Origin of the sequence: Nocardioides sp. QY071, assembly GCF_029961765.1 — a bacterium.
GTDB lineage: Bacteria > Actinomycetota > Actinomycetes > Propionibacteriales > Nocardioidaceae > Nocardioides.
Window position 1 is genome coordinate 5,275,499 of record NZ_CP124681.1, and the last position, 113,047, is coordinate 5,388,545.

Consider the following 113,047-nt stretch of genomic DNA (forward strand, 5'->3'; position numbering starts at 1 on the left):
CTTCGGCACCGCCTGCATGACCGCGATCACCGCGGTGCTGGCCGTCACCCTGTTCGTCAAGGGGCACCGGCGCGCCGGGATCCTGGTCGCGGCGGTGATGGCGGCGACCGCGCTGGCGACGTACGGCACCAAGGTGCTCGTCGGCCGCGGCCGGCCCGTCTGGCAGGACCCCGAGTACTTCCTGCACTCCAACGCCTTCCCGTCGGGCCACACCTCCTCGGCCGCCACCTTCGCCGGCCTGGTCGTGCTGCTCGCCGTGATGCTCGTCCGACGACCCGGCATCCGCCGCCTGCTCTCGATCCTCGCGGTCCTGGTGTGGGCGCTGGTCGCCGCGGACCGGATCCTGCTCGGGCGGCACTACCCGAGCGACGTGGTCGGCGGCACGCTGCTCGGGATCGGGGTGCTGCTCCTCGGGGTGGCGCTCTACAACCCGCTCCCCCGCAGCCACGCGCTCAAGGCCGAGCCGCTGCCCCAGCCGTTCCCGTCGGCGCGCAAGCTGGCCGTCGTCCTCAACCCGATCAAGGTCGAGTCGGTCGAGCAGTTCCAGACCCTGGTGACCCAGATGGCGTTGGAGTCCGGCTGGAACGAGCCGCGCTGGTACCTCACCACCGTCGAGGACTCCGGCACCGGACAGGCCGAGCAGGCCGCCGTCGAGGGCGCCGACCTGGTCATCGTCTGCGGTGGCGACGGCACGGTGCGTGAGGTGTGCGCCGAGCTCGCCGGCACCGGCGTCCCGGTGGGCGTGGTCCCGGCCGGCACCGGCAACCTGCTGGCCCGCAACCTGGAGATCCCGCTCTTCATCCGCGCCGCCATCGACATCGCGCTCACCGGCCAGGACCGGGCCATCGACATGGTCGAGGTCGACGGCGACGGCCTCGAGCCCACCCATTTCATGGTGATGGCCGGCATGGGCTTCGACGCCGCGATCATGGAGGGCGTCAACGAGGACCTCAAGAAGAAGGTCGGCTGGCTCGCCTACGTCCTCTCCGCGCTCAAGGGCCTGATGTTCCCGGCGATGAGGCTGGAGATCTCGGTCGACGACATGCCGTTCACCAAGCACCGCGCCCGCACCTGCGTGATCGGCAACGTCGGCAGCCTGCAGGGCGGGATGAACCTGATCCCCGACGCCGCCATCGACGACGGCCAGCTCGACGTGGTGCTGCTCTACCCGCGCCGCTTCCTGAGCTGGATCCCCCTGGTGCTGCGCGTCGTGACCCGGCGCGAGCACAACGCCGGAGAGTCGGTCGCGCGGATGACCGGACGCAAGGTCGTCGTACGAGCGTCGGGAGAGGTGCCGCGCCAGCTCGACGGCGACACCATCGGCCTGGGCTCTGAGCTGCGGATGGAGTGCATCCACGGCCGGGTGCTGGTGCGGGTGCCGCGGACCGTGTGAACCGCGCCCCCTACGAATTGGTCCGAGATCGCGCCGATCTGCGACCAATTCGTAGGGGGCGCGGTCAACTCCGGGCCAGCCGCGCGTGGGCGACGGCCTCGGCCTCCTCGGGCGACAGCTCCTGGTCGCTGCTCCAGCCGGCGACCGACTTGGCGTAGGTGCGGGCCTCGTTGCGGCCCCGGATCGAGGTGAGCACGACCCCGTCGCCGGCGTCGTCGAGCAGCGCGAGCGACCACGACAGCCGCCCGCCCATCTCGTCGAAGGCGTCGTAGCGGACGACGGCCAGGTGGCGCAGTGCGCCGACCGCCTCGGCCCGCAGCGCGGCGACCTCGCGGCGCAGCCCGGCGGCATCGGCGGGGAGGTCGTCGGCGTCCGTCGTACGACGATCGCGACCGTTGCGGAGCGCCACGCCGAGGGCGGCGGCGGCCACGAGAAGGGCGAGGAGCGCGAGGACGACGGCCATGAGGGCGACCGTAGTCGGCGAGACGGGGCAGGGAGCGGCCACGCGCCGCCACTACCCTTGCCGCATGGCCCGTATCGCGTACCAGGGGGAACCCGGCGCCAACTCGCACATCGTGTGCAAGCAGCACTACCCGGACGCCGAAGCGGTCGCCTGCGCTTCCTTCGAGGACGTCTTCGCGGCCGTGGCCAGCGGTGACTGCGACCTCGCGCTGATCCCGATCGACAACTCGATCGCGGGCCGGGTCGCCGACATCCACCACTTCCTGCCCGACTCGGGGCTGCACATCATCGCCGAGCACTTCCTGCGCATCCAGTTCCACCTGATGGTGGTGCCGGGCGCGTCCACCGACACGCTGCGGACCGTGCACAGCCACGTCCACGCGCTGGGCCAGTGCCGCAAGGTGATCCGCGAGCTCGGGCTGACCCCGATCATCTCCGGCGACACCGCCGGCGCCGCCCGCGAGATCGCCGAGGCCGGCGACCCGACCCAGGCCGCGATCGCGCCGCCGCTCGCCGCGGAGATCTACGGCCTGGAGATCCTGCGCAAGGACGTCGAGGACGAGGACCACAACACGACCCGCTTCGTGCTGCTCTCCCCCGAGTACGTCATGGCGCCGCAGGGGAACGGCCCGGTCGTCACCAGCTTCGTCTTCAACGTCCGCAACCTGCCCTCGGCGCTCTACAAGGCGCTCGGCGGGTTCGCGACCAACGGCATCAACATGACCAAGCTGGAGAGCTATATGGTCGGCGGCCACTTCGCCGCCACGCAGTTCCTCGCCGAGGTCGACGGGCACCCCGACGACCCGGGCCTCAAGCGGGCGCTGGAGGAGCTGACCTTCTTCACCACCGACATCAAGGTGCTCGGGGTCTACCCGGCCGACCCGTTCCGCAGCTGAGCCGACCAGGCCCCGCGCGCGGTCGGATGTCCGGGATAACGCGAGTGTCCCGGACACGTTGTGACAGGTGTCTCCCGCACCGGCGTCGGGCGCACTAGGGTCGGCGGTGACAGTCGGGGAGAGAGAAGGTGAGCCCGGCGCGCTGCGTCGGGCACAGCGAAAGGGTCAGCATGGCAACGTTCTTCGAGCACTTCTCGCCTCAGGAGATCGCGCGGATCAGCGCGACCGGACGGCGGGTGAAGCTCCCTGAGGGCTGGTCGCCGATCTGGGAGGACACCCCGGCCGACAAGGCCTACGTCATCCTCGACGGCACCGTCTCGGTCCGCCGCGACGGCGCCGAGATCGCCCAGCTCGGCGCCGGCGACATCGTCGGCGAGGCCGCGATCGTCGGCCACAAGCTGCGCAACGCCACCATCGTGGCGCTCACGCCGCTCGACACCATCCACCTCACCGACGACACCCTGCGCGAGCTCGACGCCGAGTGGCCCGCGTTCCACCAGGCGCTCGTCGAGGTCGCCCAGTCGCGTCTCGGCGACGCCTGACCGAGCGCCGATGAGCACGGCCGAGGGCCCCGCCGGCACTGACGGCGGGGTCGTCGGCGCGCTCGAGGAGCACCTCCTCGGCGAGGCGCCCTGGCTCACCCAGGAGCAGGTGGCCGAGCGGGCCGGCGTACCGCTGGAGACGGCCAACGAGCTGTGGCACCTGCTGGGCTTCGCCCACGTGCCCGACGACGAGGCGGCGTTCACGTCCGCCGACGTCCGGGCGCTGCAGCTGACCCACGACCTGATCCGGCTCGGGATCCTCAGCCAGGAGCGGCAGGACGGCCTGGTCCGCACCTGGGGCCGCAGCTTCGCCCGGCTCGCCGACTGGCAGGTCGCACTGCTGGCCTCGGTCGCGGCCGACACCGGCGCCGACCCGACCGCCGGGCTGCTCGCCGTCTCCGACGAGGTGATGCCGCGGGTGGAGGAGCTGCAGAGCTACGTGTGGCGCCGCCACCTGCTCAGCGCGAGCGCCCGCCTGCTGGCCGAGCAGACCTCCGGCCCCACCGCGATGCTCGCCGTGTGCTTCGTCGACATCGTCGGCTACACCTCCCGCTCCCGCACGCTCAGCGACCGCGAGCTGGTGACCTGGCTGGAGTCCTTCGAGTCCACCGTGCTCGGGCTGACCGTCGACCGCGGCGGCCGGATCATCAAGAACATCGGCGACGAGCTGCTCATCGTCGCCGACTCGCCCGAGGCGATGGCCGACATCGCGCTCGAGCTCACCCGCCGTGGCGCCGACCCGGAAGACCCGTTCCCCGCTGTCCGCGCGGGCATCGCGTACGGCGAGGTGGTCACCCGACTCGGCGACGTCTTCGGTCCCGTCGTCAACATCGCCGCCCGGCTCACCTCGGTGGCCCGGCCCAGCTCGGTGCTGGTCGACCTCGGCGCCTACGAGGCGCTCACCGGGCGTGAGGACGACGAGTCCGACGAGCACACCGGCACCTACCGCTTCCGGCGGCTGCGGCGGGTCTCGGTGAAGGGCTACTCGCGACTCAAGGTCTGGGCGCTGCAGGCCCGCTAGCGGATCGTCACCTGGCGGTTGGCGAGGCCGTTGCGGGCCGATCGCTGCTCGGTGGTGAGGTCGCTGGTGTCGGCGAGGGCCGCGTCGAGCTTGACCTTGAACGCCGTGGCGGCCTCCTCGAGCGGCTCCGGGCCGGTGCCGACGGGCAGGTCCCAGACCGGGGCGAGCAGGCCGTGCGCGCGGAACATGCCGACGAAGCGGGCGTCCGGGACGATCACGTCGTCGCCGGACACGTGCAGCCGGGCGAGGGCGTCGAGGAGGGCGTCCTCGGGCTCGGGCATCACCCAGCGCAGGTGCTCCTTGGCGCCCATCCGGGTCCAGTACGCCGCGCTCACGCCGGTCAGCCGCGCGGTCGGGGCCGCCGCACCCTGGGCCTGCTCCAGCGCCTGGGCCAGCTCGGAGCTGGCGTCCATGTCGGAGACCCAGTAGTCGAAGCCCTCGTGCACCTCGACGGCGAGGTCGTCGCCGGTGACGAGGTCCTGCAGCCGCGGGCCGGGTCCCGGAGGCGCGGTCAGGCCGACCATGCCGGCGCCGGGCTCGGCGGCCAGGGCCTCGATGAGAACGGCGCCGAGGTCGCGGGCCGGGTCGCCGAAGTTGTGCTGGACCTGCAGGCCGAGCCACACCTCGCCGCTGTCGCGGACCAGCGCGGGCGCCGCCATCGGCAGCAGCGTGCAGAGCTTGACCACGCGGTCCGCGTACTCGCCCTGCAGGCTCAGCGGCACGGTCGCGGCGGGCACCAGCTCACGCAGCGCGACGATGTCGCACTCCGACGGCAGACCCTCGAACGGGCGCTTGACGAAGACCTGGCCACCGCCGGGCGCGCCGTGGCACGCCTTGTAGCGCTTGCCGGAGCCGCAGGGGCAGGGCTGCCGGGGGCCGACCTCGCCCGCAGGGGTCTCGGCAGCGGTCTTGGTGCGGTTCTTCTTCGCCATGCGCGGAAACCTACTCGGCAGGGCCGAACCGCTGCTCCAGCAGGTCGAGCATCAGCCGCGGCCGGTCGCTGATCACGGCCTTCACGCCGAGGCCGAGGCAGCGGTCGAGGTCCTTCTCCTTGTTGACCGTCCACACGTGGATGTCGCGTCCCGACCGGGCGATCGACTCGCCGACCCGGGGGTGGTCGCGCAGCATCTTGATGCCGGGGCCGACGATCCAGTCGCGGCCGATCACCCGGCGCAGCATCGGCCAGTAGTTCGGCTTGTCGAGCAGCTGGACCAGCTGGATCTCCGGCGCCAGCCGCTCGACGCGCTGCAGCGCGGTGAACGAGAAGCTCATCACCCGGACCGGAGCACCGGCCTGGTCCCAGCCGAAGTCGCGCAGCATGTCGACCAGGCGCTTCTCGACCAGGCCGCCGTACCTCGTCGGGTGCTTGGTCTCGATCGCCACCTCGACCCGGCGGTCGTAGTCGGCGACGGTCTCGAGCAGCTTGCGCAGGGTGAGCACGCCGCGCAGGTCCTGGTCCTCGTCGGGCGCCTCGTCGTCGAGATCGGCCCACGGGTTCTTCCAGGCCGCGAAGTCGAGCTCGGAGAGGTCCGCGAGGTCCATCGTCGACACGATGCCCTTGGTGGCGGCGGTACGACGCAGGTCGCGGTCGTGCACGCAGACGAGGTGCCCGTCCGCGGTGAGCCGGACATCGCACTCGAGTCCGCCGGCGCCGGTGTCGAGGGCCTCGAGGTAGGCGCCCAGGGTGTGCTCGGCGAGCTCGTGACTGGCGCCGCGGTGGGCGACCACCTGGGGTCGTACGGTGGGCACGGGTCGATTGTGGCAGGTCCGCCGACCCAGGGGTCTCAGGGTCGGATCCGGGTCGGACCGGGGTCGTTCCCCGATGTGTCGCGGCGGGCGACGAGGCACCGTTGAGGCATGAGCAACTACGACACCTACTCCAGCCCCCAGAACCCCGTCACGCCCCGGCGGCTGACCCGCCGCGAGCACGACAAGATGATCGCGGGCGTCTGCTCCGGGCTCGCCGCGCACCTCAACGTCGACGTGACCGTCGTCCGGCTGCTGATGGTCGCCGTGACCGTCTTCACCGGCGGCGCCGCGCTCCTCGTGTACCTCGCCGGCTGGTGGCTGATGCCGCGCGGCTGACACCCTGTGCGGGTGACCGACCTCGTCTCCCGGCTCCGTGCGGCGGGCTGCGTGTTCGCCGAGGAGGAGGCCGAGGTGCTGACCTCGTCGGCGACCTCGCCGGCGCACCTCAAGGAGATGCTCGCCCGCCGCGTCGCCGGCGACCCCCTCGAGCACGTCGTCGGCTGGGTCGGCTTCGACGGTGGCCGGGTGGCGGTGGAGCCGGGCGTGTTCGTCCCGCGCCAGCGCACGGCGTACCTCGTCGAGCTGGCGGCGCCGCTGCTGAGACCCGGCGACACCGTGCTCGACCTGTGCTGCGGAAGCGGAGCCCTCGGGCTCGCGCTGGCGCGCCGGGTCCCCGGCATCAGCGTGCGCGCGTCCGACATCGACCCCGTGGCAGTCGCATGCGCGGCCCGCAACCTGGCGCCGGTCGGCGGGTCCGCCGTCGCCGGCGACCTGACGGCCGCGCTGCCGCCGTCCCTGGAACGGAGTGCGGCGGTGATCGTCGCGAACGTCCCCTACGTGCCGAGCGCCGCCGTGGCCCTGATGCCGCCCGAGTCCCGCGACCACGAGCCGCGAGGCACCGTCGACGGCGGCGCCGACGGCCTCGACCTGCTCCGCCGGGTCGCCGCCCTCGCGCCCACCTGGCTACGACCGGGCGGGGTGCTGTTCTGCGAGGTCTCTCAGGACCAGGCCGCCGCCGCGACCGTCGCGTTCACCGCCGCGAGCCTGGTCGCCGAGGTCCACCACGACGACGACCGCGAGACGACCGCCGTCAGCGGGCGGTGGCCCGGCGCTGCAGGATCGCGTCGAGGCTGAACCGGCCCGCACCGGTCGCCGCGATCGCCAGCACCACAGCCCCGATCACCATCACCAGCTCCCCGCCGCCCTCGGCCACGAAGATGCCGGTCCCGCGGTGGCCGTAGTACCAGGCGCCGGCCATGTTGAGGGCGACCAGCAGCGCGGCCACCGGGGTGAGGAGGCCGATGATGAGCAGTGCGCCGCCGCCGAGCTCGGCGAACGCGGCGAACGTCGCCGCCGCCCGCGCGCCCGGCACTCCCATCACCTCGAAGCTCGCGGCGGTGCCGTCGAGCGTGTACTCGTCGAGCTTCTGCCAGCCGTGGGCGACCAGGACGACGCCCACGAGGACGCGCGCCACGAGGAGCGCCAGGTGCTGGCCGGTCGCAGGGAGGGGACGGAGGAGACGGTTCATGACACACCTTTCCGAGCACACGGCCCGGTCCGAGAACGGTTGCTGTGTCAACCTCATCAACCGAACCTGGACGCTCTCCCCCGCCCAGCCCCAGAGAACCCTGAGAATCCGCGTCAGTGGAGCACGACCGGGTCCCGCGGACCCTCCTCGTCGTCGAGGAGATGGGACTCCTCGCGCCTGCGCGGCAGGAACGCGACCGGGACCAGGGTGAGGATCAGGGCGACCGTCGCGACGAGGTACGGCGCCCGGAACGCCTCGGACGGGTCCACGCCGCTCTTCTGCTGGTTGGTCAGCACCACCGACATCACCGCGACGCCGACCGAGGCGGCGACCTGCTGCAGCACGTTGATCAGCGTCGAGCCGCGGGCGACCTGGTGGTCGCGCAGCGTCTTCAGCGCCGAGGTGAAGACCGGCATCATCGTGCCGCCCATGCCGAGGCCCATCACGAACAGGAACGCGATGATCTGCGCGTAGGACGTGCTCGGGTCGGTGCTGAACGCGAGCCCGCCGACGCCGATGATGATCCCCGCGAACCCGAACGGCACGATCCGCCCGACCGGGATCTTGTCGGCCAGCGCACCGGCGATCGGCATGGTCAGCATCGCGCCGAGGCCCTGCGGCGCGACGAGCAGGCCGGCCTTGAGCACGCTCTCGCCGCGGATCTCCTGGAAGTACGTCGGCACGAGCAGCAGCGCACCGAAGAACGAGCCCGCGAACAGGAACATCACGATCGTCGCGACGGTCAGGTTGCGGTCCTTGAACAGGCGCAGGTCGAGCAGCGGGTGCTCGGGGCGGAACGCCCAGGCGACGAACCCGACCATCAGCGCCAGGCCCGCGAGACCGGGGACCAGCACCTTGGTGGCGGCGACGGTGCCCTCGCCGGGGATCGACGAGACGCCGTAGAGGAACAGCGCGAGGCCCGGGGACATCAGGGCCATGCCGACGACGTCGAAGGTCTCGCTGGGCTCCGGGTTGTCGGCGGGCAGGGCGAGGACGCCGTAGATCAGCGCGGCGATGCCGAGCGGCAGGTTGATCAGGAAGATCCAGTGCCACGAGGCGGAGTCGATCAACCAGCCGCCGATGATCGGGCCGAGGATCGGGCCGAGGAGCATCGGGATGCCGAGGATCGCCATCAACCGGCCGATCCGGTGCGGCCCGGCGGCCTTGGTCATGATCGTCATACCCAGCGGCATCAGCATGCCGCCGCCGAGGCCCTGCAGAACCCGGAACAGGATCAGTGTCTCGATGCTCCACGCGGTCGCGCACAGCACCGACCCGAGCGTGAAGAGCGCCAGCGCGGTGAGGTAGAGCCGCTTCGTGCCGAACCGGTCGGCGGCCCAGCCGGTCGCGGGGATGACGGCGGCCAGCGCGAGCGTGTAGCCGGTGATGGTCCACGCGACCGTGGAGTAGGTGTTGACCCGGAACTCGGCCATGAACGTCGGCAGTGCGACGTTGACCACCGTGGTGTCGAGGATCGCCATGATCGAGCCGAGCACGACGACACCGGCGACCTTGAGGATGTCACCGGTGATCTTGTCGTCGTCGTCGATGGGCGTGGGGGCGCTGGTCATCGGGTTCCTTCCGAGCTGTCGACGGGTCGGGTGGTGGTCTCTCGTCGAAGGTACGCCTCTCCGCCGACGGCGGGGAGGCATACCTCCTCGCCCTCCCACCGCCGCCGCAGCCAACGGTCGTGCGAGGCGACGACCACCGCGCCGGGACTGGCGCCGATCGCCTCCTCGAGCTCGGTGACGAGGGCGAGCGAGAGATGGTTGGTGGGCTCGTCGAGCAGCAGCAGGTCCGGCTCGGTGGCGACCGCGATCGCCAGCGAGAGCCGGCGGCGCTGGCCGACGGACAGCAGCACGACGGGCTTGGTGTGCTCGCGCGGGTGCAGCAGGCCGAGGCTGCGCAGCGGCCGGCGTACGGCGAGGTCGGGCCCGACCGCGGCGTCGTACGTCGCCTGCGCGGTGGCCGTGAGGTCGGCGAAGAGCGGGTCCTGGGTGAGCTCGGCGACCCGCTGCGCACCGACCTGGACCGCCCCGCTCGTCGGCACGATCCGGCCGGACAGGACGCCGAGCAGGGTCGACTTGCCGGTGCCGTTGGCGCCGGTCACCAACAGGTGCGCGCCGCTGTCGAGGTCGAGGACGGGCAGCCGCAGCCGCCCCTCGACGGTGAGGTCGCGGACGGTGACCGCCCTTCCTCCGCTCGGTGCGGAGCCCGTCAGGCCGGTCGCGAGCCGCAGCGGAGCGGGCGGCTTGCGCACCTGGGAGCGCTCCGCCTCCTCCAGCCGTCGCTCCGCGTCACGCTTGCGCCGGGCGAGCGCGCGGTCGACGTTCGCGCCCTTGAACGCGTGGATGAACTTGTCGTTGTCGCGCGGCCCGCGGCCCGGTGCGACAGCGGACTTGTCGATCCGCGCCGCCTCGCGCAGCCGCTCGAGCTCCTCCTGCTGGGCGGCGAAGGTCTCCTCCCATCGGCGCCGGGCGGCGGCCCGAGCCTCGGCGTACGCCGTCCACCCGCCGCCGTACCGCCTCCCGCCGCGACCGTCGGTCCCCATCCCCACCGGGTCGAGGTCGACCAGGTCGGTGCAGACCTCGTCGAGCAGCACCCGGTCGTGGCTGGTGAGCACGACGACGCCCGGAAGGTCGCGCAGGAACGCGACGAGCAGCGCGACAGCCTCGTCGTCGAGGTGGTTGGTCGGCTCGTCGAGCAGCAGGCACTGTGGGCGCCGGGTCATCAGCGTCGCCAGCGCCAGCCGGGTGCGCTGGCCGCCGGACAGGCTGCCGACCCGCCGGTCCTGCGCGAGGTGGTCGAGCCCGAGCTGCTCGGCGGCCAGCAGTGCCCGCCGGTCGGCGTCCCAGGCGTCGTGGGCCAGGGCGAGGTCGAGCGCGGCGGCGTACTCCTCGGCGACCGCCGGGTCGTCGAGCAGGTCGGCCAGTCCCTCCACCGCTGCGACCGCGTCGCGCAGCGGCCGCAGCGCTGTCGCCAGCACGTCGGCGACCGAGTCGTCGTCGCGGAACGGCGGTTCCTGCGTGAGGAACGCCAGGTCGGCGGGCCGCTCGATGGTGCCGCTCACCTGCGCGCTGTCCGGCAGGCCGCCGGTGACCGCGCGCAGCAGCGTCGACTTCCCCGCGCCGTTCTCGCCGATCAGGCCGACCCGGCGGCCCGGCTGGGCGACCAGGTCGATCCCGTCGAGGACGGTACGACGACCGAAGGCGACCGTGAGGTCGCGGACGACGAGCGGGCCGAGGGAGGCGGTGGTGGGTGCTGACATGGCTGATCCGATCGGTGACGGGGTCGGACTCGCCGGGCACTGGTCAGGCACTGGTCGGTGGACGCAGGGACGGCCGCGGGCGCGAGTCGGGTCAGGCGAGGATCAGCATGATGGCTCGAGCCTACGGGACGGGTGGGCGCGGGCGCGACCGCTTATCGCGGCCGGCCCGCATCTCGCCCAGGACCGCCATTGCGCCGGACCCCACGCCTACGGTGCCCGGATGAACGACTCGTGGAGTCACCTGACACCCGCGCTGCCGGTCGTCGTTCCGCTCGTCGCGGGACTCGCCGGCCTCATCGGCCGGGTCAGGATGTGGCTTGCCGACGACAGGGTGGAGAAGGCGCTCGACAGGATGGACGACCGGCTTCTCGTCGCCGCGCGGCTCGAGCGGGTCGGCGAGGCGGCATGGGCGGAGGAGACCAGGAGAGAGGCGTGGCTGTGCGTCCTTCGGCCGCTCGTGCGATTCGAGTGGAATCGCCAACATCCGGTGAGGGCGATGTTGAGCTTCATCGTCGCCCTCGCCTACCTCGGCTTCGTCGGACTCGTGGCGCTGACCAGGTCGCAGCCCGCTCTGCAAGACGTGACGGCCGTCGCCCTTCTGCTGCTGACGGGCCTGGTGCTGGGTTTCGCCTGGTCGGGCGTGAGAGCCGCCCGCGACGTGCAGCGGGCGGCCGCGGCCAGGTTCGAGACCCACCGCAGGAACGGACACGTCGTGCCCGGGCCAGGCATGGCGCCGGGACTCGCCGCCGCGTCGGCGCCCTCGCCGCCGGGCCGGAGCCTCGCCGCTGCCCGGGCTCAGATCCCGCCGAGGATCCGGGCCCGGGTGGCGTCGTACTCCTCCCGGCTGACGAGGTCCCGCTTCAGCAGGTCGTCGAGCTCGGCCAGCCGCTCCGCCGGCGTCTTCTGGTCCGGCGGCCGGACGGCGACGCTCGGGCGGAGGGGCGCGACCGGCTCGGCGGCGTCCCAGTCGATCTCCCACTCGCGCGACTCGGGGTCGACGAGGACGGGGAGCTCGCCGGTGTAGAGCAGCGGCATCCGGAGGTCGGGTACGACGGTGCGGCTCTCCACCTCGAAGGGGGCGACGTCGTCGCCGTGGATGCGCAGGCGCAGCTTGAGCAGCGGCTGGTCGTTGATCCGGACGTTGGTGGAGTCGAAGGACAGCACCTGGCCGCGGGCGGGGCGGCCGTTGGTGCGCAGCCGGTGGAGCTTCTTCGCGGAGCGGTAGCGTCCGCGGCCGATCAGGACGCCGATGACCAGGTCGAGCACCGTGATGCTGACACCGATGGGCAGCAGCCAACCCGCGTCGGGCTGGTCGCCCATGGCGATGCCCATGACCAGGAAGATCGGGCCCACGACCCCGCAGACCAGCAGGAACAGCACGGGCGGCAGGTAGCTGCCGAGCAGGGAGGGCGGCCGCGGCACGTCCCGTGGGGCGACGGTCATGGGCGACAGCGTAAGAGGTTTCGCCATTAGGTGGCGTCGTCGCGAGCGGCGCGAGACGCGTGCGATGACAAGGCGGTGGAGCGAAGTCGTGCTCGTCCGCCCATCGAGCGACGCCGACGCAGTCAGCGTGCGCGTGTCGCGGCGCGCAGCAGGCGGCACCTATTGGCGGAACCCCTAGGTCCGCACCGCCGGCGGACGCGCGCTACTGGGGACCCTCGCCGGCCGCGACGTGCTGGGCGAGGTACTGCTGGACACCGATCCGGGCGATCGCGTCGAGCTGGCTCTCGAACCAGTCGGCGTGCTTCTCCTCGTCGCGGACCATGTCCTCGAAGACGGCGGCGGTACCGTGGTCACCGAGCTCGTGGCATTCCCTGGCGCCGGCGTTGAACTGCTCGACCGCGGCCCGCTCGCTCGCCAGTGCGAGATCGAGCATCTCCTCCGCGGTCTCGCCGACCTGGATCGGGTTGAGCCGCTGCACGTTGGGGTGCCCGTCGAACATGAGGATCCGGTTGATCAGGTCGTCGGCGTCCCGCATCTCGTCGATGGAGAGGTCGTAGAACACCTTCCCGAGCTTCGGAAGGCCCCAGTTGTCGAGCATCCGGGCATGCAGGAAGTAGGTGTTGGTGACGGTGAGCTCGAACGTGAGCGCTTCATTGAGGAGCTCGACGACTCGGGGATCGACTGGCTGCACGGCGTACCTCCGGCGGTGGGGACCCTTGCCGCCGATGCTGGCACACCACCCCCGGGTGAGGCCAGGCTCACCGAGCGCTCAGCTCGCGGCCCCGTCGGCGCGCAGGTGGGCGCACTCCTGCTCGTGGTGCTGCTGCACGAGCGCCTTGATCGAGAAGATGCAGGACCCGCAGTCCTGGGCTGCGCCGGTCGAGCGGCACACCGCGCCCACGGTCCGTGCCCCCTCGGCCAGGGCAGCGTCGACGTCACGGTCCGTGACGACGCGGCACTGGCAGACGATCATGATGCAAAGGTTAGCCGTACCTAAGTCAGATCGGGGAGCCGGCGTCTCACCCGGCGGGACCGGCGACCGCCTCAGGCCTGCGTGCGCAGGTAGCGCCCGAAGTGCGGCACCGTGAACGCGATCCGCCCCCGCTCGCCGGAGTAGATCAGTCCCTTCTTGAGCAGCGAGTCCCGCGCCGGCGAGAGCGACTGCGGCTTCTTGCCGAGCACCGTGGCGACGTCGGCGGTAGCGACCGATCCGACCGGGTCCTCGACGCCGTCGGCGGCGTCGGCGACCGCGGCGTCGGCCATTGCCCGCAGGTAGTCGCGCTCGGCCGGGGTGGCCCGCTCGTAGCGGGACCCGAAGAAGCCGACGGCCAGCTCCGTCTCGGCCTCGGGGCCCGCGACGGCGACGTCCTCGGCGGTGATCGGGGTGCGCGGGGCGAGGTCCCACACGGAGCGGCCGTAGGCCTGGATGAAATAGGGGTAGCCGCGGGTGGCGTCGTACATCGCGGCGAGCGCCTCGGGCGTGAACTCGGCCTCCTCCTCGGCGGCGGGCGCGACGAGGGCGCGGTCGGCGGCGTCGCGGGAGAGCCGGTCGATGCGCTGGTAGGAGAAGAGCCGCTCGGAGTAGGACTTGCTGGCCGAGAGCACGGCGGGCAGGTGGGGCAGCCCGGCGCCGACGACGATCACGGGCAGGCCGTTCTGGCTGAGCTCGTGGCAGGCGGCGCAGAGGGCGGACACGTCGTCGGCGCCGAGGTCCTGCATCTCGTCGATGAACACGGCCACGCCCTTGCCGACGTCGGCCGCCAGCCCGCCCACGTCGGTGAGGAGCTCGACCAGGTCGATCTCCACGTCGCCCGAGTCGGCCCGGCCGCGGACCACCGGGGCGTCGATGCCGGGCGACCACTTGTCGCGCAGCTTGGCGTCGGGGCCGGCGTCGCGCTGGGCGAAGGACCTGATCACGCCGAGGACGTGGTCGGCCTCCGCCGGCTCCGGGTGCCCGAGCTCGCGGACGGCCTGGTGCAGCGCCGAGGACAGCGGCCGGCGCAGCGACTGGTCGGGCCGCGCCTCGAGCTTGCCGGTCCCCCAGCCCTTGCGGACCGCCGCCGAGCGCAGCGCGTTGAGCAGCACCGTCTTGCCGACGCCGCGCAGGCCGGTCAGCACCAGGGAGCGCTCCGGGCGCCCGCGCGCGACCCGCTCGAGGACGACGTCGAAGGCCGTCAGCTGCTCGTTGCGACCGGCGAGCTCGGGTGGGCGCTGCCCGGCGCCGGGGGCGTACGGGTTGCGGATCGGGTCCATGATCCGACGCTATCGGGGTGTCTAGCGATCGCCTTAGACATCGCTAGCGTGTCGGATCGTCGGTGTGCGGCAGGTCGTCGAGGGCACCGTGCGGGCATGGACGCGGTGCACTTCGCGTGGTCGGTGGCGCTGATCGTCACGGTCGGCACGCTGCCCCCGGGCCTGGTCCGCGCGCTGGCCTACCGGTCCGGCTCGGTCGACCACACGCCGGGGATGCGGCTGGTCGCGACGGTCGTCCTCGGCATCGGGCTGGTCGGCCTGGTCTGCTTGCTCGCCCTCAGCGTGCTGCTGGCCGGGTGAGCGCTAGGTCAGGCGCCGGTCGAGGGCAGCGCGCCGGACGGAGCGCTCGCCGTGGCGGGCGCGACCGCGCCGTCGGGTACGACGACCGTCTCGATCACCGGCTGCACCTCGGTCTCGGCGAGCACACCCGCCGGCTGCGCAGGCTGCGCCGGTACGAGGAGCGCGGGGTCGACACCCTCCTCGATCGGCAGCACGCAGGCCGGCGTGGCGGGCTGGGCCGGGACCGCGATGAAGTCCTCCACCCAGGCGGGCCGGTCGACGACGTCGTGCGCCGCCATGACGACGACGTCGACGTCGGACCCAGGCAGCTCGGTCCAGCCGGCACCGGCCGGCGGCAGCACGGTGGCGGTGGGCGTGGTCTCCACGACCGGCGTACCGGGCCGGGTGGCGCCGGTGGCGGTGAAGCCGGGGTCGGGTGCGGTGCCGTCGGCCAACCAGACCCGCTCCTCCTCGGCGGCCGAGATCTCGGAGGTGGCGCCCTCGACCCAGCCGGCGCCGGCGGGCCGCTCGCCGACGGGCAGGTCCTGCTCCTCGGTGCTCGACGAGGCGACCCGGGTGCGGCCGGTGGAGGTCGAGCCGGCGGGCGGCGCCGTACCGTCTCCGACCCAGGCGGTCTCGACGTGGGACTGCTCGGGCTCGGCGGGTACGGCGGCGCGGTCGACGACCCAGACGTCCTCGGTGACGGCGGGGGTCACCTCGACGTCGCGGGTGCGGCCGGTCGGCGTCCACCCCTTGCCGTTGTCACCGGCGTTCCAGCCCTCGGGCTCCCAGCGGGTGGTGCCGTTCTGCTGCTGGACGTACTCCCACTCCGTCCGGGTCACCGCGGGCCTCACCACCCGGGTCTCGGTGTGCCCCTCCTCCGGAGTCCCCGGCTGGGCGGCCCGGTCCACCACCGTCCACGAGTACTCGCGCTCGACGACGTCGGTGGTGCGGGTCCAGTGCACGAGCACCACGGCGGCGACGGTCTCCCGGGTGAACTCCCGCTCGGTCGTCGCCGTCGTGCGCTGCCAGCGCCAGGCGGTGGCGGTGACCGCGGGGACGGTGTGCACGACCGCCGGGTGCTCGACGGAGCCCCACTGGGCCGGGATCTCCGGCTGGCCGCAGCCGCGCTGGTCGGCGGGGGTCATCGGGGAGCCGGGGGTCGCGGCGGCGGCCGGGAGCAGCCCCGATCCGGCGCCGATGACCGCCACGAGGGCAAGCGTGCCAAGGGTGAGGTGCCTGCTGTGCATGGGAGGGCCCTTCTGGAATGGGGGTGTGGGGGCTCCCGAGCGGCGCCGATGACCGACCAACGCGAGGCTCAGGAGCGAGTCATGGGAGGACACCGGAAACAGGACGAAGTCCCGGGTCCCCTGGTCAGGTCGGAGGAAGGTCCTAGATGAGTAACTCCAAGGGATCGTGCAAGCGAGCGGCGCTCAACGCGTGCGCTGGCAAGGCGCAGCCGCGAAGGCATGCTGGGCGCACGTCGAGCGTCTGCAACGCCGCCAGCGCGCGTGGTGAGCGTCGCGGAGCGTGCGAGCCCTTGGAGTTACTCATCTAGGCTGGGCGCGTGCCCGAGCTGCCCGAGGTGGAAGCCCTGGCCCTCGACCTGCGGGGCCGGCTGGACGGGCGCGCCATCACCCGCGTCCACATCGCCGCGTTCAGCGCGCTGAAGACCTACGACCCGCCGTTGTCGGCGATCGAGGGCACCCTGGTCGACGACGTACGACGCCACGGGAAGTTCCTCGACATCGAGGCCAGCGGCCTGCACCTCGTGCTCCACCTGGCCCGGGCCGGCTGGGTACGTTGGAAGGACGAGGTCCCGGCGCTGCCGCCGCGCCCGAGCACCAAGTCCACGCTGGCGGCGCGGATCGTGCTCGACGAGCGCGACGGCCTCACGCCCGGCCTCGACATCACCGAGGCCGGCACCAAGAAGTCACTGGCGCTCTACCTCGTGCGCGACCCGCTCGACGTCCCCGGCATCGCCAGCCTCGGCCCCGACCCGCTGACCGACGACTTCACCTCCGAGCGCCTCGCCGCGATCCTCGCCGACGCCGGGCGCAAGCAGCTCAAGGGCGTGCTGCGCCACCAGGGCACCATCGCCGGCATCGGCAACGCCTACTCCGACGAGATCCTGCACGCCGCGCGGATGTCGCCGTTCAAGCCGGCCGACAGCCTGTCGGAGGACGAGCTCGCCACGTTGTACGCCGCCGTCCGCGACACCCTCGGCGACGCGGTCGAACGCTCCCGTGGGCTCGCGGCCAGCGAGCTCAAGGCAGAGAAGAAGTCCAACCTCGCGGTGCACGGGCAGACCGGCAAGCCGTGCCCGGTGTGCGGGGACATCGTGCGGGAGGTGTCCTTCGCCGACTCGAGCCTGCAGTACTGCCCGACCTGCCAGACCGGCGGCAAGCCGCTGGCCGACCGTCGGATGAGCAAGCTGCTCAAGTAGCTCCCACGACGGCCGATCGGGGACCCATGGGCCTCAGGCCGCCTTCGCCGACTCCTGCCCGCGCTGCACGCCGCGCGGTGCTGACCGGCGCCGCCGCCGGCCTGGGCGCGGTGCTGGCCCGGCCCGGCGTCGCCCTGGCCGCGCCGGACGTGCGCGGCTACCCGGCCACCGCGGTCCCCGACGCACCCACCTGGCACGGCATCCGCCGGTTCACGGCCGGCTACACGCCCGCGCTCCGGGCCCAGGTCGAGGCGGCGGGCGGCTTCGACGCCTGGTTCGCGCGCCAGCTCGACGGCTCGTACGACGACGCGTGGTACGACGCGACCTCGCACTGGTGGCTCTCGATCAACGCCGACGACGCGACCGTGTGGCAGCGCGACCGCAGCGACGTCGAGTCGCTGTGGTGGGCCGACGCCAACTACCAGAGCTGGGCGATGGTCCGGCGCCTCGGCTCGCAACGCCAGGTGCTGGAGACGATGGCCGAGCTGTGGGAGCACCACCTCCACGTCCCGGCGCAGGGCGCGGTCGGGCCGTTCCGCACGGCGTACGGCAAGGAGGTCCGCAGGCACGCGCTCGGCAGGTTCTCCGACCTGCTCGAGGCGGCCATCACCCACCCGGCGATGAGCGTCTACCTGGGCAACGCGAACTCGACCAGGTCCGCCCCCAACGAGAACCTCGGGCGAGAGCTGCTCGAGCTGCACACCGTCGGCGTCGGGCAGTACACCGAGACCGACGTCAAGAACTCCGCACGGCTGCTGACCGGGTTCAAGGTGGGCATCTGGACGACCTGGGCCACGTCCTACGACCCGACCGCCCACTGGACCGGCCCGGTGCAGGTGCTGGGTTTCAGCCACCCCAACAGCAACCCGGACGGACGCGCGGCCGTGTCGGCGTACCTGCGCTATCTCGCCCGGCACCCCGCGACCGCCCGCCGGATCGCCCGCAAGCTCGCCGTCCGGTTCGTCTCCGACGCGCCCTCCGCCGCGCTCGTCGACGAGCTGGCCGCGGTCTACCTCGACCACGACACCGACATCACGGCCGTGCTGCTGGCCCTGGTCGCCTCCGCGGAGTTCCGCACGGCCGCCGACACCAAGGTCCGCACCCCGCCCGAGGACGTGGTCGCGACCTATCGCGCGCTCGGCGTCGAGCTCACCGGTCCACCGAGCGGTCTCGCCGACGAGTCGGCGGCCAACACGCTGATCTGGCAGGCCCAGCGGATCGGCGCCAAGCCGTTCAACTGGCCGCGGCCCGACGGGCGGCCCGACACGGCCCAGGCCTGGTCCTCGACGTCGCGCTTCCTGGCCTCGCTCGACATCCACTACACGATGAGCGGCGGCTGGTGGCCCGTGGACGGCGCCCGCTATCGCGCGCCGATCGACTGGCTGCCCGCCGCTCCCGCCGCTGCCGCCGGCGCCCCGGCGGCGCCCGCCGCCGACGAGGACCCGCTCGTCGTCGGCCGCCCGAAGAAGGACAAGAAGAAGAAGAAGAAGAAAAAGAAGAAGCGGAAGCCCCCGGCCCCGCCGCCGGTCAGCCCGCCTCCGCCGGACCCCGTCGTGCCCGATCCGCCCGACCAGCCGCAGCCGCCGACCACCCCGGTCGCGAGCATCCGCTTCGACGAGCTGGTCGACCACCTGTGCCGCACCATGCTCGGCCAGCCGGTCGCACCGACCATGCTGCAGGCGGCGTGCGAGGCGGCCGGCTGCGCGCCGGCCGACGTGATCACGCCGCAGCACCGGATCGTGGCGTGGGAGATGCCGCGCCTGATCACCGTCCTGCTCGACTCGCCCCTGCACATGACCCGGTGAGGTGCCGATGACTTCCTCGTGCTGCGACGAGTTCGCCGCCATGAACGGCGGATTGAGCGGTGGGTTGACCAGGCGTGGCCTGTTCCGCGGCCTGGCCGGTACGACCGCGGCGGTGACGACCACGGCCACGATCGGCGGAGCATTCATGTCGACGTCGTACGCCGCGGCGCCGAGCGCTCCCGCCGTGCTGGTCGTGCTCTCGATGCGGGGCGCGGTCGACGGGATGAGCCTGGTGGTCCCGCACGGGGACCCGGTCTACTACGCGGCGCGGCCGCGGATCGCCGTACCGTCCAGCAAGCTGCTCGCCAAGGACGCGTTCTTCGGCCTGCACCCCGGCCTCGCGCCGCTGCTGCCGTGGTGGAACGCCGGCTCCATGGCCGCCGTGCACGCGACCGGGCTCCCGGCGCCGAACCGCTCGCACTTCGCGGCCATCGAGGCCGTCGAGGACGCCGACCCGGGCTCGTCGGAGCGAGTCGGCTGGCTGAACCGGCTGATCGGCCGGGACACCGAGGACAGCCCGCTGCAGGCCGTGCAGTTCGGCGACTCCGTGGTGCCCGCGTCACTGCTGGGGCCCGAGCCCGCGGTGGCCGTCGACCGGGTCGAGTCGATGGTGCTGGCCGGCGCGGACCGCTGGGACACCCACGGCCGGCGCCCGCAGTCGATGAGCACCATGTGGGCCGACGCGGACGGGCCGCTCGGCGTCGGGGCCCGGTCGGCCATGAAGGCGATCGCCGACTTCGCGCCGGTCCGCACGTCCTCGGCGGCGCCGGCCAACGGCGCGGTCTACCCCGACGGCGACCTCGGCGAGAGCCTGGCGTCGGCGGCCCGCACCATCCGGGGCGACGTCGGGGCCGAGGTGATCACCATCGACACCGGGAGCTGGGACCACCACGTCGACCTGGGCACCTTGGACTGGGGCCAGATGCAGCGGATGACCAAGGAGCTGGCGGCCGCGCTCGCGGCGTTCCTCACCGACCTCGGGCCGCTGGCGTCGAAGGTGACCGTCGTGACGCTCTCGGAGTTCGGGCGTCGTACCAAGGAGAACGCGAACTACGGCCTCGACCACGGCTACGGGAACGTGATGCTCCTGCTCGGCGCCGGGGTCGCCGGCGGCTACCACGGCCAGTGGCCGGGCCTGGTCAACGACGTCGACGGCGACCTGCTGGTCACCACCGACTACCGCAGCGTGCTTTCCGAGGTGGTCGTCGGCCGGCTGGGCGCCTCGTCGGCGCAGGTCTTCCCCGGCTTCCAGCCGGAGAGCCTCGGCGTCATGCGGGCACCCTGATCCGCGCGCCGCGCGGTCTCTAAGGTGGAGGCATGATCCCCCAGATCGAGATCGACGCCGTCCCGGACCCGCTGCCCGAGGGCCTGGTGGTGCTCGACGTCCGCGAGGACGACGAGTGGGCCGCCGGCCACATCGACGGCGCGGTGCACATCCCGCTCATGGAGCTGCCCGCCCGGCTCGGCGAGTTCGTCGAGCTCGAGGCACCGCAGACGCTCGTGGTCTGCAAGGGCGGCGGCCGCTCGGCCCGCGCCGTGGCCTACCTCGCGCAGCAGGGGTACGACGTGGTCAACCTCGTCGACGGCATGCTCGGCTGGGAGCGGGCCGGGCGGGCGATGGCAGCAGACGGCGACGAGCCGCCGCACGTCGTCTGACGCCGCCGGGAGCCGTGGTCACGTGATCGATCGCTGGCAGCAGGCCGCCGGGCACGCCGACTGGATCATCGGCCACCGCCGCCGACTCCACGAGGAGCCCGAGGTCGGCCTCGCCCTCCCCGACACCCACGCGTACGTCGCCGCGGCCCTGGCCGAGCTGGGGCTGAGCCCGGAGGTGCACGAGGCGGCCGGGGTCACCGCCGTGGTGCGCGGCCGCGAGGGCGGCCGGACGGTGGTCCTGCGGGCCGACATGGACGCGCTGCCGGTCCACGAGGAGACGGGCCTGCCCTTCGCGTCCCGCCGTGACGGCGCGATGCACGCGTGCGGGCACGACCTGCACATGGCGATGCTGCTCGGCGCCGCCCGCTGCCTGGTCGAGGAGGCGCCCCGGCGCGACACCGTGCTCGTCTTCCAGCCGGGCGAGGAGAGCGACCGCGGCGCGGTGCCCACCCTCGCGCGGCACGCCCACCTCCGCCTCGACGACGCCGAGACCTTCGCGATCCACGTGCACGCGACCTGGCCTGCCGGCACGGTCTTCCACCGCCCCGGCGTGTTCATGGCTGCCGGCGACTGGTTCCGCATCACGTTCACGGGGCCGGGCGCGCATGCGAGCCAGCCCCACCTCGCCGGCAACCCGATCGTCGCCGGGGCCGACGTCGTCCACGGCCTGCGCCGCGCCGTCGCGGAGCTCGCGACGGACGAGCACCTCGTCGCCACGGTCACCGAGAGCCTGATGGGCAACACCGTCAACGTCATCCCCGCCGAGGGAAGCCTGCGCGGGACGCTGCGCACGCTGAGCAGGGAACGGCGCGCGGCCCTGGTCTCGGTGCTCCGCGACCTCGCCGAGCGGGCGGCCGAGGACGCCGGCCTCGCCGTGTCCGTCGAGATCGTCGAGGGCTACCCACCGGTGGTCAACGACGCGACATACGACGACCGGCTGGTCGCCGCGCTCCAGCACGCGCCGGTCGAGGCGCGGCCGATGGCCGCCCCCTCGATGGTGATCGAGGACTACGCCTACTTCCTCGAGCGGTGGCCGGGCTCGATGGTCTACCTCGGCGCGCAGGTCCCGGGCCACGACGCGTTCAACCACGCGGCCGACGCGATGTTCGACGAGGGCGTGCTGGCGCTCGGCGCCGGCCTCCACCTGCTGGCGGCCGACGGCTTGTAACTAAGTGTTACAGCACGAAAAGCGGTGCAACAACACCCGGGTAGTGGACATAACACGTAGTTACAAGGGCGCGCGAGCTCAGCCGGCGAAGTCGACCGGCACTCGCGCGCCGGCGAGCTCGGTGCTGCGTCCCGCGGCCCGGTTGGCCTCGGCGACGGCCTCGACGAGGTCGGCGCCGCCCGCGAGGGCGACGGCGAGGCAGCCGGTGAAGACGTCGCCGGCGCCACTCGTGTCGACCGCGTCGACCGGCTGCGCGGCGACGTGGCGCGCGGCCGCGTCGCGGGGTGCGACGTAGGCGCCGTGGGCTCCCATCGTCACCACGACGTCGCCCGCGAAGGCCAGGGTGGCCACACACGAGGCCACCTCCTCCGGCGTGCGCGGGGTGGGGCGACCGGCCAGCCGGCCGAGCTCGGCCTGGTTGGGCACGAGGACGTCGACGCGGTCGAGGAGCACACGTACGGCGACCGGGTCGGCAGGCATCGGGGCGGGGTTGAGGATCACCCGCGCCTCGGGGACCGCGCGGGCGGCCGCCTCGATGCAGGCCGTGGCGACCTCGAGCTGGGCGAGCACCACGGCGGGCCGCAGGTCGCCGACGGCCTTCTCGACCTCCTCGGCGGCGAGGGCGCCGTTGGCGCCCGGGTCGACGACGATGTGGTTCTCTCCGGCGTCGTCGACCACGACCACGGCCGTGCCCGTGGCGACGGTGCCGAGCCGTCGTACGCTCGCGACGTCGACACCGCAGGCAGCCAGCGCGGCGACCGAGCGCTCGCCGGCGTCGTCGCCGCCGACCGCGCCGACCATCGCGACCGACGTCCCTCGGCTGCGGCCGAGCACCGCGGCCGCCGCGGCCTGGTTCGCGCCCTTGCCGCCGGGAGCACGGAACGATCCGGTGGCGAGCACCGTCTCTCCGGGCCGGGGCAGGCTCGGCACGCGCAGGGTCGTGTCCTCGTTGAGCGAGCCGACCACGCAGACGAGCGGGCCGCCGCTCATGGCGCGTCCCCGAGCCGGTGCAGCGCGTCGATCACCAGGTCCCAGTAGCGGTCGGCGTCGAGCCGGACCGCCACCTGGGCGTTGACGGGCTGGTCGGGGTAGCGGCGGTGCAGGTCGACGACCGTCGTGCCCCTCGTCCAGGTGCCGTCCAGCTCGACCGCGACGAAGGCCTCCCGCCACTCGATCACCTCGGGATCGACGAGGGCGGCGATGGTGCAGGGGTCGTGGACCGGCGGGGAGTCGAACTCCCACAGCCGGTGGTAGGAGTCGCCGAAGAAGCCCATCCAGGCCGCGCAGGTGCGGCCGATCCCGGTCGGGATCGCGCGCATCCGCTCCACCACCTCCGGGGTGGCGAGCGCCTGGTGGGTGAGGTTGAGCCCGACCATCCGCACGGGCACGCCCGAGCGCAGCACGACGTCGAGTGCCTCCGGGTCGGCGTAGGTGTTGAACTCCGCGGTCGGCGTGTGGTTGCCGCGCTCGGTGCTGCCGCCCATGAAGACCACCTCGGCGATCCGGTCGGCCACCTCGGGGTGATCGCGCAGCAGCCGGCCCGCGTTGGTCATCGGCCCGGTCACCACGAGGGTCACCGGCTCCGCGGCCTCAAGCAGCCGGTGGCGCAGGAAGGCCACGGCGTCCTCGGCGACCGGGTCCGCGGCGGGCTCCGGCAGCGGCGGGCCGTCGAGGCCGCTCACGCCGTGGACGTAGTTCCCGAGGGCGACGTCGCCGACCAGCGGGCCGGCCGCCCCGACGGCCACGGGTACGTCGGCCCGACCGGCGAGAGCGAGGACCCGTTGCGCGTTGCGGGTGGCGTCCTCCACGGCACAGTTGCCGAAGCAGGTCGAGATGCCGAGCAGGCGCACCTGGGGCGAGCCGAGCGCCAGCAGGATCGCGACGGCGTCGTCGTGGCCGGGGTCGCAGTCGAGCAGGATCGACACCGGGCGGGGCTGGTCCGGGGCCATGCTCAGGCGCCGCCCGCCAGCCAGGTGATCATGCCGCCGACCACGGCGGGGAAGCCGTCCCAGGCCAGGAACTCCTCGGGGCACCAGTGCGGGCCGATGTCGGAGGTCCAGACCAGCGAGCGGCCCTCGCCCACGCTCGCCGTCGCGACCAGGACGTCGCCACCGACGGTCGCGACGACCTCGGCGTCCTCCTTGGCGAGGACGTGGTTGTAGCCCAACAGCTCGGGAGCGCCCGGCGCCCAGGACGCGGCGAGCGGGTGGCCGGTCGCGACCAGCTCGACGGCGGCCCCCTCCGGCGCCTCGACCCGGTCGTCGGACTCCCGCATGGTCACCGGCAGGACGTCGGCCAGCGGGCTGCGCGCGAAGTTCGCCCGTGCCTGGAAGCCCTGGAAGCTGAGGTAGCCGCCGGCCATCATCAGCCCGCCCCCCTGGCGGGTCCACTCGACCAGCGCGTGCAGCGGGTTGCCGCTGCGCTTGCCCTCCAGCCAGGTCTCGGGCGGGAGCACGAAGGAGTTGTAGCCGATGTCGGAGAGGATGACGACGTCGTACGCCGAGAGCCCGGCGACGTCGCGCGGGAACCGGTTCGGCACGTCGTGGGCGTACATCTGCTCGATCGTGATGCCCTGCTGGGCGGCCGCCTCGATGAACGCGTCCGCCCCGGTGTGGAAGGTCGTGCTGGTGAACTCGTCGAAGCCCTTCACGTGAGTGGCGGTCGAGATCCAGCTCTCGCCTGCGAGCAGTACACGGGTCATGGTGGGTGTCCTCCCTATCGGGTGAGGAGGCGCCGCGGGTTGTCGACCAGCAGCGTCTCGATGTCGGTTTCGGTCAGGCCGTGCCGGCGTAGGCGGGGCACGAAGAACTGGGGGATGTGGGCGTAGCCGGGGCCGCCGTGGCACCGCAGGAGCGACTTGAGGAAGACGTCCTGGCTGAGGAGCAGCCGCTCGCCGTGGCCGAGGTCGACCAGCCGCGCGATCCAGGCGGCGTTCTGCTCGTCGGACGGGCACTGCACGCCCTGGTCGGCGTAGAACACCTCCATGCCGACCATGTCGTACTGCACCCACGCGCCCCGCCGGAGCAGCTCGACCTGGTAGTCGAGGTCGTCACCGGAGGGGCCCATGTGGCACAGCACCACGCGGGCAGGATCGACCTGGAGCTCGTCGGCGAGGTCGAGCACGTCGCGACCGCGCCGGAACCAGCCGGGCAGGTGCACCTGGACCGGCAGGCCCGAGGCCCGCTGCGCCAGGAACGCGCCCCGCAGACTGGCCTGCTCGGCCGGCGTGAAGTCGGCCCCGACGCCGATCTCCCCGATGAAGCCGGGACGGATGCCGTCCTCGCCCTCCTCGAGGTCGGCCAGGATCCGCTCGGCGATGGCTTCCGGCGCGAGGCCGTGCACGTCCGCCGGTTGGGCGGCGTCGAGGTAGTAGCCGGTGCCGGCGACCACGTGCACGCCGGTGCGCTCGCTCACCTCCCGCAGTCGCGCGAGGTCACGGCCGAGACCGAGGCCCGTGGCGTCGAGGATCGTCCCGCCCCCGAGGGCGGCGAATCGCGCCACCTCCGCGACGCAGACCTCCACGTCGTCGAGCCGGCAGTTGTCGCGGTTGCCGAACGGGTCCTGCCGCAGCTCCCAGCCGAGGTCCTCGGTGACGGGCGCGTCGGCGTACGCGTCGGGGTCGATGCCCGGGAGCGTCGAGCGCTGCCACCACGAGGACACGTCGTTGAGCAGGTGCTCGTGGGTGAGCACGACCCCCAGCTCCGTGACCGGCACCGGGCCACGGACGGTCATCACCTCGCTCATCCGCGAGTCCCGACGATCCTGCCGAAGAGCTTGCTGTTGAGGAAGATCGCGACGATCAGGATCAGTCCCTGGGTGATCGGCACCCAGTAGACGTCGACCTTGGACAGCACCAGGCCGTTGTTGATGATGCCCAGGGTCAGGGCGCCGACGGCCGAGCCGATGATCGAGCCGCGCCCACCCATCAGGCTGGTGCCACCGAGCACGACCGCCGTGATCACCTCGAGCTCGAAGGCGGTGCCGGAGTTCGACGACCCACTGCCCAGCCGCGCCGCGGTGATCACGCCGGCCAGGCCGGCGAGGACGCCGGTGAGTCCGAGCACCGTGACCTGGATCCGCCGGATGTCGACGCCCGCCCGGCGCAGCGACTCGTCGTTGGAGCCGACCGCCGTGACGTAGCGCCCGAAGCGGGTGTGGTTGAAGACGTACCACCCCGCGATGACCGCGATCACCGCGATCCAGGTCGGCGTGTAGATGCCGGCCAGCGAGCCCTGGCCCAGCGGGAGCAGGAAGTCGGAGGTGATCGGGGTGCTGTAGCCGTCGGTGATCAGCAGCGCGACCCCGCGGACCGCCGTCAACGCGGCGAGCGTCACGATGAACGACTGCACCTTGCCGAACGCCGTGATCATCCCGCTGGCCAACCCGATCGCCAACGCGATCGCGAGCGTGCCGACCAGCGCGACGACGGGGTTGCCGCTCTCGGCGAACAGGCCGAGGGCGGCCGCCGAGAGACCGACGATCGAGCCCACCGACAGGTCGATCTGGCCGGTGGTGATGACGAAGGTCATGCCCACCGCGACGATCACGGTCGGCGCGACCTGGCGCAGCACGTTGACCAGGTTCGTGGTGGTGAGGAAGGCGTCGGAGGCCAGGCTGAAGTAGGCGAACAGCACGACGAAGACGACGCTGATCGAGATGACGCCGAAGTTCTTGGCGACGAAGTCGCGGCGGCTGTCGCGCCGGGCGTCGCGGTCCGGGACGGACGTGGTGGTGGCACTCATCGCTCTACTTCCCCATCATCGCGGTGACCAGTCCGGTCAGGTCGGTCTCGGCCGGGTCGAGCTCCCGGTGGTTGACGCCCTCGTGCAGGACGACGAACCGGTCGGCGACCTCGAAGAGGTCCTGCAGCCGGTGGGTGATCAGGATGACGCTGACCCCACGCTCCGAGACGTCGCGGATCAGCTGCAGGGTCATCTCCACCTCGCGGGCGGCGAGCGCCGCGGTCGGCTCGTCGAGGACGAGCACCCGGGGCTCGAACGCGACGGCACGGGCGATCGCGATCGCCTGCCGCTGACCGCCGGACATGTTGGCGACCAGCTGACGGGTGTCGGAGATCCGGATGTGCAGCTTGGCCAGGTCCTCGGCCGCCTCGCGGTGCATCCGCTCGTGGTCGAGCCTGCGGGTGAGCCGATGGTAGGGCTCGCGGCCGAGGAACAGGTTGCCGGCGACGTCGACGTCGTTGCACAGGGCGAGGTCCTGGTAGACCATCTCGATGCCGTGCGCCCGCGCCGCCCGGGGTCCGGTGCCGGTCAGCTCCTCGCCGTCGACGAGGATCCTGCCCTTGTCGGGCACGACGGCGCCGGCCAGCATCTTCATCAGGGTCGACTTGCCCGCGCCGTTGTCGCCGACGAGGCCCACGACCTCGCCACGCCCGACCCTCAGGTCGACCCCGCGCAGCACCTTGAGCGCTCCGTAGCTCTTGGTGATGCCCTGCATCTCCACGCGGGGCACGGCACCCGCCGTGCCCCCGTCCAGCTCCGCGGTCATTCGAAGATGGACCGGAAGTCGTCGACGTTGTCCTTGGTCACGATGGTGATCGGGACGTCGATGAAGCCCTTCGGCTCCGCACCTCCGATGACGGCCTTCAGCTCATCGACGGCCTCGACGCCCTCCTGGCGCGGGTCCTGCTGGACCACGGCGGTGACCAGGCCGGAGTCGATGCCGGCGATCACCTCGGCCGTGAGGTCCCAGCCGATGATCTTCGTCGTGCCGGCCGGGTCGAGGGCGGCGACGGCGCCCACCGTCGCCGGCTCACCGGTGGTGTAGACGAAGTCCAGGTCGGGCTCCGCGGTCACCAGGTTCTGCGCCGCCGTGGCGGCCTTCTCCTGGACGTTGTCGCCGTTGACGCTCTGCGCGTGCGTGGCGCCGGCGGCGTCGATGACCTTGCGGAAGCTGTCCTCCCGCTGGTTCTGGATGAAGGAGTTGCGAGCGTCGACGACGCCGTACTTGCCCTTGGCCAGGCCGTTGTCGACGACCCAGGTGCCGGCCTCGGCGCCGGCCGCGTCGTTGTCGACGCCCACGAAGGTGTCCGCGGCGCCCTTCTCGAGCTCGGCGTCGATGGCGACCACCCGGACACCCGCCTGCTTCGCGGCCTTCACGGCCGGCAGCACGCCGTTGACGTCGATGGCGACGACGATCAGGCCGGTCACCTGCTGGGTCACGAAGTTCTCGATGTCGGAGTTCTGCTTGGCCGGGTCGTTGTTGGCGTTGGCGATGGTGAGCTCGCAGCCGGCCTTCTTCGCCGCCTCCTCGGCGCCCTCGTTCATCTGGGTGAAGAAGGCGGCGGTCTGGTTGATCTGGGTCATGCCGATGACGCACTCGCCGCTGCCCGACCCGCCGGACCCGGCCTTGTCGTCACCGTCGTTGCCGGTGCTGCATCCGGCGAGCACCAGGGCCGCGGCGCCGGTCGCCGCGACGATGGTCCGATTCATCCTGGCCATGCGCGCACACTCCTTGGGTAATCGATTTCCGAGACCGTTTCCGTCGAGCGTAGGAAGTGACCCGAACCACGTCCAGAGGTCGGTAATCGATTTCCACGGATTGAGACGATCGTTTCGCACGAGCAGCCGCGCGACGGCAGGATCAGAGGGTGCGTCCCCGACCTCGACCCCGCTCACCGCGCATGGCGGACGTCGCCCGCGAGGCCGGCGTCTCCGTCGCCACGGTCTCCCGCGCGCTCAGCGGCACCCGCGCGGTCGACCCCGCCCTGGCCGAGCGGGTCCTCGCCGCCGCCGAGCGGCTCGGCTACCAGGTGAACCTGGTCGGCCGGGCCCTGCGCCAGACGCGCACGGCCACCGTGGGACTGGTCGTACCCGACCTCGACAACCCGTTCTTCTCCGCGCTCGCCCAGCACCTGGCACGGGTGTTCACCGAGACCGACGTCGACCTCTTCGTGTTCGCCGCCGACGGCTCCCTGGCGACCGAGCTGCGCGGCGTGCGCTCGTTCCTCGGCCGGCAGGTCGACGCCCTCGTGATGATCCCGGTCCACGAGGTCGACAGCGCCGACGCCGTCGAGCTGGCGGCCCGGGCGGTGCCCACCGTCCAGCTGGACCGGTGCGTGCCCTCCACCGCGGCCCACTTCGTGGCCGTCAACAACCTGCGTGGCATGGAGCTCGTCGGCGAGCACGCCGCGGCCCGCATCGACCTGGCCCGGCAGCCGGTCGTGTACGTCGGCGCCGAGCCCGACTCCTCCTCCGCCCACGAGCGGCTCGACGGCTTCCGCCAGGCGTTCGGCCCGGACGCCCCCGTGCTGCTGGGCTCCTTCTCCAGCGCGTGGGGCAACGAGGCCGCGCGGCGGCTGCTGGCCGACGGGTGGGAGCGGGCGACCGTGGTGACCGCGGCCGACGTGATCGCCCTCGGCGTGCTGTCCCAGCTGCTGCACGCGGGTCGCGCCGTACCGGACGACTTCCGGGTGATCGGCTTCGACGGGATCGGCGCCGGGACGCTGGCCCACCCGCCGCTGACGACCGTGCGCCAGCCGGTCGAGGAGATGACCCTGGCGATCCGCGACCTGATCGACGGTGGCGAGGGGCCCGAGCGCGACGCGCCCACCCACGGCCACCGGTTCGCCCCGGTCTTCATCGAGGGCGAGACGAGCCCGTGACGACGACGGCCCCGCCGACCGAGGTCGGCGGGGCCGTCGTACGGCACTCAGCGGGTCACTGCGACGGCAGGTCCGAGAGCAGGCTCTCGAGGTCCGTCGGCAGGTCCGACGGGAGGTCGGAGAGCAGGCTCTCCAGGTCCTCCGGCGAGGTCGGCAGGTCCGTCGGGACCTCGGTCGGCAGGTCCGTCGGGACCTCGGTCGGCAGGTCGGACGAGTCGCCCGAGTCGCCCGAGTCGTCCGAGCCGGTCGAGCCCGAGCACGTCTTGGCCTGGTACTCCGAGAAGGCCTCGACCTTCTTCTTCTCGTCCTTGCTGAGGTCGGCCTCGAACGGGTTCTCGTCGCCGCCCTTGGTGAGGGCCTCCTTGATGTCGTCCGCGTCGATGTCCTTCGCGGCGTCGAGCTGGATCTCGAAGCCCTCGCGAGCGTCGTCGGAGATGTCCTTCGGCGTACCGACCTTCTCGAGGTCGTCGGCCTGCTCCTTGACGAGGTCGGCGAGCTTGTCCCAGTCCTCGTCGGTGAAGGCCTTGGTGAAGGCGGCGTCGCTGCTCGAGCCGGACACGGCGTCGCAGAAGTCCTTGACCGAGGCGTCAGTCGGCGCGCCGCCACCGCACGCGGTGAGCGAGAGGGCGAGCAGGACGGCAGCACCGGCGGAGGCCAGCGGGCGCTTGATCGGGGTCATGTCAGTTCCTTTCCTGAGGGGGTGGAGCACGTCGGCACGCCCCTCGAGCAGGGGCGCGGCCGCACGGGCGACCACGCGGTCACCCTGCCCCCACCGGTCTCAGACTATTCACAGGGAGGACGAACAGCAGGTTGCGGTCCCGTGACCGGCGTGGTGCGACTGCGGAGTCAGCCGCCCCAGAGCGGGGCGGGCGGAACCTCCAGCAGGCCCTCGAGAGCCGCGAGGTACGACGCCCGCGGGATCTCGCGCACACCCAGCCCCATCAGGTGCCGGGTGGCCCACTGCACGTCGACCAGCCGGTTGCCGGCCGCGCCGTCGGCGTCCGCCGCGAGCCCGTCGACCAACCCGATCAGCGCGACCTTCGACGCGTCGGTGACGTGGTGGAACATCGACTCCCCGGCGAACAGCCCGCCGATCGCGACGCCGTACAGCCCGCCGACGAGGCGGCCGTCTCGCCAGGTCTCGACCGAGTGCGCCCAGCCGAGGCGGTGCAGGTCGCCGTACGCACGGGCGATCCGGGCGTCGATCCACCCGTGCGGTCGCCGCGGGTCGGCGCACGCGGCGACCACCTCGTCGAAGGCGGTGTCGACGCGCACCTCGAAGTCGCGCGCCGAGCGGCGCAGCGAACGGGAGACCCGCAGCTCGTCGAGGCGCAGCACCCCGCGGTACGCCGGGCTCCACCACCCGATCGCCCGCCCCTCGGGCATCGGGAACAGGCCGCTGCGGTACGCCGCCAGCAGGGTCCCGGGCGCGAGGTCGGCACCCACCGCCACCAGGTCGCTGCCGTCGTGGGTGCCGTCGCCCTCGTCGCCGTCGTCGTACTCCTCCGGGTCGTCGAGGACCGGCAGCGCCGCCAGCTCCGTGCGACTCGGGAAGACCCAGGGGCTGGGCTCGGGCTCGACGGGCACGAGCCGAGCGTATGCGGTCGAATGTGCACCGCGCCCCATGCGGATTGGCCGTGTTGTGACGCGAATCGCGACCAATCCGCATGGGGTGCGGCGCTCGCTAGGCTCGGGGACATGGCTTCGCTGAAGAAGGGACTGGCCCTGCGGACCGCGCAGCAGCTCGCGCCCAAGGTCACCCGGCTCGCGCCGGGGCTGACGCAGTCGTTCGTGCGCGAGGCGCTCCACCGCGCGTTGGTGGGGGTCGGACCGCTGCCGCCGGCGGCGGAGGCGGCGCGGGTGCAGCTCCACGAGCAGCGCGGCGACGTCGACAAGGCCGTGCGGGAGCTGGTCGAGAACCACGTGGCCTACGCCAGTGTGGAGGGGCTCGCGACCAACCTGGGCGGGCTGATCACCGCGACGATCGTGGCGCCGGCGAGCATCACCGGGCTGGCGCTCATCCAGTGCCGGATGGTGGCCGGCATCGCGCACCTGCGCGGCTACGACCTCGACGACCCGCGGGTGCGCAACGCGATCCTGGTCTGCATCCTCGGCGAGGACACGGTCAAGACGATGGTCAAGCGGCACCAGCTGCCCGCGCCGCCGATGGCGATCGCGACCGCGCCGCAGCACGACCCGAACCTCGACCGGACCGTGTCGACGGTGCTGGCCGGCGAGCTGATCGGCCGGGTGATCGGCAAGCGGATGGTGACGACCGTCGGCAAGAAGGTGCCGCTGGTCGGTGGCGCGGTCGGCGCGGTGGCCGACGGCTGGAGCACCTACCGGGTGGGGCGCTACGCCGGCCGGGAGTTCCGGCCGCTGCGGCGCCCCTGAAGCCCTACTGCTCCTGCGGCGTCCGGTTGCGGGCCTTGCGGTAGACCCCGAGCGCCTGGCGGCCCTTGCCGCTGCGCTCCAGCCTCTGCACGGTCCACTCCATCGAGCGCATCAGCCGCGGCGTGCGGGCCCGGACCAGCTCGCGACGGGCGGCCTCGAGCTTGCGGCGCAGCCGCTCGTTCTCGGCGTGCGCCTCGGCGTTGTCGAGCAGCAGCGCCTTGATCGCGTCGACCGCCGCAGAGGCGACCTGGCGCTCCGGCGGGTGGTCGGGGTCGACCCACTTGCCGGCCGGGGCGGGAGCGCCGCGCAGGTCCTCGAGGTCGCCGGTGACGTCGTACCCACGGCGGGAGAGCTCCGCGATCCAGCTCTCGGTGAGCTCGTGCACCCAGGGGTACTGGTCCGGCGGCAGGCCGAGGCGGGCGGACTTGGTGCGCTTGGAGAGGGTGCGGTGGGCGAGCAGCTCACGGACGAGCGGGCGGTAGTGCTGCGGCGGCAGGTCGCGGGCGGCGGTGCGGTTGATCCGGCGGATCAGCGCCGACTCGGGTACGCCGAGGCTCGGGTTCGCGCGCCGGGTGGTGAGCTTGAGGTCGAGCCCGTCGAGCCCGAAGGTGGTGCTGAACCGCTCCCACAGCAGGTCGGGTGGGCCGCCGGACGGCGGGACGGTGACCAGGTGGACCCGCTCGGGCGGGATGTCCGCACCCCAGCGGTCCAGGATGTCGGGGATCTCCTGCACGCCCCAGAACCACGCGCCGACGCGGTGCACGCGCTCGGGGTCCTGGATCAGCTCGAGGAAGCGGCCGTAGCCGAAGCGCGCGCGGTGCTTGACGTTCTCCTGCCACTCGGCCGGGATCTGGCGGACCAGGTCGCGCACGGAGAGGATCAGGTGGACCTCGGTGCCGCCGTCGCTGGTGTCGCCGCCGGGCCGGTGGCCGATCGAGGCGAGTGCGCGGGCGACCTGGCTGCGCGAGGCGGAGGCGAGGATCTCGTGGCTGATGATCGCGGTGCCGTCGTGGGCCCGGACCTGCTCGGCGAGCCGGTCCCAGGCGCCGACGGCCTCGGCCTCGAGCCCGCCCCAGCGCAGCCGCATCAGGTCGAGCGCGGCGAGGAAGTGCTCGTCGAAGCGGTCGGCAGGATAGAGCACGTCCTGCTTGAGGAGCTTGGCCCGGTTCTTGTAGAGGACGTCCTGGAGGTACGACGTCCCGGTCTTGGGCGTCCCGACGTGGAGCAGGACTCGCCGACTCACGATTCCTCCTTGGGCACGGTGACGGGGTCGAGGAGCAGGCCGAGCGCGAGGGCCAGGACCTCGGCGTCGACCGGTGCCACCGGCTCGGTACCGAGGGGGCGCGGCAACAGCTGGTCAAGATCGCCGAGCACAGGGTAGCGAGCCGCGGCGAGGTCGTGGCGGGTGCGTTCGGCCTGCGTGCTGAGCCAGCCGTCCCAGCGCGGCGGCAGCGTCGGGGGCGGTCCGCCGAGCCCGTCGAGGCGCCGGCCGAGGGTGTCGCGGAGCAGCCGCGGGCGGTCCTCGGAGGCGACCAGCAGGCCGAGCGGCTCGCCGACCCGGCGGATCAGGTCGACTGCGTGCGCACCGAGGCGCGGCGGACCGCCGAGCCGGGTCACGCCGAGCTCGTCGGCCAGCAGCCGGTCGTCGAGGACGACCCGGACCCGCTCGGCGCCGTACTTGTAGGCCGCGGAGCGCGCCATCCGCGCCAGGTCGGCGCGCGGCGGCAGGTGACCGGCACCGGCGTTGGCGCGCACGAAGCCGCGCCAGGACGCGCCGCCCTGGTCGAAGCTGCGCGCGGTCCAGGCCTGGACGAGGACGGTCTCCAGGTCGTCGGCGAGGAGGTACGCCGTGGGCCGGCGACCGCCCGGACGGTGACCCTGGACGGTGAGCTCGGCGCGGACGGCGTCGGCACGCCAGGGCATGCCGACCACGACGAACGAGCGGACCCACGGGCGTCGTACGGCGCGGACCTTGTCGACGAAGGTCGGCTCGGGCTCCGGGAGGGCGGCGGTCAGCGCGACGTCGTCGGCGATCAGGGCGCTCGCGACCCGGAGCAGCTCGTCGTCGCTCAGCGCGTCCGGGTCGACCGGACGCGGCCCGAACTGGTCAGGGGCGTCGTCGACCCCCACCAGTGCGAGCTCGCTGCGGCCGCGTCCGGAGACGCCGGCGGCGAGCACGCGCTCCGCAGTGGCGGCCGGGACGGTGCGCCCGGCCGCATGGGCGTGGGCGTTGAGGCGGCGCAACAGCGCGAGCTGCTGGGCTCCCGGGAGCTCGGCGCCGAGCGGCTCGCCCTCCCCCGATCCGTCGGCCGGCCAGTCGAGCCACGGCGTCGTCGCTCCGGCTCGCAACGCGGCCACCCATCCCCAGGCGCGTCGTCGACCACTCATGGCCCAACGTTAAGGGGAGGTGGCGAACCCGTGCCTGCCAGGGGCGCCTGCCGAGCTGCCGCACCCCATGCGTTCTGGTCGTCGATCCAGCGAATTCGCGACCAGAACGCATGGGGCGCGCGCAACGGTCAGGCGCCGCTGAGGGCCCGGACGACGGCCGAGGGGCTCGGCCGGCCGAGCTGCTCGGCCATCCAGGCGCTGGTCGCGACGACCGCGTCCAGGTCGACGCCGTGCTCGATGCCGAGCCCGGTGAGGAACCACACCAGGTCCTCGGTGGCCAGGTTGCCGGTGGCGCTCTTGGCGTAGGGGCAGCCGCCGAGGCCGCCCGCCGAGGCGTCGTACGTCGTGACTCCGGACTGCAACCCCGCGTGGACGTTGGTGAGCGCCTGGCCGTAGGTGTCGTGGAAGTGCAGCGCGAGCCGGTCGCACGAGACGCCGGCCTCGGCGAACGCGGCGACCAGGGCCTTGACGTGGCCGGCGGTGGCGACGCCGATGGTGTCGCCGAGGCTGAGCTGGCCGACGCCCAGGTCGAGCAGGCGGGTGCCGACGGCGACGACCTGCTCGATCGGTACGGCGCCCTCCCACGGGTCGCCGAAGCACATCGAGACGTAGCCGCGGACGTCCATCCCGGCGGCCAGGGCGGCCACGATGGTCGGCTCGAACATCTCGAACTGCGACTCGAGGGTGCGGTTGAGGTTCTTGTTCGCGAACGTCTCGGTCGCCGACGCGAAGACCGCGACGTGGCGCAGGCCGAGGCCGACGGCCCGGTCCAGGCCGCGCTGGTTGGGCACCAGGACCGGCAGCTGGCGGGCGGCGTCCCCGAGGTCGGCGGTCAGGCCGGTCATCAGGTCAGCGGCGTCGGCGAGCTGCGGCACCCAGTCGGGGTGCACGAAGCTGGTCGCCTCGACGATCGGGAGCCCCGCGTCGATCAGCCGCTTCACGAAGGCAGCCTTGACCTCGGTGGGCACCACGGACTTCTCGTTCTGCAGGCCGTCGCGCGGCCCGACCTCGTAGATCGTGACCTTCGCGGGCAGTCCCGGCTCGTCGATCACCATCGGCAGCCCGCTCATGCGCTCTCCCCCTCCACGACGAACAGCTCAGCGCCCAGGGCCACCTGCTGGCCGGTGCCGGCGCCGACGGCGGTGACCGTGCCGGCGTACGGCGCCTTGAGCGCCAGCTCCATCTTCATCGCCTCGACGACACCGAGCACGTCGCCCTCGGCGACCGTGTCGCCCACCGCGACCCTCACGTCGAGGACCGTGCCGGGCATCGGCGCGACGACCGTGCCGTCGCCGGCCGCCACGCCGTGGTCGGCACTTGCGTCGGGGCGGTCGAAGACATAGCGCTGGCCCTGGTGGGCGAGCTCGACGTGGTACCGGCTCACGCGGGCCACCGAATCGTTCGATCGAACGGTTCGGGGGCGGTCGGGCAGCACCACCGTACCGTCGGTGAACTCCACCACGACCGGGGCCGCGGGTGCGCCCATCCGGAAGCCGTCGCCGGCGAACGGACCGGTGGCCGCGGTGTTGGCGTCGAGCCAGAGCCGGGCGGCGACCGCTCGGGCCGGGGCCGGGTCGGGGGCCGGGACGTCGTGCCGGTCGAGCCAGGCGGTGTCGATGCCGCCGGGGACGGCGAACTCCTCGCCCGCCGCCAGCACCCGCAGGAAGCCGGTGTTGGTGGTCAGGCCGAGGATCGCGGTGTCGTCGAGCGCGGCGACCAGCGCGCGACGCGCGCTCTCGCGGTCGCGCCCGGAGACGATGACCTTGCCTAGCATCGGGTCGTACGACGTGCTCACGACCTGGCCGGACTCGAGCGCGTGGTCGACCCGGGGTGTCGAGGCTCGCTGCGCTCGCACCTCAACCACCGAGTCCGGCCAACGGACGACGGTCGCCGTACCGGCCTGCGGGAGGAAGCCGGCGAAGGCGTCCTCGGCGTAGATCCGCGCCTCGATCGCGTGGTCCCGGAAGCGCACCCCGGACTGGTCGAACGGCAGCGGCTCCCCCGCGGCGACGGCGAGCTGCAGCGCCACCAGGTCCGTGCCGCTGTGGATCTCGGTGACCGGGTGCTCGACCTGGAGCCGGGTGTTCATCTCCAGGAAGTAGAAGTCTCCGGTGCTGGCGTCGAGAAGGTACTCGATCGTGCCCGCGTTCTCGTAGCCCACCGACGCGGACAGATCGACCGCGGAGGCGTGGATCCGGGAGCGCAGCTCGTCGTCGAGCGCGGGGGCGGGCGCCTCCTCGAGCACCTTCTGGTGACGGCGCTGCACCGAGCATTCGCGGGTGCCGAGGTGGACGACGGTGCCGTGGCTGTCGCCGAGCACCTGCACCTCGATGTGGCGACCGCGCTCGACGTACTTCTCGACCAGGATGGTGTCGTCGCCGAAGGCGCTGGCCGCCTCGCGCTTCGCGGCGGCGACGGCGGCGTCGAAGTCGGCGGCCGCGCGGACCACGCGCATGCCCTTGCCGCCACCGCCGGCGGCGGCCTTGACCAGCACCGGGTAGGCGAAGGTGGCCGGGTCCTCAGCGATGTCGTACGACGGCACCACCGGCACGCCGGCCTCGACGGCCAGGTCGCGGGCCGCGTCCTTGCGCCCCATCTGCTCGATGACCTTCGGGCTGGGCCCGACCCAGGCGATGCCCGCGTCGGTGACGGCGGCCGCGAAGCCCGCGTTCTCGGAGAGGAAGCCGTAGCCGGGGTGGATCGCGCCCCCGTCGGCCAGGCCGGCCTCCTTCGCGGCGGCGAGGACGGCGTCGCCGTCGAGGTAGGACGGCACCCGCAGGGCGACGTCGGCGTCGCGGACGTGCAGCGCGTCGGCGTCGAGGTCGGTGTGCACCGCGACGGTGCGGATACCCAGGTCGCGGCAGGTGCGGAAGACGCGGCGGGCGATCTCGCCGCGGTTGGCGACCAGTACGGACCTGATCTCGTGGGTCTCGGTCATCGCGATCACATCCGGAAGATGCCGTAGTTGGGGGCGGGGGTCGGGACCGCGGAGACGACCTCGAGCGCCATGCCGAGCACCCGGCGGGTGTCGGCGGGGTCGATCACACCGTCGTCCCACAGCCGCGCGGACGCGTAGTAGGGCGAGCCCTGGGTCTCGTACTGGTCCTTGATCGGCTGCTTGAACTCCTCCACATCGGGGTCGTCCTCGCGACCGGCGACCGTCGCGAGCACGTTGGCCGCCTGGTCGCCGCCCATCACCGAGATCCGGGAGTTGGGCCACATCCACAAGAAGCGCGGGTCGTAGGCGCGCCCGCACATGCCGTAGTTGCCGGCGCCGAAGGAGCCGCCGATGACCACGGTCAGCTTCGGGACCACCGAGCAGGCGACCGCGGTGACCAGCTTGGCACCGTCGCGGGCGATGCCGCGGTTCTCGTACTCGCGCCCGACCATGAAGCCGGAGATGTTCTGCAAGAAGAGCAGCGGGATGCCGCGCTGGTTGCACAGCTCGACGAAGTGCGCGCCCTTGAGCGCCGACTCGCTGAACAGGATGCCGTTGTTGGCGACGATGCCGACCGGGTGACCGTGGATGCGGGCGAACCCGCAGACCAGGGTCTCGCCGTACAGCTGCTTGAACTCCTGCAGCCGGCTGCCGTCGACCAGGCGCCGGATGACCTCGCGGACGTCGTACGGCGTGCGGGTGCTGACCGGCACGACGTCGTAGATGCTCTCCGGCGGCTCGTGCGGGTCCTCGGAATTGATGCGGTTTGGGACCAAACCGCGCGAATTCGGCGCGGGATCCTGCGGTCTGTGCCCAATCGGCAGCGTGTCGATGATGCCGCGCAGGATGCGCAGCGCGTGGGCGTCGTCGTCGGCGAGGTGGTCGACGACCCCGGACCTGCGGGCGTGCACGTCGCCGCCGCCGAGGTCCTCGGCGCTGACGACCTCGCCGGTCGCGGCCTTCACCAGCGGCGGGCCGCCGAGGAAGATCGTGCCCTGGTTCTTGACGATGACGGTCTCGTCGGACATCGCCGGGACGTAGGCGCCACCGGCGGTGCACGAGCCCATCACCGCGGCGAGCTGCGGGATCCCGCGCGCGGACATGTTGGCCTGGTTGAAGAAGATCCGGCCGAAGTGCTCCTTGTCGGGGAACACCTCGTCCTGCATCGGCAGGAAGGCGCCGCCGGAGTCGACCAGGTAGACGCAGGGCAGGTTGTTCTCGGCGGCGACGGTCTGCGCCCGCAGGTGCTTCTTGACCGTCATCGGGTAGTAGGTGCCGCCCTTCACGGTCGCGTCGTTGGCGACGACCATGACGTTGCGGCCCTCGACCCGGCCGATGCCGGCGACGGCGCCCGCGGCGGGGACGGCGTAGTCGTCGCCGGGCTTGCCGTACATGCCGTACGCCGCCAGCGGCGCCAGCTCCAGGAACGGACTGCCGGGGTCGAGCAGGCCGTCGACCCGGTCGCGGGCCAGGAGCTTGCCGCGGTCGGTGTGCTTGGTGCGGGCGGCCTCACTGCCGCCCTGGCGCACCCGCGCGAGGCGCTCGCGCAGGTCGGCGGCCAGGTCCCGGAGGGTGGGCTCGGAAGTCTCGGACACGAGCACGAGGTTAACGATCATTAACCTTGTGCGCAATGGGGCGGCTCACCGGGCGATCGCCTAGGACACGCCCTAGGGTCACCCCATGCGTCGCTCCCCGATCCGACGGCTCGCCGCCGCGCTCGCCGTACCGCTCCTGCTGACGACGGCGTGCGGGTCCGGCGACGACGAGTCGTCCGCCCGACCCGAGGGCGGCAAGACCGTCGCGCCGGCGACCTTCTGCGACCTGATGCAGGAGGTGGACGCCTCGATCGACGACGCCTACGACCGCACCGGCGATCCGGAGGACGCGTGGGCACGGATCGGGGCGGCGTTCGACGCGATCGACGAGGCCGGTGTCCCGGCCACCTTCCCCGCGGCGGCCGTCGACGAGCTCGACCAGATCGAGCGGGCGGTCCGGGAGAGCGCGTCGCTCGCCGAGTACGAGGACGCGCTGGCCGCGGACCCGCCGACCGGCCGAGCCGTCGACAAGTGGTTGTCCGCCAACTGCACGTGAGCGCCGCTGAGGCTCAGCGGAGCCGGAGCAGCGCCCCGGGACCGAACAGCGGGCCCGCGACGTAGACGTGGTCGCTCACGTCGACCCCGCCCGGGTTCTTCAACCGGCCCGCGGCGAGCTCGCGCACCCGCGGCTCGGCCCCGCGGTCGCGGACCAGGGACAGGCCGCCCTCCTCGGCACCGGGCAGGCCCATCTCGAAGGCGAACCAGCTCTTCTTCGACAGCTCGAGGACGTAGATCCCCTTCGGTCCGGCCGCCAGGTCGGTGATCGAGGTGAAGCCGTCGGCGTACCTCTTGCAGGCGCCCTTGCGCGGGTGCGCCGGGTCGCAGGTGGCGTTCGTCGACCCCGGCCTGATCCGCCACACCTGCGAGGTGCCCGGGGTCGCCGGGAAGCCGCGCAGCTCGCCGACGTACCAGTAGCCGTCGGCGCCGACGGCCACCGACGTGGCCACCGCCTCGGAGACGATCGGGGTGCCGGCCGGCGGGAGCGGGCCCATCGGCGGGGGTACGTCGGGCAGCCCGGCCGGGACCGGCACCGTGCGCGGCATCAGCCGGGCGACCGTCCTGATCCTGCCCTTCTTCGGCCACACCCGGAGCAGGTCGTTGCCGGCGGCGTCGGAGACCAGCACGGTGCCGTCGTCCAGGGCCAGGACGCCGAACGGGTTGCTGTCGGCCGGGAAGCCCTCCTGATCCCACGGATCGGGGTCGGTCTTCTGGTACGCGCTGATGTCGGCGACCACCTTGGGTGCGGGCCAGCCGCGCTTCCACTTGAACAGCGTCGTCGCGGGCGCGGGCGCCGCGGCGCCGCGCAGGACCGACGGGCGCTGCTCCGGCGGCGGGCCGGAAGCCCCCGTCAGCAGGTAGATCGTGCCGTGCGGGCCCTTGGAGATCGCCGGCGGGAAGTCCGTGGGGAGGTTGCCGAGCGGGACCACCCGCGCCGGCTTGTGCTTGCGCTCCACGACCAGGCTGAAGGTGCCGCCGGTCTCCGTGACGAGGGTCCGGCCGTGGCCGAGCGCGTCGACGCCACGCGGGCCCATGAGCGGGGCGACCGTCTTCGGTGCCGCGCGCCCGCCGGCGTCCTGCGGGCCGGCCACCGCCGGCGCTCCGGTCGCCGCGAGGGCGAGCGCCGCCATCGCCGTACCGATCCTGATCGCTGCCTTGCCCATGGTCTGCTCCTCGGGTCGTTGGCGCGCACCGCACCGTCACCTGCCTAGCAGCGGCGTCGCGACGGCGTCATGACCCAATCTGGGTAGCCTTCGGGGGTGACCGTGACCGAGCCGACCCGCCGCGAGCAGATCCTGGCCACCGCAGCCGACCTGTTCGCCGCCCGCGGCTTCCACGGCGTCTCGGTCGCCGACCTCGGCGCCGCCTGCGGCATCTCCGGTCCGGCGCTCTACAAGCACTTCGCTTCCAAGCAGGCAGTTCTCGCCGAGATGCTGACCTCGATCAGCGAGCGACTCCTCGAGGTCGGCCGCGAGCGCGTGGCCGCCGGCGGCGGCGACCCGTCGGCCGCCCTGCGCGGCCTGGTCGACTGGCACGTCGAGTTCGCCCTCGGCCACCGCCCGCTGATCATCGTCCAGGACCGCGACTGGGAGTCGCTGCCCGAGGACGCACGCGAGCAGGTCCGCCGCCTCCAGCGCAGGTACGTCGACCTGTGGGCCGACCAGCTGCGCGCCCTGCGCGCGGATCTCGACAAGCCCCGCGCCCACGCCGCCGCCCAGGCCGCGTTCGGGCTGCTCAACTCCACCCCCCGGGCGGGTCATGCGATCCCGGATGCCGCGCTGCGGGACCTGCTCGCGTCGATGGCGCTGGGGGCGTTGGGGATCGTCGAACCGTAGTCCGATCGGGCCATCCCCCACAGCGGCGCACGAACCTACGTTGGCTTCATGTCCCGCATGTTCAGCCTCATCTTCATTCTGTCGTTGGCGATCGGCGGTCTCACTGCCGTCGCACCTGCCGGTGCCGAAGCGTCCACCGCCCGGGCGACGCCCCAGTCGGTCACCTTCCTGCCCACGGGCGGCGAGCAGACCTTCGCCGTGCCGGCGGGTGTCACCACCCTGCATGCGGTGGCCGTCGGCGGTCGCGGTGGCAACGGCGCCTCGGGCGGAGCGGGAGGCTACGGCGCCCTCGTGTCAGCCGACCTGTCGGTGGCGCCGGGCCAGATCCTCTACCTCGAGGTGGGCGGCAACGGCGTCGGCGCCCTCGGCGGCTTCAACGGCGGCGGCGCCGGTGGCAGCGGGTCCGACGCAGGAGGGGGCGGCGGTGGCGCCTCGGACATCCGGCTCGCACCGCGTGCGGCCGGCACGTCGCTCACCCTGCGGCTGCTCGTCGCCGCGGGCGGAGGCGGCGGGGGCGGCTCGACGCCGAGCCCCGGGACGACCAACGGCGGCGGCACTGCAGGCGCCGTTCCGACCGCCGGGCAGGGCTACGGCGGGGGCGGGCAACCCGGGACAGCCACGACCGGCGGGGCGAGTGGATACAGCTGTGACGGGATCGCGACGACAGGATCGCTGGGCACCGGCGCATCCGGCCGGTCCGGCGTCGGCTGCAGCTTCCCCTTCAGTGGCGGCGGAGGCGGCGGCGCCGGCCTCTACGGCGGAGGAGGCGGGGGCACGAGCTCCGCCGGAGACGGCGGCGGAGCGGGCTCCAGCGGCTCCGGCGCCGGGGCCACGAACACCTCCGTCGTCTCCGACACGACCGGTCAGCCGTCCATCTCGCTGACCTACGCCGCAGGTCCGAGTGCCTGCACGGTTCCGAAGCTGGTCGGCCACAGGCTCAAGGCCGCCCGCAAGCTGCTCGGCGCCGCGAGCTGCAAGGTCGGCAAGGTACGCCGAACCCATCCGGGCGCGCGCTGGGTCGTGCGCCAGAAGCCCAAGTCGGGGGCCGTGCTTCCTCCCGGCGCCGCGGTCAGGATCAAGCTCGGCGACCGCCCCCGCCGCGCCCACTGACGGTCCCTCGGCCACAGCGGAGGGTGCGGTCAGAAGCCCGGTTCGGTCCGCTCCAGGATCGGCGCGAGGTCGAGGCCGGCGGGCAGGGTGCCGAAGGCGCTGCCCCAGTCGCGGGCCAGGCGGCTGGCGCAGAACGCGTCGGCGACGGCGGTCGGGGCGTGACGGAGGAGCAGCCCGGCCTGGAAGACGACGGCGATCTGCTCGACAAGGCGGCGGGCACGCAGCTCGATGTCGTCGAACTGCGTCAGCTCCTTCTTGAGCGAGGCGACCGCGTCGTCGTAGCGCTGGTCGGCGCCGACGGCGAGCTCGGCCTCGGCGAAGAACGCGTCCAGGGACTCCGGCTCGCGGCCGATGGCGCGCAGGGCGTCGAGGGCGGCGACGTTGCCGGAGCCCTCCCAGATCGAGAGCAGCGGCAGCTCGCGGTAGATCCGGGCCATGTCGAAGTCCTCGATGTAGCCGTTGCCGCCGAGGCACTCCAGCGCCTCGTTGGCGAGGACCGGGCCGCGCTTGCAGACGTAGTACTTGGTCGCGGCGAGGGCGAGGCGGCGCAGCGCCGCCTCCCCGGTGTCGCCATGGATCGCCCGGTCGTTGGCGCCGGCGAGCCGCATCATCGCGGTGGTCGCGGCCTCGGACTCGACCGCCAGGTCACTCAGCACATTGCGCATCAGCGGCTGGTCGATGAGCAGCTTGCCGAAGGCGGCGCGGTGGCGGGCGTGGTGGGCGGCGTACACCAGCGCGGTCCGCATCCCCGATGCCGAGCCGATCACGCAGTCGAGGCGGGTCATGTTGACCATCTCGACGATGGTCTTGACGCCCTTGCCCTCCTCGCCGACCAGCCAGCCGACGGCATCGTCGTACTCGATCTCGGACGACGCGTTGGACTTGTTGCCGAGCTTGTCCTTGAGCCGCAGGAACCGGATCGGGTTGGCCTCACCGCCCGGCAGCACGCGAGGGAGCAGGAAGCAGGACAGGCCGCCCGGCGCCTGCGCGAGGGTGAGGAACATGTCGGACATCGGCGCCGAGGTGAACCACTTGTGGCCGACGATCCGGTACGTCCCGTCCGGCTGCGGCGTGGCGGTGGTCGTGTTGGCGCGGACGTCGGAGCCGCCCTGCTTCTCGGTCATCGACATGCCGGCGACCAGGCCCCGCTTGGTCTCGGGGTCGCGCAGGCCGAAGTCGTAGTCGCGGTTGGTGAGCAGCGGCTCGAACCGCGCGGCGAGGTCCGGGTTGGCGCGCAGGGCCGGGACGACGGCGTACGTCATCGAGATGGGGCAGCCGTGGCCGGCATCGACGTTCCACGCGTAGAACTTGGCCGCGCGGGCGACGTGCGCGCCGGGGCGGTCGTCGGCCCAGGGGGCGGCGTGGATGCCGTGGCCGACCGCGGTCTCCATGAGGCGGTGGTACGCCGGCACGTACTCGACCTCGTCGACGCGGCGGCCGTAGCGGTCATGGGTGTGCAGCCGTGGCGGGACCCGCTCGGCGAGGCGGCCGAGGTCCATCGCCTCCTGGGTCCCGGCGAGGCGGCCGACCTCCTGGATCTCGGCCAGTGCCCAGCCGGCACCCTCGCGCTCGATGCCCTCGCGCAGCGCCGGGTCGGCGGAGGTGTCGTGGCCGACGAGCGGCGGGACCTGGTTGAGGACCTCGTGGGTGCTGGTCATGTCTGTCATCCCTTGCGGTTGGGCTGGTTGGTGACGTTGCTGGTCGCGGGTCCGCCGTCGTCGTACGGCGCGCTGTCTCGTTCGCGCACCGCCTGCCGGAACCCGGCCTCGGCCGCGCGTTGCTGGAACGCGTAGCCCTCGCGGGTGTGGCGGGAGATCCCGTCGAAGACGGTGCTGATCATCTGGCTGTTCTGCACGCCTTGGGCGAGGAGGGCGGAGTTGAGCGCGAGCTTGACCATCATCAGCTGGTTGAGCGGCATCGCGGCGATGCGCTGCACCAGCTGCTCGGTGCGCTCGTCGAGGTCCTCGGGCTCGGGCGCCTCGATCGCCAGGCCCCACTCGGCGGCCTCACGGCCGGTGAGGGTGTCGCCGGTGAGGAGCAGGCGCTTGGCGCGCTGGTCGCCGACCCGGTGCGCCCACAGTCCGGCGCTGGGCACGCCCCACACCCGGGTGGGCGGGTAGCCGATCTTGGCGTCGGCGGCGATCACGATCTGGTCGCAGTGCAGCGCGATGTCGGTGCCGCCGGCGACGCAGAAGCCGTGGATCTTGGCCACGGTGGGCTTGTTCGCGTGCAGCAGGCTGGCGAAGCCCCTCGTGAAACGGCTCATCATCGCGTAGTCGACCATCGGGTCCCACGTGCCGGCGGGGTCGTGGTTGAGCATCTGGACGGTCGGGTCGAGGACGGTGCCCTCGCGTGGTACCGGGCCCACCCGGTGGTCGAGCTTGTCGAGACCCCCGTCCATCAGGCCCTCGGCGCTCGCGGCGAGGTCGTAGCCGCCACAGAAGCCCTTGCCCCGCCCACTCAGCACGATCACGTGCACCCGTGGGTCGAGGTCCGCGCGCTCGACGGCGTCGGCGAGCTCGACCGGTGTGTCCGGGGTGATCGAGTTGCCCTGCTCAGGCCGGTCGAAGGTCAACCGTGCGACGCGGCCGTCGACCTCGTAGGTGAGCGTCCGGTACGACGGCGCCTCGGTCGGCACGGCATCCAGGGCGGTACGGCGCCAAGGCGCTTCGTCGACCATCCCCCGATATTACGATTGCTTAGTCGGTTGTGTCTAGATCTGTAACGATGCGAAACTGTGCGCATGCCTGACCTCGCCCCTCTCTCGGCGCGCTCGGTCATGCTGAGCCTGCTGCTCGGGTCACACCCGGACCGGATGTCCGCCGCCGAGCTGGTCCGCGCCGGCGAGCACTTCGGCGTGCCGCCCGCGACCACCCGGGTCGCGTTGACCCGTGCCGTCGCGGCCGGCGACCTGCAGCGCGCCGACGGCGACTACGTGCTCGGCGCCCGCCTCGCAGCCCGGCAGCGCCGGCAGGACGAGGCGGTCCTCGACGCCGAGACCGCGTGGGACGGGACCTGGGAGATGGCCGTCGTCGTGGTCGCCGGCCGCACGGGCGCGGAACGGGCGGCGCTGCGCGACCGGCTGACGTCGTACCGGATGGCGGAGCTGCGCGAGGGCGTGTGGACCCGCCCGGCCAACCTGCGCCGGCCGCGGGAGTACGCCGCCGAGGTCGTGCTGAGCACCTTCGCCGCGACGCCCGACGAGGATCCGGCCACCCTCGCCCGGCAGCTGTGGGACCTCGGCGACTGGGCCGCGCAGGGCCGCTCGCTGCTCGCGCGACTGGAGGCGACGCCGGAGCCGGCCGCCCGGCTGGCGGTCGCGGCGCACGTCGTACGGCACCTGGCGAGCGATCCCCTGCTGCCCACCGCACTGCTCCCGGCTGACTGGCCGGCGGCGTCGATGCGGACGGCGTACGCCGCCTATCAGGACGAGCTGCGCTCGCTGTGGACCGTGGCGCGCTGACGCGACGTCGGCAGCTCCCACAACGGCCCGAACACGAACCAGAGGGCGACCACCACCCAGGCCCGGGCGACCCAGCCGAGCAGCACCGGGTCCTGGTCGGCGTCCGCGACGAGCAGGACGAGTCCGAGCAGCACGACCGAGGCGATCGCCGCGGCCACGACGACCCGGAGCCACTCGCGCCACAGCGCGGCCATCCGCTCCGGGCCGTGCTTCGGCGGCTTCACCGGCGCGGGGCCGCCGGCGAAGCGGTGTGCGAACCGGACGTCGGCCCACCGGACCAGCGCCGGCCCGAAGGCGACCGAGAAGCCGAGGTAGATGCCGGCGAGCCCGTGCGTCGTACCGGCGGCGGTGCCGCGGTGCAGGTCGACCGCGGTCGCCGCGACCAGGGCGACGTCGAGCAGTGGGATCAGCGCGAGGACGAGGGTGCTGGCGCGGCGCCGCCGCAAGACGTAGCGCAGGCCGAGGCCCAGGCCGAGCAGTACCCACAGGCCGACCTCGGAGGCCGCGATGAAGCCGGCGACGAACACGAACCCTCCTTGGTAGCGCGAGTGTGCTAATACGGAACGTAGCACAGCCGTGCTAACGTCCGGTCATGCCGCGCACCATCGACCACGACCAGCGGCGGCAGCGGATCGGTGAGGCGGTGTGGCGGCTGGTCCTGCGCGAAGGCGTGGGAGCGGTGTCGCTGCGGACCGTGGCGGCCGAGGCCGACCTCGTGCTGGGCTCGCTGCGGCACAGCTTCCCGACCAAGGCCGAGCTGCTGGCATTCGCGATGCGACTGGCCCACGAGCGCGCCGCCGCGCGGATCGGCCGGCACGCCGGGATCACCGACCCTCGCCGCCGTACCGTCGCCTGCCTGCGCGAGCTGCTCCCCCTCGACGACGAGCGGACCGTCGAGATGCGCGTCCACCTCGCCCTCATGGCCGAGGGACCGCGCCACCCGGAGCTGACCGCGCTCGCCGACGACGCGCATGAGGCCATCCGCGGGCTGTGCCTACGCCTGCTCGCCGACCTCCGCGACGCCGGTCGGGTCGCCCCCGACCGGCACCTCGGCCGCGAGACCACCGCCCTGCACGCCCTCGTCGACGGACTCGCCCTGCACGCCATGCGCGACCCGCGGCGGCGTCGGTCCGCCACTCGCGCTCTGGACGACCATCTCGACGCGTTGGCCCGACCCGGCTCGAAATGACGTCCTGAACCCGTCGACCCGGCAGAAAGTGTTCCGCAACCGACGTCGACCCGGCAGAAGGTGGTCCGCAACCGACGTCGACCCGGCAGAAGGTGGTCCGCAACCGGCATTGACCCGGACGGCTTCTGCCGGGTCGGCGCGATTCCCGGGCCACTTTGTGCCGGGTCGGCGCGATTTCCGGGCCACTCTGCGCCGGGTCGGCGAGAAGTCAGGGCCAGCTTGTGCCGGGTCGGCGTCAGAGGAGTCCGTCGGGCAGCTCGGCCCCCGCCTCGAAGAGGGCGACCAGCCGCTGGGCCCGGGCCGCGGCATCGACGACGAGCTCGACGTCGTCGGCAAGGTCGGCGGACACCGGCGGGTGTCCGGGGGCGCCAGGGGCCGGGGCGGTCCGGGCGTGCAGGTCGGCGAGCAGGTCGTCGCGCTCCACGCCACGCAGCCCGAGGAGCACCAGCGGGTCGGTGTCGACCAGCCAGCCCGCCTGGATCAGCACCGCGATGGCGTGCGGGCAGGGGTCGAGGTAGTGGGGGCAGGTGCAGGTCGCGGTCAGCTCGCCGCCGTACGGCAACAGCTCGACGCCGACCTCCTCGGCGTGCTCGACGAGGTCGTGGGGCAGGTTGCCGCCGAGCAGCTCCGCGATCCGTCCGGCCTCGGCCGCGACCGCCTCGACGAGCGCGGTGCGCGCGGAGGCCTCGAGCACGGGAAGGAGGACCTGGACGGTCCAGGCGTCGTCGCCGTCACGGCAGGCCGCGAGCAGTCCGCCCGGCTCGACGCTGATCGCGCCGACGTCGCCACGGCGGGCGTGGGTGCGGCCACGGCGCAGCTCCGCCTCGGAGTACGCCGCCTCCTCGACCGCACGCTGCCAGGCCTTGCCCCACCACGAGCGGACGCCGCGCGTGGGCTGACTCTGCCGGGTGAACGTGGTGCGCATCAGTCGCGCTCCTCAGCGGCAGCCGCTTCCCGCGCCTGGCGGCGCAGGGTCACCAGGTCGCGCAGCTCCTCGTTGCTCAGCTCGGTGAGCGCGGCGTCGCCGCGGGCCAGAACGGCATCGGCGAGCTGGCGCTTGCGGTCGAGCAGGCCCGCGACCCGCTCCTCGATCGTGCCGCGGGTGACCATCCGGTGCACCTGGACCGGCCGGGTCTGGCCGATCCGGTACGCGCGGTCGGTGGCCTGCTCCTCGACGGCGGGGTTCCACCAGCGGTCGAAGTGGACGACGTGGTCGGCGCGGGTCAGGTTGAGGCCGGTGCCACCGGCCTTCAGCGAGAGCAGGAACACCGGCACCTCGGCCGCCTGGAACCGGCGCACCATGTCCTCGCGCCGGTGGACGGGCGTGCCGCCGTGGAGGAACTGGTGGGGGACGCCGATCGCGGTGAGGTGCTGCTCGACGAGGCGGGCCATCGCGACGTACTGCGTGAACACGAGGACCGCACCGTCCTCGGCGAGCACGGTGGCGACCAGCTCGTCGAGCAGCTCGAGCTTCTCGGAGCGGCCGGTGAGCCGGATCGCACCCGACTGCTTGAGGAACTGCGCCGGGTGGTTGCAGATCTGCTTGAGGCCGGTGAGCAGCGCCAGCACCAGACCGCGGCGGGTCTCCTCGTCGGCGCGCTCGATCCGCTCCATGGTGTCCTTGACGAACGCCTCGTAGAGGACGACCTGCTCCCGGGTCAGGCCGAGCAGGTGGTCGGTCTCCGTCTTCGGCGGCAGCTCCGGGGCGATGCCGGGATCGGACTTGCGGCGACGCAGCAGGAACGGGCCGATCAGGTCGGCGAACTGCCGGGCCTTCGTGGGCTCGGCACCCGACTCGATCGGCGCGCCCCACACCCGGCGGAACGCCTGACGGCTGCCCAGCAGGCCCGGGACGCACCAGTCGAGGATCGACCAGAGCTCGGTCAGGTCGTTCTCGACGGGCGTGCCGGTCAATGCCACCCGCGCCCGGCTGGGCACACGGCGCAGCGCCCGGGCGGTCGACGTACGGGAGTTCTTGACGTGCTGGGCCTCGTCGGCGACCACGAGGTCCCACCCGACCGCGGCGAGGGTGTCGGCGTCGCGGCGCAGGGTGCCGTAGGTGGTCAGCACGAAGCCTCCGTCGAGGTCGTCCAGGGAGCGCGAGCCACCGTGGAACCTGCGGACGGGTACGCCGGGTGCGAACCGCTCGACCTCGGCCTCCCAGTTGCCGAGGAGGCTGGCCGGGCAGACCACGAGCGTCGGCCCGCCCGACGACCGGCCCGACTCGAGGCGGTGCAGGTGCAGCGCGATCAGGGTGATCGTCTTGCCGAGGCCCATGTCGTCGGCGAGGCAGGCGCCGAGGCCGAGCCCGGTCAGGTCGGCGAGCCAGGTCAGGCCGTGGCGCTGGTAGTCGCGCAGCCGGGCGGCGAGGCCCGCGGGCTCCGGGATCGGCGTGCGCGTCGCGGCGTCGAGGACCTGCTCACGGACCTTCAGCAGGCTGGCGCCGACGACGACCTCGGTCGTGGCGGGCTGCTCGTCGCCGGTGGTGGGGAGGTCCGTGACGCCGGTGAGCGCGGCGGCGAGGGCCTGGGCGCCGCTGGCCTTGCGGATCAGGCGCTTGCGGGCCCGGGCGGCAGTCGTCGGGTCGACGACGGTCCACGCGCCGCGCAGCTTGATCACCGGGCTGGCGGCCTGCGCCAGCTCGGCCATCTCGTCACTGGTCAGTGCCTCGCCGTGCAGCGAGATCTGCCACGAGAACGAGAACAGCCCCTCGGTCGAGAACGGGCTGTCCTGCAGCGGCAGCTCCTCACCGCGAGCCGGTCCGGTGCCCTCGCGGCGCCGGTCGAGGACCGCGCGCGTGGTCAGCTCGGGGCCGAGCGAACGCGGCCAGTGCACGTCGACCCGGGCGTCGCGCAGGGCGCCGACGCTGTCGAGCAGGCTGCCGATCTCGTCACCGTCGAGGCTCAGCTGGTCGGGTACGGCGAGCCCGAGCAGCCGGTCGAGCACCGGCCACGCATCGGCCGCCGCGCGCAGGGCGATGCTGGCGTGCACGCGGGCCCGGCTGCCGAAGCCGTGCTCGGCCGCGCCGGCGGTCCACAGCAGCGCGGCATCGCAGACGTGGAGCGGGTCGCGCTCATCGTGGACCTGGAGCACCACCCGGACCGTGCCGGCGACCAGCTCCTCCTCGTCGGCCTCGACCCGGAGCGAGACCCGCACCAGCTCCGGCAGCACGGCGTCGTCGCGCCGCTCGGCCATCCGTCGGCGTACCCGCTCGGCGAAGTGGTCGGGGGTGCGCTGGTCCTGCTGATCCTGAGGTTCCGCGGGTGCGGTGCGGCGCCCGGACGGGGCCGCGCGCGGCAGCGTGTCGGCGACCGCGTCGAGCATCCCGTGGACGAGCGCGTCGTCGACGTCGAACGAGCGGGCGAGCCGGTCGACCGCGTCCCGGTCGCGCGAGTCGAGCCGCCCGACCCGCCAGGCGCGACCGGCCTCGTCGGGCGCGACCTTGCCGGCGGCGACGAGACGTAGCCCGAGCAGCGCCGCGCCGCTGAGCAGGCGGACGCTCGGGTGGGCGTCACCCGACCGCGACCGGCTCAGGACGGGCAGCGCCGCACTGACCGGCAGCGCGATCCGGCGGGCGCCGTCGGCATCGGTGAACTCGATCGTCGCGGGGTCCCCGGGCCGGAAGGTCGCGGGTCCGGAGACGGGAACGAAGCTCACATGGGGACGTTAACGGGTGGGGCCGACAGGAGGTTCCCGGCCGGGGTCAGCCCGCCGCGGGTGCCGTACGACGACCGCGCAGCCGCGCGAGGAACGCACCGCCGAGCAGCAGCACACCGCCGGCGACGGCGGTGGTCGCCGCCCACCAGGTCGGGTGCTCCGCGGCCAGCGCGATCGACGCGAGCGGCGCACCGAGGGCCGGCATCGCGATGGCGAGCACCGAGAACCCGGAATGGTTCGAGACCGCGGCGGCCAGCGCCCACAGCACGGCGAGGACCCCGCCGATCGCGACCACCCACCACACGTCGGACTCGTGGAAGCCACCGGAGATGCTGACGACCGTGGACGACGCCTCGGCGTCTCGGCCGCCGCCCAGCCCGCTCTCGAGCATCGGGCCCATCTCCCCGAAGATCCCGCCCAGGAACCGCAGCACCGCGAACGACGCGAGGGTGCCGAGGATCCCGACCAGGCCGAACGCCCCGACCACGACCCCGGACACCGCCCGGCTCGGCAGCGCCCAGCCGAGGACGGTGACGGCGACGACGAAGACCGCCACCAGCGCCGCGCCCGTGACCTGCGGGTGGTCGCTGCCGATGCTGTCGGCGAGGAGGTCGTCGAACGCGACGCCGTAGACGATGGCAAGGCCGAGGATCGCCACGACGACGAAGGCGGCGCGGCGCGCGGCGACGTACCCGACCACCGCGAGCGCGGTCATCACGCCACCGATGAGGTAGGCGACCCAGCTGTCATCACGGTCGAGCCCGATTCCGATCATCAGGCCGGTGGCGAGGATCCCGACCGTGCCGGGCCAGGTGACGACCTCCTCGCGTGCCCGACCGCCGACCCGCCGGCCCGCGAGCGAGCCGAGGACGGCGATCACCAGCAGCACGCCGGTGGCGCCGAGACCGACGCCGTACGTCGACCAGTCGAGCCCGTCGTCGCCGCTGCGGCTGCGGAACCCGGCGATGACCACGGCCGCACCGAGCAGGCCGGTGCCGAGAGCGACCACACCGGCCGTCGTACCGGCGCGGGTGGCGCGGGTCGGCATCCCGGGCTCGATCGGTCCCGGCACGCCGGTGCCGGCCACCGGCGGAGGCGGCTGGCCCGCGCCACGGTCGTCGGCGGCCGGGCCGTTCGCGTCGTCCGGGTCGGTCACGATCGCCGACGCCGGTGGACGGATGACGGTGTCGGGTGCCGTCGACGCGGGCGGGGGCGGCCCGTCGGCGGGGTGCTCGGGGGTGCCGTTCGCGGGAGCGTCCTCGGTCATGCTTTCGACTCTATGACCGGGAGGCGCCGGATCGCGGGAGGCAGGCGTCGGTTCAGCCGCTCACCCCCAGCACCAGCGGGACGACGGCGGCCGCGCCCGCGGCGTGGAGCACCTCCGTCGCCAGCGTGACCGACCACCCGGTGACCAGCCGGTCGTCGACGAGCAGCACTCGGCGGTCCTGCACGGCGGCCGGGTCGTCGAGCCGGAGCGCGCACCGGCGGCTGACGGCGGCGACCCGCTGGGCGGAGTTGGTGGCGCCCCGGTCGGGCCCGACCGAGAGGTCGACGACGTCCCAGCGGCCAACGACCGGGACCTGCAGGAACCGGGACAGACCACCAGCGAGGTCGGCGGTCAGCTGGGACTTGCGCTCGGACCCGGCGACCACGATCGCGTCGACCCGTGGCTGCCAGTCGTGGAGCATGGTCACCATCGCCCGCGCCAGCGAGTCGGGCACCGGACCGTCGGGGGCGTCGACCGCGAACAGGCCGCGCAGCGCGGCGCCGTGGCCGAGGTCGGTGAGCCGCGCGATGGCCCGCCCCTCCTCGGCGGGCTGCTTGATCCGCCCCGACCGGCTGACCCCGATCGCGGCGAGCCCGGTGGGCCACAGCTTGCGGGGCTCTATCGGCACACCGGGGCGGGCGATGCGGTCGGCGGCCTCCTCGACCGCCGCGGCGGACACCTCGGTCGAGAGGACGAGGCCGCCGCAGTTGTCACACCGGCCGCAGCGCCACTCCGGGTCGGCGAGCACGGCCGGGTCGTCGAGCTGGCGACGCAGGTAGCGCATCCGGCACTCGTCGCTGCGCAGGTAGTCGAGCATGGCCTGCTGCTCGGCCTGCCGCGCGGCGGCGACCCGCTCGTAGCGCTCCGCGTCGTAGGACCACGGCTGCCCGGTCGCCTCCCAGCCGCCCTTGACCCGGCGTACGGCACCGTCGACGTCGAGCACCTTGAGCATGGTCTCGAGCCGGTTGCGCGACAGGTCGACGCGCGGCTCGAGCGCGGCCGTGCTCAGCGCCCGGCCCTCCTCGGCCAGCACCGCGAGGGTCTCGCGGACCAGCTCCTCGCGCGGGAAGGCGAGCGAGGCGAAGTAGGCCCAGATGTCGCGGTCCTCGACGGCCGGCAGCAGCACCACCGTTGCGTCGTCGACCGTGCCACGGCCCGCGCGGCCGACCTGCTGGTAGTAGGCCACGGGACTGTTGGGCGCGCCGAGGTTGACCACGAACCCGAGCGCAGCGTCGAAGCCCATCCCGAGCGCACTGGTCGCCACCAGCGCCTTGACCTCGCCGTCGACCAGCGCCTGCTCCAACGCGAGCCGCTCGGTCTGCTCGGTCTGGCCGGAGTAGGCCGCCACCTGGTGCCCCCGCGAGCGCAGGTAGTCGGCGACCTCCTGGGTGGCCGCCACGGTCAGGCAGTAGACGATGCCGCTGCCGGGCTGCTCGGCGAGGTGGTCGGCCAGCCAGGCCAGGCGTTGCTCGGCCGTGGTCAGGCGCACCACGCCGAGGCGCAGGGACGCCCGGTCGAGGCTGCCGCGCAGCACCAGCGCGTCACCTCCCAGCTGCTCCGCGACGTCGTCGGTCACCCGCTGGTTGGCGGTGGCGGTGGTCGCGAGCACCGGGATGCCGTCGGGAAGCTCGCGCAACAGGGTCCGGATGCGGCGGTAGTCGGGCCGGAAGTCGTGACCCCAGTCGGAGATGCAGTGCGCCTCGTCGACGACCAGAAGGCCGCAGGTCGCCGCGAGCCGGGGCAGCACCTCGTCACGGAAGCCCGGGTTGTTGAGCCGCTCGGGGCTGACCAGGAGCACATCGACCTCGCCCGCCGCGATCGCGCGGTGGACCTCGTCCCACTGCTCCATGTTGGTCGAGTTGACCGTCACCGCGCGGATCCCGGCCCGCTCCGCCGCGGCGATCTGGTTGCGCATCAGGGCCAGCAGCGGCGAGATGATCACCGTCGGCCCGCTCCCCTGCTCGCGCAGCAGGAGGGTCGCCACGAAGTAGACCGCGGACTTGCCCCATCCGGTGCGCTGGACGACGAGGGCGCGCCGCCGGTCGACGACCAGCGCGGCGATCGCGGCCCACTGGTCGTCGTACAGCGTCGCGTCGGGGCGGCCGACCAGCGCACGGAGGTGCTCCTCCGCACGGGTGCGGACGGCGGCGTCGGTGGGGGCCTGGGTGTCCATGCCCCCGTGTCTACCAGCGGCGCCCGACACGTCGGCCCGAGCATCCACAGGGAGGTTCACCACCCAGACCGGCAAGCGACCCTTGCGATCCGATCGGACACGGACTTCACCGTGATCGGGGAGGTGGCCGGGCTGCGCGGGCAGTCCCGGCTCGGCGGCTGAGATTCTTTACCGGCGATCCTGACGATTCCCGAGACGGTCCCACCACCGGCCCCGTAGAGTTCTACTCGCAGCCGCTGGTGACCCGAGACGCCAGCGGCTGCACCTATTTCCGGGCGGTCGTCCGGGGGAACCTTCCGGGCGGTCTCAGGCCAGGGACCACCAGATCCGGGCCAGCTCGAAGCGCGACCCGGCGTTCCAGCGCAGCAGTACGTCGCCGACGTGCTTCTCGACGCCCTTGACCGAGATGCCGAGCTCGCCGGCGATCTGCGGATTGGTCCGACCGGCGGCGACGAGCGCGGCGACCTCGGCCTGCCGGGGGCTGAGGGTCGGCGCACCCGGGGGCGCCTGCGAGGGGAGGTCGTCACCGACGGCGGCGAGCAGCCCGACCCGGGTGGCGACGCCGAAGGCGCAGAGCACGCGGGACAGGTGGGTGCGGACCGTGCGGGGCGAGAGGAACAGGGAGGCCGCGATCTCCTCGACCTCCTGGCCGGCCAGGACCGCGCGGGCGACCTCGGCCTCGCGTGCGGAGAGGGCCGCCCAGCCGGCTCCGGCCACCGGGGGCAGTCGGCGACCGGAGCCGGCGAGGGCGACGCCCGCGGCGCGGCGCAGTGCCCCGAACCCGGTCCGGTCGCTCTCGGCGACGAGGGTGCGCAGGCCGCGGGACGCCGTACCGAGGTCGGCGGCGAGGATCCGGGCGCGGGCGAGCAGGATCTGGCCCTCGCCCGCCTCGACCCGGCGCTCGTCGGCGACGCAGCGTTCGATGCTCGCCGTCAGCAGGTCGATGGCGGTCACGGCGTCGCCGGCCTCGATCGCCACCCGGGCGCGGGCGCGCTGCACGGTCGGCTCGGTGATCGGGTGGGCAGCGAGGTCCGCCAGGGCGGCGAGCCAGGCCGCGACCGCGCCCCGGTCCTGCTCGAGGAGCGCGGCGTGGAGGAACATCTCGAAGCTGATCGCGCGGTCGATCAGCGTGCAGTGGCTGAGCGCCTCGTCGGAGCCGGCACGGAAGGCGAGCGCAGCGGCCGTCGCCACGTCGTAGAGCGCGATCGCGCCGTACGACAGGAGTAGCAGCGCGCCGCGGTCGATGAAGTCGCGAGGCTCGGCGGGGACCTGCGCGGCGATCGCCTCCGCCACCCGGACGACCTCCTCGTCGCCGGCGTTGCCGCGCACGAGCACGGCCACCGACTCCACGACGGGCGCGACGCGCGAGCCGGCGACGACGGAGGCACGCATGGGTGCGAGCAGGGCGTCGGCTGCCTCGATCCGGCCGGAGAAGGCGGCGATCCGGGCCTGGCAGATCCACAGCACGGGTGCGAACGGGTGGCCCGTCCAGGACTCGCCGGCCGGCGGGCCGAGGGCGTCGACCTCCGCGGCGTCGCGGATCCGGGCACCGACGAGGGCCGCCTCCGCGGCGACGTACCGCACTGCCGACCACCAGCGCGACCCCGGCGTGTCGGCCGCCGCGAGCAGGTCGCGCAGGCCGGCCAGGTCGACGGGAGGTGCCGCCAGGTCGCCGCCCGCCGCGAGTGCGGCCGCCGCGCTGCACATCGCCCGGGTCGGGTCGTCCGCCGCCTCTCCGAGTCCGTACGACGCATGCCGGGTCGCGCCGGCGAAGTCGCCGAGCCAGAAGTCGGCGAGCGCGGCCAGCCCGTACGCCGCACCGCCGCCTCCACCGCCGCCCCCACCGGCTGCCGCGGCCAGGCAGGCTGCGCGCGCCACCTGCGGCGTCCCCTCCGCCAGGTGCCGGAGCACGTCGTCGAGCAGGGCGTCGCGGTCCATGACCCGAACGCTCCCACGGGCCGCACCGCCGCACGGCCGGATCCGGGATTACGACCATTCCCTACCGACGCGGCCCCGCCCGGTCGGGAAGAGTCGGTCGCCGCGAGACACGGAGGTGACCGGATGCGGTGGATGGGGACGATCGGCGGGTTGGCCGTGGTGGCCGTGCTGACGGCCGGGTGCAACGAGAGCGGCGACGGGGGCGACGCGGCGGGCGACGTACCGCCGCCCACCGGCACCTCGGCCACCGCGTCCGGTTCCGACCCGGCCGCCGCGGACCTCCCGATGTTCTGTGACCTGGTGACGGCCGACGAGCTCACCGCCGCTGTGGGGGCCGCGGTGAGCACGAGCACCGGCCCGTTCGACGCCTGCGAGTTCGACCAGGAGGATCCCCGCGCCCTCAGCGGCTCGCTCGGCGCGACCGACGTGCAGGCGGGTGGGGGCTACGAGACCTACCAGTCGGGGACGACCGCCGCGCTGGACGACCCCGCCCGGCACGACCTCGACGGCATCGGGGATGCGGCGTACGTCGACATCGGCACCATCGCCGGCGGCGAGAACCTGCAGGTCGCCGGCGGGGCACTCGTCGGTCACGTCGTCTACACGCTCAACCTCGCGCAGGGTGTCGGGCTGTCCGAGGACGAGCTCGTCGCGACCAGCGAGAAGCTGCTGCGCCTGATGGTCGAGGCCGCCCGATGAGCCGGGCAGCTCTGGCCGCCGTGGCCGTCGCGACCGGCCTGGTCCTGACTGCCGGCACCGGCGGCGCAGTCGCCGGCGCGATGATCACCGGCAAGCAGATCAAGAACAGCACCGTCACGACCAAGGACATCAAGAACAACAACCTCAATGGCGCCGACGTCGCCGACGGCTCCGTGTCGGGCGCTGATGTCGCCGATGCATCACTGGGTACGGCGGACCTGGGCCAGCCCGCACGCTACGAGCTGGCCGGCGCGAGGGCGTCGGGCCTGGTCAGCACCTCCGGCACACTGGCTCGGTTCCACGGCGCCCCGGGCGTGTCCGCCACCGTCGTGAGGCTCAGCATCGGCAAGTTCTGCATCAGGCTCAGCGGCACCCCGACACCGGTCGACGCGACCACCTCGGTCCTGGTCGCGACACCCAACTACGCCAACGACGCCACGAACGCCGGCACCGACGGCGAGGCGATCGTCGAGGTGTGGGCGGCGAACGAGCCCGACTGCGTCGGTGGCTTCGCCGTCTTCACCTACCAACGTGCCTTCGGCGGCGACATCTACCAGGCCGACCAGGGCTTCACGTTCCTGATCAACTGACCCGGCGAGCGCCACTCAGTCGTCGCGCCAGCTCTTGTTGACCAGGTCGGACTCGACGTTCCCCTCGAGGTCGGCCCACAGGGTGACTCCCCCGTGGTCGACCTCGTAGACCTTCAGGTAGATCCAATGGTCGTAGTCGGCGTCGACCGGCTTCTCGACGTCGTACCTGCTGTCGCTGATCCGCCCCTCGCTGCGGCTACGCGCGTCCTCGTCGACGTCGACCAGGACATTCGGGTCGACATCGTCGAGGTCGAAGGGCAGCTTGTCGCCCGCCTTCTCCCCGAGCCACTTCTCCAGGGTCTGGCCGTCCCAGCGCCACACCTCGGCGAGATCGCCCTCCTGCTCCGGCGGAACGGTCACCTGCATGTCGTCGGTGCCGTAGCCGCGGAGCTCGAGGATCTGGGTGCTCCCGGTCTTCTCGGTCAGGGCGTCGCCGAGCGCGTCGAAGCCCTGCTCGGTCGCGATCGGCTCGTAGGCGTCCTCGGCCGGCAGCGGTTCGGGGGCCTGCTCGCCTCCGCCGGCGACGGCGCGGACCACCCCGAAGACCGCCAGCACGACCACGGCCGAGCCCAGGCGCCGGCGTCCGCGACGACGCCGCCTGCTGGACCGCGAGGTCGGCGCGCGCCCCGCGGGCGCCGACGCCTCGGGCAGGGGACGGCCGGCTGCGTCGCGCGACTCCCGCTCGACGTCGTCGGTCCCCGGTCGCTGGTAGCGAGGCCACCGCCCCGGATCGCCCGAGCGTTCGCGGGGTCCCTCGGCGTTCACCAGATGCGCACCCGGTCCGCGGGATCGAGCCACAGCCCGTCGCCGGGCGCGGTGTCGAAGACCTCGTGGAACTCGTCGAGGTTGCGCACGATGTTGGCGCGGAACTCCGGCGGGCTGTGCGGGTCGATGGTGAGGTACTGCTGCTCCTGCTCGAGGCGGCGCTTGGTGCGCCACACGTAGGCCCAGTTGAGGAACAGCTTGGTGCGGTCCTCGAGCGAGGCGGCGCCGCCCTGCGCGATCTGGAAGGCGGTGTGGGCGATGGTGAGGCCACCCAGGTCGCCGATGTTCTCGCCGACGGTCAGCGCGCCGTTGACGTGCTCGCCGGGCAGGTTGCGTGGGGAGAAGGCGTCGTACTGCGCGATGAGGGCCTTCGACTTCACCTCGAACGCGGCCTTGTCGTCGGCGGTCCACCAGTCGTTGAGGTTGCCGTCGCCGTCGTACTGCGCGCCCTGGTCGTCGAAGCCGTGGCCGACCTCGTGCCCGATGACCGCGCCGATGCCGCCGTAGTTCTCCGCCTCGAGCGCGTCGGGGCTGAAGAACGGCCGCTGCAGGATCCCGGCCGGGAAGCAGATCTCGTTGGTGCCGGGGTTGTAGTAGGCGTTGACGGTCTGCGGGAGCATGAACCACTCGTCGCGGTCGACCGGGGAGCCGATCTTGGCGAGCTGGCGGTCGGTCTCGAAGCCGGCGGCCGCCTGGGCGTTGGCCACCAGGTCGTCGGGGACGACGACCAGCGCGCTGTAGTCGCGGAACCTCTCCGGGTAGCCGATCTTGGGCCGGAAGGTGGCGAGCTTCTCGTAGGCCCGCTCCTTGGTCTCCTCGCCCATCCAGTCGAGCTTGCTGATCGACTGGCGGTAGGCGGCGAGCAGGTTGGCGACCAGCTCGTCCATCATCGCCTTGCTGGCGGGCGGGAAGTGGCGGGCGACGTACTCCTTGCCGACGGCCTCGCCCATCGCGCCCTCGACGAAGGACACCGCGCGCTTCCAGCGGGCCCGCAGCTCGGGGGTGCCGGACAGGGTGCGGCCGTAGAAGTCGAAGTTGGTCTCGACGAACGCCTCGGAGAGGTACGGCGCCGCCGAGCGCAGCACCCGCGAGAGGAACCAGTCGCGCCAGGCCTCGAGCGGCTCCGACTCGAGGACACCGGAGAGGTGCTCGAGGTACGACGGCTGCTTGACCACGACCTCCGCGATGGTCGCGTGCTCGCCGCTGAGGTGGCCACCGAGGTTGGTGATGTAGGCGTCCCAGTCGAACGCCGGGCACAGCGCCTTCAGCTCGTCGGCGGTCATCAGGTTGTAGGTCTTCTGGACGTCGCGCGTCTCCGCGCGCTCCCAGTGGCCCTTGGCGAGCTCGGTGTCGAGGGCGAGGATCCGTTGTGCCGCGGCGTCGGGGTCGGCGTGGCCGCCGAGGGTGAGCAGCCGGGACAGGTACGCGACGTACGCCGTGCGGATGTCGGCGAACTTGTCGTCGCGGTAGTAGGACTCGTCGGGCAGGCCGAGGCCGCCCTGCACCACGTGGAACAGGTAGCGGTCGGACTGGCGGCTGTCGGTGTCGATGTAGGACCCGAACAGGCCGTAGCCGCCGATCCGCTCGAACTCGCCGAGGAAGGCCGCGACATCGCGGACGTCGCGCAGCCCGGCGACGGCGTCGACCAGCGGCTGGGCGGGCGCGAGGCCGGCCGCCTCGACCCGGTCGGTGTCCATGAAGGAGTTGAACAGGTCGGCGATCTTGCGAGCGTCCTCGTCGCCACTGGAGCCGGCCGTCTCCGCCAGCTCGGTGATGATGACCCGCACGTCCTCCTCCGCCTGGTCGGCGAGCTGGACGAAGGGTCCCCAGCTCGACCTGTCGGAGGGGATCTCGGACTCGGTCAGCCAGGTGCCGTTGACGTGGCCGAAGAGGTCGTCCTGCGGGCGGATGTCGAGGTCCATGCCCGGACGGGCGTCGTCGAGGATGCTCACGCGCCGAGCCTACGCATGGGGTGGCGGCCGCGTCTCGCCGTGGTGTGGCTCGCGAGGACCATGGTCCCGATTTCCGGGCGTGCACTCAGGACCCCGGCCCGGCCACCGATCAGCAGAACATGACCCGCCTGATCGCCCTCGTGCCGTGCCTCGTGCTCGGCCTGGGGCTGCTGGCACCGACCGCCGCCGATGCCGGCACGGGTACGACGACCGCCGCCCTGCTGCGACCGGTCGCCCCCGACGTGGCGCCGGCCCGCAGGCTGGTCCAGCGGGCGATGGAGGACCAGGTCGTCGGCCTGGTCAACGAGCAGCGCGCAGGCAACGGCTGCCGGGCGCTGAAGCCGTCGAAGCAGCTGCGCAAGGCCGCCCGTCGGCACACCGTCGCGATGGCGCAGGCCGGGGTGATGTCGCACCAGCTGCCGGGCGAGGCGACGTTCTCGACCCGGATCACGCGTGCGGGCTACCGCGGCTGGAACCTGGTCGCCGAGAACATCGCGCGCGGCTTCAGCTCCCCCGAGTCGGTGATGACGGCGTGGATGAACAGCCCGGACCACCGGCACAACATCCTCAACTGCCGGCTGCGGGAGATCGGCGTGGGCGTGGTGCTGCAGGACGACCAGCTGTGGTGGACCCAGGACTTCGGGGTCCGCTGACCCCGGGCCGTCGGCGCCCGGCGACGATCGCGGCTTTTTCCTAGCCCTTCGGGACTAGCAGGTCCCGCACGGAGCACCGACGCGGTGGCGCCGTCGGACGTCGGAGGATCGTGCGCATGCTCCTGCGCTGCACACGAATGGCCGCGACGGCCGTCCTCACGGTCCTGATCGCCCTTTCCGCGGCACTCCATGCCGCACCCGCGACCGCCACCACGACGACCGCGAAGGCGCCGGCGAACCCGGCGGCGGACATCCCGCCCCTGACCGGGACCCTGACCGACCTGCTCGCCGGGCTCCTGGCCGCGCTGCTCGGCGGGCAGAAGACGGTCCCCTCCCCGCAGCCGAGCACTCCCGGAGCCGCGACACCGGCCCCGATGCCGATGACGGTCGCCGTCGACCTGGAGGACCGCGTGGTGACCTTGGTCAACAGGCGGCGGGCGCGCGCCGGCTGCCGCGCGCTGCGCCCCAACGCGAAGCTGCGCACCTCGGCCCGCACGCACAGCGTGGGGATGGCGCAGTACCGCACCATGACGCACTACCTCCCCGGCGAGGCCGGCCTCGGCGAGCGGATCACCTTCGCCGGCTACCGCCGGTGGCGCCGGGTCGCCGAGAACGTCGCCATGGGCTACGGCTCGCCGAAGTCCGTGATGCAGGCCTGGATGGCCAGCCCCGGCCACCGCGCGAACATCCTCGACTGCCGGCTGCGGCATCTCGGCGTCGGCGTCGTGGTGCAGGGCGACCAGGTGTGGTGGACCCAGGACTTCGCACGTCGCTGACAAACGCACCCGGCGACCGCCATGATGCTCTGCGTGCGCTCGGCTCTCTTCCCCGCGGCCGTCCTCGCGACGGTCCTGCTGACAGCGGTCCCCGCCTCGTCACGCCCCGCCCCCTCGCCCGAGCACGGACCGGGTCCGGACACGGCGCGGATCGAGGTCAGGCTCCTCGCCCAGGTCAACGCCGTACGCCGGGACGCGGGCTGTCGTCGTCTCAAGCCCCGGTCCGGGCTGCACGGCTCCGCGACCGCGCACTCCGGCGCGATGGCCGCGCAGCGCAGCCTGACCCACCAGGTCGCCGGCGAGGCGGAGCTGCGCGAGCGGATCGCCGCGGCGGGCTACCCGGGCGCAGCGCTCATGGGCGAGGTGATCGCGATGGGACCGATGAGCGCCCGCCAGGCACTGCGCCGCTGGCTCGACAGCCCGCCGCACCGGGCGCTGCTGCTGGACTGCCGACTCCGGCTGGTCGGCCTCGGCGTGCAGTCCGTCGGCAGCCAGCTGTGGTGGACCATCGACCTGGTCCGCCGGCGCTGACGCAGGCTCGGGCTCAGCCTGTATTCACCGATTTGCGGCGAGTGGAGCGTCACCAGATGGGTGTGATGGCAAGGCGTCCGGCGCGAAGCCAGACTGGGCGTCTGTCGAGCGTCGGCAACGCAGCCAGCGCGCCCATGTGGGGGCGCTCCGCCGCTGGAAATCGGTGAATGCAGGCTCAGTCGCGCAGGCGTACGACGAGCTTGCCGAGCGCGGCGCGGGCGTCCATGTCGGCCAGCGCGCGACCGAACTCCGCCATCGGGTAGACCTCGCCGACGGGCGGCTTCACGACGCCGGACTCGATCATCGGCACCAGCTGCGCCCACTGCTGCTGCAGGTAGTCGGGCCGGGTGAACGCGTAGGCGCCCCAGCCGACGCCGCGGACGTCGATGTTGTTGAGCAGCAGCCGGTTGACCTTGACCTCGGGGATGCCGGCGCCGGCCGCGAACCCGACGACCATCACCCGGCCCTGCGGCGCGAGCGCCCGCAGCGAGTCGGTGAACGCGTCGCCGCCGACGACGTCGAGCACCACGTCGACGCCCCTGCCGCCGGTGAGCTCGAGTGCGGCGTCCTTGAACCCGTCGAAGAGGACGGCCTCGTCGGCACCGGCGGCGCGGGCGTAGGCCGCCTTCTCCTCGGTGCTCGTGACCGCGATGGTGCGCGCGCCGAGGCCCTTGGCCACCTGGATCGTGGCGGTGCCGACACCGCCGGCCGCACCGTGCACGAGCACCGTCTCGCCCGGACGCAGCCCGGCCCGCTCGTCGAGGGCGAACAGCGCGGTGAGGTAGTTCATCGGCAGCGCGGCCGCCTCGTCGAAGCCCACCCCGTCGGGCAGCGCGAAGGTGGCCTGGCGGGGGCCGGCGACCAGGTCGGAGGCGCCGCCGTACCCGCCGACGCCGACCACCCGCTGGCCCGGCTCGAAGCCCGGCCCGGACACCACGACGCCGGCGTAGTCGACGCCGAGGGTGAACGGCGGCTCCGGGCGCAGCTGGTACTGGCCGCGGCTGAGCAGCAGGTCCGGGAAGGACACCCCGACGCTGTGCACCTCGACCAGCACGTCGTCGGGCCCGGGCGTGGGGTCCGGCACCTCCTGGACGACGACGTCGGCGGGACCGGTGGTGGTGACGACCTGGACTGCGCGCATGGCTCGCAGGCTAGCCCGCCAGGAGCCGCTAGGGCGTGGCGGAGCGCCTGGCGTGCTCGGCGACCAGGTCGGCGTACCAGCTGAACGACCGCTTCGGGGTGCGCTTCTGGGTCTCGTAGTCGACGTGCACGAGGCCGAAGCGCTGGGTGTAGCCCTCGGACCACTCGAAGTTGTCGATGAGCGACCACGCGTAGTAGCCGCGCACGTCGACGCCCCGCTCGATCGCCTCGGCGACCGCGTTGAGGTGCAGCGCGTGGTAGTCGACGCGCAGGTGGTCGTCGACGATGCCGTGCTCGTCGGGCCCGACGCCGTAGGAGCAGCCGGACTCGGTGATCATGATCGGGGGTACGGCGGCGCGGAACCGTGCGCGGAAGGTGATCAGCCACTCGCGCAGGGCGTCCGGCACGACCGGCCAGCCGAAGTCGGTCATCGGGTAGCCGAGCACCTCGCGGAACTCGAACGGCAGCTCGGCGGTCTCGTCGGCGGCCGCGATCCGCATCGGGTTGTAGTAGTTGACGCCGTAGAAGTCGAGCGGCTGGCGCATCGTGGCGAAGTCGCCGTCGCGCACGTGGGGCTCGAGCAGCATCATCAGGTCGTCGCCGTAGCGGCCGAGGAGCATGCCCTCCATGTAGTGGGCGTTCCACAGCATGTCGAAGAGCTTCGCGGCGCCGACGTCGGCCGGGTCGTCGCTGGCCGGCCAGATCGGTGCGTGGTTGTTGGCGCAGCCGACGCTGGTCGCGCCCGCGGCCCGCAGCGCGATCGCGGCCCGGCCGTGGGCGACGAGCAGGTGGTGACCGACCGGGAGTGCGTCGAACATGAGTGCCTTGCCCGGCGCGTGCATCGCGACGGCGTACCCCATCAGGGTCACGACGTTGGGCTCGTTGACCGGCACCCAGTCGGTGACCCGGTCCGCGAGGCGCTCGCCGACGATCGCGGCGTAGTCGGCGAAGCGATCGACGGTCGCGCGGTTCAGCCAGCCGCCGTCGTCCTCGAGGGCCTGCGGCAGGTCCCAGTGGTAGAGCGTCGCCATCGGCTCGATACCGGCCTCGAGCAGTCCGTCGACGAGCCGGTCGTAGAAGTCGAGGCCCGCCTGGTTGACCGCGCCGGAGCCGGTCGGCTGGATCCGCGGCCAGGCGATCGAGAAGCGGTAGCCGGAGGCGCCGAGGGTGCGCATCAGGGCGATGTCCTCGGGATAGCGGTGGTAGTGGTCGCACGCGACCGCACCGCTCGAACCGTCGACGATGCGGCCGGGCTCGGCGCAGAAGGTGTCCCAGATCGACGGACCACGTCCGTCCTCCGTGACGGCGCCCTCGATCTGGTACGACGCCGTGCTGGTGCCGAACCTGAAGTCGACCGGAAGACGTCCGGCGAGCTCTCCCACCCTGTCCCCCACGGGACCAGACTCCCACGACACCGGCACAATCTGACACGTGAGCGTCGAGATCCGCAGGGGAACCGCCCGGTTCGTCGAACGAGAGCCCGGTCGACTGAGTCACCACGGCTTCTCGTTCGGCCCGCACCTCGACCCCGAACGGCTCTCGTTCGGTCCGATGGTCTGCCACGACGACCACGTCCTGGGGCGCGGCACCGGCTTCGAGGAGCACCCCCACGAGGGGCTCGAGATCGTGACCTGGGTGGTGTCCGGCGCGGTCGTCCACCGCGACGGCACCGGCGCCGAGGAGGTGCTCGCCGCGGGTGACTGCGGCGTGCTGTCGGCCGGCGCGGGGGTCCGGCACGCGGAGATAGCGGGGCCGGACGGGCCGGCGCGGTTCGTGCAGGTGTGGCTGCGGCCCGACGATCCCGGGCTCGCGCCCTCCTACGCTCGCTCCACCGTCGCGGCCGAGCCCGGTGACGGGCGGGTGCGGGTGGTCGGCGACGACGGGCCGCTGTCGGTCGGCGTCGCGGGCGCGGCCCTCGACGTGGTCCGCCTCGGGGCCGGCGAGACCGTCGCCCTCCCGGCCGCTCCGCGGGTGCACGCCTTCCTCACGACGGGCGCGCTGGTCCGGTCGTCGCTGGCCGAGCCGCTGGCCGCCGGGGACGCGATGTGCGTGACCGACGGGGCGTCGTACGAGCTGACGGCGGGGGTGCCGACCGAGATCCTGGTCTGGTCGTTCCTCTGAGCCTGGTCAGGCCTCCCCGAACACCTCGGCCGGCTCGGCGAGGGCGGTCGCGATCTCGGCGAGATTGCGCACCTGCGCGGGCGTGAGCCGGTCGAAGACGAGCTCGCGGACCTGGGCGAGGTGACCGGGGGCGATCCTCTCGAGCAGCGCCTGCCCCTCGTCGGTGAGCACCGCGAACTGGCTGCGCCGGTCGCTGGGACAGTGCGTCTTGGTGACCCAACCGCGCTGCTCGAGGACGGCGATGGCGTGGGTGAGCCGGGACGGGCTGGTCGCGGTGAGCCGTGCCAGCTCGCCCATGGTGAGCATCCGGTCCGGCGCGGCGGAGAGGTTGGCGAGCATCGCGTAGTAGGTGTGCGTGATGCCGGCCTCCTCGCGCAGCCGCCGGTCGATCGCCTGCGGGAGCTCCTGGACGAGACGGACCAGCGGCAGCCAGGCCGCCATCTCCTGCTCGTCCAGCCAGCGCGGCTCGCTCATGCCGACAGCCCGCCGAGGTCGAGCGTGTGGGCGGTGTGGTCGCGCTTGACGGTGAGGTACCGCTCGTTGGCGGCCGAGAGGTGCACCCCGGTCGGAACCCGCTCGTCCACCCCCACGCCGTACTCACCGAGCTGACGGGCCTTGTCGGGGTTGTTGCTGAGCAGCCGGATCCGGTCGGCGCCGACGGCACGGAGCATCTGGGCGGCGGCGCGATAGTCACGCTCGTCCTCACCGCGACCGAGCGCGACGTTGGCCTCGTAGGTGTCGAGGCCGGCGTCCTGGAGGGCGTAGGCATCGAGCTTGGCGTACAGGCCGATGCCGCGGCCCTCCTGGCGCAGGTACAGCAGGAAGCCGCCCTCGTCGGCGATCCGCTCGACGGCCTCGCGCAGCTGCGGGCCGCAGTCGCAGCGCTGGGAGCCGAACACGTCGCCGGTGAGGCACTCGCTGTGCGGGCGGACCAGCGGCGCCGAGCCGCCCTCGGCCAGCGTGTCGAGGCGCTCGCGCCATGCGCCGAGGCCGAGCAGCAGGTGCTCCTTGCCGTCGACCAGGCCCTCGAAGGTGACCACGTCGGCGGTGGTCGCATAGCCGTCGGGAAAGCGCAGCGGTACGACGACCCGGGTGCGGACCGCCGCCGCCGGCTCGGCGTACGGGACCGTCGGGAGGTCGCTCACGCGGTGCGCGCGGCGGACGCGGGTGGGGCAGGTCGTCATGGTCGCTCCATTATTTCAAACTTGAAATGATGGTGGCACAAGGCGGCCGGCCGCGCAGGTATTCCCGTCAGGTCGACCGGATCGGGCGGAGCACCAGGTCGTCGGGGACCTCGAGGCCCGACTGCGCCAGGGCGTCGACGAGCACCGCCACGACCTGGCGGGTGAGCCGCTCGACGAGCTGGCCCTGGGTCTCGTCGTGGTGGTCGAACCACCAGATGATGCTGGCGTCGACCATCCCCATCACGCCGACCAGGACACCCTCGGGCGGGTCGGCGGAGAGCGGGGTCTCGCTGAGGTACGCGCGGGCGGCGTCGGCGATCTCGCTGAGCAGCCGGGTGCGCCCGAGCCGCGCGCGATGCAGCGCCTTGGTCTGCTGCTGGGCCGCGAGGAAGCGGAACAGGTGGGGGTGCTCGGCCGCCCACGCGACGCACGGGGCGATCAGGCCGCGGACGATCTCGACCGGCGTACCGGGCGTCGACAGGTGCGGGCGCACCCGGCGCAGCAGCTCGGTCGCGGCGAAGCGGGCGACCTCGGCGTCGAGCTGCTCCTTGCTCGCGAAGTGCCGATAGACGTTGGGTCGCGGGATGCCGGCGCGCTCGGCGATCTGGCCCATCCCGACCTGCCCGCCGCCCTCCTCGATCGCGTCGACGGCGGCCTGGACGACCTGGGCGCGACGGGCGTCGCTCTCGAGCGCCTCCTTGGCGTTGCGCCGGCGCACGGTCGAGTCGACCCACTTCGCCACGTCCGCCACGTCGACCATGCGGCCGACGCTATCGCGGCCCGACGTCCGGATACACCTTGTATCCGGACGGTTCTCCGTGATACACCCTGTACCCATGCGCCGCTCACCCTGGATGAACACCGATCTCGACGACTTCCGCGACCTCGCCCGCACCTTCTGCGAGAAGGAGATCAAGCCCAACGTCGAGACCTACATCGCCAACAAGCAGGTCGACCGCGACCTGTGGAACAAGGCCGGCGAGGTCGGCCTGCTCTGCCTGTCGATCCCGGAGGAGTACGGCGGCGGGGGCGGCTCGTTCGCCCACGAGGCGATCCTCATCGAGGAGCAGGCCCGGGTCGGCGACAGCTCGTGGGGCGTCTCGCTCCACAACGGCATCGTCGCCCACTACATCCTCAGCTACGGCACCGAGGAGCAGAAGCTCGAGTGGCTCCCCAAGATGGCCAGCGGCGAGGTCGTGGGCGCCATCGCGATGACCGAGCCCGGCACCGGCTCGGACCTGCAGAACGTGCGGACCAAGGCGATCCGCGAAGGTGACGAGTACATCGTCAACGGCGCCAAGACCTTCATCACCAACGGCGCCCAGGCCGACGTCGTGGTCACCGTCGTGAAGACCAACCCGGAGGAGGCGGCCGCCGGCATCTCGCTGGTCATCGTGCCCACCGACACCCCCGGCTTCTCACGCGGCCGGGTGCTCGACAAGATCGGCATGAAGGGTCAGGACACCTCCGAGCTCAACTTCTCGGACGTCCGGATCCCCGTCACCAACCTGCTCGGCAGCGAGGAGGGCCAGGGCTTCATCCAGCTGATGGAGCAGCTGCCCCAGGAGCGGCTCATCGTCGCCGTCTCCAATGTCGCCGCGATGGAGCTCTGCTTCGAGGAGACCATGCGCTACGTCCACGACCGGCACGCCTTCAACCGGCCGATCTGGGGCTTCCAGAACACCAAGTTCAAGATGGCCGAGATCGCCACCGAGGCCCGGGTCGCCCGCTCGTTCGTCGACGAGTGCGTCGGCCTGCACCTGGACAAGCAGCTCGACATCCCCACGGTGGCCATGGCCAAGCTCTGGTGCTCCGAGCGGGCGCAGAAGGTCGCCGACATGTGCCTGCAGCTGCACGGCGGCTACGGCTACATGAACGAGTACCCCATCGCCCGCGCCTGGGCCGACCTCCGCGTCTCCCAGATCTACGCCGGCACCAGCGAGATCATGAAGGAGATCATCGCCCGTTCACTGCCGGCTCCTGTCTGACGCGACCCGGCTCGAACTGGCTCTGAGATCGCGCCGACCCGGCAGAAAGTGGCTCGGATTTCCCGCCGACCCGGCAGGAAGTGATCTTCCGCAGGACACTTTCTGCCGGGTCGGCTGTTCTTTCGCGCACTTTCGAGCCGGGTCGGCCGGAATTACGCGCCAGTTCGAGCCGGGTCGGCCGGAATTACGAGCCAGTTCGAGCCGGGTCGGCGATGACCAGGACCGCCGCGGGGAGCAGCTCGACGGTCAGCGGGTTCGCCGGGTCGGCGGAGAGGGGACCGAGGCGCTCGCCGTCGGCGCCCACGGGTACGGCGGCACCCCCACGGTGCTGCCCGGAGAGGCTGACCCTGCGGCCGGTGCGCACGGTCACCTCGGCCAGGTCGACATGGCTGCCGTCGTACACCTTGGGCAGCGAGCGGATCAGGTCGAGGTGCCCGGCGGCCTCGATGACGATCACGTCGAGCAGGCCGTCGTCGAGCGACGCGGTCGGTGCGATCGCCATGCCCTTGCCGTAGAAGCGGGAGTTGGCGACGACGACGGTCGCGGCCTGGTGCATGCTCCGGACGCCGTCGACCTCGAGCGTGCACTCGACGGGGCGGTACGTCGCCAGGGCGCGGACCGCGGCGTAGGGGTACTGCAGCTTCGAGGGCAGCCAGTGCGAGCGGTCCACGATCTCCGCGGCGCGGGCGTCGACGCCGGCGTAGACCGACCCCGCGACGACGTACGACGACCCGTCGGCCTGCGTGGCCCGGAGCAGGTCGATCGGCCGGGCCTCGCCGTCGAGCAACAGTCGCGCCTGGGCGGCGGTGTCGGTGGGGACCTCGAGCATCCGGGCGAAGTCGTTGCCGCGGCCGGCCGGGACGACGGCGAGCACGCCGCCGCGCTCGGCCACGGAGCCGGCGACCGAGGAGAGCATCCCGTCGCCGCCGACGGACACCACGACGGCGTCGCGGGCGACCGCGGCGTCGACGAGCGCGGGCGTCTCGGCGGCCGAGGTCGTGTAGGTGACCTCGACGTCCGCGCCGGCCTCGCGCAACGCCCGCGCCAGCGGGACGACCACCTTCGGCGCCGCACCTCCACCGGAGGCCGGGTTCACGAGGAAGGCGAAGGCCCTGCCCGCGGTCACGGGATCAGCACCCCGGGGTTGAGGATGCCCGCCGGGTCGACGGCCCTCTTGACCGCGCGCAGCACCTCGACGCCGACCTCGCCGATCTCGGCGGTGAGGTACGGCTTGTGGTCGGTGCCGACCGCGTGGTGGTGGGTGATCGAGGCGCCGGCGGCGACGATCGCCTCGCACGCCGCGGCCTTGGCCGGGAGCCAGGTCGCGAGGGGGTCCGCGCCACCGGGGGCGGCGACGGTGAAGTAGAGCGAGCAGCCGGTCGCATAGACGTGCGAGATGTGGCACAGCACCATCGCGCCCTCCCCGAGGGTCTCCTGCAGCGCGGCCCTCACCCGCGTGTAGAGGTTGTCGCGGTTGCTCCAGAAGGTGACGGTCTCGAGCGTCTCGACGAGAACGCCGTTGTCGAGCAGGCTGTCGCGGAGGTACGGCGCGTTGAACCGCCCGTGCGCCCAGGCCTCGCCCGGGCCGGGGCCCTGGGCGGTGCCGCCCAGCGCGGTCAGCGCCTCGGTGACGGCAGCCTTCTTGGCGGCAACGGCGGCGGGCGTGCCCTCGTAGCCGACGATCATCAGGCAGCCGCCCGATGATGCAGCGCCCGCACCGCCGGTCCCTCCGACACTTGCGGGGTCGGCGAGGTTGATCGCGGTCTCGTTCTCGTCGGAGAGCCGGATCACGGTGGGCAGCAGGTCGGACTGGGCGAGCGCGCGCATCGCGTCGGCGCCGGCGTCGAAGGTGGGCCAGCGCCAGCCCTCGTACTCCTTGACCTCGGGCAGCGGGCGCACCCGCACGGTCACCTCGGTGATCACGCCGAAGGCGCCCTCGGAGCCGAGGAACAGCTCGCGCAGGTCGGGGCCGGACGCGTTGGCCGGGGAGGCGCCGAGCCGGACCTCGCCGACCGGGGTGGCGACGCGCAGCGCGACGACCATGGAGTCGAACCGGCCGTAACCGGCGCTGGACTGGCCGCTCGAGCGGGTCGCGGCGAAGCCGCCGATCGTCGCGTACTCGAACGACTGCGGGAAGTGGCCGAGCATCAGCCCGTGCGCCGCGAGCAGCGCCTCGGCCTCCGGGCCGCGCAGGCCGGGCTCGAGGGTCGCGGTCGAGGAGACCGGGTCGAGCGCGAGCAGTCCGCGCATCCGGCCGAGGTCGAGGGACAGGACACCGGTGAGGCCGGCCGGGTCGGCGACCAGGCCGCCGGTGACCGCCGTACCTCCACCGAAGGGGACCACGGCGATCCGCTGCTCCTGGGCATAGCCGAGCACGGCGACGACCTCGTCGTGGTCGGCCGGGCGGACGACGACGTCGGGCGTGTCCCCGAGGTCGCCGGTGCGCTGGCGGAGCAGGTCGGGGGTCGACTTGCCCCTGGTACGCCGACGGCGCAGGTCGTCGTCGAGGACGACGTTGTCGTCACCGACGATCGCGCGCAGGCCGGCGACCCGGTCGTCGGTGAGCCGCGGAGCGGGGACGGTCACCTCGGCACGGGCCGGGGTGTCCTGGATCGGGAAGACGAGGCCGACGAGGTCGCGCACGCCGTCCGGCAGCCCGGTGGCGTGGGCCGGGTCGCCCCAGCGCGTCGGGGGCATCTCGGGCTGGAGAACGGAGGGGCGCTCGATCGTCATGTGTTACAGTGTTACACATGACGTCACATCGTCACAACGCCGAATCCGAGCAGAGCCCTCGAGACGCCTACCTCGACGCGGCGCGCGAGTGCATCCTCGACGTGGGCTGGCGGCGCACGACCCTCACCGAGGTCGCCCGCCGGGCCGGCGTCTCGCGGATGACGATCTATCGCGCGTGGTCCGACATGCCGGCGCTGCTCGGCGACCTGATGACGCGCGAGTGGGGGACGCTCGTCGCCTCCGGCGTTGATGTCGCGGCGTCGCCCACACCCGACGCGATCGCCGACGCCGTGGTCGCGACCGTCGGCGCGCTGCGCGAGAACGAGCTGTTCACCCGGATCGTCGAGCTCGACCCCGAGCTGATCCTCCCCTACCTGCTGTCCCGGCGCGGCCGCTCGCAGGAGCTGATCCTCCAGGTGCTGGCCACCGCGATCACCGTCGGCCAGGAGGCCGGACTGATCACCGACGGCCTCCCCCAGGCGGTCGCTCGCGGCCTGGTCCTCGCCGCCCACGGCTTCGTCCTGTCCGCCCACACCATGGTCGACGACGAGGTGGACCAGTCCGCGCTCGACGACGAGCTGCACGCCCTCATCTCCCGGAGCCTCGCGCCATGACCGCACACCAGCCCCACACCCGGATCACCCCTGGTCTCGCCGATCTCCCCACTGAGGTCGACATGGTCGTGATCGGCCTCGGCGTCACCGGCGCCGGCGTGGCCCTCGACGCCGTGTCACGCGGGCTGACCGTGCTGGCAGTCGACGCCCACGACCTCGCGTTCGGCACGTCGCGGTTCTCCTCGAAGCTCGTCCACGGCGGCCTGCGCTACCTCGCCTCCGGCCAGGTCGGCATCGCCCACGAGAGCGCGGTCGAGCGCGGGATCCTGATGGAGACCACCGCGCCCCACCTGACCCGGCCGCTGCCGTCGCTCATCCCGCTCTCGGCTGGCGTGAGCCGCCCGATGGGGACCCTCGCCGGCGCCGGATTCCTCGGCGGCGACCTGCTCCGCCGGGCCGCCGGCACCAGCGCCGACACGCTCCCCCGGCCCCGCCGTCTCAGCGCCGCCGAGACCCGCCGGCTCGCACCACCGCTGCGCACCGACGGTCTGCGCGGCGCCTACCTCGGCTGGGACGGCCAGCTCGAGGACGACGCCCGCCTGGTCACCACCATCGCGCGGACCGCGGCCGACCGGGGCGCCCACGTGCGCACCCACGCCCGCGTGGTCTCCGCCACCGGGGATTCGAGGCTCGCTGGCGCTCGCACCTCGACCAGCGAGTTCTCGGTGACGCTGAAGGACGAGCTCACCGGCGCGACCGCCACCGTCACCACCCGCACCGTCGTCAACGCTGCCGGCGTGTGGGCCGGCGACCTGGTCGACGACGTACGCCTGCGCCCCTCGCGCGGCACCCACCTCGTGCTCCGCGCCGGCACCCTGCCCGGCCTCGACGTGGCGGTCTTCGCCCCGATCCCCGGCGAGACCAACCGCTTCGTGCTCGTCCTGCCCCAGCCCGACGGCCAGTTCTACGTCGGCCTGACCGACGAGCCGGTCGACGGGCCGATCCCCGACGTGGCCGAGCCGACCGAGGTCGAGATCGGCTTCCTGCTCGACGTGGTGGCTGCCTCCTTCGCCCGACCGCTGCGGCGCGAGGACGTGGTCGGCGCCTTCGCCGGCCTGCGCCCGCTGCTCGACAGCGGCGACGACTCCACCGCCGACCTGTCCCGCAAGCACGCGGTGCTCACCTCCCCGACCGGCATCGTGACCATCGTCGGCGGCAAGCTCACGACCTACCGCCGGATGGCCGAGGACGCCGTCGACGCGGCGGTCGGCCACGCCCGCCTCACCGCCGGCCCCTGTGTCACCGCCACCCTGCCGCTGGCCGGGGCCGCGCCGCGCGAGACCCTGGCCGACCGCGCCGCCAAGGCCGGCCACCCGGGCGAGGCCCGCCTGGTCCGCCGCTACGGCGCCGACGCCGACCTCGCGCTCGAGGCTGCCGTCAGGGCCAGCGGCTGGGACCAGGACCAGCTCCTCGCGCCGATCGCCGAGGGCATCTCGACGGTGTGGGCCGAGCTCTTCTTCGGAGTCACCCACGAGGGCGCCGCCGACGTCGCCGACCTGCTCGACCGGCGTACCCGCATCGGGTTGATCCCCGACGACCGAGCGCTCGCCGTACCCGCTGCCGAGAAGGTGCTGGAGATCGTCCGCGGCGAGCGATGAGTTTTCCGCTCGCACCCGGTCACACCCATCAGGCAGACTGGCGAGACCACGGGGGTAGCGATGGGAATCACGGTGACCGAGACCGAGACGGCAGCAGTGGCGAGTGACGAGCTCGCCGACTTCGACACCCTGACCGGGCGCTACCAGCGCGAGCTGATGGCGCACTGCTACCGGATGAGCGGGTCGGTGCACGAGGCCGAGGACCTGGTCCAGGAGACCTTCCTGCGCGCGTGGAAGGCGTCGGCGAGCTTCCAGGGCCGCAGCTCGGTGCGCACCTGGCTCTACAAGATCGCCACCAACGTGTGCCTGACCAACCTCGAGGCGAAGCCACGTCGACCGCTACCGACCGGACTCGGTACGGCGGACTCCGCTCCCTCCGACGAGCTGCTCGAGGACCACGAGGTCCCGTGGCTGGAGCCGATCCCGGACGCCGCGGTCGAGGTCGCCGAGCGCGACACGATCCGGCTCGCCTTCGTGGCCGCACTGCAGCACCTGCCCGCGCGCCAGCGCGCGGTGCTCATCCTGCGTGACGTGCTGCGCTGGTCGGCCGCCGAGACCGCCACCGCCCTCGACACCACGACCGCGGCCGTGAACTCCGCGCTGCAGCGGGCGCACGCCCAGCTCGCCGAGCGCGGGCTGTCCCCCGACACCGTCGAGCCCGACCTCGACCAGGCCCAGCGCACCCTGCTCGACGCCTACCTGCAGGCGTTCTGGCGCAAGGACATCGACCAGATCGTCCAGCTCCTCAAGTACGACGCCACCTGGGACATGCCGCCGTTCCTCAACCACTACCGCGGCACCGACGCGATCGGCCAGCTCATCGGCACCAAGTGCCCGGGCGGGTGCAACGACATGCCGATGGTCGAGACCATCGCCAACGGGCAGCCGGCGTTCGGTCTCTACATGCGCCAGCCCGAGGGCCACTTCGAGCCCTTCCACCTGCAGGTGCTGCAGCTGACCGGCACCGGCGAGGACCTGCGCGTCGAGCACGTCACGGCGTTCTTCGACGCCCGGCTGTTCGCACGCTTCGGGCTGCCGGAGCGGCTGCCCGCCGACTACGTCCCGGCCTGAGGCCACCGTGTCCGCGCCCACGAGAGCGCCGGACGGGATGGTCGCCGGCCTCGACCTGCTGCAGCGCGCGCTCGACTACACCAGCGCCGCGCTCGGCACGATCACCTGCGCCGACGTCGACCGCCCGTCCCCCTGCGCCGGCTGGAGCCTCGCCGACCTGCTCGCCCACATGGAGGACGCACTCGACGCGTTCGCCGAGGCCGCGGACGGCTCGGTCGGGCTGAGCAGCGCCGCCCCGACCCCGCTCCAGACCCGGGTCCAGGCCCTGCAGCACAAGGCCTGCGCCCTGCTCACGGCCTGGCTGAGCGCCGACCAGCCGAGCGTCGACGTCGGCGGGCACCCGCTGCCCGTCGACGCGATCGCCCGGATCGCCGCGCTCGAGATCGCGGTCCACGGCTGGGACGTACGCCGGGCGACCGGCCACGCCGAGCCGCTGCCCGAGCCGCTCGCGGTCGCATTGCTGCCCTCGGCGCTGCAGATTGCGCTGGCCGGCGACGACCGGTTCGCGCCGCCGCTGCCGGTCGACGTCGAGGCACCCGCCGGGGTGCACGTGCTCGCCCTGCTCGGCCGGCGGTCCTGACCGGGCCGGGCCCGCAGCTCGTTCCTAGGTGACTGCTGAACATCCGCGCGGCTACGCGGCGTTCGCCCGTCTTGTTCAGCAGGCTCCTAGACTGCGGCGCATGTCGGAGCACCACGCCGAGCAGGCCGAGGAACGCGACACCGAGTCCGCGGTCCGCCACCGCACCCGCCGGATGTCCGGCCGCGATCCCCACGAGTCCGGCCGCGCGTCGACGCCGCTGGAGCTCTTGTTCGACCTCACGTTCGTGGTCGCCTTCGGCACCGCCGCCAACGAGCTCGCCCACGCGCTGTCCGCGGACCACATCGGCAGCGGCATCGCGGCGTTCGCGTTCGCGACCTTCGGCATCACCTGGGCCTGGATCAACTTCACCTGGTTCGCCTCGGCGTACGACACCGACGACTGGATCTACCGGGTCACCACCATGGTGCAGATGGTCGGTGTGCTGATCTTCGCGCTGGGCATCAAGCCCATGTTCGAGTCGGTGACCAAGCACGGCGAGACGCTCGACAACGACGTCATCGTGTGGGGCTACGTCGTGATGCGCGTCGCGATGATCTTCCAGTGGCTGCGCGCCGGTCGGCACGACCCGGACCGCCGGCAGGCCTGCCGCACCTATGTCGTCTCCATCGCGATCGCGCAGGTGCTGTGGTGCATCCTGGCCCTGGTCGACCTGCCGGTCGGCACCACCTTCGCGCTGATCATCGTGCCGTTCCTCGTCGAGATCGGCGGGCCCGCCCTCGCCGAGCGTGCTCGCGGCGGCACGCCGTGGCACGCCCACCACATCGCCGAGCGGTACGGCCTGATGGTCATCATCACCCTCGGCGAGGGGATGATCGGCACGATGGCCGCGATCAACGCGCTCGCGCAGGACGGCCTCGACTGGGAGATCGGGCTCTTCACGTTCGCCGGCACGGCGCTGACCTTCGGGATCTGGTGGTGCTACTTCACCATCCCGACCGGGGAGATCCTGCACGCCCGTCGCGAGCGCTCCTTCGGCTTCGGGTACGGCGCCATCGGACTCTTCGGCGCGATCGTCGCCATCGGCGCCGGCCTGCACGTGGGCGCGTACTACCTGGACCACCACAGCAAGCTGGGCCTGACCGCGACGGTGCTCACCGTCGTCGTACCGGTCGCGCTGTTCATCGCCGTCTTCTACGCCGGCTACTCGCTCCTCTCACGCTCCTTCGACGCCTTCCACGTGGTGCTCCTGGCCGTGACCGTCGTGGTCCTGGTGGTGCCGGTGCTCATGGCGCGCTCGGAGGTCGACCTGAGCTGGTGCCTGCTGGTGCTCGCGTTGGCGCCGTGGGTGACCGTGGTCGGCTACGAGACGGTCGGCTACCGCCACAACGTCGCGGTGCTCGAGAGCCTCACGGACTGACCGGCTCCTCCCGCAGCGGGTGGGCGAGCTCGTCGGCGGGCAGCCGCGCGCCGAGGATCGCGACCGCGGCCGCGGCTCCCGGAACCAGCGCGGCGATGGCGAAGGTCGCCTCCAGCCCGATCAGCCCGGCCACCGGTCCGGCGACCGCCATCGAGACCGGCATCAGGCTGATCGAGACGAAGAAGTCGAGCGAGGCCACCCGGCCGAGGAGCTCGGGCGGGACCCGGCGCTGGAGCAGCGTGCCCCAGATGACCATCGGCGCCGAGAACAGCGCGCCGATCAGGAACGCTGCCGCCGCGACCTGCCACACGCGGTCGCGAACCCGATCACCAGGAACGGCATGCAGCCCACGCCCCACATCAGGTTCATCCAGGTCAGGTAGCGCCGCGGCATCGGCAGCGAGCCGGTCACCAGCGAGCCGACCGCTCCGCCGATGCCGAAGCAGGCCATCACGACCGCGTGGTCCCCGGGGCCGCCGCCCAGCTCGTCCTTGATCAGGAACGGGACGAGGACCTCGAGCGGCCCCATGATCACGAACACCATGATCGACGCGAACAGCAAGGTCGCGAGCAGCCACGGCGTGCGCACCATGTAGCCGAAGCCCTCGCGCATGTCGGCCAGCGTCGTGCGCACCGCCCGCAGCGCGCCGCCCGAGCCACCGCCCGAGCCGCCGTCCGTGGCGACCGGTAGGTCGCGTCGTACGGCGGTCAGGGGGACCAGGAGCAGGACCAGCAGCCCACCGAGGTACGCCGCCGCGGCCACCGCGATCGCGGCCGAGGACGAGCTCGCGCCGACGACGCCGCCGGCGACGGCCGGGCCGAGCGCCTGGCCGATCGTCGGGCGCACCATGCCCTCGAACCCGTTGACGGCGAGCAGGTCCTCCTCGGGAACCAGCGCCGGCAGCCACGCGGAGTAGGCGGGGTAGTAGAACGCCATCGCCATGCCCGCGACGAACGCGACCGCGGCGAGGTGCCACAGCCGGGTGAGGTCGGTGAAGGACAGCGCCGCCACCAGGCTCATGCCGAGCAGCTCGACGCTCGTGGTCACGACGAGGATGAGCTTCTGCGGGACCCGGTCGGCGACCACCCCGCCGAGGAGCGCGGGCAGCACCACACCGACGGCGCCGGCGGTCGTGACCGCGGAGAGCGCGCCGGCGCCCCCGCCGATCCGGATCACCTCCCAGACCAGTGCCACGATCCACACCCCGCTGCCGAAGCTGGTCAGCACCAGTGCCGACCCGAGCCGCCGGTACGACGAGTGCCGGAACGGCGTGAGGGCGCGCGGGAGCCGCCGCGGTCCGCGGAGCCCGGGATCGGGCTCCTCCGGCACCGGGACGAGCGGGGCGAGCTGATCGGTCATGGCGGTCCTAGGGAGTGTGCCCGTGAGGACCGACACCGGCCACCGATTTCATCGGTGGCCGGCCGGGCTCAGGTGACCGGCAGCGCGACGTACGTGGTGTCGAGGTACTCCTCGATCCCCTCGAACCCGCCCTCGCGCCCGAACCCGCTCGCCTTCACGCCGCCGAACGGCGCGGCCGGGTTGGAGACCAGGCCGGTGTTGATGCCGAGCATGCCGGTCTCGAGGCGCTCGGCGAGGCGGATGGTGCGGGCCAGGTCGCGGGTGAAGGCGTAGGCGGCGAGGCCGTACTCGGTGGAGTTGGCCAGCCGGATCGCCTCGTCCTCGGAGGTGAAGGTGGTGATCGGGGCGACCGGTCCGAAGATCTCGTTGCGGACCGCATCCGCGTCTGCGGGTACGTCGGCCAGCACCGTCGGCGGGAAGAAGAAGCCGTCGCCGCCGGGAGCCTTGCCTCCGGTCAGCAGGCGGGCGCCGCGGTCGACGGCGTCGTCGACCAGGGCGGAGACGGAGGTGACCGCCTTGGCGTCGATGAGCGGGCCGACCTGGACACCGACGTCCTGGCCGCGACCGACCCGCAGGCCGCCCATCCGCTCGGCGAGCCTGGCGCCGAACTCCTCGGCCACCGAGGCCTCGACGAGGAACCGGTTGGCGGAGGTGCAGGCCTCCCCCATGTTGCGCATCTTGGCGATCATCGCGCCGTCGACGGCGGCGTCGAGGTCGGCGTCGGCGAAGACCAGGAAGGGCGCATTGCCGCCGAGCTCCATCGACATCCGCTGCAGCTGACCGGCCGACTGCTCGACCAGCGACCTGCCGACGCCGGTCGAGCCGGTGAAGCTCACCTTCCGCAGCCGCGGGTCGGCCTGGAGGGTCTTGGACAGGCCGCCGGAGTCGGAGGTGGTCACGACGTTGAGCACGCCGGCCGGCAGGCCCGCCTCGGCCAGCAGCGCCGCGAGCAGGAGCATGGTCAGCGGGGTCTGCGAGGCGGGCTTGACCACCATCGTGCAGCCGGCCGCCACGGCCGGGCCGATCTTGCGGGTGCCCATGGCCAGCGGGAAGTTCCACGGGGTGATGAACAGGCACGGGCCGACCGGCTTGCGGACGGTCAGCAGCCGGCTGCCGCCGGCCGGGTTCTGCATCCAGCGGCCGTGGATGCGCACCGCCTCCTCGGAGAACCAGCGCAGGAACTCCGCCCCGTAGGTCACCTCGCCCTTCGCCTCGGCGATCGGCTTGCCCATCTCGAGGCTCATCACCAGCGCGAGGTCGTCGGCGTGCTCGGTGACCAGGCCGAACGCCCGGCGCAGGATCTCCCCGCGCTCGCGCGGCGGGGTCGCCGCCCACGACTCCTGGGCACCGGCCGCCGCATCGAGTGCGGCTCGGGCGTCGTCGAGGGTGCCGTCCGCGACGTCGGTCAGCACCGACCCGTCCGCCGGGTCCAGCACGTCGATCCGGGCACCGCTGCCCGAGGGGACCCAGCTGCCGCCGACGTACAGCTGGCGACGCGACTCCGGGAGCAGGTGGGCAAGGCGTTCGCGGAAGGTCATGGGCCCACTCTGGCACTGCCGGGCAACGGCCAGAACCCCCGAGGACGTCGGGGGTGAAAAACGGAGAGAGCCCCTCATCGCATGGGGTCGACGAGGGGCTCAGTCGTATCGGTGCTCCCTCCGAAGTACGACTGATGCCACTCTAGCGCGCCGACGGTGAGGGACAAGACCTCACGCAGAGATTTCCTCCGGTCGTCCCCCACTGCCCGGGACCTTGGTCCCGGGGTGCATGGTCAGCGTGCGCCACGGAGGAAGGCCTCGAGCAGCGGACCCGCGGTCTGGGAGCCGGACTCGCCCGTCTCGACGTAGACCGCGACGGCGAGGTCACCCTGCGCGGCGACCATCCAGGCGTGGGTGCGGATGGTGTCGCCGTCGGCGTACTCGGCGGTGCCGGTCTTGGCGATCACCGGCGGTCCCGGGACGTCGGCCAGGCCGCGGCCGCTGCCCTCGGTGACGACCTGGCGCAGGATCGCGCGCAGCTGGTCGGCCTCGCCGGCGGCGAGCGGCGTGGCCTCGGCGGGGACGCTGACGTCGACCTGGTCGACGAGACGGGGTACGACGGTCGTGCCGGCCTGGACGCTGGCGATCACGGTGGCCATCGCCATCGGCGAGGCCAGCACCTTGCCCTGGCCGATCAGCGACGCCGCGGCCTCGGTCTCGCTGGCCGGGTCGGGGACCTCCCCGAAGAACGCCGGGAAGCCGAGGTCGTGGTCGATGCCCAGGCCGAGGGTCGCCGCCGCCGACGCGAGGTCGCCCTTGCCGAGCGCATCTCGCTGGCCGATCAGCGCGGTGTTGCACGACTGCGCGACCGCCTCACGCAACGGGATCGTCCCGAGCGCGGACGACGGGTAGTCGGAGTAGTTCTTGAACTGGCGGCCGTCGACGGTCACCGTCGGCGTGCACTCCACCGGACTGTCGGGCGTGAGGCCGGCGCGCAGCAGGGCCAGCGAGGTGACGATCTTGAACGTCGACCCGGGCGCGAACTGACCGAAGGTGGCGTAGTTCTGGCCGCCGGTGGCCGCGTCGTTGGCGGCCGCGAGGATCGCCCCGTCGCTCGGGCGCAGCGCCACCAGGGCCGCGGCCGGACCGGTTTTGGCGAGGACCTGCTCGGCGAGGGTCTGCAGCCGCTCGTCGAGGGTGATCGCGAGCGGCCGGCCGGGGGTCGCGTCGTGGCGGTAGACCTCACGCTTGTCGGCGCCAGGGTCCTTGCTGTCCGGCGCGGGGACCACGTCGACGACCCGGCCGACGCTCCCGCGCAGCTGGTCGTCGTAGCGCGCCTGGAGGCCGGAGAGTCCGGCGACGTCGCCGGAGCGGTAGGTGTCGGGGTGCTTCTCGACCATCTCGGCGGTCACCGGTCCGACCCGGCCGAGGATCGGCGCGGCGAAGTCGCGGCTGGGCGCGAGGGCGAGCTCGGCATCGACCGTCGTAGCGCCGACGATGGCGCCGAGCGCGTCGGCGAAGCCCGCCGGCTCCTCGCCGGAGCGGTAGGTGATCGCCTCGACGAAGGCGCGCGGCCCGGCGCCGCTGACCGCCTTGACGTAGGGCTTCACGTCGACGCCGACCAGCTTCGCGAGGGCGCGCGCTGAGTCCGGCGCGGCCGCGGCGTCGACCTTGGACCGGTCGATCCCGACCCGGACCACCGCGCGCTCGGTCACCAGGACCGTGCCGCCGGCGCCGGTGATGTCGCCACGGTCCGTCGGCTGGGTGACCGCGTCGAGGGTCTCGCCCTCGGCCAGGTCGGGGACGACGACGTCGGGCGCCCAGCCCACCGACCACTTGTCACCCTGGTGGCTCAGCGCGACGGTCGTCTCGTAGGCCCACGGGTCGGCACCGTCGACCACCGGCCAGGACCAGCGCAGGGTGGCGGTCGGCTTCTCGGCCTCCGCGTCGACCTTGCCGACCGCGACGGTGGGGACGACGCCGTCCATGTCGTCGACGATGGCGGCGTACGCCTCGGCCACCGTCGCGGAGTCGGTGCCCGTGAATGGGACCGAGGCGAGCGGGTCCGGGGCCTTGCTCGCCTCGCCGGCCTGCGGGGTCGCGGCCGCGGCCAGCGCGCCGGCCAGCTGCTTGGCCACGGCCTCGGCGCCGTCGGTGTCGCTGCCGGAGCACGCGCTCAGGACGCCTCCGAGCACGAGCAGGGAGGTGAGGGCTGCCGAGGTCCGCCGCATGGTGAAGGTTCTACCAGCCGGGTCCGCCACGACCGCGCGTCAGCCGCGTCAGTGGCCGGCGAGGAACCGGATGCCCTGGGTGGTGCCGTCGACGATGTCGGAGACGTGGGCCTGGAATCCGGGGCAGGTGGTGATGTCGTGCGCGCGGCACTCGAGCGCGTGCTTCGTCATGTGCCGCGAGCGCTCGAGCTCTGCCTGGCGCCGGTCGAGCTCGTCGAGGTGGGCGCGCAGCGCGTCGCGCCGGCCCTCCACGGACGCGTCGACGAGGGTGCGGATCTGGTCGAGGCTCATCCCCGACGCCTTGCTCGCGAGGATCGCGGCCACCCGGTACGCGTCGTCCTCGCCGTAGACCCGCCGGCCCGCGGAGTCGCGCTGCGGGTGCAGCAGGCCCTTGTCCTCCCAGTGCCGCAACACGTGGGTCTCGAGCTCGAAGCGTGCGGCCAGCTCGCCCACCGACCACCGGATGTCCCGGGTACTTGACTTCATGTTCACATGAAGTCACAGGCTGGGGCCCATGATCAACTCCACTTCCTCACCGACGCTGTACGACGTCGCCGTGGTCGGCGCCGGATCCGCCGGCCTCCAGGCCGCCCAGACCCTCGGCCGGATGCACCGCTCGACCGTCGTGATCGGCACCGACCGCTACCGCAACGACCCGACCGGCCACATGCACAACTTCCTCGGCCACGACGGCGCACCGCCCGCCGAGCTCCGGCTCGCGGCCCGCAAGGACGCGGAGGCCTACGACGACGTGCACTTCCTCGACGTCGTCGGCACCGGCGTCACCCGGATCTCCGGCGAGCTCGGCGACTTCCTCCTCGAGATCGAGGGCGAGGAGCCCGTGCGCGCCCGGCGGGTGCTCCTCGCCACCGGCGTCCGCGACACCCTGCCCGACGTCCCCGGCATCGCGGAGAACTTCGGCGACCTGGTGGCGCACTGCCCGTTCTGCCACGGCCACGAGTACGCCGGCACCCGCGTCGGGATCCTCGGCTCCGCGCCCCACGTGGCCGCGATGGCGTCGATGGTGCAGCCGATCGCCGAGGACCGCGTCGTGCTCACCGACGGCGCCGACCTCGACGAGGCGACCGCGGCGTCGCTCGACCGGACGGGTGCCGGCGTGGTGACCGACCGGCTGGTCGCCGTACGCAAGGAGGGGGCGGGCCTGGTCGTCACCCTCGCCGGCGGCGAGGAGCTCGCGCTGGGCGGGCTGCTCGTGAAGACCGAGTGGGAGCAGGCCGCGCCGTTCGCCGAGCAGCTCGCACTGGAGACCTCCGAGGTCGGCGCCGTGGTGGTCGACGCCTTCGGCCGCACGAGCGTCCCCGGCGTCTACGCCGCCGGTGACCTCGCCCAGGGCCCGGGCCTGCCGATGCCCATGGCGTCGGTACTGGTGGCCGCCGCCGCCGGGATGATGGCCGCGGCCGCGTGCGTGCAGGACGCGGCGTTGGCGCGGCTGGGCTGAGGGGCTGGCCTGGCTGCGACGCAACTACCGAATTCGTCGCGGAATCGGCGCCAGCACCGCAAATTCGGTAGTTGCGACGTCAACACCGGCCACGCGCAGCAGCAGGTTCAGTACCAGCCGGTGCGCTGCGAGTGCTCCCAGGCGCGTTGGACGTTGCCGTACCGCGCGGCGATGTAGGCCAGCCCCCACCGGATCTGGGTCTCGGGGTTGGTGCGCCAGTCGCTGCCGACGACGGCCATCTTGGTGGCCGGCAGGGACTGCGGGATGCCGTAGGCGCCGGAGCTGCGGTTCTCGGCGAGGTGGTTCCAGCCGGACTCGCGCTGCCACAGCGCGTCGAGGTAGGGCCACTGGTCGGCAGGGAAGCCGAACTCGATCATCTCGCGGTAGCCCAGGCCGCGGTTCGACGCGGGGTCGACCTCGGCCGGGACGATCACCGCCGGCAGCTTCTTCGCGATCCGCTCGGCCCGCCGGGCGAGCGCCGCCATGATCTCGACCGTGGGTACGTCGACCCGGGCGCCCGAGCGCGACGGATCCGCCTCGCGCGGGGTCGGCGGGGGTGCCGCCGAGGTGGCCACCGCTGCGTCAGCCGGCTCGGCAGCGGGAGCAGTGGTGCTGCCGCAGGCACTCAGCAGCAGCGCGCCCGCTGCGAGTGCAGCGGGCGCGGCCAAGCGACGCAGACCCCCCATGGGGTCCGAGGGTAGGTCAGTCGCGGGGCTTGCGCGAGCGGTTCGGCGGTCCGTAGTCCTTGGCCAGCTCGATCAGCTTGCCGCTGATCCGGGTGCTCTTGAGCCGCTCCCACTGGTCCTCGGTCAGCCGGGCCGGCAGCTCGACGATCGAGTAGTCGGGGCGGATGGTGATCTTGCCGAAGTCGCGGCGGTCGAGGCCGCCCTCGTTGGCGAGCGCGCCGACGATCTGGCGGGGCTCGACGCGGTGCCGCTTGCCGACCTGGATCTTGTAGGCCTGGAGGTTGCCGCCCGAGCGCGGGGCACGGTCCCGGCTGCCCCGCTCACCCCGGTCGCGGTCCCCGCCCCGGCGCTCGCCGCGGTCGCCGCGGTCGTCGTACTCCCGGCGCGGACGGCGCTCCGGCTCCGGCTCCTCCTCCAGCAGCAGCGGGGTGTCGCCCTGCAGCGCGATGGCCAGCGCCGCGGCGACGTCGGCCTCCGGCACGTCGTGCTCGCGGATGTAGTGGCCGACGACGTCGCGGAAGAAGTCGATCTGCGGCGACTCGAGGGCGGCGGTGATCTGGTCGTCGAAGCGGCTCAGGCGCGAGACGTTGATCGCGTCGACGCTCGGGAGCTGCATCTGCTCCAGCGTGGAGCGGGTGGCCTTCTCGATGTGCTTGAGGAGGTAGCGCTCGCGCGGGGTGATGAAGGAGATCGCGTCACCGCTGCGGCCGGCGCGGCCGGTGCGGCCGATCCGGTGGACGTAGGCCTCGGTGTCGGTGGGGATGTCGTAGTTGAAGACGTGGCTGATCCGGGGGACGTCGATGCCGCGGGCCGCGACGTCGGTGGCGACCAGGATGTCGAGCTTGCCGTCCTTGAGCTGGTTGACGGTGCGCTCGCGCTGGGCCTGCACGATGTCGCCGTTGATCGCGGCCGCGCTGTAGCCGCGGGCGCGCAGCTTCTCGGCCAGCGTCTCGGTCTCGTTCTTGGTGCGCACGAACACGATCGCGCCCTCGAAGTTCTCGACCTCGAGGATCCGGGTCAGCGCGTCGACCTTCTGCGGGTAGCTGACCATCAGGTAGCGCTGCTTGATGTTCTCGGCGGTGCGGGTCTTGCGCTCGATCGCGATCTCGACCGGGTTCTTCAGGTACTTCGCCGACAGCGACTTGATCTGCTTCGGCATGGTCGCCGAGAACAGCGCCACCTGCTTCTCCGAGGGCGTGTCGGCGAGGATCGTCTCGACGTCCTCGGCGAAGCCCATGTTGAGCATCTCGTCGGCCTCGTCGAGGACCAGGAAGCGCAGCTCGGTGAGGTCGAGGGTGCCCTTCTCGAGGTGGTCCATGATCCGTCCGGGCGTGCCGACGACGATGTGGACGCCGCGGCGCAGCGCGGACAGCTGGACGCCGTAGCCCTGGCCGCCGTAGACGGGGAGCACGTGGACGCCGCGCAGGTTGGCGGCGTACTTCTCGAACGCCTCGCACACCTGGAGCGCGAGCTCGCGGGTCGGCGCGAGGACCAGCGCCTGCGGGGTCTTCTGCGCGAGGTCGAGCTGGTCGAGGATCGGCAGCGCGAACGCGGCGGTCTTGCCCGTGCCGGTCTGCGCGAGGCCCATCACGTCGCGCCCCTCGAGGAGGTGGGGGATGGTCTCGGCCTGGATCGCGGACGGCGACTCGTAGCCGATGTCCTTGAGAGCCTTCAGGATGCGGTCACCGAGACCGAGGTCGGCGAAGGTGGCGGGCTGGTCCGCGGCGTCACTGGCAAGGTCACTCACCCGTCAAGACTAGTGCCGTCAAGCGTGCGAGGCGTGATCCTCGTCGCGGTGCGCTGGGTCACTGCCGGTTAGACCGGGTGCGATCTGGTAAGGACAACCTGTAATGCCGGACGGCCTGCAACCGCTGTCACCCTCGGCATACGGTCATGCTCCGCGACGAGAAAGATCTCCATGAGGCCCGACACCACCACCCGCCGCGTGCGGCACCTGCTGCTCGCGGCGATCGCCGTCCTCCTGTGCACCTCCGGCCTCGTCGCTGCGAACGCGTCGCCCGCGAGCGCCGCGCCCAAGCCCGCGAAGGTGAAGGGCGTCAAGCTCAAGAAGCCCCGCGTGGACGGCACGACCGCGTCGTTCAAGGTGAAGTGGAAGCGCGCGGCCCGCGCCACGTCGTACAAGGTGAAGTGGAAGGTCCCCGGCCAGAAGGCCCACAAGGACCGCACCCGCAAGACGTCATTGACAATCAAGAAGCTCGCGCAAGGCACGGACTACTGCGTGAAGGTGCGCGCCTACAACGGCAAGCGCAAGGGCAAGTGGTCCAAGACGCGGTGCCGTACGACGGCGCGGATCGACGCCGTGCAGCCCGTCTGGGTGGACCGGCAGGTGCAGCAGGGCAGCACCGTCGCGCTGTCCTTCCGGTGGAACGAGGTTGGCGGCGCGTCATCGTATGAGCTGGCCTACGTCCCGGGCGAGAAGAACATCCAGCAGCACAAAAAGAAGAGGGTCGTATCCGTCGGAGCGACGGGCACTGGCACCGTCGGGGCGTTGATCGGCGGGTTCGCGCCGAGCAAGACCTACTGCTTCCAGGTGCGGGCCCTCGGGCCGCGCGGCGTGGGCGCCTGGGGGGCGGCCGGTTGTCGACACACGGTTGCGAGCAGCCGAGCCGTCGGCGGAACACTGCACGTCAACATGATGACCTGGAACGTGTGCGCCAACGTGTGCGCCGACTGGGCCACGCGGGAGTCGCTGATCAAGGACCGCATCGCCGCCGCCGATGGCATCCGTCCGGACGCGGTCGCGATTCAGGAGGCGCCCAACGCCGACTACGACAACCTCGAGCCCGCCCCCGACTACGTGCGTGCGTGCAAGGTGGGCGACGGCGCGGGCAAGCAGTGGCGAAACCAGACCCTCTTCGTGCGCAACGACAAGTTCGACGTCACCGGCACCCCGAGCGGCATCCGGTTCGCCAACGTGACCCATGGCGGGTGCTGGATCCGGGTCAGGGACAAGGTGACCAACCGAGAGCTGGTCCTCGCGAGCCTGCACCTGGTCAACCCCGGGTGGGAGAACGGCTCCGGCACTGACGCCATGCGCCGCGACGAGACGGTCGCCTTCTGGGCAGGGGTCACCGCCTACGCCGGCGGGCTTCCGATCGTCGTCGCGGGTGACTTCAACTCGAACCGCAACACCGCGGACTCGCCCCGTGAGATCCTCAACGCGTACGGCTACGACGACGCCTTCGACGAGGCCGAGTCCTACAACACGCTGCCCTACCTCAACTCGTGGAACGCGTGGGCATTCCCCCCGCCGATCTCGTACCGCTGGGGCGGCCACGTAGATCGCGTGTTCGTCTCACCGGGAACCCGCGTGACGAGCTGGCAGATGGAGCAGCCGGTCCGCAACGGGGTCCAGGTGTCTGACCACTCGCCCGTCCGGGTGACCGTCGAGATCCCGTGAGCATCACTCCACGGTGACGGACTTGGCCAGGTTGCGCGGCTTGTCGATGTCGTGACCCAGCTCCAGGGCGGCGTGGTAGGACAGCACCTGCAGCGGGATCGTCAGCAGGATCGGGTCCAGCTCCCGCTCGTTGCGGGGTACGTCGATCCGGCCGGCCACGATCCCCTCGAGGTCGCCGAGGTCGACCGTTTCGTGGGTGACCACGACCAGCGGGCCGCCGCGGGCGGCGATCTCGTGGAGGGCCGCGACGTTGCGCTCGACGAGCTCGTCGTCGGGGACGATCGCGACGGTCGGCACCTCGGGTGAGATCAGGGCGAGCGGGCCGTGCTTGAGCTCGCTGGTCTGGTACGCCTCGGCGTGGCGGTAGGTGATCTCCTTGAACTTCTGCGCACCCTCGCGCGCCACCGGGAAGCCCCGCACCCGGCCGATGAAGAACAGGCTCTCCGCCTCGGCGAGCCGCTTGGCGACCAGGGCCAGGTCGGCCTCGGTCGCCAGCACCTGGTCGATCTGCTCGGGGATCCGGGTCAGGCCGGCGATCAGCCGCTTGCCGTCGGCGATGGACAGGTCGCGGACCCGGCCGAGCTGGACGGCGAGCATGCCGAACGCGAGGAACATGTTGGTCAGCGCCTTGGTCGAGGCGACCGCGACCTCGGGTCCGGAGTGGAGGTAGATGCCGCCGTCGACCTGGCGCGCGATCGCCGAGCCGACCACGTTGACCAGCCCGATCACCCGACCGCCCTTGCGCTGCACCTCCTGCACCGCGAGCAGGGTGTCGATGGTCTCGCCGGACTGGCTCACCGCGACGTACAGCGTGTCCGGCTCGACGATGGGGTTGCGGTAGCGGAACTCACTGGCCGCCTCGGCGTCCGCGGGGATCCGGGCCAGCTCCTCGAGGAGCGAGGCGCCCATCTGACCGACGTAGTACGCCGATCCGCAGCCGAGGATCTTGACGCGGCGGAACGCCCGCAGCTCGCGGGCGTCGAGGTTGAGGCCGCCGAGGTGGCCGGTACCGAAGCGCTCGTCGAGCCGGCCACGGAGCACCGCCTCCGCGCGGGCAGGCTGCTCGAGCAGCTCCTTGTGCATGAACGAGTCGTGGTCGCCGGCGTCGTACGCCTCGGGGTCGATGTCGACCTCCTTGGCGCGGCGGTCGGTGGCCGTCAAACCAGGCCGCCCGGTGGCCTCGATGCTCCCCAATGCATACGTCGTGAAGCCGGCGGCCGTGATCGTGGCCATCTCGCCGTCGTCGAGGTGGGCGACCGTGGTCGTGTAGCGGACCAGCGCGGCCAGGTCGGAGGCGACGTGCATCTCGTGGTCGCCGACGCCGATGATCAGCGGGCTGCCGTTGCGGGCCACGACCAGCCGGTCGGGGAAGTCGGCGTGGGCCACCGCGATGCCGTAGGTGCCCTCCACCCGGCCCAGCGCCTCGGCGATACGCTGCTCGAGCGTCTTGGCCGTGGAGCGCGCGACCAGGTGGGCGAGCACCTCGGTGTCGGTGTCCGAGACGAGCACCACGCCGTCGTCGGCCAGCTCGGCGCGCAGCGCGGCGGCGTTGTCGATGATGCCGTTGTGGACGACCGCCACGCGGGCCGCCTCGTCGGTGTGCGGGTGGGCGTTGACGTCGTTGGCGGGACCGTGGGTCGCCCAGCGGGTGTGGCCGATGCCGATCTTGCCGCCGAAGCGCTTCGGCAGGCCGTCGGACAGGTCGCGGACCCGGCCGGCCTGCTTGGCGACCTTGAGGCCGCTGCCGCCGAGGACGGCGACGCCCGCGGAGTCGTACCCGCGGTGCTCGAGCCGGGTCAGCCCCTCCAGCAGCAGCGGCGCCGCCTGCTGGGTCCCGATGTAGCCGACGATCCCGCACATGTCCGTCTCCCTCAGCCGTAGATGATGCGCCGGAGCTGGCGCTCCGACAGGTCAGGTGCCGCGACCACCGTGGTCCGCAGCTCCTCGCGCAGCCGGGCGAAGATCTCCTCGTTGCGCCCGCCGTGCAGCTTCAGCTCCGCGTGCCGCCGCCGGACCCAGCCCTCCACCGTCTCGTCGTGGAAGGCGAGGACGTCCTGGACCAGCCGGGCCGCCGCCGCCGACGCCAGCCCGGTGCTGTCCTGGACGTGCTGGAGGAGCCGCGGATCGACGTGCACCCGGTGAGACTGCACCCGTTTCCGGCCAATTCTCAACTTCCTGCCCGAAATCGGGCAGATCGACGGTCCCCTGCGTCGTACGGCCGCCCGCCACCGGCGGTGGAGGACGAAGCCCTCTCACGGCAACGCCCGGAGCACCGGAGTGGAGCGGAAGGGGCCGGAATCCGGCGTTCCGAGGCGGCGCGGTGGAGGACGTGCTATCTTGGTGAACACAAGGTGAACAGGAGGTGACCCATGACCGACACGAACATGACCGAGACGCATCTGGAGATGCGCTGGCTGCCCGTGACCGCTCCGGACGGACGCACCCGGATGGAGGCCGTCTGGGTCGAGGTCGGCCAGCCCACGGCCGCGCACTCGCACGCTGCCTGACGCAGGACCACTCTTCGGAAGCCACTCCCCGACTCGGGGGGTGGCTTCCGTCATTTCCGGGTAGCGCGCGACGCCTGGACTTCACCTGCTTGCCACGTATGTGACCCACGTCACCCCTTGCCACGGAATGGTTGCCGTGTCACCATTGGTTACGGTCTTTGAAAGTTCAACGAATCCGCCACCACAGGAGCCAGAACCATGAGCGAGTCCGCAGCCCTCACCGACATCACCGGCGACTACACCCTCGACACCGCGCACAGCCGCCTCGGCTTCGTCGCGCGCCACGCGGTGGTCACCAAGGTCCGTGGCCAGTTCACCGACTGGAACGCCACCGCCCACATCGACACCGCCAACCCCGCCGCGTCCTCGGTCACCGTGACCATCAACCCGGCCAGCGTCTCCACCGGGTCCGCGGACCGCGACGGCCACCTCACCTCGCCCGACTTCTTCGACATCGCGGCGTTCCCGGAGTGGAAGTTCGTCTCCACCGACGTCACCCGCGACGGCGACGAGTGGACCATCACCGGCGACCTGACCATCAAGGACGTCACCAAGCCCGTCACCATCGAGTTCGAGGAGAACGGCTCGGCCAAGGACCCCTTCGGCAACATCCGCGTCGGTTTCGAGGGCGACGTCACCGTCAACCGCAAGGACTGGGGCCTGACCTGGAACGCCGCGCTGGAGACCGGCGGCGTCCTCGTCTCGGAGAAGATCAAGCTCGAGTTCGACATCTCCGCCATCAAGAACGCCTGACGACGTTCGCCCGGGCCCTGCGACGCGGGGCCTGGGAACTCAGCGAAGGGCCAGTGGGAGCGACCGGCGCAGCCGGAAGCGCACCTGCTGGCCCTCGCCGTCCTCCGGGGTGCCGGTGTAGTCCAGCGCCAGCTCCAGGGTGGCCCGGGTGGCGTCGGCGGGAACGTCGAAGATCACCGTGCGCACGTCGTCCACCGTCATGTCGGCGGGACGACTTGCGAGCTCCCGGCCGTCATCGTCCAGCACGACGTGCGGCAGGGCTCCGTCGAGGAGGTACGACGGCTCGCCGTAGCCGATCTCGTAGCTCGTGCCCGGCCCGGAGCCACCGGTGAAGTAGGTGTTGATCGAGACGTTCACCTTCGCCACCAGCCAGGCCCGGCCCGGCGCTGCCCACCCGACCGCGGCATGCCAGGGGACCGCGGTGAGCGCGGCGACGCCGCACTCGGTCCCGTTGAACCGCGCACCGCCGCGCACGGTCGTGCGCGGCTGCTCGGGACACGGCACCTGCGAGCGTCGCGGTGGCGCGGCGGCGAAGACGTCGATCCCGCTGACCGGCGTGCCGAGGTCGGTGCGCAGCGTGCGGCCGTCGAACTCCACCTCGAGGGACAGGTCGTCAACGTCCGCCGGGACTGTGACCAGCCAGTCGAACCTCAGGTCGTTGTCGAGCACGATCCGCTCGTCGTCGGCCACGACGGTGAACACCGGGTCGGGCAGCTTGCCGCGGGCGCTGGGCTGCCACAGCGCCCACGCGTCGCCGTCGGTCTTCTCGGGGCGGTAGCCGATCTCGAGGAACTCCGCTCCCCGGGCCGGTTCGGCGGACCAGTGGTCGTCGTAGGCGCCCACCGAGTGGCGTGCCTTCGCCTGGGGCCGGCTGACCACGAACTGGTAGCGCAGGTTCGGCAGCTGGACCGTGAGTGGACTGCCCTCGGCCTGGCCGTTGAGCTCGAAGACGTCGCCGACCCGAGCGTGCTGCTCGTCGTCGCCGGTGACCTGGGAGCAGCCCGTGGCGGCTGTCGCGGCGACGACGGCGACGAGGACACGAGCACCGGTGCGGATCATGGCGAGGATCCTGTCCCGTAAATCCCGCGCCGACACCCGGGCCCGTCGTCCAGACTCACCCGGGTGTCCGCCATCTCGCTGCCCGCCACCCTGCCCGGGCTGACCGCGCGCCCGCTGACCCTCGACGACGTCGCGGCGGTGTTCGCCGTCGTCACCGAGCAGGAGCGGCACGACACCGGCACCGTCGAGGTCGAGGAGGCGGACCTCCTCGCCGACTGGGGGCGGCCGTCGTACGACCTCGGGGCGAGCTCGGTCGCGGTCCTCGACGGCGAGCGGATCGTGGCCTACGCCGAGCACCTCGGCGAGGAGAGGTACGACGCCGCGGTGGCGCCGTCGTACCGCGGGCGCGGGATCGGGACCTGGCTCGCCGGCTGGATCCAGCACCTGGCCCGCAGCCGCGGCGTCGCGATCGTCGGGATGCCGGTGCCCGAGGGCTCGGCCGGCGACCGGCTGCTCGCCGCGCTGGGGTACGACGTGCGGTGGACCAGCTGGGTGCTGCGGCTGCCCGAGGGGGCGCGGGTGACGCCGCGGCCGCTGCCCGAGGGCTACACGCTGCGCGAGGCGACGCCGGCCGACCGCCAGCAGGTCTGGACGGTGACCGAGGACGCCTTCCTCGAGTGGTCGGTGCGCGAGCGGGCGAGCCTGGCGGACTTCGGCGCCCAGGTCTGGGGCCGACCCGGCTCGGAGCCCTGGCACCTGCAGCTGGTGACCGGGCCGGACGGCACCGTCGTCGCCGCGGCCCACGCCTGGAACGCCGGCACGGACACCTTCGTCTCGAAGCTCGCCGTCGCTCGGGAGCATCGGCGCCGTGGCCTCGCCCAGGCCCTCCTCGTCGCGGCGTTCGCCGCCGGCCGCGAGCGCGGGGCCACCTCGTCGTCGCTGTCGACCGACTCGCGGACCGGGGCGCTGAGCCTCTACGAGAACGTCGGGATGCGGGTCGAGGCGACCTGGGTGCACCGGGCGGTCCGCCTGGACTGACGCCCGGGCCGGATAGGGTCGCCCGCATGGGCGAGGTGTTCGCGGGGCGCTACGAGCTGCTTGACCCGATCGCCGCGGGCGGCATGGGCACGGTCTGGCGGGTGCTGGACCGGACGGCCGGCGAGGTCAAGGCCGCGAAGATGCTGCGGCAGGCCGACGCGGCGATGCTGCTGCGGTTCGTGCGCGAACAGTCGGTGCGCATCGACCACACCCACGTGGTGACGCCGCAGTCCTGGGCGGGTGTCGACGACCGGGTGCTGTTCACGATGCCGCTGGTGCGCGGCGGATCCGTGTCCGGGCTGATGAAGCGCAACGGCGGGACGTTGCCACCGCGCTGGATCGCCGTGCTCACCGACCAGACCCTGCAGGCGCTGGAGGCCGTGCACCTCGCGGGGATCGTGCACCGCGACATCAAGCCGGGCAACCTGCTGCTCGAGCCGACCGGCCGCCGCCGGCCGCACCTGCGGCTCACCGACTTCGGCATCGCCGTACCGAGCGACGAGCCGCGGCTGACCCACGTGGCGATGGTGATCGGGACGCCCGGCTACATGCCGCCGGAGCAGTACCGCGGCGCCGACCCCGACCCCAGCGCCGACATCTACGCGCTCGGCGTGGTCGTGCTCGAGATGCTCACCGGCCGCCGGCCGCCCGCCGACGGCGAACCCGGTCCGATCGACGTCGCGGCGCTGCGCACGGGCGACCCGGAGCACGACGCGGTGCTCGAGCTGGTCGCCGCCGCCACGGCGTACGACGCCGCCCGGCGCCCCACGGCCACCGAGCTCCTGGTCCACCCGGCCCTACGTGGGCTGGTCGCCCGCTGGGACGACCCGGCGCTGGCCGACGGGCTCGAGGTGGTCGACGAGTACCCCGACGCCCCCGACCCGACGCCGAGCCGGGCGACCATGGCCTATCCGCCGCCCCCGCCACCCCCGCCGAGCACGCCGGTCCCCACCGCGGCCGCGACCGCCGCGGTGACGACGTACGGCGCACCGGTGGCCGCCAGGCGCCCGGTCGACGCGTTCGTGCTGCTGGGCGTGGGTGTGCTCGGTCTCGTGGTGGCGCTGCTGCTCCTGCTCGGCTGAGCGGGCTAGCGGCGGGCCCGGAGCCGGACCACCCCGGCGCCGAGGCACGCGAGGCTGGCCGCGGCGAGGCCGAGCCCGGCCCAGTGCCGGGTCGAGAACCAGCTGTCACCGCCGATCGGGCTGCCCGAGGCCACCGCGGCGAAGGTGTCCTCTCCGACGAGGAACGGGTGCTCCGGGGAGTAGCCGTCCAGGCTGGTCTTCTTGTCCTGCGAGACCACGACGCCGTCGTACGTGGGGGCGGCGCCGCCGTGGTGACCGATCGCCACGGTGACCTGCACCGGGACGCTGACCGCCTTGCGGTCCTCGGGGGGCGGGGAGACGGCGAGCGAGACCCAGTAGTCGCCGGGGAGCCGGTCGTCGACCTGGCGCACCGGGAAGCCGGAGCCCACCAGGACGGTCGGGTCGCGGTCCTCGGCCTCGGCGAGGTACTGGCCGGTCGACGAGTCCTCGGCCTCCGAGTCGGCGTGGACCAGCCGGCCGCGCATCGGGTCGACGAGGTGAAGGGTCAGATTCGGCCCGCTGTAGCCGAACGCCTCCTCGTCCTCGGCGGTGGCCACGTCGACGCGGACGACCGGCAGGTCGCCCCACGTCAGCGGCACCCGCCACAGCTGCTCGGTGCCCTCGGTGATCGTCGTGCTGACCGTGGCCGGCTCGTCCTGGGCGTCGATCTCCGGGGCGGTGTCGAACGACGCCGCGCCCTCCAGCCGCTCGGCCTTCCCCGCCTCCGGCCGGTCGTACGACGGTGCGTCGTCAGGCTCCTGGTCGCCGGTGCCCGACGACGGGGCCTCCTCGACGACCTTGATCACGTAGGGCAGGTCGGTGGTCGGTGAGCCGTAGCCGCGGTCGACCTTGATCTGCACGGTGCCGGCGTCGCGACAGGCCTCGCCGGTGCTGCCGTCCTCGCCGCCGACCACGACCCGGGCACCGATGACGGCCTGCGGGACGTTGCTCTCGGCGTTGTCGGTCTCCTCGCCGCAGCTCGTGGGGCTGCTGGAGCCTTCGGTGGCGACTTCGGCGAGGATCCGGATGCTGTCGCTGCTGTCGCCCTGCGGCGCACCGAGGACGCCGATGTGGACCCGGCTGCCGTTGATCCGGCGCTGGTAGCTGAAGTAGTGGGGGTACGACGGCCCGAGGGTCGTGCGCCACAGGCCGGGGGCCAGCGCCAGCGGGTCGGCCTCGTCGGTGCTCGCCTTCGCCGGCAGCGGCTCGCCGCCCAGGTCGACGCCGGGGGCGGCGGCTGCGGCGCCGTACCCGGTCGTCAACGCCAGCCAGGCCAGGCAGGTGGCGGCGGCGAGATGAGCGGGAGCACGGCGCGGACTCACGCCTGAACCCTATGAGATCCACCGCCGGGACAACCCGAGCGGCACCTCGCGCGTCCTTCTCTGAGCACCACATCGACCGACGCACGAGAGGATGGCCACCATGGCGCTGCGCGGATCTCGGGGCCCGACCGACGAGGAATTCGTCGAGCTGGTCCACGTCGCCTGGCCGGGCCTGTACCGCACGGCACTGCTGCTGGTCCGCGACCATGCGCTGGCCGAGGACCTGGTCCAGACGGCGCTCGCGAAGACCTACAGCCGCTGGTCGGGGATCCGCGACGTCGGGGCCGCGCGGGCGTACGCACGGCGGGCGCTGGTCACCACGGCGACCAGCTGGTTCCGGCGCCGCTCGTTCCACGGGGAGCGGCCGACCGCCGAGCTGCCCGAGCCGGACACCGACCACGACCCGCGCGGGCCCACCGGTGACCGGATCGACCTGCTGGCGGTCCTCGCGCAGCTGCCGCCGCGACAGCGGGCGGTCGTGGTGCTGCGCTACTACGACGACCTCTCCGTCGAGGAGACCGCCGACCTGCTCGGCATCACCGCCGGCACCGTGAAGAGCCAGACCTCGGCCGGGCTCGCCAACCTGCGGCGCCTGCTCGGCGACGGCGTCGAGCTCCCCGACGCGACCCCCACCACCCTCACGACCGGAGGCCACCATGGCTGAGCGCCTCACCGACCTGCTCCACCACACCGTGGACGACGTGCCCGTCCCCCACCCCGACGCGTTCGCGATCGCCTCCGCCGGCCGCGCGCGTCGTACCCGGCGCCGGGTCGGGACTGTGGCTGCCGCGGCCGCCGTCGTCGCGGCCGCCGGGGTGGGCGTCGCGGTCGTCGCCGGCCTCGACGACGGGCCCGCCCGCAGCTCGCAGGTCGCGACCCAGGACCCGGCCGACGCGGCGTACGCCGAGCTCGGCGCGTTCTCCGTCGGCGGGCACGTCTCCGTCGGCGACGCGACGGCCGACCTGTCCCCGGCGCCCCACCACCTCGCGCAGACGTCGGTGGGCGTCGTCACCCAGGCCACCCTCGGCTCCGACGGCTCCGACGGCCGGGCCTTCGGACTCGTCCGGCCGGACGGGACCGCGACCCGGCTGTCGATCCCCTCCGACGCATGGAGCGTGACCGGCGACCCGCACGAGCCCCGGGTGGCCTGGCTGGTCCCGCTGAAGAACGAGGGCTGGATCCACGTGTGGGACGTGGCGGCAGACCGGGAGCTCGCCACCTTGCGGGTCGACCTGCCGGGCGACACACCGGAGGGCGGCAAGTCGGGCCTGCGGGAGGTCCAGCTGGACGGCGACTTCGTCTACGTCGGGACCGACGTACGGACCGTCCACCGGGTCGACTGGCGCACCGGCGAGGACCAGGAGCTGCCGTTCTCGCCGGTCGACGTGCACGACGGTGTGGCGACCTCGTTCGACGACGCCGGCCGCTGGACGCTCGTGGACGCCGCGACCGGCGACGTCATCCGCGACCTCGGCCCGCGGCTCGAGACGGTGAAGCTCGCGCCCGACGGCGACCACGTCTTCGTCGTGCGCTTCGACGACGACGGGTCGCGGGCGAGCGTCGAGCCGACCAGGGGCGGGACGTCGGTGGACCTGCCCGGGTTCACCGGCCTGAGCAGCTGGACCGTCGGCGGCCGGGTCGTGGGGCAGCTCGACGAGGGCCCGGCGACGCTGCGCCGGTGCGACGTCGACGGCACGTGCCAGGACACCCCACTGCCGTGGGTCGACCAGGAGAACCCGATCGCGCTTCCGGCGGACTACCTGATGGTCGGCTGAGCCCTGATCCACCGATGGGTGGCGTAGCGAGCGTCATCCCAGTGGTGCGATCGCAAGGTGCGGGCGCGACGACGTGCTCGCTCGCCCTTCGAGCGTCCGCAACGCAGCGAGCGCGCCGCTGGGGTGACGCGTAGTAGCCAGCCATCGGTGGATCAGGGCGAAGCTAAGCCATCACCTCGCGCGCGAGCAGCGCCACGTGCAGGGCGAGCACGTTCTCCGGATCGGCCAGGTCGATGTCGACGACCTGGCCGATCCGCTGCAACCGGGCGTAGAGCGCCGGTCGCGAGATGTGGCAGAGCTCGGCGGTGCGCACCTTGTTGCCGCCCGTGCGGCAGTACGCCGCCAGCGTGGTCGTGAGCTGCTCACCGGTTCGGGCGTCGTGGGCCAGGAGAGTGCCGAGCTCGCGCTCGACGTACTGCTGCACGCGGGGGTCGTGGCGCAGCAGGTGGAGCAGGCCGCGCAGCCGCAGGTCGTAGAGGCGCACCGCCCGCGGCGGGTCGGTGGGCGCCGCCGAGTCGGCGACGACGAGCGCCTCGCGCACGCTACCGCCGGACCCGGCGACGTCGTCGACGGCCGAGCCGACGCCGAGGACCAGCCGCGCGCCGGTGCGGGCCAGCCGCTCGACCAGCCGGTCGGTGAGGACGTCGACGGCGCCAGCGGCGTGCGCGACCAGCGCGACCACCCGCTCGTCGTCGACGGGTCCGACCAGGCCGCTGGTACGTCGTACCCGCAGCTCGTCGAGCAGGTCCGAGGCCACGCCGCGCAGCTCGTCGGCGCTGCCCGGTCGCGGCAGCCGCACGACCAGCCCGGTGACGTGGCGGCCCTTCCAGCGCAGCCCGAGCGAGGTCAGCCGGGCCGCGAGGTGGGGCACGTCGACGCCGGCGGCGAGCTCGGTCAGCAGGGTGCGGTGGGCCTGGAGCTCGAGGCTCTGGGCGTCGCGGTCGATCAACCGGCCCATCGCAAGCGCGGTCGCGCCGCGCTCGAGGAGCATCCGCTGACGCGCGGTCAGCTCCCCGTCGGCGGCGTCGGCGAGCAGGACCAGGCGGCCGAACCGACCGGGCTCCGGGCCGACGTCGACCGCCGCGTCGGTGCCGAGCATCCGGGCACTGCGCGAGCGCCGCTCCCAGTCCCCGATCACGGCGTCGTGGTCGCGGCCGGCGGCGTTGTAGGCGATCACGTGGTGGACCAGGTTCTCGAAGACCACCGGCCGGTCGGCCATCTCGGCCACCAGGTCGACGACCTGCTGCGGACGGGCGCGGCCGAGGGTGAGCCGGGTGAACGCGCGGTGCGCCTCCTCGGAGGCCTCCAGCTCGGTCATCTGCGCGTTCACGACGATCTGGTGGACCGCCTGCGTGACCGCCACGAACGAGGTCTCCCGGCGGAACGCGATCAGCGGCAGGTCATGCTCCTCGGCCGCCTCGACGAGGACGTCCGGGAGCCGGTCGGTGTAGCGCCGGCCGAGCTCGATGGCCAGCCCGGCGAGCCCCACCTCGGCGAGCCCCGCGACGTACTGGCGCAGGCCGCGGTCGGTCGACGGCAGCAGGATGCCGGTGTTGAGCAGCAGCTCGTCGCCCTGGAGGAGCGGCGCGATGTCGGCCAGCTCGGCGACGTGCACCCATCGGATCGCCCGCTGCAGCCGGCCCGCGCCGGCCAGCACGACCGGGTCCCCGCGTCGTACCTCCGGCAGGGCCAGTACCTCGGCCAGCGTGGGCAGCATCCGCGTCCTTCCAGTCTGTAAAGTCGTTGGCCGATATCGTGACAGGTTGATGCTACTCAGCGGCCGGTCCGGGCGCCTACCTTCGGGCCATGAGCACGATCAGCCACTGGATCGACGGCGCCGCTGTGGCCGTCGCCGACGCCCGCACCCAGCCCGTCTACAACCCCGCCACCGGTGAGGTCACCGGCGAGCTCCAGCTCGCCGACACCGCCCTGGTCGACCGGGCCGTCGCCTCGGCGTCGGCCGCCGCGGCCGCGTGGAGCCGCTCGAGCCTCGCGCGTCGTACCCAGGTGCTGTTCGCGTTCCGCGAGCTGGTCCGCAGCCACGCCGACGAGCTGGCCGCCGCCATCACCGCCGAGCACGGCAAGGTCCTCGACGACGCGGCCGGCGAGGTCGCCCGCGGCCTCGACAACGTCGACTACGCCGTCGGCATCGCCGAGCACCTCAAGGGCAGCTACTCCTCCGAGGTCAGCACCGGCATCGACGTACGCACCGTGCGCGAGGCGCTCGGCGTCGTCGTCGGCATCACGCCCTTCAACTTCCCGGCCATGGTGCCGCTGTGGATGTGCACCACGGCGATCGCGGCCGGCAACGCGTTCATCCTCAAGCCGAGCGAGCGCGACCCCTCGGCGTCCCTCCTGCTCGCCGAGCTGTGGAAGCAGGCCGGCCTGCCGGACGGCGTGTTCACCGTCGTCCAGGGCGACGCCACGGCCGTCCAGTCGCTGATCGACCACGAGGACGTCGCGGCCGTCAGCTTCGTCGGCTCCACCCCGGTCGCGAAGTCCGTCTACGAGTCGGGCACCCGCGCCGGCAAGCGGGTCCAGGCCCTCGGCGGCGCCAAGAACCACATGGTCGTCCTGCCCGACGCCGACCTCGGCATGGCGGCGGACGCGGCCGTGTCGGCGGCGTACGGATCCGCGGGCGAGCGCTGCATGGCGGTCTCCGTGCTGGTCGCGGTCGGCGACGTCGCCGACCAGCTGATCAAGGAGATCACCGTCCGCGCCAACGACATCGTGATCGGCGACGGCACCGTCGCGGGCACCGGGATGGGCCCGCTCATCACCGAGGCGCACCGCGACCGGGTGGCCGGGTACGTCGACGCCGGCTCCGCCGCCGGCGCGACCGTCGTCCTCGACGGCCGGCAGTCCGAGCTTCCGGCGTCCGGCTTCTTCCTCGGCCCCTCGCTGATCGACCACGTGTCGGAGGACATGTCGGTCTACCGCGACGAGATCTTCGGCCCGGTGCTGTCGGTCGTGCGGGTCGACACCTTCGACGAGGCGATCGCACTGATCAACCGCAACGAGTACGCCAACGGCGTCGCGCTGTTCACCCGCGACGGCGGCGCCGCCCGCCAGTTCGAGCGCGAGATCGAGGTCGGCATGGTCGGCGTCAACGTGCCGATCCCGGTCCCCGTCGCGCACCACTCGTTCGGCGGCTGGAAGAACTCGCTGTTCGGCTCGCACCACATGTACGGCCCCGAGGGCCTGGCGTTCTTCACCCGCGCCAAGGTCGTCACCTCCCGCTGGCCCGACCCGGCGACCTCGACGGTCGACCTCGGCTTCCCGCGGAACCGGTGACCGCGATGACCCTCCTCGACCCCGCCACCAGCTCCTCGGCCGACTCGCCGGCCGACTCCCTCGCCGCGAGCGTCGTCGCCGACGACCGCGCGCACGTCTTCCACTCCTGGTCCGCGCAGGACAGGATCAGCCCGCTCCCGGTCGCCGGCGGCGAGGGGTCGCGGTTCTGGGACTACGAGGGCCGCAAGTACCTCGACTTCTCCTCGCAGCTGGTCAACCTCAACCTCGGCTACCAGCACCCCGCGCTGGTCGCGGCGATCCAGGAGCAGGCCGCCCGGCTGTGCATGGTGCAGCCGGCGTTCGCCAACGACGTACGCGGCGAGGCGGCCCGGCTGATCGCCGAACGCGCGCCCGGCTCGCTGAACCACGTCTTCTTCACCAACGGCGGCGCCGAGGCCAACGAGAACGCGATCCGGATGGCGCGGCTGCACACCGGGAAGCACAAGGTGCTCTCGACGTACCGCAGCTACCACGGCGCGACCGCCGGAGCGATCGCGCTGACCGGCGACCCGCGGCGCTGGCCCTCCGAGCCGTCGATCCCCGGATCGGTGCACTTCTGGGGGCCCTACACCTACCGCTCGGCCTTCCACTCCACCTCGGAGGCCGAGGAGGGCGAGCGTGCCCTCCAGCACCTGGCCGACACGATCATGGTCGAGGGGCCCGCAACCATCGCGGCGATCATCCTCGAGACGGTCGTCGGCACGAACGGCATCCTGGTGCCGCCGCCGGGCTACCTGGCCGGCGTACGCGAGCTGTGCGACCGGCACGGCATCGTGCTCATCGCGGACGAGGTGATGGCGGGCTTCGGGCGCTGCGGCGAGTGGTTCGCGATCGACCACTGGGGCGTCGTACCGGACCTGATCACGTTCGCCAAGGGCGTGAACTCCGGGTACGTGCCGCTGGGCGGCGTCGTGATCTCGGAGTCGATCTTCGACACCTTCCGCGAGCGCGCCTACCCGGGCGGACTCACCTACTCCGGCCACCCGCTGGCCTGCGCGGCCGCCGTCGCGTCGATCCGCGTCATGTCCGACGGGGTGCTCGACCACGTCACGGCGATGGGTCGCGACGTGATCGGGCCGCGGCTGGCCGAGCTCGCGGAGAAGCACCCCTCGGTCGGCGACGTACGCGGCCTCGGCATGTTCTGGGCGATCGAGCTGGTCCGCGACCGCGCGACCCGCGAGCCGCTCGTCCCCTTCAACGCCGCCGGCCCCGACGCCGAGCCGATGGCCCGGTTCACCGCCGCCTGCAAGGAGCGGGGACTGTGGCCGTTCGTCCACTTCAACCGCACCCACGTCGCCCCTCCGTGCACCACCTCGCGCGAGGAGCTGCTCGAGGGGCTCGCCATCCTCGACCAGGCGCTCACCGTGGCGGACGAGTACTACACCGGCTCCTGAGGTCCGCCGACCCGGCGCGAAGTGCCGCCGAAAACGGGCCGACCCGGCACAAAGTGTCTTTTCGCAAAGACACTTCGCGCCGGGTCGGCGTTGTTTTCACGGCAGTTTGTGCCGGGTCGGCGTGGATCAGGCGTCAGTTTCGGCCGGGTCGGCGGGGTCCTCGGGGTCGGTGGCCGGGGTGGGGCCGTCGGCGAGGATTCCGTAGAGGCTGCGGCGGGCCTCGACGAGTACGTCGACCGCGGCCCGGCGCTGGGCGTCGGAGCCGGCGGTGACGATCTGCCAGACCGCGCCCATGACCTGGCCGATCTCGGCCTTCAGGTCGGCATGGCCCTGGTCGGCGGGGCCGGCCTGGGCCTTCTCGCGCGAGCGGTCGAAGGGCGCCCAGACGGCGGCGAGCTCGTCGGCGTGCTCCTCGCACCAGGCCGCGCCCGCGGCGGTGAGCCGCATCGCGCGGCGACCGCGGGCCTCGTCGATCTCGACCAGGTCCTCGTCCTGGAGCTGCTGGACGGTCGGGTAGACCGAGCCGGGGCTCGGCTTCCACACGCCGCCGCTGCGGTCGGTGATCGCCTGGATCACCTGGTAGCCGTTCGGCGACTCCTCGCGCTGGTTGGCGTCGCGGAGCACGTCGAGGATGGCCGAGCGGACGTCGCCGCGGCGTACCCGCGGGCCGCGGCCCGGCTCGGGACGGCCCATGCCGAACAGGCCGGCGAGCCACGGCGGCGGCATGCCCGGTCCGCCCGGACCGAAGCCGGGGCCTCCGTGGCGGCCCCGGCCGCGGCCGGGCTCGCCCCACTCCCAGCCGGCCCAGGCACCGCCCCAGGGCCCGGGGCCGCCGCCGCGGTTGCGGCGCTGGAAGCCCCGGGGCTCGGAGCGACCCCAGGGGTCGCGGTCGTCGTACGGACGTGAGTTCTCGTGGTGGTGTCCCATGGCGGGACCTCCTTCGGTTGCGGGGACCTCGTGAGCCCCGGTTCGGTTCGAGATATCGCGAGAACAGTTCGTGTTCGTATCGCGATATATCGCAACCGTACGCGATGAAGGAGTCCGGTTCAAGGGCTTTCAGCACACGACGGCCACCACCGTCCCGCGTCCGCCCTGGTCGAGGGAGCCGTACGACGACGTCCGCACGACCACGATCCGGGCGATCGTGCCGGTGATCGTCGAGCCCGCACTGGTCACCCTGCTGGTCACGAGGGTGCCCATGTAGCTCGGCACCGTGGCCGGCGGTGCCCCGCTGTTGCCGGGCTTCGCGGCATAGGTGAACGTGCCGCCGCAGCGCGGCGGGTTGCCGGGCGCGGTCGCGAAGCCCTTGAAAGCGCTCGGGGCCAGCCCACCGCTGAGGCTGTTCACCTGGTTCCAGGAGGGGTCGTAGAACCGCACCGCCGCACCGGTCGTCGTACCGCGGTCGCCCACGACGAACCCACCGCGACTGGGGAACGCGAACAGGATCGTGTCGGCGGCGTCGGTCGAGGCGAGGTAGTACGGGTCCTGCGCGAAGCTCGCCGTGATCGTGCCCGGGCCGAGCGGCTGCGCGACCGAGCCGATGTCGCACGCGGCGGCGCCGGTCGCGTCGGTGAGCCCGGTGCAGGTCTGCGCGCTCGTCGCGCTGCCGAGGGTGAACACGACGCTCCGGCCTGCCAGCACGGGAGCCCCGTCGTCCTCGGTCAGCCGCGCCGACGCGTGGGCGGTGCCGCCGTTCAGGATCACCGTGTCGCCGGTGTAGTCGAGCGAGGTCTGCTCGCGGGTCACCGTGAAGGTCGTGCTGTCCGCGCTGGGCTGCGTGCTCGCGTCGCCGTCGTAGGCGGCGCCGGCCGCGTAGGCCCCGGCCGCCTCCTGCGGCGTGATCGAGCAGGTCGCCCGGCCGCTCCCGTCGGTCGTCGCGTCGCAGTTCTCGCCACCCATCGTGAGGTGTACGACGGCACCCGCGACCGGCGTGCCACCGGTGGTGCGGGTCAGCGTGGCGCCGAGGAGGGCGGGGTCGTGGAAGTCACCGCTCGTCGCGCCGTCGTACCTCAGCGTGGTCCGGACCCGCTCGACCGTCTGGTCGACCGAGCCCGCGCTGCCGTTGAAGCGGTCGTCGCCGGAGGTGTAGGAAGCGGTCACCGTGTGCGTGCCGACGGCGAGGCCGGACGTCGAGACCGAGGCCCGGCCCGAGCCGTCGACGCCCTGGGGTACGCCGATCGGCGAGCCGTCGGCGCTGAACTGGACGGTGCCACCGGGGTTCCCGGCGCCCGGCGCCACCGCCGTGACCTGCGCCGTGAAGGTGACGGACCGCCCGAGCTCGGACGGGTTCGCCGACGACGTGACGCCCGTGTGCGTGTCGGCGGCCTGCACCACCTGGCCACCGGCCAGGGTGCCGTCGCTGCCGAGCGTGTCGGCGTTGACGCTGGTGAAGGTCGCGGTGATCGCGTGCGCGCCGACCGCGAGCGACCCGGTCGCGACGGAGGCGTGCCCGGTCGCGTCGACGGCGACCGGTCCGCCGACGTCGGCGCCGTCCGCCCGGAACTGCACCGACCCGGCCACGGCTCCGCCGCCCTGGCGGGCGACCGCGGCGGTGAAGGTCACCGACTGCCCGAAGCGGGAGGGGTTCACGGAGGAGCCGATCGCCGTGCTGCTGGGGCTGGCCGGCGGTGGGTTGACGTGCTGACCGACGCTCGGCGGGATCGGGCAGGGTCCCGACGGCCCGACCAGGACGGCGTACACGTCGTGATCGCCGACGCTCAGGTCGCTGGTGGTGAACTCGACGTCGTTGTTGTCCTTGGTCAGCTCGGGGAGGAGGACGGCCGTGCCGAGGACGTGCCCCAGGACCGGAAGGCCGTCGAAGAAGGTCACGAGTCCGGACGGCGACGGCGGCACGTCCTCGGGAAGCCGGGCCGCGGCGAAGAACCGGAAGGTGGCCGGCTCGCCGTACATGCTCGGGTTGGTCCTGGCCTGCAGGGTGCAGTCGGTGGTGGGTCCACTGGCCGACGCCGGCGGGGACAGCGGGCCGGTGACGAGGGCGCCGCCGAGGAGCAGCGCGAGCAGGATCCTGATCGGGGAGAGCAGCCGGTTCGGGGACATGTCTCGATGGTCGGCCGGGTCGCGGGGACCTGGAATGGTCAGGACGGACTAGGCGCCGCGCGCGTGCTTGTAACTAAGTGTTACAGCGCCGATTTGGGGCCAATGGGGCGCAAGTGGTGGATAACCGTGCCGTAACACTTAGTTACAAGGGGCCGCCGCATCACCGCGCCAGCCACGCCGCGTACGACGTGAACGAGCTCGGCCGGCCGAGGAAGTCCGCGACCAGGTCGGCCGCGTCGCCGGAACCGCCGGGCACGAGGACGGCGTCGCGGTAGCGCCGCGCAGTGTCGATGGCGGCGGGGCTGAACAGGTCGCCTGTGCCGTCGGGGTCGAAGGCGCTGAACATGTCCTTCGCGATCACCAGCGACCACATGTAGGTGTAGTAGCCCGAGCTGTAGCCGCCGAGGTGGCCGAAGCTGGCGAACATGTGGGTGCCGGGCAGGTACGGCAGGGCGGCGTACCTCGCCTGGAGCTGGATCATCCGGTCGGTGAGGTCGGGAGCGTCCGCGCCGTGCACGCGGTCGGCGTGGAACCAGTACGACATGGCGGCGTAGAACATCTGGGTGCGGGCGTAGATGCCCTTGCCGTAGTCGTCGGCGGCGCGCATCGCGGCGACCAGGTCGGCGGGGATCGGGTCGCCGGCGGCGTCAGTGGCGAAGGTGCGCAGCACGTCGGCGTGCCAGGCCCACTCCTCGAGCATCTGGCTCGGCGCCTCGACGAAGTCCCACTCGGTGGCGACGCCGGCGAAGCGGAACCAGTCGCCGTGACCGCCGAGGACGTGGTGCAGCAGGTGGCCGAACTCGTGGAACAGCGTGACGACGTGGTCGTGCTCCATCAGCCCGCGCGCGAAGTTGCACACCAGCACGCCTTCCGGCAGCTGCTCGCCGCGCACGCCGTCGGTCAGCGTGAACTGTGCGGCGTGCTTGTACTTGCCCTCGCGGGGGTGCAGGTCGAGGTGGATCCGCCCGATCCGGGTTTCGAGGCTCGTCGCTGGCGCTCCTCGCACCTCAACCTCCGGGGATGCGGTGCGGAAGACGTCGTACGCCGTGACGTCCTCGTGCCACACGGGTACGTCGACCTGCTCGTAGCGCAGGCCGAACAGCCGCCCGGTGACGGCCAGCAGCCCGTCGCGCACCTTGGCGAAGTCGAAGTAGGTGCGCACCCGCTGGGAGTCGACGTCGTACCTCTCGGCGCGGACCAGCTCGGCGTAGTGGTTGTAGTCGTAGCCGGGGACCTCGGTCGCGTCGGGGAAGTCGCGGCGATAGCGCTCGAGCAGCTGGGCGAGGTCGCGGCGCATCGGCTCCTCGGCGGCCTCGACGATCCGCTCGATGAACGCGGGGATGGCGGGGCCGTCACCGATCATCTTCACGTCGGCGTCGTACGACGGCCAGTCGGCGTACCCGACGGTCGTGGCGAGCTCGTGGCGCAGCGTGAACAGCTCGGTCAGCAGCGGTTCGGTGGTCGGCCAGCCGCGGTCGAGGAAGGCGATGGTCACCTCCCGGCGCACGTCCTGGTCGCGGGCGAACATCCGCACCGGCACCGAGTCGGGGTAGTCGGTGGTGACGGTGACCATGCCCTCGTCGTCGACGGGGTGGGCGGCCAGCCAGTCGTCGGGCATGCCGGCGAGGTCCTGGGGCGTGACCCGCACGGTGCGGACGTCGTCGCGGATCACCCGGCTGAACTCCTGGTCGAGCTCGGTGATCCGCTCGCGGACCTCGGCGATCCGGGCCCGAGTGGCCTCGTCCTTGTCGACGCCGGAGCGGCGGAAGTCGTCGCGCACCTTCGCCAGCACTCGCGCGGCCAGCGGGTCGTGGGCGACCGCGGCGTCGTCGATCGCCGCGAACACGTCGTACAGCTCGCGGTCCAGGCCCCAGGCGGTGCCGATCCGCTGCGCCTCCTGCTCGGCGGCGTCGGCGAGGTCGCGCACCTCGCCTGCAGGGTGCACGTTGCCGAGAAGGGATCCCGCGGCGGCCGCGTTGCCGAGGTGGCCCGCGGCCCGGTCCCACTGGCGCAGTACGGCGACCGGGTCGGTCGGCGGGTCCGCCCGGAGCGCGTCGACCAGCTCGGCCGCCCGCGTCAGCTCCGACTCGGTGCGCGCCCGGAACCACGCGGGCCAGTCGGCGGCGGACGTGGGCAGGGCGAGGGGAGTCGGCGTCATGACGCCAGCCTAGGGAAGCACTGATCAATGGCGCCGTCGCGAGCGTCGCGAGGCGCGCGCGATGGCAAGGCGCAGGCGCGAAGTCATGCTGGGCGCACGTCGAGCGTCTGCAACGCAGCCAGCGTGCGTGGATCGCGGCGCGTAGCAGGCGGGATTGATCAGTGCTTCCCTAGGTGTGATGCCCAGCCAGGTTGTCCAGCCTGGTGATGGGTGCGGCCTTCCCGATTGCTGAGTGGGGCCGGTGGTGGTTGTACTCGTGGATCCATGCTGGCAGAGCGGCGAGCCGGGCTGACTCGGAGTTGTAGAACTTCTTGAATGCCCAGCCTTCGGCCAGGGTGCGGTGGAAGCGCTCGATCTTGCCGTTGGTCTGCGGACGGTAGGGCCGAGTCTTCTTCGGCGTGATGCCCAGATCGGCACAGGTGTCGCGCCACAAGTGGGACTTGTAGCAGCTGCCGTTGTCGCTGAGCACGCGCTTCACGACGACGCCGCGTTCGGCGAACCAGGCGACCGCGTTCTTGAGGACCTCGGCCGCGGTCTCCTTGGTCTCGTCGTCGTGAGCCTCGACGTAGGCCACGCGGGAGTGGTCGTCGACAACGGTGTGCAGGTAACAGGTCCCGATCACCGGGTTGCGCCACTTGTTGCGAGGCACGCCTGTTCGCGCGACTGTGGCCGACCGGTTCTTCTCGCCCTGCTGACGCCCGACGTAGCGCCAGCCGCCGCCGTCGGGGACCTTGCCGAGTTTCTTGACGTCGACATGCATCAGGTCGCCGGGCTTCTCGTGCTCGTAGCGGCGGATCGGCTCGCCGGTGGCGCGGTCGATGTGGGAGAGGCGGTTGATCCGGCAGCGGACCAGGACCGCGTGCACGGTCGAGGCAGGCATGTTGAGGCGGTCGGCGATCTCGACGGGGCCGAGTCGCTGCTTCCAGCGCAGGTGCACGATCTTGCGCACGATCGGCGCCGGTGTGCGGTTCGGCTGCCGATGCGGGGCTGAGGACCGGTCGAGCATTCCGTCCGGTCCCTCGTCGCGGTAGCGATCGGCCCACTTCTTCGCTGTGCGCCACGAGACGTCGTAGCGCTCGGCAGCTCGAGCTGGCGGCCAGCCGTGATCGACGATCAGGCGCGCAAGACGTAGGCGCGCACGTGGGGTCAGGGCTGCGTTGGCATGGGTAGCGTGTGACACGAAGGCCTCCTGCGGTGGGAGCGGTTCCTAGACAGCTCCACTCCACACCCGGGAGGCCTTCGTCCATCTACAGCTCAGACCGTGTCGTCACACGATCTCGACCAACGTGCCTGGGCATCACACCTAGGGAACCCACCGGGGCGCTCGTGGCGAGCTGTGCCGAGCTGTGGAGACCTGTGGCGAGCTGTGGCGGTACCGGGGAGGTCGTGCGGGCTTCTCGTGGATCGGCTGTGGATCGCCGGCGAGCAGAGTTCTGGTCATCACCACCACCGCTGCTCACGACGAGCACGACCCCCACAGGAGAAGCCCCGCCATGCGCATGTCCCGCAGGATCCTCGTCCCGCTCGCCACCCTGTCCGCCGCCGGCGCGATCGCCGTGGGCTCCGGCGCGACGTTCACGTCGCAGTCGGGCAACACGATCAGCGCGGTGACCTCGGGCACCCTGGCGCAGGCGAACTCCAAGGACGGCGGCGCGATCTTCGACCTGACCGGTCTCAAGCCGGGCGACACCCTGACCGGCACCCTGTCGCTGACCAACACCGGCAGCCTGCCGGCGTCGTTCAGCCTGACCGAGACGTCCTCGACCAACGGGTTCACCGGCGACAACCTGACCCTGGCCATCACGAACACCACGACCGGCGCGACCGTCTACAACGGCACCTTCGGCGGCCTGGTCGACGGCGCGAAGACCGACATCGGCGTGATCCAGCCGAGCGCGGTCGACACCTTCCGGTTCACCGTGAAGCTCGCCGCCACCGCGCCGAACGCCGACCAGGGCAAGGCCGCCTCGGCCGCCTACCAGTGGGACTCGGTCCAGCTCAACGGCGACAGCTACACCAACTGACCATGGCCGCCACCCGTCGCGTCGCCAACGGCGCCGCCACCCTGGCGCTCGTCGCCGTCGCGCTCGCCGCGGTCGCCTTCGTGCTGCCGTCGGGCCTCGGGTTCCAGCGCTACGTCATCACCGGCGGCTCGATGACCGGGACGTACGACAAGGGCTCGGTGGTCTTCGAGCGCGAGGTCGCGGCGGCCGACCTGGAGGTCGGCGACGTCATCACCTACCAGCCGCCGGCCGCCTCGGGCGTCACCACGCTGGTGACCCACCGGATCGTCCGGATCACGCGGGACGACCAGGGCAGGCAGGTGCTGCGCACCCAGGGCGACGCCAACCCGGACCCCGACCCGTGGCGGTTCTCGCTCACCTCGCAGCAGCAGCCGGTGGTCACGTTCTCGGTGCCATACGTCGGGTACGCGCTGCTCGCGCTCGCCGACCGGGACACCCGGATGCTCGTGATCGGCGTACCGGCGGGACTGGTCGCCCTGCTCAGCCTCGGGCAGCTCGTCGCTGCCCTCCGCTCTCGTCCGGACTCGACGCTGGGGGGCCGAGTCCGGACGGCCTGACGGCCACGGCCGTCGACTGGGGACAGCCGGGTCCGCGTCTGTGGGAACGCGGGCCCGGCGCCCCTCGTTTTGTGGAGATCGCGTGACCTGTCCGTGGATCTCCCGTGGCGTCGTCCTCCCTAGCGTTGAGGACGAGCCTCACCCCGTAGCCCGACCCGTCACGAAGGACGCCCCATGCGACTCCCGACCGCCCTGCGACTGGCCGTCCTCGGCCTGCTCGGCGCGTGGCTGGTCCTGGCGTCCACGACGTCCTCGGACGCGACCTTCGTGCGCTCGACGACGAACACCGCGACAGTGCGGGCCGCGGACGACTGGACGCCTCCGGCTGTCAGCCTCGCCTCGCCGGGGACGCCGGTGCAGGGCACCGTGACGCTGAGCGCGACGGTCACCGACGCGGAGTCGGCGATCACCTCCGTCGTCTTCCAGTACCTCGCGCCGGGCGCGAGCACCTGGACCACGGCCTGCACGACCGCCGCCGCGCCGTACACCTGCGCCTGGAACACCCGCGCCAGTGCCGACGGCGGCTACGACCTGCGGGTCCGCGCGGTCAACGGGGCCGGCTACTCGTCCGTCTCGGACGTGGTCAGCACGACCGTCGCCAACAACGTCCTCGTCGTGCTCGGCGACCCCGGAGACGTCGTGCGCGGCAGCGTCGCGCTCAGGTCCACCGTCTACAACGGCGGCCTGCTGCCGTGGCTGGTCACGGTCCAGTACACGACCAACGGCGGCACCAGCTGGAAGACGCTGTGCAGCGGGCTGAGCGCGCCGTTCACCTGCACCTGGTCGACGACCGGCTTCGCCAACGACTCCTTCGACCTGCGGGCCGTCGCCACCTCGGGGCTGTCCTCGGCCACCTCGGCCGTCGTCAGCGACGTGCTCGTCGACAACGCCGCGCCCACGGTCGCGATGGTCGACCCCGGCACTCCCCTCAGCGGTACGGCGACCTTCGCCGCCACCGCGAGCGACGCGGGCTCGGGCGTGCAGCAGGTCGTGCTGCAGTACGCCCCGGCCGGCGGCGGCTTCCAGAGCCTGTGCGTGCTGACGGTGGACCCCTGGTCCTGCCGCTTCGCGACGACCTCGCTGGCCGACGGCAGCTACGCCTTCCGGGCGGTGGCGACCGACGTGGCCGGCAACATCGCGACCTCCGCGGCCGTGACCGGCCGGGTCGTCGACAACACCGTCTCCTCGGTGTCCCTCGACGACCCGGGCGCCTTCCTGTCCGGCCGGGCGACGATCACGGCCCAGGGCAGCTCGACCGCGGGCGTGACCTCGGTCCGGGTCCAGTACGCCGCGACCGGGACGTCCACCTGGACCGACATCTGCACCGCCGCCGCGGCGCCGTACTCCTGCGCCTGGGACACCACCGCGGTCCCGAACGGCTCCTACGACCTGCGCGCCGTGCTGACCGACGGCCGGGGCGCGACGGTCACCTCGGCGGTGCTCAGCGCTCGCAAGGTGGACAACAGCCGGCTCCGCGCCGTCGACGTGCAGAGCGCCAACGGCGAGGGCACCGCCGGCCGGGTCGACGCCGGCGACACGCTGACCCTGACCTACAGCGACGTCGTCGCCCCCGGCACCATCAGCGCCGGGTGGACCGGCGCCGCCCTTCCGGTGACCCTGCGGCTGCGCGACGGCAACCTGCTCGGCGGCACCAGCAAGAGCGACGCGATCGACGTGCTCCGCAACGGCTCCACCGTGCAGCTCGGCTCGGTCGGACTGCGCGAGGACTACGTCAAGGGACGCAAGACCGCGCTGTTCAACGCCACGATGACCACGACCACACTCACCGTGGACGGGGTGGACCGCACGGTCGTGACGATCACCGTCGGGTCGCTGGCGAGCGGCAACGGCCTGCGCACCGTGACGACGCCCTCGACGATGGTGTGGACGCCGTCGACGGCGGTGCTGGCCACGACCGGCGGTGCCTGCGCGGCGACCCCGGTCTCCGAGTCCGGCACAGCCGACCGGGAGTTCTGATGGGTGCACCCACCCGTGGCTCGTGGACGGCGGCGGCGCTCACCGCGGCGCTCGGCCTCGGCCAGGCGTGGTGGGCGCTCGGCGGCGACCACGTCGCGACGAGCGCGCTGGTCCTCGCCCCGCTCAGCCTGCTCGCCGCGGCCGCGCTGGCCCGGGTCAACTGCCTCGAGACGCGGCTGGCCGTGGTCCTCGTCGTGGGCGCACCGCTGCTGCTCACCGCCCTCGCGCTCACCATCGGGCTGCCGGGGCAGCCGCGGCACGACCTCGACCCGGCCGCGCTCGTCGGCATGGCGGTGCCGCTCGCGGTGCTGGCCGCGATCGACGCCGACCGCCGGATCCGCACCCACCGGGCGCGGGTGGCCGGTGCGCGCGACGACGACCCCTATGCTCGGTGAGGTGCCTGTGCGCCTGCTGATCGTCGAGGACGACGACGCCATCGCCGCCCCGCTCGTGCGCGCGGTCCAGCGCGAGGGGTACGACGTCGACCGGGTCGCGGCCGGCCGGCCGGCGATCGACCGGGTCGCCGGCGGCGGCATCGACCTGCTGCTCCTCGACCTCGGCCTGCCCGACATGGACGGTCTCGACGTGTGCCGTCAGGTCCGGGCCGACGGCTTCGAGGGCGGCATCGTCATCCTCACCGCGCGGGCCGGTGAGCTCGACCGGGTCGTGGGCCTCGACGTCGGCGCCGACGACTACCTGGCCAAGCCGTTCAGCCTCTCCGAGCTGCTCGCGCGGGTGCGGGCCCTGCTGCGCCGCTCACACCGGCCCGCGGTGGTCGCCGACCCCGACGTGATCGCGACGCCCGCCCCCGGCCCCGCACCCACTGCGCCGGCCGCGGAGACCTTCCGACTCGACCGGGACGCCCGCCGCGCCTGGGTCGGCGGGAGCGAGCTGTCCCTGACCGCCAAGGAGTTCGACGTCCTCGCCCTGCTCGACGATCGCCGCGGCGCCGTGGTCACCCGTGAGGACCTGATGGCCCGGGTCTGGGACGAGAACTGGTTCGGGTCGACCAAGACCCTCGACACCACGGTCGGCCGGCTGCGCCAGAAGCTGGTCGACGGCGACGCCCCGATCCGGCTCGACACCGTGCGGGGCGTCGGGTTCCGGTTGGAGGAGGACTGAGCACCGATGCGTGACCGGCTGGTCCTCGCGTTCGTCGGCCTCACGATCGCCGTGATCGGCCTGTACGGCGTACCGCGGGCCTACTTCCTCGCCGACCTGGTCCGCGACCAGGCCCGCAGCGGCCTGACCGGCAGCGCGGCGGTGCTCGAGGACCTGGTCGCCGAGAGGACGCGCGGCGGCGGCGAGGTCGACGAGGACCTGCTCCGCGGGGGACTGGTGGCCGCCGACCGGGTCGAGCTGGACCGGCCGTCGGGGACGCCGATCGTGGTGGGCGACCCCGCGACCGACGCCGAGGACGTCACGGTGACGCGGCAGCTCGCCGACGGCAGCACCCTGCGGTTGAGCGTCACCGGCGATTCGATCGGCGCGAGCATCCGCGAAGCCCTGCTGCCCCTGGTCGTCCTCGGCCTGGCGCTGGCACTCGCCGCGGGGGTGCTGGGCGTGCTCATCGCCCGCCGCCTCTCGCGCCCCTTCCAGGACCTCGCCGGGTTCTCCCGCGACCTGGGGCACGGCCGGTTCGACATCGACGTGCCGACGTACGCCGTCCCGGAGGCCGACGCGATCGGCACCTCCCTGCGCGGCGCGGCCACCCGGCTCGACGACCTGGTTCGCCGGGAGCGCGAGTTCGCCGCCAACGCCTCCCACCAGCTGCGTACGCCGATCACCGCCCTTCGCCTCAACCTCGAGGACCTGACCCTGTGGCCGGAGACCGACCCCGCGGTCGCCGTCGAGCTGGAGCGCGGGCTCGGCGAGCTCGACCGGCTCAGCGGCTCGATCGACCAGCTGCTCGACCTGGCCCGCGGCCGCCGGATCGAGGCGCAGCAGGTGGTCGACCTCGTCGCCGTGGTGGAGGCGAGCGCGGCACGCTGGTCGCGGCGGCTGGCCGCGGAGTCGCGGGAGCTGGTCACCGGGCAGGTCGGGCGACGCTCGCGGACCCGGGTGCCGATCGGGCCACTGGAGCAGGTGCTCGACGTCCTCATCGACAACGCCCGCAAGCACGGCC

106 protein-coding genes (2 of these 106 cut by a window edge) are annotated in these 113,047 nt (G+C 72.7%); 47 read left to right on the forward strand and 59 right to left on the reverse strand.

The window, feature by feature from the left end:
• On the forward strand, positions 1–1,393 hold the 3' portion of the coding sequence (locus QI633_RS25350; protein WP_282427494.1) for a YegS/Rv2252/BmrU family lipid kinase. The gene continues 191 nt to the left of window position 1, outside the view; the window shows 1,393 of its 1,584 coding nt (coding positions 192–1,584); its start codon lies off the left edge, out of view; its stop codon occupies positions 1,391–1,393.
• 64 nt (positions 1,394–1,457) lie between these two features.
• On the opposite strand, the gene QI633_RS25355 is transcribed toward QI633_RS25350, so the two are convergent.
• Complete coding sequence (locus QI633_RS25355) at positions 1,458–1,856, reverse strand: DUF4446 family protein (RefSeq protein WP_282427495.1); 399 nt, start codon at positions 1,854–1,856, stop codon at positions 1,458–1,460.
• A 64-nt stretch (positions 1,857–1,920) separates the two neighbouring features.
• Between QI633_RS25355 and QI633_RS25360 the strand changes: the two genes are divergently transcribed.
• The 3 genes from QI633_RS25360 (at position 1,921) to QI633_RS25370 (ending at position 4,314) form a co-directional block, all read left to right on the forward strand.
• Positions 1,921–2,751 (forward strand): prephenate dehydratase, encoded by an 831-nt coding sequence (locus tag QI633_RS25360; RefSeq protein WP_282427496.1) that lies wholly within the window; start codon positions 1,921–1,923, stop codon positions 2,749–2,751.
• Positions 2,752–2,921: 170 nt separating this feature from the next.
• Entirely contained in the window at positions 2,922–3,293 is a 372-nt protein-coding gene (locus tag QI633_RS25365) for a cyclic nucleotide-binding domain-containing protein (RefSeq protein ID WP_141796833.1), read from the forward strand.
• A 10-nt stretch (positions 3,294–3,303) separates the two neighbouring features.
• Positions 3,304–4,314 (forward strand): adenylate/guanylate cyclase domain-containing protein, encoded by a 1,011-nt coding sequence (locus tag QI633_RS25370; protein ID WP_282427497.1) that lies wholly within the window; start codon positions 3,304–3,306, stop codon positions 4,312–4,314.
• Here QI633_RS25370 and QI633_RS25375 read toward each other — a convergent pair.
• The gene (locus QI633_RS25375; RefSeq protein WP_282427498.1) at positions 4,311–5,246 is read right to left on the reverse strand and encodes a DUF5926 family protein; all 936 of its coding nucleotides are present in this window, start codon (positions 5,244–5,246) and stop codon (positions 4,311–4,313) included. The two genes, QI633_RS25370 and QI633_RS25375, sit on opposite strands and share 4 nt — an antisense overlap.
• 10 nt (positions 5,247–5,256) lie before the next feature.
• Complete coding sequence (locus tag QI633_RS25380) at positions 5,257–6,063, reverse strand: glycerophosphodiester phosphodiesterase family protein (protein WP_186348216.1); 807 nt, start codon at positions 6,061–6,063, stop codon at positions 5,257–5,259.
• Positions 6,064–6,171: 108 nt separating this feature from the next.
• Here QI633_RS25380 and QI633_RS25385 point away from each other — a divergent pair, with 108 nt between their 5' ends.
• Together QI633_RS25385 and QI633_RS25390 are read left to right on the forward strand one after the other, a co-directional pair.
• Positions 6,172–6,399: a PspC domain-containing protein gene (locus QI633_RS25385; RefSeq protein WP_141796830.1), complete on the forward strand. Its 228-nt coding sequence runs from the start codon at positions 6,172–6,174 to the stop codon at positions 6,397–6,399.
• A 12-nt stretch (positions 6,400–6,411) separates the two neighbouring features.
• Positions 6,412–7,197, forward strand: a complete 786-nt coding sequence (locus QI633_RS25390) for a putative protein N(5)-glutamine methyltransferase (protein WP_282427499.1) — start codon at positions 6,412–6,414, stop codon at positions 7,195–7,197.
• On the opposite strand, the gene QI633_RS25395 is transcribed toward QI633_RS25390, so the two are convergent.
• The 7 genes from QI633_RS25395 to QI633_RS25425 form a co-directional block, all read right to left on the reverse strand.
• Entirely contained in the window at positions 7,154–7,591 is a 438-nt protein-coding gene (locus QI633_RS25395; protein WP_282427500.1) for a DoxX family protein, read from the reverse strand. The genes QI633_RS25390 and QI633_RS25395 overlap by 44 nt on opposite strands.
• 113 nt (positions 7,592–7,704) lie before the next feature.
• Entirely contained in the window at positions 7,705–9,162 is a 1,458-nt protein-coding gene (locus QI633_RS25400; RefSeq protein WP_141796821.1) for a DHA2 family efflux MFS transporter permease subunit, read from the reverse strand.
• Positions 9,159–10,859, reverse strand: a complete 1,701-nt coding sequence (locus tag QI633_RS25405; RefSeq protein WP_282427501.1) for an ABC-F family ATP-binding cassette domain-containing protein — start codon at positions 10,857–10,859, stop codon at positions 9,159–9,161. Before QI633_RS25405 ends, QI633_RS25400 begins: the two co-directional genes overlap by 4 nt.
• A 795-nt stretch (positions 10,860–11,654) precedes the next feature.
• Positions 11,655–12,302, reverse strand: coding sequence for an SHOCT domain-containing protein (locus QI633_RS25410; RefSeq protein WP_282427502.1), 648 nt, complete (start codon positions 12,300–12,302; stop codon positions 11,655–11,657).
• Between the two features lie 202 nt (positions 12,303–12,504).
• A complete protein-coding gene (bfr, locus tag QI633_RS25415; RefSeq protein ID WP_141796818.1) occupies positions 12,505–12,993 on the reverse strand; it encodes a bacterioferritin in 489 nt (162 codons plus the stop codon).
• Positions 12,994–13,071: 78 nt separating this feature from the next.
• Complete coding sequence (locus QI633_RS25420) at positions 13,072–13,275, reverse strand: (2Fe-2S)-binding protein (protein WP_141796817.1); 204 nt, start codon at positions 13,273–13,275, stop codon at positions 13,072–13,074.
• Positions 13,276–13,346: 71 nt separating this feature from the next.
• On the reverse strand, positions 13,347–14,555 hold the full coding sequence (locus QI633_RS25425) for an ATP-binding protein (protein WP_141796816.1): 1,209 nt from the start codon (positions 14,553–14,555) through the stop codon (positions 13,347–13,349).
• 96 nt (positions 14,556–14,651) lie between these two features.
• On the opposite strand from QI633_RS25425, the gene QI633_RS25430 reads away from it, so the two are divergent.
• Positions 14,652–14,855, forward strand: a complete 204-nt coding sequence (locus QI633_RS25430) for a hypothetical protein (protein ID WP_141796815.1) — start codon at positions 14,652–14,654, stop codon at positions 14,853–14,855.
• A gap of 8 nt (positions 14,856–14,863) precedes the next feature.
• Here QI633_RS25430 and QI633_RS25435 read toward each other — a convergent pair whose 3' ends face one another.
• Positions 14,864–16,084, reverse strand: a complete 1,221-nt coding sequence (locus QI633_RS25435) for a hypothetical protein (RefSeq protein ID WP_282427503.1) — start codon at positions 16,082–16,084, stop codon at positions 14,864–14,866.
• A gap of 317 nt (positions 16,085–16,401) precedes the next feature.
• Between QI633_RS25435 and QI633_RS25440 the strand changes: the two genes are divergently transcribed.
• The 5 genes from QI633_RS25440 to QI633_RS25460 are packed head-to-tail and all read left to right on the forward strand — an operon-like array spanning position 16,402 to position 21,909.
• Positions 16,402–17,280 carry a DNA-formamidopyrimidine glycosylase family protein gene (locus tag QI633_RS25440; RefSeq protein ID WP_141796813.1) on the forward strand — a complete coding sequence of 293 codons (879 nt, stop codon included), beginning with the start codon at positions 16,402–16,404 and terminating at the stop codon, positions 17,278–17,280.
• A 26-nt stretch (positions 17,281–17,306) separates the two neighbouring features.
• Positions 17,307–19,085 carry a DUF1800 domain-containing protein gene (locus QI633_RS25445; protein WP_282427504.1) on the forward strand — a complete coding sequence of 593 codons (1,779 nt, stop codon included), beginning with the start codon at positions 17,307–17,309 and terminating at the stop codon, positions 19,083–19,085.
• Between the two features lie 7 nt (positions 19,086–19,092).
• Entirely contained in the window at positions 19,093–20,370 is a 1,278-nt protein-coding gene (locus tag QI633_RS25450; RefSeq protein ID WP_282427505.1) for a DUF1501 domain-containing protein, read from the forward strand.
• A 32-nt stretch (positions 20,371–20,402) separates the two neighbouring features.
• Positions 20,403–20,741 (forward strand): rhodanese-like domain-containing protein, encoded by a 339-nt coding sequence (locus tag QI633_RS25455; RefSeq protein WP_282427506.1) that lies wholly within the window; start codon positions 20,403–20,405, stop codon positions 20,739–20,741.
• A 22-nt stretch (positions 20,742–20,763) separates the two neighbouring features.
• Positions 20,764–21,909 (forward strand): M20 family metallopeptidase, encoded by a 1,146-nt coding sequence (locus QI633_RS25460; RefSeq protein ID WP_282427507.1) that lies wholly within the window; start codon positions 20,764–20,766, stop codon positions 21,907–21,909.
• A gap of 78 nt (positions 21,910–21,987) precedes the next feature.
• Here the strand turns inward: QI633_RS25460 and QI633_RS25465 are convergent, their stop codons facing one another.
• The 7 genes from QI633_RS25465 to QI633_RS25495 are packed head-to-tail and all read right to left on the reverse strand — an operon-like array spanning position 21,988 to position 28,370.
• The gene (locus tag QI633_RS25465; protein ID WP_282427508.1) at positions 21,988–22,899 is read right to left on the reverse strand and encodes a ribokinase; all 912 of its coding nucleotides are present in this window, start codon (positions 22,897–22,899) and stop codon (positions 21,988–21,990) included.
• On the reverse strand, positions 22,896–23,858 hold the full coding sequence (locus QI633_RS25470) for a nucleoside hydrolase (RefSeq protein ID WP_282427509.1): 963 nt from the start codon (positions 23,856–23,858) through the stop codon (positions 22,896–22,898). Before QI633_RS25470 ends, QI633_RS25465 begins: the two co-directional genes overlap by 4 nt.
• A gap of 2 nt (positions 23,859–23,860) precedes the next feature.
• Positions 23,861–24,610 carry a glutamine amidotransferase gene (locus QI633_RS25475; RefSeq protein ID WP_141796807.1) on the reverse strand — a complete coding sequence of 250 codons (750 nt, stop codon included), beginning with the start codon at positions 24,608–24,610 and terminating at the stop codon, positions 23,861–23,863.
• Between the two features lie 14 nt (positions 24,611–24,624).
• The gene (locus QI633_RS25480) at positions 24,625–25,653 is read right to left on the reverse strand and encodes a phosphotriesterase-related protein (RefSeq protein ID WP_141796806.1); all 1,029 of its coding nucleotides are present in this window, start codon (positions 25,651–25,653) and stop codon (positions 24,625–24,627) included.
• On the reverse strand, positions 25,650–26,651 hold the full coding sequence (locus tag QI633_RS25485; protein ID WP_141796805.1) for an ABC transporter permease: 1,002 nt from the start codon (positions 26,649–26,651) through the stop codon (positions 25,650–25,652). Before QI633_RS25485 ends, QI633_RS25480 begins: the two co-directional genes overlap by 4 nt.
• Positions 26,652–26,655: 4 nt before the next feature.
• Positions 26,656–27,417 carry an ATP-binding cassette domain-containing protein gene (locus tag QI633_RS25490; RefSeq protein WP_222117707.1) on the reverse strand — a complete coding sequence of 254 codons (762 nt, stop codon included), beginning with the start codon at positions 27,415–27,417 and terminating at the stop codon, positions 26,656–26,658.
• Complete coding sequence (locus QI633_RS25495) at positions 27,414–28,370, reverse strand: substrate-binding domain-containing protein (protein ID WP_282427510.1); 957 nt, start codon at positions 28,368–28,370, stop codon at positions 27,414–27,416. The genes QI633_RS25490 and QI633_RS25495 overlap by 4 nt, the downstream gene beginning before the upstream one ends.
• A gap of 182 nt (positions 28,371–28,552) precedes the next feature.
• Here QI633_RS25495 and QI633_RS25500 point away from each other — a divergent pair, with 182 nt between their 5' ends.
• On the forward strand, positions 28,553–29,533 hold the full coding sequence (locus QI633_RS25500; RefSeq protein WP_141796803.1) for a LacI family DNA-binding transcriptional regulator: 981 nt from the start codon (positions 28,553–28,555) through the stop codon (positions 29,531–29,533).
• 55 nt (positions 29,534–29,588) lie between these two features.
• Here the strand turns inward: QI633_RS25500 and QI633_RS25505 are convergent, their stop codons facing one another.
• Positions 29,589–30,212, reverse strand: a complete 624-nt coding sequence (locus QI633_RS25505) for a hypothetical protein (protein ID WP_141796802.1) — start codon at positions 30,210–30,212, stop codon at positions 29,589–29,591.
• 167 nt (positions 30,213–30,379) lie between these two features.
• Positions 30,380–31,120: a leucyl/phenylalanyl-tRNA--protein transferase gene (gene aat / locus QI633_RS25510; protein ID WP_282427511.1), complete on the reverse strand. Its 741-nt coding sequence runs from the start codon at positions 31,118–31,120 to the stop codon at positions 30,380–30,382.
• A gap of 111 nt (positions 31,121–31,231) precedes the next feature.
• On the opposite strand from aat, the gene QI633_RS25515 reads away from it, so the two are divergent.
• Positions 31,232–31,927, forward strand: a complete 696-nt coding sequence (locus QI633_RS25515) for an EcsC family protein (protein WP_282427512.1) — start codon at positions 31,232–31,234, stop codon at positions 31,925–31,927.
• A 4-nt stretch (positions 31,928–31,931) separates the two neighbouring features.
• Here the strand turns inward: QI633_RS25515 and QI633_RS25520 are convergent, their stop codons facing one another.
• From QI633_RS25520 to QI633_RS25540, 5 genes are all read right to left on the reverse strand, one after another.
• Positions 31,932–33,170 (reverse strand): hypothetical protein, encoded by a 1,239-nt coding sequence (locus QI633_RS25520; protein ID WP_282427513.1) that lies wholly within the window; start codon positions 33,168–33,170, stop codon positions 31,932–31,934.
• Positions 33,167–34,315: a hypothetical protein gene (locus QI633_RS25525; protein WP_141796798.1), complete on the reverse strand. Its 1,149-nt coding sequence runs from the start codon at positions 34,313–34,315 to the stop codon at positions 33,167–33,169. Before QI633_RS25525 ends, QI633_RS25520 begins: the two co-directional genes overlap by 4 nt.
• 128 nt (positions 34,316–34,443) lie before the next feature.
• Entirely contained in the window at positions 34,444–35,385 is a 942-nt protein-coding gene (locus QI633_RS25530; RefSeq protein ID WP_141796797.1) for a hydroxymethylglutaryl-CoA lyase, read from the reverse strand.
• Positions 35,382–37,253: a biotin carboxylase N-terminal domain-containing protein gene (locus QI633_RS25535; RefSeq protein ID WP_282427514.1), complete on the reverse strand. Its 1,872-nt coding sequence runs from the start codon at positions 37,251–37,253 to the stop codon at positions 35,382–35,384. Before QI633_RS25535 ends, QI633_RS25530 begins: the two co-directional genes overlap by 4 nt.
• A gap of 5 nt (positions 37,254–37,258) precedes the next feature.
• On the reverse strand, positions 37,259–38,848 hold the full coding sequence (locus tag QI633_RS25540; protein WP_282427515.1) for a carboxyl transferase domain-containing protein: 1,590 nt from the start codon (positions 38,846–38,848) through the stop codon (positions 37,259–37,261).
• A gap of 85 nt (positions 38,849–38,933) precedes the next feature.
• On the opposite strand from QI633_RS25540, the gene QI633_RS25545 reads away from it, so the two are divergent.
• On the forward strand, positions 38,934–39,344 hold the full coding sequence (locus tag QI633_RS25545; RefSeq protein WP_282427516.1) for a hypothetical protein: 411 nt from the start codon (positions 38,934–38,936) through the stop codon (positions 39,342–39,344).
• A gap of 13 nt (positions 39,345–39,357) precedes the next feature.
• Here the strand turns inward: QI633_RS25545 and QI633_RS25550 are convergent, their stop codons facing one another.
• Entirely contained in the window at positions 39,358–40,509 is a 1,152-nt protein-coding gene (locus QI633_RS25550) for a ScyD/ScyE family protein (RefSeq protein WP_282427517.1), read from the reverse strand.
• A gap of 96 nt (positions 40,510–40,605) precedes the next feature.
• Here QI633_RS25550 and QI633_RS25555 point away from each other — a divergent pair, with 96 nt between their 5' ends.
• Positions 40,606–41,181, forward strand: a complete 576-nt coding sequence (locus QI633_RS25555; protein WP_141796792.1) for a TetR/AcrR family transcriptional regulator — start codon at positions 40,606–40,608, stop codon at positions 41,179–41,181.
• Positions 41,182–41,229: 48 nt separating this feature from the next.
• Positions 41,230–42,291: a PASTA domain-containing protein gene (locus QI633_RS25560; protein WP_282427518.1), complete on the forward strand. Its 1,062-nt coding sequence runs from the start codon at positions 41,230–41,232 to the stop codon at positions 42,289–42,291.
• 29 nt (positions 42,292–42,320) lie between these two features.
• Here QI633_RS25560 and QI633_RS25565 read toward each other — a convergent pair whose 3' ends face one another.
• On the reverse strand, positions 42,321–43,949 hold the full coding sequence (locus QI633_RS25565) for an acyl-CoA dehydrogenase family protein (protein WP_349016706.1): 1,629 nt from the start codon (positions 43,947–43,949) through the stop codon (positions 42,321–42,323).
• Positions 43,950–43,954: 5 nt separating this feature from the next.
• Positions 43,955–44,971, reverse strand: a complete 1,017-nt coding sequence (locus QI633_RS25570) for a crotonase/enoyl-CoA hydratase family protein (protein WP_282427520.1) — start codon at positions 44,969–44,971, stop codon at positions 43,955–43,957.
• Between the two features lie 63 nt (positions 44,972–45,034).
• On the opposite strand from QI633_RS25570, the gene QI633_RS25575 reads away from it, so the two are divergent.
• Positions 45,035–45,754, forward strand: coding sequence for a PaaX family transcriptional regulator C-terminal domain-containing protein (locus QI633_RS25575; RefSeq protein WP_282427521.1), 720 nt, complete (start codon positions 45,035–45,037; stop codon positions 45,752–45,754).
• Here QI633_RS25575 and QI633_RS25580 read toward each other — a convergent pair.
• Complete coding sequence (locus QI633_RS25580; RefSeq protein ID WP_282427522.1) at positions 45,715–46,281, reverse strand: hypothetical protein; 567 nt, start codon at positions 46,279–46,281, stop codon at positions 45,715–45,717. The two genes, QI633_RS25575 and QI633_RS25580, sit on opposite strands and share 40 nt — an antisense overlap.
• A gap of 65 nt (positions 46,282–46,346) precedes the next feature.
• On the opposite strand from QI633_RS25580, the gene QI633_RS25585 reads away from it, so the two are divergent.
• Complete coding sequence (locus tag QI633_RS25585; protein WP_141796786.1) at positions 46,347–46,943, forward strand: TetR family transcriptional regulator C-terminal domain-containing protein; 597 nt, start codon at positions 46,347–46,349, stop codon at positions 46,941–46,943.
• 235 nt (positions 46,944–47,178) lie between these two features.
• Here QI633_RS25585 and QI633_RS25590 read toward each other — a convergent pair whose 3' ends face one another.
• From QI633_RS25590 to QI633_RS25610, 5 genes are all read right to left on the reverse strand, one after another.
• Positions 47,179–47,868 (reverse strand): SWIM zinc finger family protein, encoded by a 690-nt coding sequence (locus QI633_RS25590; protein WP_282427523.1) that lies wholly within the window; start codon positions 47,866–47,868, stop codon positions 47,179–47,181.
• Positions 47,868–50,600 (reverse strand): DEAD/DEAH box helicase, encoded by a 2,733-nt coding sequence (locus QI633_RS25595; protein ID WP_282427524.1) that lies wholly within the window; start codon positions 50,598–50,600, stop codon positions 47,868–47,870. The genes QI633_RS25590 and QI633_RS25595 overlap by 1 nt, the downstream gene beginning before the upstream one ends.
• A gap of 46 nt (positions 50,601–50,646) precedes the next feature.
• Entirely contained in the window at positions 50,647–51,867 is a 1,221-nt protein-coding gene (locus tag QI633_RS25600; RefSeq protein ID WP_282427525.1) for a hypothetical protein, read from the reverse strand.
• Positions 51,868–51,919: 52 nt separating this feature from the next.
• Positions 51,920–54,040 carry a DEAD/DEAH box helicase gene (locus tag QI633_RS25605; RefSeq protein ID WP_282427526.1) on the reverse strand — a complete coding sequence of 707 codons (2,121 nt, stop codon included), beginning with the start codon at positions 54,038–54,040 and terminating at the stop codon, positions 51,920–51,922.
• Positions 54,041–54,346: 306 nt separating this feature from the next.
• On the reverse strand, positions 54,347–55,978 hold the full coding sequence (locus QI633_RS25610) for a helix-turn-helix transcriptional regulator (protein ID WP_282427527.1): 1,632 nt from the start codon (positions 55,976–55,978) through the stop codon (positions 54,347–54,349).
• 123 nt (positions 55,979–56,101) lie between these two features.
• Here QI633_RS25610 and QI633_RS25615 point away from each other — a divergent pair, with 123 nt between their 5' ends.
• A complete protein-coding gene (locus QI633_RS25615) occupies positions 56,102–56,677 on the forward strand; it encodes a hypothetical protein (RefSeq protein WP_282427528.1) in 576 nt (191 codons plus the stop codon).
• Positions 56,674–57,267 carry a hypothetical protein gene (locus QI633_RS25620; RefSeq protein ID WP_282427529.1) on the forward strand — a complete coding sequence of 198 codons (594 nt, stop codon included), beginning with the start codon at positions 56,674–56,676 and terminating at the stop codon, positions 57,265–57,267. Before QI633_RS25615 ends, QI633_RS25620 begins: the two co-directional genes overlap by 4 nt.
• Positions 57,268–57,282: 15 nt before the next feature.
• Here QI633_RS25620 and QI633_RS25625 read toward each other — a convergent pair whose 3' ends face one another.
• Together QI633_RS25625 and QI633_RS25630 are read right to left on the reverse strand one after the other, a co-directional pair.
• Positions 57,283–58,032, reverse strand: coding sequence for a hypothetical protein (locus QI633_RS25625; RefSeq protein WP_282427530.1), 750 nt, complete (start codon positions 58,030–58,032; stop codon positions 57,283–57,285).
• Positions 58,029–59,984 (reverse strand): M13-type metalloendopeptidase, encoded by a 1,956-nt coding sequence (locus tag QI633_RS25630; RefSeq protein ID WP_282427531.1) that lies wholly within the window; start codon positions 59,982–59,984, stop codon positions 58,029–58,031. The genes QI633_RS25625 and QI633_RS25630 overlap by 4 nt, the downstream gene beginning before the upstream one ends.
• Positions 59,985–60,103: 119 nt before the next feature.
• On the opposite strand from QI633_RS25630, the gene QI633_RS25635 reads away from it, so the two are divergent.
• The 3 genes from QI633_RS25635 (at position 60,104) to QI633_RS25645 (ending at position 61,944) form a co-directional block, all read left to right on the forward strand.
• The gene (locus QI633_RS25635; protein WP_282427532.1) at positions 60,104–60,637 is read left to right on the forward strand and encodes a CAP domain-containing protein; all 534 of its coding nucleotides are present in this window, start codon (positions 60,104–60,106) and stop codon (positions 60,635–60,637) included.
• A 116-nt stretch (positions 60,638–60,753) separates the two neighbouring features.
• Positions 60,754–61,413: a CAP domain-containing protein gene (locus QI633_RS25640; protein WP_282427533.1), complete on the forward strand. Its 660-nt coding sequence runs from the start codon at positions 60,754–60,756 to the stop codon at positions 61,411–61,413.
• Positions 61,414–61,446: 33 nt separating this feature from the next.
• The gene (locus QI633_RS25645) at positions 61,447–61,944 is read left to right on the forward strand and encodes a CAP domain-containing protein (RefSeq protein WP_282427534.1); all 498 of its coding nucleotides are present in this window, start codon (positions 61,447–61,449) and stop codon (positions 61,942–61,944) included.
• A 175-nt stretch (positions 61,945–62,119) separates the two neighbouring features.
• Here QI633_RS25645 and QI633_RS25650 read toward each other — a convergent pair whose 3' ends face one another.
• The gene (locus QI633_RS25650; RefSeq protein WP_282427535.1) at positions 62,120–63,085 is read right to left on the reverse strand and encodes an NADPH:quinone oxidoreductase family protein; all 966 of its coding nucleotides are present in this window, start codon (positions 63,083–63,085) and stop codon (positions 62,120–62,122) included.
• 28 nt (positions 63,086–63,113) lie between these two features.
• Entirely contained in the window at positions 63,114–64,478 is a 1,365-nt protein-coding gene (locus tag QI633_RS25655) for a GH1 family beta-glucosidase (RefSeq protein ID WP_282427536.1), read from the reverse strand.
• Positions 64,479–64,515: 37 nt separating this feature from the next.
• On the opposite strand from QI633_RS25655, the gene QI633_RS25660 reads away from it, so the two are divergent.
• Positions 64,516–65,205 carry a pirin family protein gene (locus QI633_RS25660; protein ID WP_282427537.1) on the forward strand — a complete coding sequence of 230 codons (690 nt, stop codon included), beginning with the start codon at positions 64,516–64,518 and terminating at the stop codon, positions 65,203–65,205.
• Between the two features lie 6 nt (positions 65,206–65,211).
• Here QI633_RS25660 and QI633_RS25665 read toward each other — a convergent pair whose 3' ends face one another.
• The 3 genes from QI633_RS25665 to QI633_RS25675 form a co-directional block, all read right to left on the reverse strand.
• Positions 65,212–65,679, reverse strand: coding sequence for a MarR family transcriptional regulator (locus QI633_RS25665; protein WP_141796770.1), 468 nt, complete (start codon positions 65,677–65,679; stop codon positions 65,212–65,214).
• Entirely contained in the window at positions 65,676–66,389 is a 714-nt protein-coding gene (ribA, locus tag QI633_RS25670) for a GTP cyclohydrolase II (protein WP_282427538.1), read from the reverse strand. The genes QI633_RS25665 and ribA overlap by 4 nt, the downstream gene beginning before the upstream one ends.
• A gap of 67 nt (positions 66,390–66,456) precedes the next feature.
• Positions 66,457–67,149, reverse strand: a complete 693-nt coding sequence (locus tag QI633_RS25675) for a TetR/AcrR family transcriptional regulator (RefSeq protein WP_174245178.1) — start codon at positions 67,147–67,149, stop codon at positions 66,457–66,459.
• Positions 67,150–67,225: 76 nt separating this feature from the next.
• On the opposite strand from QI633_RS25675, the gene QI633_RS25680 reads away from it, so the two are divergent.
• On the forward strand, positions 67,226–68,377 hold the full coding sequence (locus tag QI633_RS25680) for an acyl-CoA dehydrogenase family protein (RefSeq protein WP_282427539.1): 1,152 nt from the start codon (positions 67,226–67,228) through the stop codon (positions 68,375–68,377).
• A 184-nt stretch (positions 68,378–68,561) separates the two neighbouring features.
• On the opposite strand, the gene QI633_RS25685 is transcribed toward QI633_RS25680, so the two are convergent.
• Together QI633_RS25685 and QI633_RS25690 are read right to left on the reverse strand one after the other, a co-directional pair.
• On the reverse strand, positions 68,562–69,503 hold the full coding sequence (locus QI633_RS25685; protein WP_282427540.1) for a diacylglycerol kinase family protein: 942 nt from the start codon (positions 69,501–69,503) through the stop codon (positions 68,562–68,564).
• Positions 69,500–71,110: an FAD-binding oxidoreductase gene (locus QI633_RS25690; protein ID WP_282427541.1), complete on the reverse strand. Its 1,611-nt coding sequence runs from the start codon at positions 71,108–71,110 to the stop codon at positions 69,500–69,502. The genes QI633_RS25685 and QI633_RS25690 overlap by 4 nt, the downstream gene beginning before the upstream one ends.
• A 17-nt stretch (positions 71,111–71,127) precedes the next feature.
• On the opposite strand from QI633_RS25690, the gene QI633_RS25695 reads away from it, so the two are divergent.
• The 5 genes from QI633_RS25695 (at position 71,128) to QI633_RS25715 (ending at position 76,351) form a co-directional block, all read left to right on the forward strand.
• On the forward strand, positions 71,128–71,724 hold the full coding sequence (locus QI633_RS25695) for a TetR/AcrR family transcriptional regulator (protein WP_282427542.1): 597 nt from the start codon (positions 71,128–71,130) through the stop codon (positions 71,722–71,724).
• Positions 71,721–73,322: a glycerol-3-phosphate dehydrogenase/oxidase gene (locus tag QI633_RS25700; RefSeq protein WP_282427543.1), complete on the forward strand. Its 1,602-nt coding sequence runs from the start codon at positions 71,721–71,723 to the stop codon at positions 73,320–73,322. The genes QI633_RS25695 and QI633_RS25700 overlap by 4 nt, the downstream gene beginning before the upstream one ends.
• A 72-nt stretch (positions 73,323–73,394) precedes the next feature.
• Positions 73,395–74,393, forward strand: coding sequence for a sigma-70 family RNA polymerase sigma factor (locus tag QI633_RS25705; protein ID WP_282427544.1), 999 nt, complete (start codon positions 73,395–73,397; stop codon positions 74,391–74,393).
• 7 nt (positions 74,394–74,400) lie between these two features.
• Complete coding sequence (locus tag QI633_RS25710; RefSeq protein WP_282427545.1) at positions 74,401–74,973, forward strand: TIGR03086 family metal-binding protein; 573 nt, start codon at positions 74,401–74,403, stop codon at positions 74,971–74,973.
• Between the two features lie 100 nt (positions 74,974–75,073).
• Positions 75,074–76,351, forward strand: a complete 1,278-nt coding sequence (locus QI633_RS25715; protein WP_282427546.1) for a low temperature requirement protein A — start codon at positions 75,074–75,076, stop codon at positions 76,349–76,351.
• Here the strand turns inward: QI633_RS25715 and QI633_RS25720 are convergent.
• From QI633_RS25720 to QI633_RS25740, 5 genes are all read right to left on the reverse strand, one after another.
• Positions 76,341–76,661, reverse strand: coding sequence for a hypothetical protein (locus QI633_RS25720; RefSeq protein ID WP_282427547.1), 321 nt, complete (start codon positions 76,659–76,661; stop codon positions 76,341–76,343). The two genes, QI633_RS25715 and QI633_RS25720, sit on opposite strands and share 11 nt — an antisense overlap.
• On the reverse strand, positions 76,631–77,710 hold the full coding sequence (locus QI633_RS25725) for an MFS transporter (protein ID WP_282427548.1): 1,080 nt from the start codon (positions 77,708–77,710) through the stop codon (positions 76,631–76,633). The genes QI633_RS25720 and QI633_RS25725 overlap by 31 nt, the downstream gene beginning before the upstream one ends.
• Positions 77,711–77,778: 68 nt before the next feature.
• A complete protein-coding gene (locus QI633_RS25730; protein WP_141796762.1) occupies positions 77,779–79,248 on the reverse strand; it encodes an NAD-dependent succinate-semialdehyde dehydrogenase in 1,470 nt (489 codons plus the stop codon).
• A 233-nt stretch (positions 79,249–79,481) separates the two neighbouring features.
• Positions 79,482–81,419, reverse strand: a complete 1,938-nt coding sequence (locus QI633_RS25735) for a penicillin-binding transpeptidase domain-containing protein (protein ID WP_282427549.1) — start codon at positions 81,417–81,419, stop codon at positions 79,482–79,484.
• Positions 81,420–81,467: 48 nt separating this feature from the next.
• Positions 81,468–81,905: a MerR family transcriptional regulator gene (locus QI633_RS25740; RefSeq protein WP_282427550.1), complete on the reverse strand. Its 438-nt coding sequence runs from the start codon at positions 81,903–81,905 to the stop codon at positions 81,468–81,470.
• Between the two features lie 28 nt (positions 81,906–81,933).
• Between QI633_RS25740 and QI633_RS25745 the strand changes: the two genes are divergently transcribed.
• Entirely contained in the window at positions 81,934–82,878 is a 945-nt protein-coding gene (locus tag QI633_RS25745) for an NAD(P)/FAD-dependent oxidoreductase (protein ID WP_282427551.1), read from the forward strand.
• A 107-nt stretch (positions 82,879–82,985) separates the two neighbouring features.
• Here QI633_RS25745 and QI633_RS25750 read toward each other — a convergent pair whose 3' ends face one another.
• Positions 82,986–83,564: a transglycosylase SLT domain-containing protein gene (locus tag QI633_RS25750; RefSeq protein ID WP_282427552.1), complete on the reverse strand. Its 579-nt coding sequence runs from the start codon at positions 83,562–83,564 to the stop codon at positions 82,986–82,988.
• 16 nt (positions 83,565–83,580) lie between these two features.
• On the reverse strand, positions 83,581–85,311 hold the full coding sequence (locus tag QI633_RS25755) for a DEAD/DEAH box helicase (RefSeq protein WP_141796757.1): 1,731 nt from the start codon (positions 85,309–85,311) through the stop codon (positions 83,581–83,583).
• 171 nt (positions 85,312–85,482) lie between these two features.
• Between QI633_RS25755 and QI633_RS25760 the strand changes: the two genes are divergently transcribed.
• A complete protein-coding gene (locus tag QI633_RS25760) occupies positions 85,483–86,985 on the forward strand; it encodes a fibronectin type III domain-containing protein (RefSeq protein ID WP_282427553.1) in 1,503 nt (500 codons plus the stop codon).
• 3 nt (positions 86,986–86,988) lie between these two features.
• Here the strand turns inward: QI633_RS25760 and glmS are convergent, their stop codons facing one another.
• Both glmS and QI633_RS25770 read right to left on the reverse strand, forming a co-directional pair.
• On the reverse strand, positions 86,989–88,845 hold the full coding sequence (gene glmS / locus QI633_RS25765; RefSeq protein WP_141796755.1) for a glutamine--fructose-6-phosphate transaminase (isomerizing): 1,857 nt from the start codon (positions 88,843–88,845) through the stop codon (positions 86,989–86,991).
• Between the two features lie 11 nt (positions 88,846–88,856).
• Complete coding sequence (locus QI633_RS25770) at positions 88,857–89,072, reverse strand: hypothetical protein (protein WP_222117953.1); 216 nt, start codon at positions 89,070–89,072, stop codon at positions 88,857–88,859.
• 282 nt (positions 89,073–89,354) lie between these two features.
• Between QI633_RS25770 and QI633_RS25775 the strand changes: the two genes are divergently transcribed.
• Both QI633_RS25775 and QI633_RS25780 read left to right on the forward strand, forming a co-directional pair.
• Positions 89,355–89,492 (forward strand): hypothetical protein, encoded by a 138-nt coding sequence (locus tag QI633_RS25775; protein ID WP_160158139.1) that lies wholly within the window; start codon positions 89,355–89,357, stop codon positions 89,490–89,492.
• A gap of 198 nt (positions 89,493–89,690) precedes the next feature.
• A complete protein-coding gene (locus tag QI633_RS25780) occupies positions 89,691–90,245 on the forward strand; it encodes a YceI family protein (protein ID WP_282427554.1) in 555 nt (184 codons plus the stop codon).
• Between the two features lie 39 nt (positions 90,246–90,284).
• Here QI633_RS25780 and QI633_RS25785 read toward each other — a convergent pair whose 3' ends face one another.
• Complete coding sequence (locus QI633_RS25785; RefSeq protein ID WP_282427555.1) at positions 90,285–91,304, reverse strand: hypothetical protein; 1,020 nt, start codon at positions 91,302–91,304, stop codon at positions 90,285–90,287.
• A gap of 63 nt (positions 91,305–91,367) precedes the next feature.
• On the opposite strand from QI633_RS25785, the gene QI633_RS25790 reads away from it, so the two are divergent.
• Positions 91,368–92,282 (forward strand): GNAT family N-acetyltransferase, encoded by a 915-nt coding sequence (locus QI633_RS25790; RefSeq protein ID WP_282427556.1) that lies wholly within the window; start codon positions 91,368–91,370, stop codon positions 92,280–92,282.
• Between the two features lie 26 nt (positions 92,283–92,308).
• A complete protein-coding gene (locus tag QI633_RS25795) occupies positions 92,309–93,364 on the forward strand; it encodes a serine/threonine-protein kinase (protein WP_282427557.1) in 1,056 nt (351 codons plus the stop codon).
• Between the two features lie 5 nt (positions 93,365–93,369).
• Here QI633_RS25795 and QI633_RS25800 read toward each other — a convergent pair whose 3' ends face one another.
• Entirely contained in the window at positions 93,370–94,686 is a 1,317-nt protein-coding gene (locus tag QI633_RS25800) for a hypothetical protein (RefSeq protein WP_282427558.1), read from the reverse strand.
• 100 nt (positions 94,687–94,786) lie between these two features.
• Between QI633_RS25800 and QI633_RS25805 the strand changes: the two genes are divergently transcribed.
• Together QI633_RS25805 and QI633_RS25810 are read left to right on the forward strand one after the other, a co-directional pair.
• Complete coding sequence (locus QI633_RS25805; RefSeq protein WP_282427559.1) at positions 94,787–95,350, forward strand: SigE family RNA polymerase sigma factor; 564 nt, start codon at positions 94,787–94,789, stop codon at positions 95,348–95,350.
• On the forward strand, positions 95,343–96,461 hold the full coding sequence (locus QI633_RS25810; protein ID WP_282427560.1) for a hypothetical protein: 1,119 nt from the start codon (positions 95,343–95,345) through the stop codon (positions 96,459–96,461). Before QI633_RS25805 ends, QI633_RS25810 begins: the two co-directional genes overlap by 8 nt.
• 163 nt (positions 96,462–96,624) lie before the next feature.
• Here QI633_RS25810 and QI633_RS25815 read toward each other — a convergent pair whose 3' ends face one another.
• Positions 96,625–98,178, reverse strand: coding sequence for a PucR family transcriptional regulator (locus tag QI633_RS25815; RefSeq protein WP_141796747.1), 1,554 nt, complete (start codon positions 98,176–98,178; stop codon positions 96,625–96,627).
• Between the two features lie 89 nt (positions 98,179–98,267).
• On the opposite strand from QI633_RS25815, the gene QI633_RS25820 reads away from it, so the two are divergent.
• On the forward strand, positions 98,268–99,755 hold the full coding sequence (locus QI633_RS25820; RefSeq protein ID WP_282427561.1) for a CoA-acylating methylmalonate-semialdehyde dehydrogenase: 1,488 nt from the start codon (positions 98,268–98,270) through the stop codon (positions 99,753–99,755).
• Between the two features lie 5 nt (positions 99,756–99,760).
• A complete protein-coding gene (locus QI633_RS25825) occupies positions 99,761–101,149 on the forward strand; it encodes an aspartate aminotransferase family protein (protein ID WP_282427562.1) in 1,389 nt (462 codons plus the stop codon).
• A 126-nt stretch (positions 101,150–101,275) separates the two neighbouring features.
• On the opposite strand, the gene QI633_RS25830 is transcribed toward QI633_RS25825, so the two are convergent.
• The 4 genes from QI633_RS25830 to QI633_RS25845 all read right to left on the reverse strand — a co-directional run bounded on the left by QI633_RS25830 (position 101,276) and on the right by QI633_RS25845 (position 107,544).
• Entirely contained in the window at positions 101,276–102,076 is an 801-nt protein-coding gene (locus QI633_RS25830; RefSeq protein ID WP_282427563.1) for a PadR family transcriptional regulator, read from the reverse strand.
• Positions 102,077–102,205: 129 nt separating this feature from the next.
• Entirely contained in the window at positions 102,206–104,206 is a 2,001-nt protein-coding gene (locus QI633_RS25835) for an Ig-like domain-containing protein (RefSeq protein ID WP_282427564.1), read from the reverse strand.
• Positions 104,207–104,366: 160 nt separating this feature from the next.
• Complete coding sequence (locus QI633_RS25840; protein ID WP_282427565.1) at positions 104,367–106,364, reverse strand: M3 family metallopeptidase; 1,998 nt, start codon at positions 106,362–106,364, stop codon at positions 104,367–104,369.
• A 169-nt stretch (positions 106,365–106,533) separates the two neighbouring features.
• Positions 106,534–107,544, reverse strand: a complete 1,011-nt coding sequence (locus tag QI633_RS25845) for an IS481 family transposase (RefSeq protein WP_282427566.1) — start codon at positions 107,542–107,544, stop codon at positions 106,534–106,536.
• Positions 107,545–107,857: 313 nt separating this feature from the next.
• Between QI633_RS25845 and QI633_RS25850 the strand changes: the two genes are divergently transcribed.
• The 6 genes from QI633_RS25850 to QI633_RS25875 all read left to right on the forward strand — a co-directional run.
• Positions 107,858–108,388 (forward strand): TasA family protein, encoded by a 531-nt coding sequence (locus tag QI633_RS25850; RefSeq protein ID WP_282427567.1) that lies wholly within the window; start codon positions 107,858–107,860, stop codon positions 108,386–108,388.
• 2 nt (positions 108,389–108,390) lie between these two features.
• Complete coding sequence (locus tag QI633_RS25855) at positions 108,391–108,945, forward strand: signal peptidase I (RefSeq protein WP_282427568.1); 555 nt, start codon at positions 108,391–108,393, stop codon at positions 108,943–108,945.
• 174 nt (positions 108,946–109,119) lie between these two features.
• Entirely contained in the window at positions 109,120–110,922 is a 1,803-nt protein-coding gene (locus QI633_RS25860; RefSeq protein ID WP_141796739.1) for an Ig-like domain-containing protein, read from the forward strand.
• The gene (locus tag QI633_RS25865; RefSeq protein WP_282427569.1) at positions 110,922–111,317 is read left to right on the forward strand and encodes a hypothetical protein; all 396 of its coding nucleotides are present in this window, start codon (positions 110,922–110,924) and stop codon (positions 111,315–111,317) included. The genes QI633_RS25860 and QI633_RS25865 overlap by 1 nt, the downstream gene beginning before the upstream one ends.
• Complete coding sequence (locus QI633_RS25870; RefSeq protein WP_141796737.1) at positions 111,307–112,044, forward strand: response regulator transcription factor; 738 nt, start codon at positions 111,307–111,309, stop codon at positions 112,042–112,044. The genes QI633_RS25865 and QI633_RS25870 overlap by 11 nt, the downstream gene beginning before the upstream one ends.
• 6 nt (positions 112,045–112,050) lie before the next feature.
• Positions 112,051–113,047, forward strand: partial view of a HAMP domain-containing sensor histidine kinase gene (locus QI633_RS25875; RefSeq protein ID WP_282427570.1) — the 5' portion only. The gene runs 278 nt beyond the window's last position; the window shows 997 of its 1,275 coding nt (coding positions 1–997); the start codon lies at positions 112,051–112,053; its stop codon lies off the right edge, out of view.

Coding starts and splice junctions, on each gene's coding strand:
- QI633_RS25715 (WP_282427546.1), top strand. CDS start 75,074: ATGTCGGAGCACCACGCCGAGCAGGCCGAGGAACGCGACACCGAGTCC.
- QI633_RS25750 (WP_282427552.1), bottom strand. CDS start 83,564: ATGGGGGGTCTGCGTCGCTTGGCCGCGCCCGCTGCACTCGCAGCGGGC.
- QI633_RS25775 (WP_160158139.1), top strand. CDS start 89,355: ATGACCGACACGAACATGACCGAGACGCATCTGGAGATGCGCTGGCTG.
- QI633_RS25815 (WP_141796747.1), bottom strand. CDS start 98,178: ATGCTGCCCACGCTGGCCGAGGTACTGGCCCTGCCGGAGGTACGACGC.
- QI633_RS25610 (WP_282427527.1), bottom strand. CDS start 55,978: ATGGACCGCGACGCCCTGCTCGACGACGTGCTCCGGCACCTGGCGGAG.
- QI633_RS25615 (WP_282427528.1), top strand. CDS start 56,102: ATGCGGTGGATGGGGACGATCGGCGGGTTGGCCGTGGTGGCCGTGCTG.
- QI633_RS25620 (WP_282427529.1), top strand. CDS start 56,674: ATGAGCCGGGCAGCTCTGGCCGCCGTGGCCGTCGCGACCGGCCTGGTC.
- QI633_RS25550 (WP_282427517.1), bottom strand. CDS start 40,509: ATGGGCAAGGCAGCGATCAGGATCGGTACGGCGATGGCGGCGCTCGCC.
- QI633_RS25745 (WP_282427551.1), top strand. CDS start 81,934: ATGATCAACTCCACTTCCTCACCGACGCTGTACGACGTCGCCGTGGTC.
- QI633_RS25425 (WP_141796816.1), bottom strand. CDS start 14,555: ATGGACCCGATCCGCAACCCGTACGCCCCCGGCGCCGGGCAGCGCCCA.
- QI633_RS25410 (WP_282427502.1), bottom strand. CDS start 12,302: ATGACCGTCGCCCCACGGGACGTGCCGCGGCCGCCCTCCCTGCTCGGC.
- QI633_RS25495 (WP_282427510.1), bottom strand. CDS start 28,370: ATGGCCAGGATGAATCGGACCATCGTCGCGGCGACCGGCGCCGCGGCC.
- QI633_RS25485 (WP_141796805.1), bottom strand. CDS start 26,651: ATGAGTGCCACCACCACGTCCGTCCCGGACCGCGACGCCCGGCGCGAC.
- QI633_RS25605 (WP_282427526.1), bottom strand. CDS start 54,040: ATGGACACCCAGGCCCCCACCGACGCCGCCGTCCGCACCCGTGCGGAG.
- QI633_RS25505 (WP_141796802.1), bottom strand. CDS start 30,212: ATGACCCCGATCAAGCGCCCGCTGGCCTCCGCCGGTGCTGCCGTCCTG.
- QI633_RS25730 (WP_141796762.1), bottom strand. CDS start 79,248: ATGACCTTCCGCGAACGCCTTGCCCACCTGCTCCCGGAGTCGCGTCGC.
- QI633_RS25650 (WP_282427535.1), bottom strand. CDS start 63,085: ATGCGCGCAGTCCAGGTCGTCACCACCACCGGTCCCGCCGACGTCGTC.
- QI633_RS25850 (WP_282427567.1), top strand. CDS start 107,858: ATGCGCATGTCCCGCAGGATCCTCGTCCCGCTCGCCACCCTGTCCGCC.
- QI633_RS25830 (WP_282427563.1), bottom strand. CDS start 102,076: ATGGGACACCACCACGAGAACTCACGTCCGTACGACGACCGCGACCCC.
- QI633_RS25680 (WP_282427539.1), top strand. CDS start 67,226: ATGCGCCGCTCACCCTGGATGAACACCGATCTCGACGACTTCCGCGAC.
- QI633_RS25420 (WP_141796817.1), bottom strand. CDS start 13,275: ATGATCGTCTGCCAGTGCCGCGTCGTCACGGACCGTGACGTCGACGCT.
- QI633_RS25590 (WP_282427523.1), bottom strand. CDS start 47,868: ATGCGCACCACGTTCACCCGGCAGAGTCAGCCCACGCGCGGCGTCCGC.
- QI633_RS25825 (WP_282427562.1), top strand. CDS start 99,761: ATGACCCTCCTCGACCCCGCCACCAGCTCCTCGGCCGACTCGCCGGCC.
- QI633_RS25665 (WP_141796770.1), bottom strand. CDS start 65,679: ATGAGCGAGCCGCGCTGGCTGGACGAGCAGGAGATGGCGGCCTGGCTG.
- QI633_RS25785 (WP_282427555.1), bottom strand. CDS start 91,304: ATGATCCGCACCGGTGCTCGTGTCCTCGTCGCCGTCGTCGCCGCGACA.
- QI633_RS25385 (WP_141796830.1), top strand. CDS start 6,172: ATGAGCAACTACGACACCTACTCCAGCCCCCAGAACCCCGTCACGCCC.
- QI633_RS25525 (WP_141796798.1), bottom strand. CDS start 34,315: ATGAGTGGTCGACGACGCGCCTGGGGATGGGTGGCCGCGTTGCGAGCC.
- QI633_RS25600 (WP_282427525.1), bottom strand. CDS start 51,867: ATGACCGAGGACGCTCCCGCGAACGGCACCCCCGAGCACCCCGCCGAC.
- QI633_RS25430 (WP_141796815.1), top strand. CDS start 14,652: ATGGACGCGGTGCACTTCGCGTGGTCGGTGGCGCTGATCGTCACGGTC.
- QI633_RS25475 (WP_141796807.1), bottom strand. CDS start 24,610: ATGACCCGTGTACTGCTCGCAGGCGAGAGCTGGATCTCGACCGCCACT.
- QI633_RS25360 (WP_282427496.1), top strand. CDS start 1,921: ATGGCCCGTATCGCGTACCAGGGGGAACCCGGCGCCAACTCGCACATC.
- QI633_RS25740 (WP_282427550.1), bottom strand. CDS start 81,905: ATGAAGTCAAGTACCCGGGACATCCGGTGGTCGGTGGGCGAGCTGGCC.
- QI633_RS25500 (WP_141796803.1), top strand. CDS start 28,553: ATGGCGGACGTCGCCCGCGAGGCCGGCGTCTCCGTCGCCACGGTCTCC.
- QI633_RS25820 (WP_282427561.1), top strand. CDS start 98,268: ATGAGCACGATCAGCCACTGGATCGACGGCGCCGCTGTGGCCGTCGCC.
- QI633_RS25530 (WP_141796797.1), bottom strand. CDS start 35,385: ATGAGCGGGCTGCCGATGGTGATCGACGAGCCGGGACTGCCCGCGAAG.
- QI633_RS25535 (WP_282427514.1), bottom strand. CDS start 37,253: ATGACCGAGACCCACGAGATCAGGTCCGTACTGGTCGCCAACCGCGGC.
- QI633_RS25405 (WP_282427501.1), bottom strand. CDS start 10,859: ATGTCAGCACCCACCACCGCCTCCCTCGGCCCGCTCGTCGTCCGCGAC.
- QI633_RS25585 (WP_141796786.1), top strand. CDS start 46,347: ATGCCGCGCACCATCGACCACGACCAGCGGCGGCAGCGGATCGGTGAG.
- QI633_RS25735 (WP_282427549.1), bottom strand. CDS start 81,419: ATGCGGCGGACCTCGGCAGCCCTCACCTCCCTGCTCGTGCTCGGAGGC.
- QI633_RS25560 (WP_282427518.1), top strand. CDS start 41,230: ATGTCCCGCATGTTCAGCCTCATCTTCATTCTGTCGTTGGCGATCGGC.
- QI633_RS25865 (WP_282427569.1), top strand. CDS start 110,922: ATGGGTGCACCCACCCGTGGCTCGTGGACGGCGGCGGCGCTCACCGCG.
- QI633_RS25780 (WP_282427554.1), top strand. CDS start 89,691: ATGAGCGAGTCCGCAGCCCTCACCGACATCACCGGCGACTACACCCTC.
- QI633_RS25445 (WP_282427504.1), top strand. CDS start 17,307: ATGGGCCTCAGGCCGCCTTCGCCGACTCCTGCCCGCGCTGCACGCCGC.
- QI633_RS25365 (WP_141796833.1), top strand. CDS start 2,922: ATGGCAACGTTCTTCGAGCACTTCTCGCCTCAGGAGATCGCGCGGATC.
- QI633_RS25370 (WP_282427497.1), top strand. CDS start 3,304: ATGAGCACGGCCGAGGGCCCCGCCGGCACTGACGGCGGGGTCGTCGGC.
- QI633_RS25395 (WP_282427500.1), bottom strand. CDS start 7,591: ATGAACCGTCTCCTCCGTCCCCTCCCTGCGACCGGCCAGCACCTGGCG.
- glmS (WP_141796755.1), bottom strand. CDS start 88,845: ATGTGCGGGATCGTCGGCTACATCGGGACCCAGCAGGCGGCGCCGCTG.
- QI633_RS25760 (WP_282427553.1), top strand. CDS start 85,483: ATGAGGCCCGACACCACCACCCGCCGCGTGCGGCACCTGCTGCTCGCG.
- QI633_RS25695 (WP_282427542.1), top strand. CDS start 71,128: ATGACGTCACATCGTCACAACGCCGAATCCGAGCAGAGCCCTCGAGAC.
- QI633_RS25400 (WP_141796821.1), bottom strand. CDS start 9,162: ATGACCAGCGCCCCCACGCCCATCGACGACGACGACAAGATCACCGGT.
- QI633_RS25690 (WP_282427541.1), bottom strand. CDS start 71,110: ATGACGATCGAGCGCCCCTCCGTTCTCCAGCCCGAGATGCCCCCGACG.
- QI633_RS25435 (WP_282427503.1), bottom strand. CDS start 16,084: ATGCACAGCAGGCACCTCACCCTTGGCACGCTTGCCCTCGTGGCGGTC.
- QI633_RS25840 (WP_282427565.1), bottom strand. CDS start 106,364: ATGACGCCGACTCCCCTCGCCCTGCCCACGTCCGCCGCCGACTGGCCC.
- QI633_RS25700 (WP_282427543.1), top strand. CDS start 71,721: ATGACCGCACACCAGCCCCACACCCGGATCACCCCTGGTCTCGCCGAT.
- QI633_RS25810 (WP_282427560.1), top strand. CDS start 95,343: ATGGCTGAGCGCCTCACCGACCTGCTCCACCACACCGTGGACGACGTG.
- QI633_RS25675 (WP_174245178.1), bottom strand. CDS start 67,149: ATGGTCGACGTGGCGGACGTGGCGAAGTGGGTCGACTCGACCGTGCGC.
- ribA (WP_282427538.1), bottom strand. CDS start 66,389: ATGACGACCTGCCCCACCCGCGTCCGCCGCGCGCACCGCGTGAGCGAC.
- QI633_RS25805 (WP_282427559.1), top strand. CDS start 94,787: ATGGCGCTGCGCGGATCTCGGGGCCCGACCGACGAGGAATTCGTCGAG.
- QI633_RS25855 (WP_282427568.1), top strand. CDS start 108,391: ATGGCCGCCACCCGTCGCGTCGCCAACGGCGCCGCCACCCTGGCGCTC.
- QI633_RS25795 (WP_282427557.1), top strand. CDS start 92,309: ATGGGCGAGGTGTTCGCGGGGCGCTACGAGCTGCTTGACCCGATCGCC.
- QI633_RS25545 (WP_282427516.1), top strand. CDS start 38,934: ATGCGTCGCTCCCCGATCCGACGGCTCGCCGCCGCGCTCGCCGTACCG.
- QI633_RS25450 (WP_282427505.1), top strand. CDS start 19,093: ATGACTTCCTCGTGCTGCGACGAGTTCGCCGCCATGAACGGCGGATTG.
- QI633_RS25835 (WP_282427564.1), bottom strand. CDS start 104,206: ATGTCCCCGAACCGGCTGCTCTCCCCGATCAGGATCCTGCTCGCGCTG.
- QI633_RS25860 (WP_141796739.1), top strand. CDS start 109,120: ATGCGACTCCCGACCGCCCTGCGACTGGCCGTCCTCGGCCTGCTCGGC.
- QI633_RS25455 (WP_282427506.1), top strand. CDS start 20,403: ATGATCCCCCAGATCGAGATCGACGCCGTCCCGGACCCGCTGCCCGAG.
- QI633_RS25490 (WP_222117707.1), bottom strand. CDS start 27,417: ATGACCGCGGAGCTGGACGGGGGCACGGCGGGTGCCGTGCCCCGCGTG.
- QI633_RS25465 (WP_282427508.1), bottom strand. CDS start 22,899: ATGAGCGGCGGCCCGCTCGTCTGCGTGGTCGGCTCGCTCAACGAGGAC.
- QI633_RS25375 (WP_282427498.1), bottom strand. CDS start 5,246: ATGGCGAAGAAGAACCGCACCAAGACCGCTGCCGAGACCCCTGCGGGC.
- QI633_RS25570 (WP_282427520.1), bottom strand. CDS start 44,971: ATGGTCGACGAAGCGCCTTGGCGCCGTACCGCCCTGGATGCCGTGCCG.
- QI633_RS25480 (WP_141796806.1), bottom strand. CDS start 25,653: ATGAGCGAGGTGATGACCGTCCGTGGCCCGGTGCCGGTCACGGAGCTG.
- QI633_RS25355 (WP_282427495.1), bottom strand. CDS start 1,856: ATGGCCGTCGTCCTCGCGCTCCTCGCCCTTCTCGTGGCCGCCGCCGCC.
- QI633_RS25575 (WP_282427521.1), top strand. CDS start 45,035: ATGCCTGACCTCGCCCCTCTCTCGGCGCGCTCGGTCATGCTGAGCCTG.
- QI633_RS25870 (WP_141796737.1), top strand. CDS start 111,307: ATGCTCGGTGAGGTGCCTGTGCGCCTGCTGATCGTCGAGGACGACGAC.
- QI633_RS25635 (WP_282427532.1), top strand. CDS start 60,104: ATGACCCGCCTGATCGCCCTCGTGCCGTGCCTCGTGCTCGGCCTGGGG.
- QI633_RS25515 (WP_282427512.1), top strand. CDS start 31,232: ATGGCTTCGCTGAAGAAGGGACTGGCCCTGCGGACCGCGCAGCAGCTC.
- QI633_RS25470 (WP_282427509.1), bottom strand. CDS start 23,858: ATGGCCCCGGACCAGCCCCGCCCGGTGTCGATCCTGCTCGACTGCGAC.
- QI633_RS25640 (WP_282427533.1), top strand. CDS start 60,754: ATGCTCCTGCGCTGCACACGAATGGCCGCGACGGCCGTCCTCACGGTC.
- QI633_RS25725 (WP_282427548.1), bottom strand. CDS start 77,710: ATGACCGATCAGCTCGCCCCGCTCGTCCCGGTGCCGGAGGAGCCCGAT.
- QI633_RS25565 (WP_349016706.1), bottom strand. CDS start 43,949: ATGACCAGCACCCACGAGGTCCTCAACCAGGTCCCGCCGCTCGTCGGC.